Origin of the sequence: Sphingomonas psychrolutea (assembly GCF_014636175.1) — a bacterium.
In the GTDB taxonomy this organism is placed as follows: Bacteria; Pseudomonadota; Alphaproteobacteria; order Sphingomonadales; family Sphingomonadaceae; genus Sphingomonas; species Sphingomonas psychrolutea.
Map to the genome: position 1 here is coordinate 115,344 of NZ_BMDW01000003.1, position 111,427 is coordinate 226,770.

120 protein-coding genes, 1 other RNA gene and 2 pseudogenes (2 of these 123 only partly in view) are annotated in these 111,427 nt (G+C 64.1%); 46 read left to right on the plus strand and 77 right to left on the minus strand.

The window, feature by feature from the left end; genetic code table 11:
* A protein-coding gene (locus IEV62_RS03315; protein WP_229732798.1) for a hypothetical protein crosses the window boundary here: on the minus strand, positions 1–57 show its beginning. 198 nt of this gene lie to the left of the window's left edge; only the first 57 of its 255 coding nucleotides appear in the window; the start codon lies at positions 55–57; the stop codon falls past the left edge of the window.
* Between the two features lie 76 nt (positions 58–133).
* Here IEV62_RS03315 and IEV62_RS03320 point away from each other — a divergent pair, with 76 nt between their 5' ends.
* Positions 134–1,321, plus strand: coding sequence for an acetyl-CoA C-acyltransferase (locus IEV62_RS03320; RefSeq protein WP_188445445.1), 1,188 nt, complete (start codon positions 134–136; stop codon positions 1,319–1,321).
* A gap of 184 nt (positions 1,322–1,505) precedes the next feature.
* Here the strand turns inward: IEV62_RS03320 and IEV62_RS03325 are convergent, their stop codons facing one another.
* Together IEV62_RS03325 and IEV62_RS03330 are read right to left on the minus strand one after the other, a co-directional pair.
* Positions 1,506–1,982, minus strand: coding sequence for a GNAT family N-acetyltransferase (locus IEV62_RS03325; RefSeq protein WP_229732799.1), 477 nt, complete (start codon positions 1,980–1,982; stop codon positions 1,506–1,508).
* Complete coding sequence (locus IEV62_RS03330; protein WP_188445447.1) at positions 1,979–2,470, minus strand: SH3 domain-containing protein; 492 nt, start codon at positions 2,468–2,470, stop codon at positions 1,979–1,981. Before IEV62_RS03330 ends, IEV62_RS03325 begins: the two co-directional genes overlap by 4 nt.
* A 97-nt stretch (positions 2,471–2,567) precedes the next feature.
* Between IEV62_RS03330 and IEV62_RS03335 the strand changes: the two genes are divergently transcribed.
* On the plus strand, positions 2,568–3,566 hold the full coding sequence (locus tag IEV62_RS03335; RefSeq protein WP_188445448.1) for a 2-hydroxyacid dehydrogenase: 999 nt from the start codon (positions 2,568–2,570) through the stop codon (positions 3,564–3,566).
* Positions 3,567–3,578: 12 nt separating this feature from the next.
* Here the strand turns inward: IEV62_RS03335 and IEV62_RS03340 are convergent, their stop codons facing one another.
* Both IEV62_RS03340 and uvrC read right to left on the minus strand, forming a co-directional pair.
* Positions 3,579–4,463 (minus strand): hypothetical protein, encoded by an 885-nt coding sequence (locus IEV62_RS03340; protein ID WP_188445449.1) that lies wholly within the window; start codon positions 4,461–4,463, stop codon positions 3,579–3,581.
* Between the two features lie 282 nt (positions 4,464–4,745).
* Positions 4,746–6,668, minus strand: a complete 1,923-nt coding sequence (gene uvrC / locus IEV62_RS03345; protein WP_188445450.1) for an excinuclease ABC subunit UvrC — start codon at positions 6,666–6,668, stop codon at positions 4,746–4,748.
* 86 nt (positions 6,669–6,754) lie between these two features.
* Here uvrC and IEV62_RS03350 point away from each other — a divergent pair, with 86 nt between their 5' ends.
* Positions 6,755–7,099, plus strand: a complete 345-nt coding sequence (locus IEV62_RS03350; RefSeq protein WP_188445451.1) for a hypothetical protein — start codon at positions 6,755–6,757, stop codon at positions 7,097–7,099.
* A 20-nt stretch (positions 7,100–7,119) separates the two neighbouring features.
* Here the strand turns inward: IEV62_RS03350 and IEV62_RS03355 are convergent, their stop codons facing one another.
* The 6 genes from IEV62_RS03355 to IEV62_RS03380 form a co-directional block, all read right to left on the minus strand.
* Positions 7,120–7,455 (minus strand): hypothetical protein, encoded by a 336-nt coding sequence (locus IEV62_RS03355; protein WP_188445452.1) that lies wholly within the window; start codon positions 7,453–7,455, stop codon positions 7,120–7,122.
* A 112-nt stretch (positions 7,456–7,567) separates the two neighbouring features.
* Positions 7,568–8,134 carry a F0F1 ATP synthase subunit B family protein gene (locus IEV62_RS03360; protein WP_188445453.1) on the minus strand — a complete coding sequence of 189 codons (567 nt, stop codon included), beginning with the start codon at positions 8,132–8,134 and terminating at the stop codon, positions 7,568–7,570.
* Positions 8,127–8,621, minus strand: a complete 495-nt coding sequence (locus tag IEV62_RS03365; protein ID WP_188445454.1) for a F0F1 ATP synthase subunit B family protein — start codon at positions 8,619–8,621, stop codon at positions 8,127–8,129. The genes IEV62_RS03360 and IEV62_RS03365 overlap by 8 nt, the downstream gene beginning before the upstream one ends.
* A 15-nt stretch (positions 8,622–8,636) precedes the next feature.
* Positions 8,637–8,849 carry a F0F1 ATP synthase subunit C gene (locus tag IEV62_RS03370; protein ID WP_010164404.1) on the minus strand — a complete coding sequence of 71 codons (213 nt, stop codon included), beginning with the start codon at positions 8,847–8,849 and terminating at the stop codon, positions 8,637–8,639.
* 60 nt (positions 8,850–8,909) lie between these two features.
* Positions 8,910–9,668 carry a F0F1 ATP synthase subunit A gene (locus IEV62_RS03375; RefSeq protein ID WP_188445604.1) on the minus strand — a complete coding sequence of 253 codons (759 nt, stop codon included), beginning with the start codon at positions 9,666–9,668 and terminating at the stop codon, positions 8,910–8,912.
* Positions 9,669–9,724: 56 nt separating this feature from the next.
* A complete protein-coding gene (locus IEV62_RS03380) occupies positions 9,725–10,009 on the minus strand; it encodes an AtpZ/AtpI family protein (protein ID WP_188445455.1) in 285 nt (94 codons plus the stop codon).
* Positions 10,010–10,204: 195 nt separating this feature from the next.
* Between IEV62_RS03380 and radC the strand changes: the two genes are divergently transcribed.
* The 3 genes from radC to IEV62_RS03395 all read left to right on the plus strand — a co-directional run bounded on the left by radC (position 10,205) and on the right by IEV62_RS03395 (position 13,884).
* Entirely contained in the window at positions 10,205–10,888 is a 684-nt protein-coding gene (gene radC, locus IEV62_RS03385) for a RadC family protein (RefSeq protein WP_188445456.1), read from the plus strand.
* Positions 10,889–11,047: 159 nt separating this feature from the next.
* The gene (gene purB, locus IEV62_RS03390; protein ID WP_188445457.1) at positions 11,048–12,364 is read left to right on the plus strand and encodes an adenylosuccinate lyase; all 1,317 of its coding nucleotides are present in this window, start codon (positions 11,048–11,050) and stop codon (positions 12,362–12,364) included.
* The gene (locus IEV62_RS03395) at positions 12,361–13,884 is read left to right on the plus strand and encodes an ArnT family glycosyltransferase (protein WP_188445458.1); all 1,524 of its coding nucleotides are present in this window, start codon (positions 12,361–12,363) and stop codon (positions 13,882–13,884) included. The genes purB and IEV62_RS03395 overlap by 4 nt, the downstream gene beginning before the upstream one ends.
* A gap of 282 nt (positions 13,885–14,166) precedes the next feature.
* On the opposite strand, the gene IEV62_RS03400 is transcribed toward IEV62_RS03395, so the two are convergent.
* The 3 genes from IEV62_RS03400 to dnaK all read right to left on the minus strand — a co-directional run bounded on the left by IEV62_RS03400 (position 14,167) and on the right by dnaK (position 18,783).
* Entirely contained in the window at positions 14,167–15,669 is a 1,503-nt protein-coding gene (locus IEV62_RS03400) for a S41 family peptidase (RefSeq protein WP_188445459.1), read from the minus strand.
* Positions 15,670–15,694: 25 nt separating this feature from the next.
* Complete coding sequence (gene dnaJ, locus IEV62_RS03405) at positions 15,695–16,816, minus strand: molecular chaperone DnaJ (RefSeq protein ID WP_188445460.1); 1,122 nt, start codon at positions 16,814–16,816, stop codon at positions 15,695–15,697.
* A 68-nt stretch (positions 16,817–16,884) separates the two neighbouring features.
* Positions 16,885–18,783 carry a molecular chaperone DnaK gene (gene dnaK / locus IEV62_RS03410; RefSeq protein ID WP_188445461.1) on the minus strand — a complete coding sequence of 633 codons (1,899 nt, stop codon included), beginning with the start codon at positions 18,781–18,783 and terminating at the stop codon, positions 16,885–16,887.
* A gap of 164 nt (positions 18,784–18,947) precedes the next feature.
* Here dnaK and IEV62_RS03415 point away from each other — a divergent pair, with 164 nt between their 5' ends.
* Both IEV62_RS03415 and IEV62_RS03420 read left to right on the plus strand, forming a co-directional pair.
* Complete coding sequence (locus IEV62_RS03415; RefSeq protein WP_188445462.1) at positions 18,948–19,388, plus strand: copper chaperone PCu(A)C; 441 nt, start codon at positions 18,948–18,950, stop codon at positions 19,386–19,388.
* Entirely contained in the window at positions 19,385–19,843 is a 459-nt protein-coding gene (locus tag IEV62_RS03420; protein WP_188445463.1) for a vgr related protein, read from the plus strand. The genes IEV62_RS03415 and IEV62_RS03420 overlap by 4 nt, the downstream gene beginning before the upstream one ends.
* Positions 19,844–19,850: 7 nt before the next feature.
* Here IEV62_RS03420 and IEV62_RS03425 read toward each other — a convergent pair whose 3' ends face one another.
* Positions 19,851–21,728: a methyl-accepting chemotaxis protein gene (locus tag IEV62_RS03425; protein WP_229732800.1), complete on the minus strand. Its 1,878-nt coding sequence runs from the start codon at positions 21,726–21,728 to the stop codon at positions 19,851–19,853.
* Positions 21,729–21,989: 261 nt separating this feature from the next.
* Here IEV62_RS03425 and IEV62_RS03430 point away from each other — a divergent pair, with 261 nt between their 5' ends.
* Positions 21,990–23,006 (plus strand): carbohydrate porin, encoded by a 1,017-nt coding sequence (locus tag IEV62_RS03430; RefSeq protein WP_188445464.1) that lies wholly within the window; start codon positions 21,990–21,992, stop codon positions 23,004–23,006.
* Positions 23,007–23,021: 15 nt separating this feature from the next.
* On the opposite strand, the gene IEV62_RS03435 is transcribed toward IEV62_RS03430, so the two are convergent.
* From IEV62_RS03435 to glmU, 7 genes are all read right to left on the minus strand, one after another.
* A complete protein-coding gene (locus IEV62_RS03435) occupies positions 23,022–24,899 on the minus strand; it encodes a sensor histidine kinase (protein ID WP_188445465.1) in 1,878 nt (625 codons plus the stop codon).
* Positions 24,899–26,797 carry a putative bifunctional diguanylate cyclase/phosphodiesterase gene (locus IEV62_RS03440; protein ID WP_188445466.1) on the minus strand — a complete coding sequence of 633 codons (1,899 nt, stop codon included), beginning with the start codon at positions 26,795–26,797 and terminating at the stop codon, positions 24,899–24,901. Before IEV62_RS03440 ends, IEV62_RS03435 begins: the two co-directional genes overlap by 1 nt.
* An 87-nt stretch (positions 26,798–26,884) precedes the next feature.
* On the minus strand, positions 26,885–27,769 hold the full coding sequence (locus tag IEV62_RS03445; protein WP_188445467.1) for an ROK family protein: 885 nt from the start codon (positions 27,767–27,769) through the stop codon (positions 26,885–26,887).
* Positions 27,766–29,589, minus strand: coding sequence for a glutamine--fructose-6-phosphate transaminase (isomerizing) (glmS, locus tag IEV62_RS03450; RefSeq protein ID WP_188445468.1), 1,824 nt, complete (start codon positions 29,587–29,589; stop codon positions 27,766–27,768). Before glmS ends, IEV62_RS03445 begins: the two co-directional genes overlap by 4 nt.
* Before the next feature lie 15 nt (positions 29,590–29,604).
* Positions 29,605–29,970 carry a type II toxin-antitoxin system VapC family toxin gene (locus IEV62_RS03455; RefSeq protein ID WP_188445469.1) on the minus strand — a complete coding sequence of 122 codons (366 nt, stop codon included), beginning with the start codon at positions 29,968–29,970 and terminating at the stop codon, positions 29,605–29,607.
* Positions 29,971–29,973: 3 nt separating this feature from the next.
* The gene (locus IEV62_RS03460) at positions 29,974–30,216 is read right to left on the minus strand and encodes a ribbon-helix-helix domain-containing protein (protein ID WP_188445470.1); all 243 of its coding nucleotides are present in this window, start codon (positions 30,214–30,216) and stop codon (positions 29,974–29,976) included.
* A gap of 30 nt (positions 30,217–30,246) precedes the next feature.
* Positions 30,247–31,605 (minus strand): bifunctional UDP-N-acetylglucosamine diphosphorylase/glucosamine-1-phosphate N-acetyltransferase GlmU, encoded by a 1,359-nt coding sequence (gene glmU / locus IEV62_RS03465; protein ID WP_188445471.1) that lies wholly within the window; start codon positions 31,603–31,605, stop codon positions 30,247–30,249.
* Between the two features lie 61 nt (positions 31,606–31,666).
* Between glmU and IEV62_RS03470 the strand changes: the two genes are divergently transcribed.
* Positions 31,667–32,353, plus strand: a complete 687-nt coding sequence (locus tag IEV62_RS03470) for an HAD hydrolase-like protein (protein ID WP_188445472.1) — start codon at positions 31,667–31,669, stop codon at positions 32,351–32,353.
* Here IEV62_RS03470 and IEV62_RS03475 read toward each other — a convergent pair.
* Genes IEV62_RS03475 through IEV62_RS03490 form a run of 4 tightly spaced genes read right to left on the minus strand, consistent with a single transcriptional unit; the run spans position 32,345 to position 34,896 of the window.
* The gene (locus IEV62_RS03475; protein ID WP_188445473.1) at positions 32,345–33,370 is read right to left on the minus strand and encodes a nucleotidyltransferase domain-containing protein; all 1,026 of its coding nucleotides are present in this window, start codon (positions 33,368–33,370) and stop codon (positions 32,345–32,347) included. The genes IEV62_RS03470 and IEV62_RS03475 overlap by 9 nt on opposite strands.
* A complete protein-coding gene (locus IEV62_RS03480) occupies positions 33,355–34,215 on the minus strand; it encodes an HprK-related kinase A (protein ID WP_188445474.1) in 861 nt (286 codons plus the stop codon). The genes IEV62_RS03475 and IEV62_RS03480 overlap by 16 nt, the downstream gene beginning before the upstream one ends.
* Positions 34,212–34,466, minus strand: coding sequence for an HPr-rel-A system PqqD family peptide chaperone (locus IEV62_RS03485; RefSeq protein WP_188445475.1), 255 nt, complete (start codon positions 34,464–34,466; stop codon positions 34,212–34,214). The genes IEV62_RS03480 and IEV62_RS03485 overlap by 4 nt, the downstream gene beginning before the upstream one ends.
* A gap of 37 nt (positions 34,467–34,503) precedes the next feature.
* A complete protein-coding gene (locus tag IEV62_RS03490) occupies positions 34,504–34,896 on the minus strand; it encodes a hypothetical protein (protein ID WP_188445606.1) in 393 nt (130 codons plus the stop codon).
* 82 nt (positions 34,897–34,978) lie between these two features.
* Here IEV62_RS03490 and IEV62_RS03495 point away from each other — a divergent pair, with 82 nt between their 5' ends.
* The 10 genes from IEV62_RS03495 to IEV62_RS03540 all read left to right on the plus strand — a co-directional run bounded on the left by IEV62_RS03495 (position 34,979) and on the right by IEV62_RS03540 (position 44,739).
* The gene (locus IEV62_RS03495) at positions 34,979–36,220 is read left to right on the plus strand and encodes an ATP-binding protein (RefSeq protein ID WP_188445476.1); all 1,242 of its coding nucleotides are present in this window, start codon (positions 34,979–34,981) and stop codon (positions 36,218–36,220) included.
* A 75-nt stretch (positions 36,221–36,295) separates the two neighbouring features.
* Entirely contained in the window at positions 36,296–37,360 is a 1,065-nt protein-coding gene (locus IEV62_RS03500; protein WP_188445477.1) for a substrate-binding domain-containing protein, read from the plus strand.
* An 8-nt stretch (positions 37,361–37,368) separates the two neighbouring features.
* Positions 37,369–38,739, plus strand: a complete 1,371-nt coding sequence (gene pstC / locus IEV62_RS03505; protein ID WP_373868539.1) for a phosphate ABC transporter permease subunit PstC — start codon at positions 37,369–37,371, stop codon at positions 38,737–38,739.
* Positions 38,732–40,030 (plus strand): phosphate ABC transporter permease PstA, encoded by a 1,299-nt coding sequence (gene pstA / locus IEV62_RS03510; protein WP_188445479.1) that lies wholly within the window; start codon positions 38,732–38,734, stop codon positions 40,028–40,030. Before pstC ends, pstA begins: the two co-directional genes overlap by 8 nt.
* Positions 40,027–40,797: a phosphate ABC transporter ATP-binding protein PstB gene (pstB, locus tag IEV62_RS03515; protein ID WP_188445480.1), complete on the plus strand. Its 771-nt coding sequence runs from the start codon at positions 40,027–40,029 to the stop codon at positions 40,795–40,797. The genes pstA and pstB overlap by 4 nt, the downstream gene beginning before the upstream one ends.
* Positions 40,798–40,803: 6 nt before the next feature.
* On the plus strand, positions 40,804–41,496 hold the full coding sequence (gene phoU / locus IEV62_RS03520; RefSeq protein ID WP_188445481.1) for a phosphate signaling complex protein PhoU: 693 nt from the start codon (positions 40,804–40,806) through the stop codon (positions 41,494–41,496).
* A gap of 29 nt (positions 41,497–41,525) precedes the next feature.
* Positions 41,526–42,218, plus strand: a complete 693-nt coding sequence (gene phoB, locus IEV62_RS03525; protein WP_188445482.1) for a phosphate regulon transcriptional regulator PhoB — start codon at positions 41,526–41,528, stop codon at positions 42,216–42,218.
* A gap of 82 nt (positions 42,219–42,300) precedes the next feature.
* The gene (locus tag IEV62_RS03530; protein WP_188445483.1) at positions 42,301–42,582 is read left to right on the plus strand and encodes a hypothetical protein; all 282 of its coding nucleotides are present in this window, start codon (positions 42,301–42,303) and stop codon (positions 42,580–42,582) included.
* A gap of 152 nt (positions 42,583–42,734) precedes the next feature.
* On the plus strand, positions 42,735–43,634 hold the full coding sequence (locus tag IEV62_RS03535) for an SDR family NAD(P)-dependent oxidoreductase (RefSeq protein ID WP_188445484.1): 900 nt from the start codon (positions 42,735–42,737) through the stop codon (positions 43,632–43,634).
* Between the two features lie 73 nt (positions 43,635–43,707).
* Positions 43,708–44,739 (plus strand): hypothetical protein, encoded by a 1,032-nt coding sequence (locus IEV62_RS03540; protein ID WP_188445485.1) that lies wholly within the window; start codon positions 43,708–43,710, stop codon positions 44,737–44,739.
* A 47-nt stretch (positions 44,740–44,786) separates the two neighbouring features.
* On the opposite strand, the gene IEV62_RS03545 is transcribed toward IEV62_RS03540, so the two are convergent.
* Complete coding sequence (locus IEV62_RS03545; RefSeq protein ID WP_188445486.1) at positions 44,787–45,128, minus strand: DUF2794 domain-containing protein; 342 nt, start codon at positions 45,126–45,128, stop codon at positions 44,787–44,789.
* A gap of 18 nt (positions 45,129–45,146) precedes the next feature.
* A complete protein-coding gene (epsC, locus tag IEV62_RS03550) occupies positions 45,147–45,827 on the minus strand; it encodes a serine O-acetyltransferase EpsC (RefSeq protein WP_188445487.1) in 681 nt (226 codons plus the stop codon).
* Between the two features lie 134 nt (positions 45,828–45,961).
* Here epsC and IEV62_RS03555 point away from each other — a divergent pair, with 134 nt between their 5' ends.
* Positions 45,962–46,741 (plus strand): sulfite exporter TauE/SafE family protein, encoded by a 780-nt coding sequence (locus tag IEV62_RS03555; protein WP_188445488.1) that lies wholly within the window; start codon positions 45,962–45,964, stop codon positions 46,739–46,741.
* Between the two features lie 10 nt (positions 46,742–46,751).
* On the opposite strand, the gene ahpD is transcribed toward IEV62_RS03555, so the two are convergent.
* Positions 46,752–47,273 carry an alkylhydroperoxidase, AhpD family gene (ahpD, locus tag IEV62_RS03560; RefSeq protein ID WP_188445489.1) on the minus strand — a complete coding sequence of 174 codons (522 nt, stop codon included), beginning with the start codon at positions 47,271–47,273 and terminating at the stop codon, positions 46,752–46,754.
* Between the two features lie 130 nt (positions 47,274–47,403).
* The gene (locus IEV62_RS03565; RefSeq protein WP_188445490.1) at positions 47,404–47,946 is read right to left on the minus strand and encodes a peroxiredoxin; all 543 of its coding nucleotides are present in this window, start codon (positions 47,944–47,946) and stop codon (positions 47,404–47,406) included.
* Positions 47,947–48,088: 142 nt separating this feature from the next.
* Between IEV62_RS03565 and IEV62_RS03570 the strand changes: the two genes are divergently transcribed.
* A complete protein-coding gene (locus tag IEV62_RS03570) occupies positions 48,089–48,988 on the plus strand; it encodes a LysR substrate-binding domain-containing protein (RefSeq protein ID WP_188445491.1) in 900 nt (299 codons plus the stop codon).
* 76 nt (positions 48,989–49,064) lie between these two features.
* The gene (locus IEV62_RS03575; protein ID WP_188445492.1) at positions 49,065–49,691 is read left to right on the plus strand and encodes a fasciclin domain-containing protein; all 627 of its coding nucleotides are present in this window, start codon (positions 49,065–49,067) and stop codon (positions 49,689–49,691) included.
* Here IEV62_RS03575 and IEV62_RS03580 read toward each other — a convergent pair.
* From IEV62_RS03580 to pgsA, 3 genes are read right to left on the minus strand one after another with little or no spacing between them, the layout of a single operon-like run.
* The gene (locus IEV62_RS03580) at positions 49,688–50,122 is read right to left on the minus strand and encodes a molybdenum cofactor biosynthesis protein MoaE (protein ID WP_188445493.1); all 435 of its coding nucleotides are present in this window, start codon (positions 50,120–50,122) and stop codon (positions 49,688–49,690) included. The two genes, IEV62_RS03575 and IEV62_RS03580, sit on opposite strands and share 4 nt — an antisense overlap.
* On the minus strand, positions 50,119–50,376 hold the full coding sequence (locus tag IEV62_RS03585) for a MoaD/ThiS family protein (protein ID WP_188445494.1): 258 nt from the start codon (positions 50,374–50,376) through the stop codon (positions 50,119–50,121). The genes IEV62_RS03580 and IEV62_RS03585 overlap by 4 nt, the downstream gene beginning before the upstream one ends.
* Positions 50,377–50,380: 4 nt before the next feature.
* Positions 50,381–50,947, minus strand: coding sequence for a CDP-diacylglycerol--glycerol-3-phosphate 3-phosphatidyltransferase (gene pgsA / locus IEV62_RS03590; protein ID WP_188445495.1), 567 nt, complete (start codon positions 50,945–50,947; stop codon positions 50,381–50,383).
* A gap of 148 nt (positions 50,948–51,095) precedes the next feature.
* On the opposite strand from pgsA, the gene IEV62_RS03595 reads away from it, so the two are divergent.
* Positions 51,096–52,385 (plus strand): MFS transporter, encoded by a 1,290-nt coding sequence (locus tag IEV62_RS03595; protein ID WP_188445496.1) that lies wholly within the window; start codon positions 51,096–51,098, stop codon positions 52,383–52,385.
* A 9-nt stretch (positions 52,386–52,394) separates the two neighbouring features.
* Here IEV62_RS03595 and IEV62_RS03600 read toward each other — a convergent pair whose 3' ends face one another.
* Positions 52,395–52,562: a hypothetical protein gene (locus IEV62_RS03600; RefSeq protein WP_188445497.1), complete on the minus strand. Its 168-nt coding sequence runs from the start codon at positions 52,560–52,562 to the stop codon at positions 52,395–52,397.
* A 149-nt stretch (positions 52,563–52,711) separates the two neighbouring features.
* Here IEV62_RS03600 and argJ point away from each other — a divergent pair, with 149 nt between their 5' ends.
* Positions 52,712–53,938, plus strand: a complete 1,227-nt coding sequence (gene argJ / locus IEV62_RS03605; protein ID WP_188445498.1) for a bifunctional glutamate N-acetyltransferase/amino-acid acetyltransferase ArgJ — start codon at positions 52,712–52,714, stop codon at positions 53,936–53,938.
* Here the strand turns inward: argJ and IEV62_RS03610 are convergent, their stop codons facing one another.
* The 13 genes and pseudogenes from IEV62_RS03610 to IEV62_RS03670 form a co-directional block, all read right to left on the minus strand.
* Positions 53,939–54,283 (minus strand): virulence factor, encoded by a 345-nt coding sequence (locus tag IEV62_RS03610; RefSeq protein ID WP_229732801.1) that lies wholly within the window; start codon positions 54,281–54,283, stop codon positions 53,939–53,941. It lies immediately after the preceding gene.
* Positions 54,284–54,287: 4 nt separating this feature from the next.
* A complete protein-coding gene (gene trxA, locus IEV62_RS03615; protein ID WP_188445499.1) occupies positions 54,288–54,641 on the minus strand; it encodes a thioredoxin TrxA in 354 nt (117 codons plus the stop codon).
* A 64-nt stretch (positions 54,642–54,705) separates the two neighbouring features.
* Positions 54,706–58,140, minus strand: coding sequence for a double-strand break repair helicase AddA (gene addA / locus IEV62_RS03620; protein ID WP_188445500.1), 3,435 nt, complete (start codon positions 58,138–58,140; stop codon positions 54,706–54,708).
* Entirely contained in the window at positions 58,133–61,081 is a 2,949-nt protein-coding gene (addB, locus tag IEV62_RS03625; RefSeq protein ID WP_188445501.1) for a double-strand break repair protein AddB, read from the minus strand. Before addB ends, addA begins: the two co-directional genes overlap by 8 nt.
* Complete coding sequence (locus tag IEV62_RS03630; protein WP_188445502.1) at positions 61,074–61,838, minus strand: nucleotidyltransferase family protein; 765 nt, start codon at positions 61,836–61,838, stop codon at positions 61,074–61,076. The genes addB and IEV62_RS03630 overlap by 8 nt, the downstream gene beginning before the upstream one ends.
* Positions 61,832–62,800: an aminoglycoside phosphotransferase family protein gene (locus IEV62_RS03635; protein ID WP_188445608.1), complete on the minus strand. Its 969-nt coding sequence runs from the start codon at positions 62,798–62,800 to the stop codon at positions 61,832–61,834. Before IEV62_RS03635 ends, IEV62_RS03630 begins: the two co-directional genes overlap by 7 nt.
* Complete coding sequence (gene tsaE / locus IEV62_RS03640) at positions 62,797–63,237, minus strand: tRNA (adenosine(37)-N6)-threonylcarbamoyltransferase complex ATPase subunit type 1 TsaE (RefSeq protein WP_188445503.1); 441 nt, start codon at positions 63,235–63,237, stop codon at positions 62,797–62,799. The genes IEV62_RS03635 and tsaE overlap by 4 nt, the downstream gene beginning before the upstream one ends.
* Position 63,238: 1 nt before the next feature.
* The gene (locus IEV62_RS03645) at positions 63,239–63,490 is read right to left on the minus strand and encodes a CcdB family protein (RefSeq protein ID WP_229732802.1); all 252 of its coding nucleotides are present in this window, start codon (positions 63,488–63,490) and stop codon (positions 63,239–63,241) included.
* A 47-nt stretch (positions 63,491–63,537) separates the two neighbouring features.
* Positions 63,538–63,756, minus strand: a complete 219-nt coding sequence (locus IEV62_RS03650) for a type II toxin-antitoxin system CcdA family antitoxin (RefSeq protein ID WP_308510500.1) — start codon at positions 63,754–63,756, stop codon at positions 63,538–63,540.
* A 92-nt stretch (positions 63,757–63,848) separates the two neighbouring features.
* Positions 63,849–66,227 carry a sensor histidine kinase gene (locus IEV62_RS03655; RefSeq protein ID WP_188445505.1) on the minus strand — a complete coding sequence of 793 codons (2,379 nt, stop codon included), beginning with the start codon at positions 66,225–66,227 and terminating at the stop codon, positions 63,849–63,851.
* Between the two features lie 157 nt (positions 66,228–66,384).
* On the minus strand, positions 66,385–69,441 hold the full coding sequence (locus IEV62_RS03660) for a TonB-dependent receptor domain-containing protein (RefSeq protein ID WP_188445506.1): 3,057 nt from the start codon (positions 69,439–69,441) through the stop codon (positions 66,385–66,387).
* A gap of 296 nt (positions 69,442–69,737) precedes the next feature.
* Entirely contained in the window at positions 69,738–71,168 is a 1,431-nt protein-coding gene (gene ahcY / locus IEV62_RS03665; protein ID WP_188445507.1) for an adenosylhomocysteinase, read from the minus strand.
* Between the two features lie 92 nt (positions 71,169–71,260).
* Positions 71,261–71,834, minus strand: a pseudogene (locus IEV62_RS03670) (YqgE/AlgH family protein).
* 109 nt (positions 71,835–71,943) lie between these two features.
* Here IEV62_RS03670 and IEV62_RS03675 point away from each other — a divergent pair.
* From IEV62_RS03675 to IEV62_RS03690, 4 genes are all read left to right on the plus strand, one after another.
* Complete coding sequence (locus IEV62_RS03675; RefSeq protein ID WP_188445508.1) at positions 71,944–72,423, plus strand: peroxiredoxin; 480 nt, start codon at positions 71,944–71,946, stop codon at positions 72,421–72,423.
* A gap of 88 nt (positions 72,424–72,511) precedes the next feature.
* Positions 72,512–72,772 carry a hypothetical protein gene (locus IEV62_RS03680; protein ID WP_188445509.1) on the plus strand — a complete coding sequence of 87 codons (261 nt, stop codon included), beginning with the start codon at positions 72,512–72,514 and terminating at the stop codon, positions 72,770–72,772.
* Between the two features lie 77 nt (positions 72,773–72,849).
* Positions 72,850–74,289: an AMP nucleosidase gene (locus tag IEV62_RS03685; protein ID WP_188445510.1), complete on the plus strand. Its 1,440-nt coding sequence runs from the start codon at positions 72,850–72,852 to the stop codon at positions 74,287–74,289.
* 156 nt (positions 74,290–74,445) lie between these two features.
* Positions 74,446–74,757, plus strand: a complete 312-nt coding sequence (locus IEV62_RS03690; RefSeq protein ID WP_188445511.1) for a hypothetical protein — start codon at positions 74,446–74,448, stop codon at positions 74,755–74,757.
* 39 nt (positions 74,758–74,796) lie between these two features.
* Here the strand turns inward: IEV62_RS03690 and IEV62_RS03695 are convergent, their stop codons facing one another.
* From IEV62_RS03695 to IEV62_RS03745, 11 genes are all read right to left on the minus strand, one after another.
* Positions 74,797–76,638, minus strand: coding sequence for a M2 family metallopeptidase (locus IEV62_RS03695; protein ID WP_188445512.1), 1,842 nt, complete (start codon positions 76,636–76,638; stop codon positions 74,797–74,799).
* A gap of 52 nt (positions 76,639–76,690) precedes the next feature.
* Positions 76,691–77,449: an alpha/beta fold hydrolase gene (locus IEV62_RS03700; RefSeq protein WP_229732803.1), complete on the minus strand. Its 759-nt coding sequence runs from the start codon at positions 77,447–77,449 to the stop codon at positions 76,691–76,693.
* Positions 77,446–78,096, minus strand: a complete 651-nt coding sequence (locus tag IEV62_RS03705; protein WP_188445513.1) for a 2-hydroxychromene-2-carboxylate isomerase — start codon at positions 78,094–78,096, stop codon at positions 77,446–77,448. Before IEV62_RS03705 ends, IEV62_RS03700 begins: the two co-directional genes overlap by 4 nt.
* Positions 78,093–78,533 carry a GFA family protein gene (locus tag IEV62_RS03710; RefSeq protein WP_188445514.1) on the minus strand — a complete coding sequence of 147 codons (441 nt, stop codon included), beginning with the start codon at positions 78,531–78,533 and terminating at the stop codon, positions 78,093–78,095. The genes IEV62_RS03705 and IEV62_RS03710 overlap by 4 nt, the downstream gene beginning before the upstream one ends.
* Positions 78,530–79,321: a hypothetical protein gene (locus IEV62_RS03715; RefSeq protein WP_188445515.1), complete on the minus strand. Its 792-nt coding sequence runs from the start codon at positions 79,319–79,321 to the stop codon at positions 78,530–78,532. Before IEV62_RS03715 ends, IEV62_RS03710 begins: the two co-directional genes overlap by 4 nt.
* A gap of 30 nt (positions 79,322–79,351) precedes the next feature.
* Entirely contained in the window at positions 79,352–80,380 is a 1,029-nt protein-coding gene (locus IEV62_RS03720; protein ID WP_188445516.1) for an aspartate-semialdehyde dehydrogenase, read from the minus strand.
* A 60-nt stretch (positions 80,381–80,440) separates the two neighbouring features.
* A complete protein-coding gene (locus IEV62_RS03725) occupies positions 80,441–81,157 on the minus strand; it encodes an MgtC/SapB family protein (RefSeq protein ID WP_188445517.1) in 717 nt (238 codons plus the stop codon).
* A 4-nt stretch (positions 81,158–81,161) separates the two neighbouring features.
* Positions 81,162–83,390: a S9 family peptidase gene (locus IEV62_RS03730; RefSeq protein WP_188445518.1), complete on the minus strand. Its 2,229-nt coding sequence runs from the start codon at positions 83,388–83,390 to the stop codon at positions 81,162–81,164.
* Between the two features lie 97 nt (positions 83,391–83,487).
* Entirely contained in the window at positions 83,488–84,177 is a 690-nt protein-coding gene (locus tag IEV62_RS03735) for a class I SAM-dependent methyltransferase (protein WP_308510505.1), read from the minus strand.
* Positions 84,178–84,199: 22 nt separating this feature from the next.
* On the minus strand, positions 84,200–85,582 hold the full coding sequence (locus tag IEV62_RS03740) for a DUF418 domain-containing protein (protein WP_188445520.1): 1,383 nt from the start codon (positions 85,580–85,582) through the stop codon (positions 84,200–84,202).
* A gap of 23 nt (positions 85,583–85,605) precedes the next feature.
* The gene (locus IEV62_RS03745; RefSeq protein WP_188445521.1) at positions 85,606–86,961 is read right to left on the minus strand and encodes a DUF418 domain-containing protein; all 1,356 of its coding nucleotides are present in this window, start codon (positions 86,959–86,961) and stop codon (positions 85,606–85,608) included.
* A 118-nt stretch (positions 86,962–87,079) separates the two neighbouring features.
* On the opposite strand from IEV62_RS03745, the gene IEV62_RS03750 reads away from it, so the two are divergent.
* Positions 87,080–87,949 (plus strand): alpha/beta hydrolase, encoded by an 870-nt coding sequence (locus IEV62_RS03750; protein ID WP_188445522.1) that lies wholly within the window; start codon positions 87,080–87,082, stop codon positions 87,947–87,949.
* On the opposite strand, the gene IEV62_RS03755 is transcribed toward IEV62_RS03750, so the two are convergent.
* Positions 87,946–88,530, minus strand: a complete 585-nt coding sequence (locus tag IEV62_RS03755; RefSeq protein WP_229732804.1) for a M23 family metallopeptidase — start codon at positions 88,528–88,530, stop codon at positions 87,946–87,948. The two genes, IEV62_RS03750 and IEV62_RS03755, sit on opposite strands and share 4 nt — an antisense overlap.
* A 10-nt stretch (positions 88,531–88,540) precedes the next feature.
* The gene (locus IEV62_RS03760; RefSeq protein WP_373868541.1) at positions 88,541–89,518 is read right to left on the minus strand and encodes a L,D-transpeptidase family protein; all 978 of its coding nucleotides are present in this window, start codon (positions 89,516–89,518) and stop codon (positions 88,541–88,543) included.
* Positions 89,519–89,579: 61 nt separating this feature from the next.
* Here IEV62_RS03760 and IEV62_RS03765 point away from each other — a divergent pair, with 61 nt between their 5' ends.
* The gene (locus IEV62_RS03765; protein ID WP_188445524.1) at positions 89,580–90,176 is read left to right on the plus strand and encodes a peptidoglycan L,D-endopeptidase MepK; all 597 of its coding nucleotides are present in this window, start codon (positions 89,580–89,582) and stop codon (positions 90,174–90,176) included.
* Positions 90,177–90,257: 81 nt separating this feature from the next.
* Here the strand turns inward: IEV62_RS03765 and rplS are convergent, their stop codons facing one another.
* Genes rplS through IEV62_RS03785 form a run of 4 tightly spaced genes read right to left on the minus strand, consistent with a single transcriptional unit; the run spans position 90,258 to position 92,029 of the window.
* Entirely contained in the window at positions 90,258–90,650 is a 393-nt protein-coding gene (rplS, locus tag IEV62_RS03770; protein WP_188445525.1) for a 50S ribosomal protein L19, read from the minus strand.
* 1 nt (position 90,651) lies between these two features.
* The gene (gene trmD, locus IEV62_RS03775; RefSeq protein ID WP_188445526.1) at positions 90,652–91,383 is read right to left on the minus strand and encodes a tRNA (guanosine(37)-N1)-methyltransferase TrmD; all 732 of its coding nucleotides are present in this window, start codon (positions 91,381–91,383) and stop codon (positions 90,652–90,654) included.
* Positions 91,380–91,757 carry a type II toxin-antitoxin system VapC family toxin gene (locus IEV62_RS03780; protein WP_188445527.1) on the minus strand — a complete coding sequence of 126 codons (378 nt, stop codon included), beginning with the start codon at positions 91,755–91,757 and terminating at the stop codon, positions 91,380–91,382. The genes trmD and IEV62_RS03780 overlap by 4 nt, the downstream gene beginning before the upstream one ends.
* On the minus strand, positions 91,754–92,029 hold the full coding sequence (locus IEV62_RS03785) for an AbrB/MazE/SpoVT family DNA-binding domain-containing protein (protein WP_188445528.1): 276 nt from the start codon (positions 92,027–92,029) through the stop codon (positions 91,754–91,756). The genes IEV62_RS03780 and IEV62_RS03785 overlap by 4 nt, the downstream gene beginning before the upstream one ends.
* An 82-nt stretch (positions 92,030–92,111) precedes the next feature.
* Here IEV62_RS03785 and IEV62_RS03790 point away from each other — a divergent pair, with 82 nt between their 5' ends.
* The gene (locus tag IEV62_RS03790) at positions 92,112–93,017 is read left to right on the plus strand and encodes an NAD(P)/FAD-dependent oxidoreductase (RefSeq protein WP_188445529.1); all 906 of its coding nucleotides are present in this window, start codon (positions 92,112–92,114) and stop codon (positions 93,015–93,017) included.
* On the opposite strand, the gene IEV62_RS03795 is transcribed toward IEV62_RS03790, so the two are convergent.
* The 5 genes and pseudogenes from IEV62_RS03795 to ffh form a co-directional block, all read right to left on the minus strand.
* Entirely contained in the window at positions 93,014–93,853 is an 840-nt protein-coding gene (locus IEV62_RS03795) for a TIGR04222 domain-containing membrane protein (protein WP_188445530.1), read from the minus strand. The two genes, IEV62_RS03790 and IEV62_RS03795, sit on opposite strands and share 4 nt — an antisense overlap.
* 2 nt (positions 93,854–93,855) lie before the next feature.
* On the minus strand, positions 93,856–94,431 hold the full coding sequence (locus IEV62_RS03800; protein ID WP_188445531.1) for a glycine-rich domain-containing protein: 576 nt from the start codon (positions 94,429–94,431) through the stop codon (positions 93,856–93,858).
* A 46-nt stretch (positions 94,432–94,477) separates the two neighbouring features.
* On the minus strand, positions 94,478–94,969 hold the full coding sequence (gene rimM / locus IEV62_RS03805) for a ribosome maturation factor RimM (protein ID WP_188445532.1): 492 nt from the start codon (positions 94,967–94,969) through the stop codon (positions 94,478–94,480).
* A 158-nt stretch (positions 94,970–95,127) separates the two neighbouring features.
* Positions 95,128–95,595: pseudogene (gene rpsP, locus IEV62_RS18185) on the minus strand (30S ribosomal protein S16); the annotation flags it as partial.
* Between the two features lie 37 nt (positions 95,596–95,632).
* On the minus strand, positions 95,633–97,114 hold the full coding sequence (gene ffh, locus IEV62_RS03815) for a signal recognition particle protein (RefSeq protein WP_188445534.1): 1,482 nt from the start codon (positions 97,112–97,114) through the stop codon (positions 95,633–95,635).
* A 230-nt stretch (positions 97,115–97,344) separates the two neighbouring features.
* Between ffh and IEV62_RS03820 the strand changes: the two genes are divergently transcribed.
* The 5 genes from IEV62_RS03820 (at position 97,345) to IEV62_RS03840 (ending at position 102,783) form a co-directional block, all read left to right on the plus strand.
* Entirely contained in the window at positions 97,345–98,988 is a 1,644-nt protein-coding gene (locus IEV62_RS03820) for a putative bifunctional diguanylate cyclase/phosphodiesterase (RefSeq protein ID WP_188445535.1), read from the plus strand.
* A 72-nt stretch (positions 98,989–99,060) separates the two neighbouring features.
* Positions 99,061–100,392 (plus strand): tRNA (N(6)-L-threonylcarbamoyladenosine(37)-C(2))-methylthiotransferase MtaB, encoded by a 1,332-nt coding sequence (mtaB, locus tag IEV62_RS03825; RefSeq protein ID WP_188445536.1) that lies wholly within the window; start codon positions 99,061–99,063, stop codon positions 100,390–100,392.
* A complete protein-coding gene (gene ftsY, locus IEV62_RS03830; RefSeq protein ID WP_188445537.1) occupies positions 100,389–101,318 on the plus strand; it encodes a signal recognition particle-docking protein FtsY in 930 nt (309 codons plus the stop codon). The genes mtaB and ftsY overlap by 4 nt, the downstream gene beginning before the upstream one ends.
* Complete coding sequence (locus IEV62_RS03835; protein ID WP_188445538.1) at positions 101,315–101,938, plus strand: inner membrane-spanning protein YciB; 624 nt, start codon at positions 101,315–101,317, stop codon at positions 101,936–101,938. Before ftsY ends, IEV62_RS03835 begins: the two co-directional genes overlap by 4 nt.
* Positions 101,939–102,054: 116 nt before the next feature.
* Positions 102,055–102,783, plus strand: a complete 729-nt coding sequence (locus IEV62_RS03840) for a glycosyltransferase family 2 protein (protein WP_188445539.1) — start codon at positions 102,055–102,057, stop codon at positions 102,781–102,783.
* A gap of 53 nt (positions 102,784–102,836) precedes the next feature.
* On the opposite strand, the gene IEV62_RS03845 is transcribed toward IEV62_RS03840, so the two are convergent.
* The 3 genes from IEV62_RS03845 to pspF all read right to left on the minus strand — a co-directional run bounded on the left by IEV62_RS03845 (position 102,837) and on the right by pspF (position 105,294).
* A complete protein-coding gene (locus IEV62_RS03845; protein ID WP_188445540.1) occupies positions 102,837–103,562 on the minus strand; it encodes a hypothetical protein in 726 nt (241 codons plus the stop codon).
* Between the two features lie 15 nt (positions 103,563–103,577).
* Positions 103,578–104,189, minus strand: coding sequence for a superoxide dismutase (locus tag IEV62_RS03850; RefSeq protein ID WP_188445541.1), 612 nt, complete (start codon positions 104,187–104,189; stop codon positions 103,578–103,580).
* A 67-nt stretch (positions 104,190–104,256) separates the two neighbouring features.
* Entirely contained in the window at positions 104,257–105,294 is a 1,038-nt protein-coding gene (gene pspF, locus IEV62_RS03855; protein WP_188445542.1) for a phage shock protein operon transcriptional activator, read from the minus strand.
* Between the two features lie 161 nt (positions 105,295–105,455).
* Here pspF and IEV62_RS03860 point away from each other — a divergent pair, with 161 nt between their 5' ends.
* From IEV62_RS03860 to IEV62_RS03900, 9 genes are all read left to right on the plus strand, one after another.
* On the plus strand, positions 105,456–105,605 hold the full coding sequence (locus IEV62_RS03860) for a hypothetical protein (RefSeq protein ID WP_188445543.1): 150 nt from the start codon (positions 105,456–105,458) through the stop codon (positions 105,603–105,605).
* 68 nt (positions 105,606–105,673) lie between these two features.
* Complete coding sequence (gene pspA, locus IEV62_RS03865; RefSeq protein ID WP_188445544.1) at positions 105,674–106,354, plus strand: phage shock protein PspA; 681 nt, start codon at positions 105,674–105,676, stop codon at positions 106,352–106,354.
* Between the two features lies 1 nt (position 106,355).
* Positions 106,356–106,628, plus strand: a complete 273-nt coding sequence (gene pspB / locus IEV62_RS03870; protein ID WP_188445545.1) for an envelope stress response membrane protein PspB — start codon at positions 106,356–106,358, stop codon at positions 106,626–106,628.
* Between the two features lies 1 nt (position 106,629).
* A complete protein-coding gene (pspC, locus tag IEV62_RS03875) occupies positions 106,630–107,007 on the plus strand; it encodes an envelope stress response membrane protein PspC (RefSeq protein ID WP_188445546.1) in 378 nt (125 codons plus the stop codon).
* A gap of 34 nt (positions 107,008–107,041) precedes the next feature.
* On the plus strand, positions 107,042–107,329 hold the full coding sequence (locus IEV62_RS03880) for a hypothetical protein (RefSeq protein WP_229732805.1): 288 nt from the start codon (positions 107,042–107,044) through the stop codon (positions 107,327–107,329).
* A 23-nt stretch (positions 107,330–107,352) separates the two neighbouring features.
* Positions 107,353–107,628, plus strand: a complete 276-nt coding sequence (locus tag IEV62_RS03885; protein ID WP_188445547.1) for a hypothetical protein — start codon at positions 107,353–107,355, stop codon at positions 107,626–107,628.
* Positions 107,629–107,804: 176 nt separating this feature from the next.
* Positions 107,805–108,074, plus strand: coding sequence for an MreC domain-containing protein (locus tag IEV62_RS03890; protein ID WP_188445548.1), 270 nt, complete (start codon positions 107,805–107,807; stop codon positions 108,072–108,074).
* Positions 108,075–108,103: 29 nt separating this feature from the next.
* Positions 108,104–108,346: a hypothetical protein gene (locus tag IEV62_RS03895; RefSeq protein WP_188445613.1), complete on the plus strand. Its 243-nt coding sequence runs from the start codon at positions 108,104–108,106 to the stop codon at positions 108,344–108,346.
* A 163-nt stretch (positions 108,347–108,509) separates the two neighbouring features.
* Positions 108,510–108,914: a SufE family protein gene (locus IEV62_RS03900; protein ID WP_188445549.1), complete on the plus strand. Its 405-nt coding sequence runs from the start codon at positions 108,510–108,512 to the stop codon at positions 108,912–108,914.
* A 134-nt stretch (positions 108,915–109,048) separates the two neighbouring features.
* Here the strand turns inward: IEV62_RS03900 and IEV62_RS03905 are convergent, their stop codons facing one another.
* The 5 genes from IEV62_RS03905 to IEV62_RS03925 all read right to left on the minus strand — a co-directional run.
* Positions 109,049–109,375, minus strand: coding sequence for a hypothetical protein (locus IEV62_RS03905; RefSeq protein WP_188445550.1), 327 nt, complete (start codon positions 109,373–109,375; stop codon positions 109,049–109,051).
* Entirely contained in the window at positions 109,372–109,914 is a 543-nt protein-coding gene (locus IEV62_RS03910; RefSeq protein ID WP_188445551.1) for a J domain-containing protein, read from the minus strand. Before IEV62_RS03910 ends, IEV62_RS03905 begins: the two co-directional genes overlap by 4 nt.
* Before the next feature lie 62 nt (positions 109,915–109,976).
* An RNA gene (rnpB, locus tag IEV62_RS03915) (RNase P RNA component class A) lies at positions 109,977–110,364 on the minus strand.
* A 10-nt stretch (positions 110,365–110,374) separates the two neighbouring features.
* Positions 110,375–111,064 carry an N-acetylmuramoyl-L-alanine amidase gene (locus IEV62_RS03920; RefSeq protein WP_188445552.1) on the minus strand — a complete coding sequence of 230 codons (690 nt, stop codon included), beginning with the start codon at positions 111,062–111,064 and terminating at the stop codon, positions 110,375–110,377.
* A 54-nt stretch (positions 111,065–111,118) separates the two neighbouring features.
* Positions 111,119–111,427, minus strand: partial view of a CheR family methyltransferase gene (locus IEV62_RS03925; RefSeq protein ID WP_188445614.1) — the final stretch only. The gene runs 486 nt beyond the window's last position; only the last 309 of its 795 coding nucleotides appear in the window; its start codon lies off the right edge, out of view — the gene reads right to left on this strand; its stop codon occupies positions 111,119–111,121.

The following is a 111,427-nucleotide window of genomic DNA, read 5'->3' on the forward strand; positions in this document are numbered from 1 at the left end:
GGCGATAATGCCGCCACCCGACGCCGCCCATTTCAAAACGGTGGTCAGCGTGTCCATTGCGATCTCCCGAACGTTTGTAAATCCGGGAGCGGAAGCCTAGATCGCGGTCACAAGTTCCACCGGAGCCAAAAACATGTCCAGCGATCCCATCGTCATCGTCTCTTATGCCCGCACTCCGATGGGGTCGTTCCAGGGCACGCTGACCGGCGCGACCGCGACCGAACTGGGTGCGGCGGCGGTCGGCGGCGCGGTGGCGCGCGCGGGCGTTTCGGCGGAAGCGATCGAGCGCATCTATATGGGCTGCGTCCTCCCCGCCGGCCTCGGCCAGGCCCCGGCGCGCCAGGCCGCGCTCAAGGCCGGCTTGCCCGATCATATCGAGGCGACGACGGTCAACAAGATGTGCGGCTCGGGCATGATGGCGACGATGCTCGCCGCCGATGCACTCGCCGCCGGTTCGGCCGATCTGCTGATCGCGGGCGGCATGGAGAGCATGACCAACGCGCCGTATCTCTCGCTGCGCCACCGCAGCGGCGCGCGGATCGGGCATGACGTGCTGAAAGATCACATGTATCTCGACGGCCTCGAAGATGCCTACGAGCCCGGCAAGCTGATGGGCAATTTCGCCGAGGACACCGCCGCCGTCTACCAATTCACCCGCGCCCAGATGGACGATTACGCGATCGAATCGCTCCACCGGGCGCGCCGCGCGCAGGAATCGGGCGCGTTCGACCGCGAAATCGTCGGCGTCGAGGTCGCGGGGCGCAAGGGCCCGACCACCGTTCTGCTGGACGAACAACCGGCCCGCGGCGATGTCGCCAAAATCCCCACGCTCAAGCCCGCTTTCTCGAAGGATGGCAGCATCACCGCCGCCAACGCCTCGTCCATCTCGGACGGCGCCGCCGCTTTGGTGATGACGCGCGCGAGCGTGGCCGAGAAGCTCGGTCTCACCCCCATCGCGCGGATCGTGGCGCAGGCCGCGCACGCGCACGCGCCGTCGCTCTTCACCACCGCGCCGGTGTTCGCGATGCGCAAGGCGCTCAAGCGCGCGGGCTGGTCGACCAAGGATGTCGATCTGTTCGAGGTCAACGAAGCCTTTGCCGTCGTGGCGATGATCGCGATGCGCGATCTCGACATCGCGCACGACCGCATCAACGTGAACGGCGGCGCCTGCGCGCTCGGCCATCCGATCGGCGCGAGCGGCGCGCGCATCCTCGCGACTTTGCTCTCGGCGCTCGAAGCGCACGGCCAGAAGCGCGGGATCGCGTCGCTGTGCATCGGCGGCGGCGAAGCGACCGCGGTCGCGGTGGAATTGATGCACTGAGTTTCAGAAGAAGAAGGTTGGTTCGCGCGGAGACGCGGAGGCGCGGAGGGTTTGCGCTCGCTGAGAGGCCGGGAGACATATTGGACGTCCAATTTGTTGCGCGCGAAAGGTAAGGGCGAACCGACCTTCTTCTTCTTCTCCGCGTCTCCGCGCCTCCGCGCGAACCAACCTTCTTCTCTTCTTCCTAAATCACGAGCGAATAGTACCGGCTAAATTCGGTATCGACATAATCCGCAAACGGCCCACACTCCACAAACCCCGCCGCCGCATATAAAGCCCGCGCCGCAGCGAACGGCGGGTTCGACCCCGTCTCCAGGCTCACCCGTCGATACCCGCGCGCCCGCGCCTCGGCGATCAGATGCTCGAGCATCGCCCGCGCAACACCCCGCCGCACTTGCCCCGGCGCCGTCCGCATCGATTTCAATTCGCCATGCGCCGGATCGAGCTGCTTCAGCGCCCCCATCCCGAGCAACGCCGCGCCCTCCCACAAAGTCCACAGCGTCACATCATCCGCGCGCAACCCGCTGAGATCGAGCGCAAAAACCGCCCCCGGCGGAGAATTTTCGAACGCCGCGCGCACATGCAGCTCGATCAGCGCCGCCACATCCGGGTGCAACAGATCGTCACGAACGATCCGCCAGCCCGCGCCACGCGCGCTCAATTGAGCACTTCGCCCGGCTCGACCCCCCACAGCCGCACCGCCTCGATATAGCCGCCGCGCCCGCGCGAATCGAAATAGCACCAGCCGCGCGCGCATTTGCTCAAGCGGCCCACCACGCCCGGCGCCACGCGCCAGCGGATCCGTCCGCCCTCGCGCGGCGAATCGCGCAATTCGGCGACCGTTCCCATCACCAGCCCGGTGCGCGTCTCGCTGAGCAACGACCCCATCATCCAGCCCTGAATCCCGCCCGGATCCTCGACCTTGTACCACGCGCCATGATCATAAATGTCGAGCACCTTCACCGGCAAATCGGCGCGCTGATACAGCCAGCTCGACGGATAGCTCCGCCCCGGCCCGGTCCGCATCCGCGCCTTGCCCGCCGCGATCGAGCCGAAATACGGCGTCTTCTTGGTCACCAACGCGGCGAACGAGGGCACGGCCAGCGCCACGATCGTCACCGCCAGGATCATCCGGCCCGCACTGCGCATACTCAACCCCTGTGAATTACCCGGCCTTCCTACCGTGCTTGCCCCACCCGCTTCAACACCCGTTGACGCAGGCAAACGCCTCCGCCAAGCCTGTGCCATGCCCGAAATGAGACGCGTCCCGAGCCCAAAGATTGTGGTCACCCGCGAATTGCCCGATGCGGTGATGGACCGGATGGAGCAATTGTTCGACGCAACCATCCACCGCGGCCCGACCGGCCTCACCCGCGATCAGCTCGCCACCGCGATGACGACCTGCGACGTGCTCGTCCCGACCGTCACCGATGAGATCGACGCCGACCTCATCACCAACGCCGGCCCCAACCTCAAACTGATCGCCAATTTCGGCGCCGGCGTGAACCATATCGCGCTGAAGGCCGCCCGCGCGCGCGGCATTATCGTCACCAACACCCCCGGCGTGCTGACCGAGGATACCGCCGACATGACGATGGCGCTGATCCTCTCCGTCCCGCGCCGCCTTGCCGAGGGCGAGAAGCTCGTCCGCTCGGGCGAATGGAAGGGCTGGAGCCCGGGCGGGATGCTCGGCCACCGCATCGGCGGCAAGGCACTCGGCATTATCGGCATGGGGCGGATCGGTCAGGCGGTGGCACTCCGCGCCCGCGCCTTCGGCCTGTCGATCCACTACCACAACCGCCACCGCCTCCCCGCTGTGCTCGAAGCGCAACTCGCCGCGACCTGGCACGAAAATCTCGACGCGATGCTGTCGAGCATCGACATCCTGACGCTCCACACCCCGCGCAACGCCGACAGCGAAGGCATGATCGACGCCCGCCGCATCGCGTTGCTGCGCCGCCACGTCCACCTGATCAACACCTCGCGCGGCGGCATCGTCGACGAAGACGCGCTGGTCGCCGCGCTGGAGGCGGGCGCACTGGCCGGAGCGGGCTTGGATGTGTGGAAGCACGAACCCCAAATCGACCCGCGCTTATTAGCGCTCCCCAACGTCGTGATGACCCCGCACATGGGCAGCGCCACCTATGAGGGGCGCCTCGCCACCGGCGACAAGGTCATCGCCAACATCCGCATGTGGGCCGACGGGCACAGGCCACCGGATCAGGTGTTGGAGGGGTGGGCCTGAGGGTCTCTCTGATCAGATCAGATCCTGGGACTGCTGGCGCGCCGCCTTACGTCGCGCGATGACGGTTGTAACAGTTTCTGTTTGTACTTTTCCGCTTGGGTCCTTGATCGCGATCTTAGAAACGATTGTCTTTTGCTGCACTCGCCCGGCCGTGTCGGTCTTAAAGGTCGTCGTAACGGTTCCGGAAATATCCTCACGCGCTCGTGCTGCCAATGCGGCATCAAGGCGGACAGCCTTCCCCGTAATCTCTCCGACGACGACGTCGCTCTCAGCGCGCGCGCGACGAAGAGCGTCGGGATCAACCTCCATCTCTGCAACAAAATTGCCCGCCTTCGCGCCGCCAGCGGGGTCCTTCAGCGGCACCGGGCCGAGCGCCCCCTTCTCCTGATACAGTATCCCTGCGCGTAGGTCGCCGGGTCCAAGATCGAACCCGTCGATGATCCCGATTGCGGAAGACGGGTCGCATTCAATTTGGAAAGCGTTCCAGGTAAATATCCAATGCCCGCACGCAGCGCGGGTCATCTTGCCAGCCTTCAACCAGCCGTCCACCCGCGCCTCAAGCTCGGCGGCGTTGAGCAGTTTTGCAGGTCCATGAAATGGCTTGAATATGCGGGCGGGCAATTGCCAGTTAGCCCTGCGACCCTGACCATTGGGGTCTGCCGGAAGATCATATTCCAGTTCAAGACCGTCTTCACGCACCGCCACCACGCGCTCGATTATCGTGTCTCGATCATTTGAGCTTCCCGAAGACGTGTCGTCGCTGGTCGCCTGAACCGAATTCCGTGTTCTTATAATCTCATAGACATCACCGGGCGCGGGCAAGGGATGTGGCGCTTCACCGAAAGCCGGGACGGCAAACAAGAGGAGCGGCCCGATCAGCCAAAAGGTCTTGGGCACAATTGCTCCTCCTCATTACGAAACGCGACCAGAAAGAAAGTACGACAATCGACGCCGGGCCATGCCGCAATCTACCTGACCCTCGCCGGATCGCACAAGCCACCGCACAACGCGGTGACCTACATCCAGGACGCAAGCCCACGAGAACATACAAGCCCCTCCCCTTCAGGGGAGGGGTTGGGGTGGGGCCGTGCCTCAGGCCGGACGCTCGTGGAGAGGCCCCACCCCCATCCCCTCCCCTGAAGGGGAGGGGCGAAGTATCATCATCACCTCGCGCGCGCCTCACCGCGCATGAAAAAAGTCATACAACTGCTGCGCCACCGCAGCGCTAACCCCCGGTGCCTTCTGCAAATCCTCCAAACTCGCCCCGCGCACCGCGCGCGCCGTCCCAAAGTGCATCAGCAACGCCTTCTTCCGCGCCGGCCCGATCCCCGGCACATCATCCAAGGGTGACGCCCCGATCGCCTTCGCCCGCTTCGCCCGGTGCGCGCCGATCGCAAACCGATGCACTTCGTCGCGCAGCCGCTGGAGATAGAACAATACCGGCGCATTGACCGGCAGCTGAAACTCGCGCCCGTCGAGCAAGTGGAACACCTCGCGCCCGTCGCGGCCGTGCATCGGCCCCTTGGCGATGCCGACCAGACACACATCCTCGATCCCCATTTCCTCGAGCACCGCCTTCACCGCATTCAACTGCCCGCGCCCGCCGTCGATCAGCACCAGATCGGGCCAGTCGCCTGCATCGCGGTCGGGGTCGTCGTTCAGCGCCCGTGCAAAGCGCCGCTGGAACACCTCGCGCATCATCCCGAAATCGTCGCCGGGGATCGTCTCGGGGTTCTTGATGTTGAACTTGCGATACTGCCCCTTGCGAAAGCCCTCGGGCCCCGCGACGACCATCGCGCCGACCGCAGCGGTCCCCTGAATATGGCTGTTGTCGTAAATCTCGATCCGGTCGGGCGGCTCGGCGAGATCGAACAGCTCGGCGACTTCGCGCAGCAATTTGGCTTGCGTCGTGCTCTCCGCCAGCCGCCGGTCGAGCGCTTCCTCGGCATTGCGCTTGGCCTGATCGAGCAAGCGCCGCCGCGTCCCCCGCTGCGGCGTCGACAGCGTTACCTTGAAGCCAACCCCAGCGCCGAGCGCCTCGCCGAGCAACGCCCCCTCCTCCAGATCGCGGTCGAGGAAGATCGTCTTGGGCGGCGGCACTTCCTCGTAAAATTGCGCGAGGAAGCCGGTGAAAATCTCGTCCTCGGGCACATCGGCGGTATGCGCCGGGAAGAAGCTGCGATGCCCCCAATTCTGCCCGCCGCGGATGAAAAACGCCTGGATGCCGATCACGCCATTCTTGTTGGCCATCGCGAAGATGTCGACATCGCCCATCCCCTCGGCATTGATCGCTTGGCTCCCTTGAATGAAGGTCAGCGCGCGCAAGCGATCGCGCAGGATCGCGGCAAGCTCAAAGTCCATCGCCGCCGCTGCCGCCTCCATCTGGCCACCGAGCTTCGCCTGCACTTGGGTCGATTTACCCGCCAGAAACGCCTTGGCGTCGCTCACCAGATCGGCATAGCCCGCGGTATCGATCCGCCCGACGCACGGCGCCGAACAGCGCTTGATCTGGTAGAGCAGACACGGCCGGTCACGATTCTTGAAGATGCCATCGGTGCAGCTCCGCAGCAGGAACAATTTCTGCAACGCGTTGAGTGTGTTGTTGACCGATCCGGCGCTGGCGAACGGCCCGTAATAATTGCCCTTCGCGCGCCGCGCACCGCGATGCTTCTGGATGCGCGGGAAGTCATGATCCGCGCGCAGCAGGATGAACGGAAAGCTCTTATCGTCGCGCAACAGCACATTGTACGCCGGACGATAGCGCTTGATCAGCTGCGCTTCGAGCAGCAGCGCCTCCGCCTCGTTATTGGTCGTGACGATCGTCATGCTGCGCGTCTGCGCGACCATCCGCTGGAGCCGCTTGGTCAGCCGCTCGACTTGCGTGTAATTGGTCACGCGGTTCTTGAGCGCCTTGGCCTTGCCGACATACAGCACGTCGCCACGTGCATCGAGCATCCGGTACACGCCGGGGCGGACGGGGAGCGTCGCCAGCACGTTGCGGATCGCGGCAATCCCCGCCTCGAGATCGGGCGCGTCGCTGCCGCGGACAGTGTAGGTGGCCTGGTCTTCGTTGAAGCGGGTCGGGGCGTTGGGATCGGACATTGTCGCTTGATCTAGGCATTCGCGCGGACGGATGCCACGCCCTTCATCGCTATAATCTGCCGCTGCGCGCTGCTATCGTCGTGGGCATGTATATCTCGATCACCGGGCTCAAGCTCAACGGCCCGCTCTCCGCCCCGCGTTTCTGGTGGCATGCGCTGCGCTCGATGGCGCAGGCGAAGCGCGCGCCCGGCAATATCTCGGCCGATGCGCGGGTGATCGACGGGGTGCACCACACGCTCACCGTGTGGAACGACCGGACGGCAATGCTGACATATCTGCGCAGCGGCGCGCATCTGCAGGCGATGCGCGCGTTCCACGGCATCGCCACGGGGGCGGTGACGGGATATGAGGCCGATGCCGCACCCGATTGGACCGCCATCCCGGCGATCTGGCGCGAGCGCGGGCGCTGGGTAACGCCGGGCAAGGCCTGAAGCCCCGCCCGGCTACCGGTTTACTTGATCGCGGCGAGGTCAGCCTTGACCTTGGCCAGCGCCGCATCGCTCAGCGCGCCTTGCGACATCGGCTGGACCTGGTTGAGCGACATGCCCTTGAACTGGTCGTACATCGGGTGCGACGTGATGTTCTGCAGGTCGGTGTCGAGCACTGCCTTGGCGGCAGGATCGGCGGCGATCGTCTCGATCGGCGTGTCGAGCGTGAACTTGGCGGTGCCTTCGGTCGTGGTGGCCGCAGGCGCGGTGACTGCCGGCGCGGCGGGTGCAGGAGCGGTCTGGGCGGCGAGCGGAGCAGCAGTCAGTGCAACGATCGCGGCGAGGATGACAGACTTCATGGGGGAGCCTCTTTCGAAAGTGAAAGCGGCGCGAATCGCCGCGGTCCCGTGTTTAGCCGGATCAGTAGCGAAACAAAATGGACCTCGTAATAATGCGGGGGGGGGCCCGGGCTTAGTTGAGACGACCGAGTCCGGCGATCGTGCGATCAACCAGCGCCTTGTCGGCATCGGCGCCGTGGCGCTCGGCGATGATCGCCGCGGCGGCCCGCGTCGCCGCATCGGCGGCGAGCGCACGGACCTCGGCAATCGCGCCGCGCTCGGCGGCGGCGATCTTGTCCTCGGCCATCGTCTGGCGGCGTGCAATCAGGTTGGTCAAATCAGCCTCGGCCTTTGCGAGCATCGCGGCGGCCTCGGCTTCGGCATGGGCGACAATCGCGGCGGCGTCGCCGGCGCTGGCGGCGTTGCGCGCTTTGGCTTCGGCAAGTTGCGCCTCGGCCTCGGCCCGCAGCTTCGATGCTTCATCGAGCTGGTTCCGGATCGTCGCAATCCGTGCATCGAGCGCGCCCGCGATCATCTTGGGCACCTTTTGCCAGATCATGATGCCGATCACCACCAGCATCGACAGCGCGACGAACCCCGCCGCCGTGACGCCCAGAAAGGCTGGTTCGTGGTGCAATTCGGCAACGCCGGTCTGCGCAACGGTGTTGAGCGTGGTGGCCTCAGCCCCGGGATTAACCATGTGCTAATTCTGCCTTGACCCGCGTCGCGATCGTCGCGCGATCGACCGCTACGCCTGACAGCTTGGCGACAATCTGCGCGACCGCATCGGTGGTCGCCGTTTCGATTTCGGCGAGGGCCGCCGTTTTCGAGCTTTCGATTTGGGCGGTGGCGGTCGCAATCCGCGCCGCCATCGCCGCATCGCTCGTCTTCAGACTGGCCTCGGTGCTGGCGGTTACCCGCGTCTTCGCCGCAGCGATGGCGACGGTCGCCGTGCTACGGGCAGAGTCGAGCCCGGCCTGATAGTCACGCTCGGAAGCGAGCGCAGTCGCGCGCGCGCCCTCTGCCGCAGCGATGTCCCCCTGGATACGAGCATTCCGGTCGTCGACCGTTTTCTCGATCTTGGGGACCATCGCCTTGCCGATCCCGAAATAGATCAGCGCGAAGACGATCGCGAGCCAGAACAGCTGCGAAGCGTAGATCTCGCCGATTTGGGATAGCTGCGGCATTGGACGCGCTCGCTCTTACTTGACGACGAAGAGGATGAGGATCGCAACGACGAACGCGATCAGGCCGAGAAGCTCCGAAGCCGCGAAGCCGATGAACAGGCGGCCCTGCTGGCCGTCTGCTGCGCCGGGGTTACGGAGTGCGCCTTCGAGGAACGAGCCGAACACGTTGCCCACGCCGAGTGCCGCGAGACCGACACCGATCGCTGCCAGGCCGGCACCGATGTACATTGCACCAAGATCAGTCATGATTAACTCCCTAGAAATACGGTAGATTGGTTGTTGAAAACTCTAGTGCAGATGCACCGCGTCGTGAAGGTACAGCGACGTGAGCAAGGCGAACACATAGGCCTGGATCGCGCAGACCAGCAGCTCGAGCGCGCTGACCCCGATGATCATGATGAAGCTCAGGATGCCGACGACCGAGCCGAGCCCGCCGCCCGCGCTGAAGCCCTGCACCACGAAACTGCCGAACACTTCGAGCAGGATGTGCCCCGCCGTCATCGCGACGAACAGTCGCAGCGCGAGCGAGAAGGGGCGGACCATGAACGACACGAATTCGACCGGGATGATCACCGGCATCAGCCACGCCGGCGCGCCGTGCGGCACGAACAGCGTGAAGAATTTGAAGCCATGCTTCCAGAACCCAACCGCCAACACGATCCCGAACGACAGGAAGGCGAGGATCGCGGTCACCGTGATATGGCTCGTCACCGCAAAAGTATGCAGCCCCGGCACGATCGACAACGGCAGGACGCCGACGAGATTGGCGAACAGGATGAAGTAGAACAGCGAGAAGATGTACGGCGCAAATTTCTTGCCGCCGGCACCGATGTTCACCGACACCATATTGTCGATGAAGCTGACCGCATCTTCCGCCGCAACCTGCCAGCGACCGGGCACGAGCTGACGCTTCAGCCCGCCCGAGATGAACAAGGCGAGCAACACGAACACGACGACCATGAACAGCGCCGAATTGGTGAACGACACGTCATAACCGAACAGGCTCATATGGCGGCCGAGCACGGGCTCCACCATGAACTGTTCCATCGGATCGATCTTACCAGCGCTCGCGCTTGCGGCGGTCACGGCGTTCGCTACGGCGCTCACTGGGCGCGCTCCTTCGAAATCTTGATGATGTTAAGGAACGCCCCGACAATCGCGAGCGTCAGCACGATCAGCAAGGCCCAAGGCGACGTGCCGAGCCACTGATCGAGCGCCCAGCCCATAATCCCGCCACCGAACAAGGCACCGAGCAGCAGCGCGAGGACTTTCGATCCCTGCCCATAGCCCTTTGCTTGCGGTGCCGCGACGCCAGCGCGCGACAGTCCGGCCGCTTTTGCCGAGGCAATGCGGGCGTCCAAATCGTCAGTCTGGCGGTCGTCGGCCAAGGGCGGCTATCCTGATAAGAAAACGCCGCGATGCTGTTGGCACCGCGACGATGAACATCGGGGAACTACGATGACCTGCAACAAGCCGCCGTTTCACGGGCCGTTTAGGAAGCTGACCGGGGGGTGTCAACTCTTGTGCACCGCGACGCGCGATCCGTTGCGCAGCGGCGCGCGGGGCGATAGTCTTTGCGACCGATGAGCACCCCTGCCCCCGATCATGCCGGACATCGCGGGCGCTTGCGCCAGCGGCTGCTCGAACAAGGCGGCGAAGGCCTGCTCGACCATGAACTCGTCGAATATCTGCTCGCGCTGGCCATCCCGCGGCGCGACACCAAACCGCTCGCCAAGGCGCTGCTGGCCGAATTCGGCGGCGTGGGCGCGCTGTTCACCGCCGATGCCGCTGCCTTGATGCGCGTCCCCGGCATGGGCGAGACCAGCGCCGCTGCGATCCGCATCGTCCAGGCGACCGCTTTGCGCCTGCTCCGCGCCGAGGCGAGCGTCCAGCCCGTGCTGGCGAGCTGGCAAGCGCTGATCGATTATCTCCATGTCGACATGGCGCACCGCACGACCGAACGCGTCCGCGTGCTCCACCTCAATACCCGCAACGTCCTGATCCGCGACGAAGTGATGAGCGACGGTTCGATCGACGAAGCCGCGCTGTATGTCCGCGAGGTGATCCGCCGTGCGATCGATCTCGGGTCGGCCGCGATCATCCTCGTGCACAATCACCCAAGCGGCGATCCGGCACCGAGCCGCGCGGACATCGACTTGACCCGCAAGGTAGCAGAAGCGGGCAAACGGCTCGGCATCGCGCTGCACGATCACATCATCATCGGCGCGAGCGGGCATTCGAGCCTGCGCGCGATGGGGTTGCTGTAGACGGGCGACACGTCAAGCATTCCCGCTGACGGCGACTGCGTAACGATACGGCCCGAATCGGCCGATTTGAAGGGTCGGCCCGTCCCTGCTAACGCGCAGCTTGTCGTGGTTCCGAGCCGATTCTGCGATGACCCGACCCTGCCGACCCAAGGAAATCCAATGATCCCGCGCTATTCCCGCCCCGATATGGTCGCGATCTGGACGCCCGAGGCGCGCTTTGGCATCTGGTTCGAGATCGAAGCGCACGCCACCGACGCGCTCGCCGAGCTCGGCGTGGTGCCCAAGGAAGCCGCCGCCGCGATCTGGGCAAAGGGCGCGTTCGAGGTCGAGCGGATCGACGAGATCGAGCGCGAGACCAAGCACGACGTGATCGCCTTCCTGACCAATGTCGCCGAACATGTCGGCCCCGAGGCGCGCTTCATGCACCAGGGCATGACCTCGTCGGACGTGCTCGACACCTGCCTGTCGGTGCAGCTCGCGCGGGCGAGCGACTTGCTGCTCGCCGATATCGACGCCTTGCTCGCGGTGCTCAAACGCCGCGCGATCGAACACAAGATGACGCCGACGATCGGGCGCAGCCACGGCATCCATGCCGAGCCGGTCACCTTCGGGCTGAAACTCGCCCAGGCCTATGCCGAGTTCGACCGCAACCGCGCCCGGCTCGTCACGGCGCGCGCCGACATCGCGACCTGTGCGATTTCGGGCGCGGTCGGCACCTTCGCCAATATCGATCCGTTCGTCGAAGCGCATGTCGCGGAGAAAATGGGGCTGACGATCGAACCCGTTTCGACTCAGGTCATCCCGCGCGACCGCCACGCGATGTTTTTCGCGACGCTGGGCGTGATCGCCTCGTCGATCGAACGCCTCGCGACCGAAATCCGTCATTTGCAGCGCACCGAAGTGCTCGAAGCGGAGGAGTTCTTCGCGCCCGGCCAGAAGGGCTCGTCGGCGATGCCGCACAAGCGCAACCCGGTGCTCACCGAAAACCTCACCGGCCTTGCGCGGATGGTGCGCGGCTATGTCACGCCCGCGCTGGAAAATGTGGCGCTATGGCATGAGCGCGACATCAGCCACTCCTCGGTCGAGCGTTACATCGGCCCCGACGCGACGATCACGCTCGACTTCGCGCTCGCGCGGCTGACCGGCGTGATGGACAAGCTCGTCGTCTATCCTGCGCGGATGGAGAAGAACCTCAACAAGATGGGCGGCCTCGTCCATTCGCAACGCGTCTTGCTCGCGCTGACGCAAGCAGGCGTCAGCCGCGAGGACGCCTACCGGCTCGTCCAGCGCAACGCGATGAAAGTGTGGGATTCGGACGGCGCTCTGTCGCTGATGGAATTGCTCAAGGCCGATCCCGAGGTCACCGCCGCGCTGTCGGTGGCGGAGATCGAGGATAAGTTCGACCTCGGCTATCATTTGAAGCATGTCGACACGATCTTCGCGCGGGTGTTTGGCGAAGGCGACGGCAACGCGTGACGCCGACACGCCCTGACCGCGCGACGCTGATCGCGCGCGCGGCCCTGGCGATCGCCGCGATCGCCTTGGCGTGGGGCTTGGCGCGGCTCGGGTTTCACGCATTCGATGCGCTGAACGATCCGTTCGGGCGGGACTATGGCGAGGGGGTCGTCTGGCAACAGCTGCGCCGTATCGTGGCGGGAACGGGCTATGCGCCCTTGCGGGAATTCCCGGCGATCGTGTTCAATTATCCGCCGGTCTATCATCTGGTCACCGCGGCGACATCGGCGCTGTTCGGCTTGGACCAATTGTTCGCCGGGCGGCTAGTGTCGCTCGTCTCGACGATCGTGTCGGCGATGCTGGCCGGCGTCGTGACGATGATCGCGATCGGCAATGGCGAGGATCGGCGCGTTCGTGCCTTGGCCGGGATCTTCACCGCCGCGTGCTTCGCCGCGCTGCCGCTGTTGCTGACCTCGGCGCTGTTGATGCAGATCGACATGCTGGCGCTGGCCTTCACTTTGGCCGGGCTGGTGCTGGTCGTTCGCGCGGTCGATCGTCCGATGCTCGCGATCGGCGCCGGCGTTCTGTTCGCGCTCGCGCTCTACACGCGCCAGACCAGCCTCCCCGCCCCTGCTGCTGCGTTTCTCATTCTGCTGGTCGCCCGCCCGCGCGCCGCGTGGCTGCTGCTCGGCAGCGCGGTGCTCGCCTCGTTCATCGGTCTCGGCCTGATCAACGCGACGCAGAGCGACCATTTCCTGACCAACATCCTCTTCTACAATCTCAACCGGATCGCGTGGGACCATGCCGCGAAATCGCTGTTGGTGCTGTTGGCGAACATCGTGCCGATCACGCTTGGCGGCATCGGCTTCGTCGTGGCGTGGCGGCGGGTCGATCCGCGCCAGTGGCGGCGCTGGCGCGCGCGAATGCCGCGCGAAAGCGGATTGGCGGCGACGGCAATCGTCCTGCTGATGGTGATCCTCAAGACGCTGATGCTACCGATGATCCTCAAATCGGGGGCCAATGACAATTATCTGATCGACTGGTTCGCGGGCATCACGATCCTGGTCGGGATCGCGGTCGTCCCGGTCATTCGCGCGGCTTGGTCGCCATCGTTCGCACCAAACGGGCTGCTGCTGATCCTGATCGGGGTGGGTGTACCAATCCAGGTGCTCGACCCGCCGATCGTACCCGACCCGCGGTATCGCACCGGCGATGAGGCCGCAATGCGCGCCCTCGTCGCACGCGTCGGGGCGAGCCCGAAGCCGGTGGTGAGCGACGACATGGTTCTGCTCCGCCGCGCCGGGCAGAACGTTATCTGGGAACCCGCCATGATCGCCGAACTGGGCAGCGCGGGCGTGTATGATCAGGTGCGGCTCGCGGCGCACGTCCGGCGCGGCGATTTCGGGTTTTTCGTGACGTACGGCGATCGCGGTGATGTGATCTACAATCAGCGCTTTACGCCGCTGATCGCCAACGCGATCGACGCGGCCTATCCGCGGCGGGAGCGGGTGGGTGCGCTGACGCTCCATTTGCCACGCTAAAAGCGAACTTCGAACGTTCGAAACTCCATTTGAACCCCACGATTGCATTTGCTGCATGTGCGAAGGCGCGTAATAAAGTTGCGTGTGCGAGCAACAATCTCCAAATGTGTCGCAGCCGGAACGAACCGGCCCACGGAGACCCAACGATGCGTATTTTGGAAAAGCTTGCCAGTGGCCTGATCGCCGCAGCGGGCGTCGCGCTGTTGGTTGAGGTGACGTTGATCCTCTGACCAGTCAGCCCAACCGCCCCTTCTCTCGACGGGGCGGCCAGGGCGGACCGGATCAATCGACCTGACGTTCCAGCCACTTAGCCGCGTGCGTGACGGGGTCCTTTTCCCCCGCAGGAATGCGAATATCAGGCGCGATGCCATCCGGATCAACCGGGTCGCCAGGCAAACGCAGCGTCCGCGACGTCGCCCATTGCACTCGATACCGGCCCGACGGCGTCGGCATACCGACGACGTTCGCGAAATCGAGCACACCGGCCGAATTGCTTTGGCCCATCAGCGTAACCTTGCCGCTTTGCCGCAGCGCCAGCAGGAATTGCTCGGCAGTACTCCCGGCACCGTCGATCAACACGGCGACTCGCCTCGGATATGGCACAACTGTCGGCAGCCGATCGATCGAGAAGGGCAACGGATCAGGCCGGAAGTAGCCGCCGAAATTGCCCTCCATCTGCTTGTTCTGTATGTCCAAATTCGCGGCAACGGCGGGTGCCTCGGCGCGAATATCGTCGGCGATCTTGCGGCGTAGCGCGAGGTTGTCCTGGCTCGCGCGCATTTCGATCCCGATCGTATAGACCGGACGCGTGTAAACGAGCGGCAGGATCGGCTCGTACACAAAATCGCTCCCCCCGCCATTGCTACGCAGGTCGATCACCAAATTGGGGGTCTTGTCGATCTGGGCCTTGTGCGCGGCGAGCAGCGCCTTCAACGGCGCGGCGCGGCTCGGGTCGAAATCCGGAATGCGGAGCCACAGCGTTTTCGGGGATAGCGCCTTGAGGAATAGCTCGTCGGACGGATATTGCCGTGCGACGATATCGCGATCAACTACTTCGGGCAGATCGCGCGTCCATGTCCCCCAGCCTGTAACAAGGATCGCCGCCCCTCCGGCAACGACCTGAGCCGCCACGTTTTCCTCATCATGTGCGCCGGTGCGATACAGCATTTGCAGCCCACCTTTGGCGTCGCGCTGGATCTCCGCCTTGATCTGCCCGGGTCGCCAATTCTCGGCGGTGGTCGTCAGCACGATCGCCGAAAATATGCGGGGCTTTCTGGCATTGCGCAGGATGGCGATGCGATAGCGGTCGCTCCCGATCCGCCAGATGCCCTCGATCGGATCGCGCGCCTTGCCGAGCGCGCCCAACCGTGCGCGCGCCTGCGCCTCGGTCAGCGGGCGTGACGGGTAGGATGACGGCGGTGCCACGGCACCAGCGGCGACCGCTGGCGCAGGTACCGATTGCGCATAAACGCGGGTATGGCGATCTTTGAAGAAATCGACCCATTCTGCAAGCAGCGCGGCGAGTTCGGTATCGCTAACGGTCGCCACCTTGGCGCGCAATCGCGCGGTCAAATCGCTTAGCTGGGCGCGATTGGTGGGGGTTACCTTGGAATCCCATCCGGCATAGTTCGCGGTAACCTTGTCGATCACGAAATCGAAGTCGCGCAGATTCGTCGTGGCACGATCCGCTGGCGGTGCCTGCTGCGCCGCGACGATCACGGGTGAGACCACACCGATCGCCGCAAGCGCAGAAAATGCCGTCAGAAAAGTCCCAAACCCCCGCATACTTCCCCCCGAAAGTCCCGAACGATTATCCCCACGCGCCCTTCATTTTCTTAAAAAAACCGCTAGTCTGCGGGCATTCCTTGCCGGTTTCGGTCGCGCGGAATTCCTCGAGCAACTCGCGCTGGCGGCTGGTCAAATGACTCGGCGTTTCGACTTCGATGCGAATGACGAGATCGCCGCGCCCGCGCCCCTGCAGCACCGGCATGCCCGCGCCACGCTGCCGCAATTCGCGGCCGCTTTGCGTGCCCGCCGGAATCTTGATCGGATGGCGAACGCCATCGGGGCCGGGAATATGGATTTCCCCGCCAAGCGAGGCGGTCGTGAAGCTGATCGGCGTGCGCGCGAACAGCGTCGTCCCCTCGCGCTCGAACAGCGGATGCCGCGCGACGTGGAGGAAGATGTAGAGGTCGCCCGCCGGTGCACCGCGCAAACCCGCCTCACCCTCGCCGGTCAAGCGGACGCGGGTGCCTTCATCGACGCCGGGTGGAATGTTGACGGCGCGCGTCTTGGTCTTTTCGACACGGCCCTCACCGCGGCAATTGCCACACGGATCGGCGATCGTCTGGCCCGCGCCGTGGCATGACGGGCAGGTGCGTTCGACCACGAAGAAACCCTGTTGCGCGCGCACCTTACCATGGCCATGGCAGGTCGCGCACGACTTGGCCGACGTGCCCTTGGTCGCGCCGCTGCCATTGCAGATATCGCAGACTCCGGTGACATCGATCGTAATCTCGGTCGCTTTACCGTGGAACGCATCTTCGAGCGTGATTTCCATGTCATAGCGCAAATCAGCACCACGCCGCGGCGCAGTCCCGCCGCCGCGCTGACCACCCATGAACTCGCCGAAGATATTTTCAAAAATATCCGAAAACGCGCTGAAATCCTGTGCGCCGCCGCCGCCGCCGCCGCCACCCTGCTGCTTGAACGCAGCATGGCCGTAGCGATCATAGGCCGCGCGCTTTTGCGGGTCCTTAAGGCAGTCATAGGCTTCACTGATCGATTTGAAGCGCGCCTCGGAATCGCTGCAGCCGGGATTTTTGTCCGGATGATAGCGCATCGCCAGGCGGCGATAGGAGGATTTGAGCGTGCCATCGTCGGCATTGCGCTCGCATTCCAGCAATTCGTAGAAATCAACTTCGGTCGTCATGCTCGGCCCCCGCCCTGTCCGTCATCCGCGCCACTAATGCACGGATGACGGGAGGTGCGCATCAGTTTTTACGCTTTGCTATCATCGACTTCGGAGAATTCCGCGTCGACCACGTCTTCCTTGGGCGCTTCGGCTTCACCACCGGGGGAAGCCTCGGCCTGCGCCTGCTTCTCATAGATCGCCTGGCCAAGCTTCATCGCGACTTGCTGGAACTTCTCGCTCTCGGCCTTCATCGCCGCCGCATCGTCGCTTTCGAGCACGGTCTTGGCAGCAGCGATTGCCGCCTCGATTTCGCCCTTCAAGCCCGCATCGACCTTGTCACCATTGTCGGCCAACTGCCGCTCGGTCGTGTGAACCAACCCGTCGAGCGTGTTGCGCGCTTCGGCCGCTTCACGACGCTTCTTGTCGTCCTCGGCAAACTGCTCGGCGTCACGCACCATCTGCTCGATGTCGCGCTCCGAAAGACCGCCCGAGGCCTGGATGCGGATCTGCTGCTCCTTGCCGGTGCCCTTGTCCTTGGCTGACACGTTGACGAGGCCGTTGGCATCGATGTCGAAGGTGACTTCGATCTGGGGCACGCCGCGCGGTGCGGACGGGATCCCGACCAGATCGAACTGGCCAAGCATCTTATTGTCCGCCGCCATTTCGCGCTCGCCCTGGAACACGCGGATGGTGACGGCCTGCTGGTTGTCGTCGGCGGTCGAATAGGTTTGCGACTTCTTGGTGGGGATCGTCGTGTTGCGATCGATCATCCGGGTGAACACGCCACCCAGCGTTTCGATGCCGAGCGACAGCGGCGTCACGTCGAGCAGCAGCACATCTTTGACATCGCCCTGCAGCACGCCCGCCTGAATCGCAGCGCCCATCGCCACGACTTCATCGGGGTTGACGCCCGAATGCGGTTCCTTGCCGAAGAAATCCTTCACGACCTGACGGACCTTGGGCATGCGCGTCATGCCGCCGACAAGGACGACTTCGGTGATGTCGGCCGCCTTGACGCCGGCATCGGCCAGCGCCTTGCGGCACGGCTCGAGCGTCCGCTGGATCAAATCATCGACCAGCCGCTCGAGATCCGAACGGGTGATCTGCTTGACGAGATGCTTCGGCCCTGTAGCATCGGCGGTGATGAAAGGCAGATTGACTTCGGTCGTGGCAGCCGACGACAGCTCGATCTTCGCCTTCTCGGCGGCTTCCTTCAGACGCTGCAGCGCCAACTTATCCTTGGTAAGGTCGATGCCTTCGGCCTTGCGGAAATCGTCCGACAGGAAGTTCAGCAGCTTGTTGTCGAAATCCTCGCCGCCAAGGAAGGTATCGCCATTGGTCGCCTTCACTTCGAACACGCCATCGCCGATCTCGAGGATCGAGATGTCGAAGGTGCCGCCGCCAAGGTCATAGACCGCGATCGTCTTGTTGGTGTCCTTGTCGAGGCCGTAGGCGAGCGCCGCTGCCGTCGGCTCGTTGATGATGCGCAGCACTTCGAGACCGGCAATCTGACCGGCGTCCTTGGTCGCCTGACGCTGTGCATCGTTGAAATACGCTGGAACGGTGATGACCGCTTGCGTGACCGTTTCGCCGAGATACGCCTCGGCGGTTTCCTTCATCTTCTGCAGCGTGAACGCGCTGATCTGCGACGGGCTGTAATCCTTGTCGCCGGCCTTCACCCACGCGTCGCCATTCTGGCCCTTGACGATGGTATAAGGCACCAATTCGGTGTCCTTCTTGGTGATCGGATCGTCGAAGCGGCGGCCAATCAGGCGCTTCACTGCGAAAATCGTGTTTTCGGGGTTGGTCACTGCCTGGCGCTTGGCCGGCTGACCGACAAGGCGCTCGCCATCCTTTGCAAACGCGACAATCGACGGCGTGGTGCGCGCGCCTTCTGCATTCTCGATAACCTTCGGCTTGCCGCCTTCCATCACGGAGACGCAGCTGTTGGTGGTGCCGAGATCGATTCCGATTACTTTTGCCATTGGTCCTCTGGGGCCCCCATGTCTCAAAAAAGATTGCCATTCCGCCGCGCCCTCAGATCAAGCGACGCGACACTCACCCGGCGGATATAGGGGGGCTTTTGCTTGTCGCAAGATTTCACCGCACGTACAGAAGCACATGTTGTTCCCAACACGGGAGAAAGTCGTTGTTCCGCCGGTTCCTCAGTGTCGCCCTTCTGCCGCTCGCCGCGTGCACCCAGCCGCCGCCCGCTTTGTCGGTCGATAAGGGCTATATCCGCCTGAACGCGGTCCCAAGCCGGCCGGCGGTGGCCTATTTCACCATTCACGGTGGCACGTCCGACGTGACGCTCCTGTCTGTCACCAGCCCGGTCTCGGTAAAGAGCGAGCTGCATGAATCGATGACCGCGGGCCACATGGCGAAAATGACTCCAGTCGGGGATTTCCCGGTTCGCGCCGGCTCCACCAATATCTTCGCACCTGGCGGCAAGCATTTGATGTTGTTTGATATGAATCCCGGCGTGAAACCGGGACGGAGGATCAAGCTCACCTTTACCTTCTCGACCGGGCAGCGGATCGATCTCGGCGTACCGACGATCGCGGCGGGTGCGCCCGCGCCGACCGAATGACGGCACGGCCACTGACATCGGCCGAGATTGAGCTCGCCCGAAGCGTCTTTGGCGACGCGATCGATTATGCGCCGGTGCGGATCGAACAGCGCAAATGGGCTTTCTTCCAGCCACGCGAAACCGTGATGGCGCCAACCGGGTGCATCCATTTCCACCCCAAGGGCACGCGTTACCGTGATGATTTTGCGTGCGGAAATCTCGATGACCAGGGTCTGCTGATCCACGAGCTGACGCATATCTGGCAAAGCCAGAGCGGGATTTATCTGCCGATCCGGCGGCATCCGTTCTGCCGGTACGATTATGCGGTGCGCGCGGGGTGGCGGCTCGAACGCTATGGCATCGAGCAGCAAGCGGAAATCGTGCGGCACACCTTCGTTCTGCGCCACGGCGGCTTCATCCGCGGCGCGGCGGCGCTCGAAACCTATGAGAGCATCCTGCCGTTCCGAACGCGGTAGCTGCGGGTCAGAACATCGCCCAATCGCCGTCACCAGCGCTGACGGTCGCAAGCACCGGAGCTGTCCGCGCGGCCACCTTGGGCTTATGCGGCGCTGCGCGCGTCGGCGCGATCACAGTCGATTTGGGCGACGTCGATCTGCGAACCTCGCGAGCGATCTTGAACTGCGCGGCTTGCTCGGAAAGCGCCGCCACCTCTGAAGTCAGGTTACGCGCTGCGGCGGACGTCTGTTCGACCATGGCGGCGTTCTGTTGCGTGGCCTGATCCATCGCGTTCACTGCGGCACTGATCTGAACGATCGCGGTCGATTGCGCCTGATTGTCGGCCGCGATTCCGGCGAGCAGCGTATGCACTTCGCCGACATCGGTGGCGATGTTCGACAGCGCATCATCGACCCGCTGCACACGCTCGACCGCGGTTCCGATCTCGGCCTGAGTCGCGGTCAGTTGATCGCGGGCGCGGCCAGCCTCTTCCTCGGCCCGCATCGCGAGCGCCGAGACAAGATCCGCGACGACCGCAAAACCACGCCCAGCATCGCCCGCGCGGCCCGCTTCGACCGCGGCGTTCATCGCCAGCACGCGCGTTTGAAAGGCAATCTTGTCGAGCCCTTCGATCACGCTGTCGATTCCTTTCGCGCTTTCGCTGACGCGCGTCATCGCCTGAACCGCCTCGTCGGTAATGCCGCGCCCGCCCGCCACGGTCGTCATTGCGCCGTCCGCCCGCACGACGGTCCGCTCCGCGGCCACGGCGGTGGCTTGCAGACGCTGGTTCATTTGCGTGATCGCGACACTAGTCTCCTCGAGGCTCGCGGCGTTGCCTTCGGTTCGCTGGGCAAGGTCCTCGCTGGCGTGCGCGATCTCCTGCGATCCCGTGGCGATGATGGCGGCGCTTTCGGTAACCGACGTTATCAGCGCGCGCAGACCGGCGACGGCCCCGTTGAAATTGTCCTTCAGCGCGGTGAACGGGGTTTGCAGTTCAGCATCCACTTCGGCGGTCAGATCGCCATCTGCGAGCGCGATCAGCCCAGTCCCGAGGCTGTCGACGATCAGCCGGGCCTGAGCCTGCTTCGCTTCGTCGGCGGCTTGCAACTGATCGCGAAACGCGAGCATTGCGCGCGCCATGTCGCCGAGCTCGTCGCCACGGTCGACTCCGCTGACCTCGGCCGCCAGATTGCCGCCGCCAAGTTCGCGCATCGTTGCCGACAGGACTTCGATCGGCCGCACGACGTGCCGCACCGCGAGCAGGACCAGCGCGATTGTTCCGGCGATCCCGAGCGCCATCGCGATCAGCAAAACCACCATCGCGACCGAGCCGATAGTTTTGCCATTATTCGATGTCTGGAGCGCGTTCGCACTGATCGCGTCCGATGCCGCACTCATCGAAATTTCGAGCGTACGAAACTGCGCGAAGAAATCGCGAAGGCCAGTGCGCGCCGCGTTCGGATCGGTTTCCGCGCGTTCGATGATCGCAATTGCCGATTTGGCATAAAGTTTCATCGGCGCATCGAGTTTTGAGGTCGCCGCCTCGACCACTGGCGACCCCCGATACGCCTCATCGGCCTGGATCCCGGCCCGAAGATTTCTCAGATGCTCCTGAAAATCTCTCAGAATTTCCCCGCGATCGAGCCCACTCGAACCGTCGGCGGCCTGCAACATGCCGAGCACATCGCTGCGCACCGCGTCATGCATCATGTCGGCAAGCTGATGGTTTGACAGAAGCAATGCTGACTGCTGCTGTCTGGCAAGCGCCGCCGACTGGACCCACGCCGCACCGATCCCAGTGCCCCCGCATAGCACCATCAGCCCCAACAAAGCCGCGCCTGCGCGACGGATTGCGCGATCGAGCGAAGACCGCAGCAGAACATTTTCTAGTTCGTGGGACGCCATCGGATAATCTTTCAGCAAAAACGGACCGGCTTAACCTATATTAGGATAAGTTCTCAGGTTGGATGCGCCATGATGAGATTTCGGCTTTTTCGGTTGATGCCGTTCGCTGTTTTTATGGTCCCGGCCGGGTGGTCTGATCCGATATTTGCGCAAGATGTTTCGCCACCCCCCAATACGCCGTCGCGTCCAATCATTCTCACGGGTCGATACGTCCTCGATTTGGTTGGAGTCGCTTCCGGCGGTGAGCAACGCGGCAGACGGGTGCTTGGCAATCTGGAGCTGACCGCAGATGGGGATCTGGGGCGGCTGATCGGCTGGCGCGGCGCGCGGGCGCATCTGCACCTGCTCGACAATCACGGCCGCGGGTTGAACGATCTTGCGGGAACGGTGCAGGGAATCGACAATATCGAAGTCTCGAATGGCAGGCCCAAACTCTACGAAGCGTGGGTCGAACAGAGCTTCGCCAGCGGTCGCGTATCCGTGCTGCTGGGCTTGTCTGACCTCAATGCGAATTTTTACCAGAACGATTCAGCAGGTCTGCTAATCGCACCGGCCTTCGGGATCGGGTCTGAGCTGTCGGCGACCGGCCCCAATGGCCCGTCGATCTTCCCGTCGACCGCCATGACCGCACGACTGAACGTCACGTTGGGCGCTTCCAGCTATTTCCGCGCCGCAGCGGTGAACGCACGCGCGGGCGTTTTGGGCGATGATGCGGGCGTGGAATTGTCGTTGCGCGACGGGGCGTTGCTGATCGCCGAGGCCGGCACGACGCGCGGTGGCAAGCTCGCGGTCGGTGCCTGGCGCTACACGCGGCGCCAGGACGATCTGCGGGCGACCGACAGTGCGGGCAACCCTGTTCGGCGAATTGCGATGGGCGCTTATGCACTGATCGATCAGCGGTTGGCGGGCGACGACACACGTGGCCTCGATCTCTTCGTGCGGGCGGGCATTTCGGACGGCAAGACCACATCCTTCGTCGGCGGCTTTCAGGCAGGCGTGCTGGCACGGGGCTTGATTCCGGGACGCCCGAATGGCCAGTTCTCGTTTGGTGTGGCGCATGGAATGCTGTCGCGCGGGTTTCGCGATACTCTCCGCGACGAAGGCGGGGTAGCCGAGTCAGCCGAAACCGGGATCGAGATCACCTATAAGGACAGCTCGGCACCATTCCTAGCGGTGCAACCCGACCTGCAATATATCCACCGCGCCGTTCCCGGCGGCGGGCGTCGCGGAACACTCGTGCTCGGGGTACGTATCATCGCAAGCTTCGCACGCCAGTAATGCCCCACCGCGGTATCACGCCGCTAGGTCGGCGCGCTCCTCCGCCAGCGCGAGAGTCAGAACCGCGACCGCGCCGCGCCCCCGCCCGTCGCTTTCGAGCTTCAGCCCGCCGCCCATCGCATTCATCGAATTGGCGCACCAATGCAGCCCCAGCCCGCCTGATTTGTGGGCACGCGATGAATAGCCGCGCTGGAACAGCGTCGGGGTCTGGTCGGCAGCAAAGCCTTCACCATCGTCACGGATGGCGATCCGCGCGCTGCTGGCGTCGCGGTCGATCGTTACGGTGATGCTCCCGCTCGCGGTGCCCGTTGCCGCGATCGCGTCGGCGGCGTTGGAAAACAGATTGCCGATCACTTGGCTCAAAATGATCCGGCTCGCGAGCACGTGGCACGCCTGCGCGGGGAAACTGAAAGCAATCGATACGCTGCCCGAATAGCGCGCAATCGTGGCATTCTTGGCGATGATCTCGGTCACGTCGCATGGCTCGAGCGATGGGCGTTCGTGCGCGGCGCTTTGCTGCGCGCCAATAATTTCAAGGACATGGCTCATCGCCTCGCGCCCGATCTGCAACTCCTTGCGACGGGCGTCGCGGTCGCGCGTCTCTGCATCCAGCGCGGCGGTAACGAAGGCGAGCAATTTTGCGCGACGCGGCACTGGCAGGTCCTCCTGCGCGAGCTCAGCCATCGCCCGGTCGAGCACCGCGCGGTCGACCGGCGGAGCCTGCGCGATCCCCTGCGACAGGATCGTGCTGATCGGATTGAGCGCATTGCGGACATTGTGCATCACCGCGACCGCGCTTTCGCTCTTGCCAAGCGCAAAGCTCTGCACCTCCAAGCGTTCGCGCAGATCCTTCAATTGCTGCAGCATCGCGTTGAAACTATTGCCAAGCGAGCCGATTTCATCGTTGCGAATTTCATCGGGCAACAGGCCAAGCGAGCCAGAGCTGCGGACCACCTGCATATGGCTTTCGACCCGCGCCAGCGGCCGCAGCACCAGCGTGGTGATCATCCGCCGCAGCATCGCCAGCACGACCAGCAACAACAAGCTCGATCCCGCCACCGCGAGCCACAGCATGCGTTGGCCAAGCACCGACACGTCGCGCGGTACTGTGAAGACGGCGCTCGCCACGGCGTGGCCGTCGCTGCCGCGGATCGGTACGGCAATCCGCATCGTCGCACGCGCAGACGTGATGAGATTGGCATCCGGGGCGCTGCGCAAATCAATCGTCGCCGGCAGTTGTAGAACGTCCGACAGCGCCTTCGACGTGACGCGCCGCGCCATCAGCACATACCCGCGCGACGTGCCGGTCCCGTCGCTACGGCGGACCTTCGCCACGCCGATTGCAGCCAGGTCTCGACCGAGCCGCAGATAATAACTGCCCGAACTTCTCATGCCCAGGAACCGCCGGAAATCGCTTTTTTCGAGCGCTGCCGAAAAGGCCGCGCGTTGATCAGGCCGGTCGACATTCCGCGCCGAATCGCGCCAACGCGCAATCACGATCCGCCCGTCATTGCCGACATACGCCATGCCGTCGACATTCAGATTGGCCATGGCGAGCGGCGAGAAGCTTTCCTCCTCAAACTCGCGATTGGGCTGCGCCATATAATCGTAGCTGGACGTCCAGTCGCCATAATCGCGCACCGCGCCTTCGACTTTCGTCGCAAAGTCGCCGAGCGCCGCGCGGGTGCGCTCGACATGTGCGTCGATTGATTTCGCTTCGAGCTGGTTGAAGCTCGGTATGATCAGCGCCGCGAGCAGCGCGGTCAGCGCGATTGACCCGATGAGGCCAACACCGGTCAGGATCAGCACGAGCTTTACCCCAAGCGAACTGGGGTTGCGCAACCGCCCGATCCTGCTCCCGACCGCGCGTGGCACGGAACGGCGCGCTGCCATCAGCCGTACGTCCCGTTACCCGCTTCGGTGTCTTCGGCGGCATGGTAGGGCGCCGAGGGATCGACGATGAAGCGGGCTTCCGCGATATTACGAGCAACATCCTGCGCGACCGGGCGCGACAGGAGGTAGCCCTGCATGTGGCTGCAGCCGGCAACGCGCAGCGCTTGCAACTGCGCCTCGGTCTCGACGCCTTCCGCCACCACACCCAACCCCAGCGCACGCCCGAGATGGATGATCGAATGGACGATCGCCGCCGATTCGCGCTCACGGCCCATGCCGTCGATGAAGCTGCGGTCGATCTTCAAGCAATCGAGCGCGAATTTGCGAATGTTGTAGAGCGAGGAATAGCCGGTGCCGAAATCATCAAGTGCGATGCGGAATCCCATCTGGCGCAATTTGTAGAGCGTATCCGCCGCCCGATCGGCATCGTCGAAAATCGCGGTTTCGGTAATCTCGATCTGCACCCGATGCGGCGCGACACCCGCCCGCTGCACGCTCTCGACCAGCCGGCCGACGAAATTGTGGCGGCGGAACTGGCGGGGCGAGAAATTAACCGAGACATATTGCCCCGGCCACTCCGCCAGCACCTTGAGCGATTCGGCGAGGACCCAGTCGCCGAGTTCGTGAATCAGGTTTGATTCCTCGGCAATCGGGATGAAGACGGCGGGACTGATCGGCCCGTGATCCTCGGTATTCCAGCGCAGCAGCGCCTCGAACCCGACGACTTCCAGTTCCTCGCGCGCGACGATCGGTTGATACACCAGGCTGAGTTCGCCCTTGGCGATCGCCTGCGACAACCCGCCTTCGATCGCGCGGCGCAGGCGGATATTCTCGTCCATGCCCTCGTCGAATACGCGGACGATCCCGCGCCCGTCCCGCTTGGCGTCGTTCAGCGCCAAATCGGCACGGCGCATCAGGTCGGTCGGATCGCGGCTTTCGCCCGGTTCGGTGACGATCAGGCCGATCGACGCGCCACCCTGGACCGAATTGCCAAGCACTTTGAACGTGCCCGAGCACGCCTTCAAAATGCGCGCACATTCCATTTCGGCGGCTTCGGTGCCGGGCGTGTCGAACAGCAAACCGAACTCGTCGCCGCCAAGCCGGGCGACGACGCCCCCTTCGGGAATTTGCGCCTGCAGGATCCCACAGATCGTACGGATCAGTTCGTCCCCAGCGAGGTGACCGAGTGTATCGTTGACCAGTTTGAAGCGATCGAGGTCGACCATCGCAACCGCAAATTGCGACGTGCTGCGCGCACGTTCGGTCAGGGTCCGGCGGAACGCCAGCCGGTTTGGTGCCTCGGTCAACGAATCGTGGTTCGCCATATGGATCGCGCGGCTTTCGTTCGCGGCGAGTTCATGCCCTTGTTCCTGCAATTGCACGACTTGCGCCGCCAGCACTTCACGCGCCTCCGCCAAGGCGCGATCACCCTGCCAACGATGCGTCAGGGCAGTCGCCATTTGCGTGACTTCGGCGACTTCGAAGGGCTTGGCGATGTAGAAAATCTTGTCGGCGGGGCCCGCCGCCTTCGAGATTTCGATCGGCGAGAAATCGGAAAAGCCGGTCACGATGACAAGGTGAATATCGGGATCGAGCGCGCGGATGCGGACCGCTGTTTCCTTGCCATCGATGCCCGGGGGCATGCGTACGTCGATGAAAGCGACCGCATAGGGATCGCCAGCGCGGATCGCCGCCTCCACTGCGGCAACGCCGTCATGGCCTTGCATAGCGTGGGTCAGCGCGAAGGCCGGCGCGTCGTCGGTTGCTGCCGAATCATCATCGCCGAACAGCTCAGCCGCCATAGCGTCGAGCGCGCCCGTGTCGGCGGATATCGGCGCGAAGCTGCGCCGATAGCTGTCGTGCATGGCCGGTTCGTCGTCGACGATCAGTATTCGCATATCGGCACCGCCCGTAAAATCACCGGGCGCTTCGGCCCGTTGCAATGGGGTAAGCGGATGCGGTTAAAGCCGCGTAAACGACGTATCTCAGCGGAGCGCGCGTCGGCCCAGTTCGACTGCGCCAAGCGGCCCGGCCATCCCGCCAAGCGCGGCGGGCACGATATAGTCGGCGATCGGCAGCAATCCGCTCGCCGAGACATAGCCGCCGAGGCTGGCTGTCAGCTTCTCGCGGATTGCGGGAAAGAGGTGCGGCGTGCCGACCATAACCCCGCCGCCCATCACGATTCGGCGCGGAATTCCCGTCAGGACAAGCATGTGGCACAGTTGTGCGAGCGTATGCGCAACGCCGTCCCAGGCGGGATGATCGGGCGGCAGGTCCTGTGCCGGGATACCGGTACGCGCGCGAATCGCGGTGCCGGAAACCAGCCCCTCGACGCACGCGCCGTGGAACGCGCAGGCCCCCGGCCAGTCATCGCCCGCCCAGCGGACGGGCCGGATATGGCCGAGCTCGGCATGGGTCAGCCCGGCGACCGGCGCATCGCCCAGCACCAAACCCACGCCGACCCCGGTGCCTACCGTGATATAGGCGTGATCCGCGACGTCGCGCGCTGCGCCCCAGCGCCCCTCACCAAGGGCTGCGCCGTTGACGTCGCTGTCGAAACCGAACGGCACCCCCGAGACACCAGCCAGCCGCAGGCCGACATCGGTGTTCGACCAGCCGGGCTTGGTCGTTGCGGTGATGAAACCGTAAGTGGGCGCGGTACGGTCGAGCGAGACCGGCCCGAAACTGGCGATGCCGAGCGCGTCATAGCCAGACCAACGCCGCAACACTTGCTCGACCGCGCCCAAGGTCTCATCAGGCGTCGTCGTCGGAATGCTCACGCGATCGCGCACATCGTCTGGGCCGCTGGCGAGGACGCAGATGACCTTCGTCCCGCCAAGTTCGACGCCAGCGATGAGCGGCTCGCTCATTCCACCGTCACCGACTTCGCCAGATTGCGCGGCTGGTCGACGTCGGTGCCCTTGATCACGGCGACATGGTAGGCGAGCAACTGCACCGGGACGGCATAGATGAGCGGCGCGATCAACGGGTGGACCTTGGGCATGGTGATCGTCGCCAGGCAATTCTCGCCCGCCGCCTGGACGCCGTCATAGTCTGAGATCAACACCACCTTGCCGCCGCGTGCCTGCACTTCCTGCATGTTGCTGACGGTCTTGTCGAACAACGGCCCCGACGGCGCGATGACGATCACCGGGACATTTTCGTCGATCAGCGCGATCGGCCCGTGCTTCATCTCACCAGCGGCATAGCCTTCGGCATGGATATAGCTGATTTCCTTGAGTTTCAGCGCACCTTCCAGCGCCAGCGGATAATCGGTCCCGCGCCCGAGGTACAGAACGTCGCGCGCGCCAGCGATCAGATGCGCCATCGCCTGGATCGTCTCGTCATAGGCCAGCGCGCCGTTGAGCGCGGCAGGGGCCTCGGCGAGGTGATGGACGATCGCCTTTTCCTCGGCCGCATTCATCCGCCCCTTGGCCTTGGCAAGATTGGCGGCGAGTGCGGCGAGCACCGCGAGCTGGCAGGTGAAGGCTTTGGTTGAGGCGACGCCGATCTCAGGGCCGGCATGCGTTGGCAGCAGCAAATCCGCCTCGCGTGCCATCGAACTGGTCGGCACGTTGACGACAGCGGCGATCGTCTGGCCCTCGGCCTTGGCATGGCGCAACGCCGCGAGCGTGTCGGCGGTTTCCCCAGACTGGCTGATGACGATCATCAGCCCGCCCGGCTCCATCACCGGCGCGCGGTAGCGGAATTCGGAGGCGACATCGAGATCGACCGGCACGCGCGCGAATTGCTCGAACCAATATTTGGCGACCATCCCGGCGTAGAAGCTCGTCCCGCAGGCGACGATCGTCACGCGCTTGATGCTCGAGAGGTCGAATTCCGGAATCGGCAGCGTGACCCTTTCCTCCATCCGCTGAAGGTACGACCGCAACGTCTGCGCGACGACGATGGGTTGTTCGTAGATTTCCTTGAGCATGAAGTGGCGGAAGTTGCCCTTGTCGATCAGCGCGCCGGTGACCCCCGAAATGGTGATCGGGCGCTCGACGGGCGTGTTATCCTTGTCGAAGATCTTCGCGCCCTCGGCGGTGATGACAACCCAGTCACCCTCCTCGAGATACGAGATGCGTTGCGTCAGCGGCGCAAGCGCGAGCGCGTCGGAGCCAAGATAGGTTTCGCCATCGCCGTATCCGACCACGAGCGGCGACCCCAAGCGCGCGCCGATCAGCAATTCCGGATGCTGGCGAAACAGAATCGCCAGTGCGAACGCACCATGCAAACGCGGCAGCACCTCGGCCACGGCATCGGCGGGGCTCATCCCGCCCTCGACCTTTTCGCTGATGAGATGCGCGACGACTTCCGTGTCGGTTTCGCTGGTGAACACTCGCCCGCGCGCGATCAATTCTGCGCGCAAAGGCTTGAAATTCTCGATGATGCCATTGTGAACGAGCGCCACTTCGCCCGTGGCGTGTGGATGCGCATTGTTAGTGGTCGGCCCGCCATGCGTCGCCCAGCGCGTATGCGCGATGCCGACATCGCCGGGCAGCGGCGAGGCCGCGAGTTCCTTCGCAAGATTGATAAGCTTGCCCGAGGCACGGCGCCGGTCGATCTCGCCGCCGTGGACGGTGGCGATCCCGGCCGAATCATAGCCGCGATATTCGAGCCGCCGGAGCCCGTCGAGCAAACGCTCCGCGACTGGCTCCTTGCCAATAATGCCTACGATACCGCACATGGGATGTGACTTTCGTTACAGGGTATAGGGAACGCGGATGCCCGGCATGTTTGCAGGGAAATCCTTGGTGTTACGGGTTACGAGGATCGCGCCGTTGACCTGTGCCGTTGCCAGGATGAACGCGTCCAGCAATTTCATGCGCGTGCGGTGCCGGATGTCGGCGGCTGCGTTGGCGATGCGGGCATCGATCTCGACCACTTCGAAGGCCGCGATCAGATCGCGGATCACATCACGGTGCTCAAGCGGTTCTCCGGCCAGCACCTCGGTCCAGACGACGCGACTGATGCGATGCTTGCGATAGCGGGAAATCTCCGCTTTTGCTGGCGGCTTACGCATCAACCAGTCGATGACGATGTTGGTATCGAAAAACGGGTCCGACACGGATCACAAGTCTTCGTAAAGTGTACGATCCTCACGGATCGCGCGCTGATACTCGACCGCGTCGCCGATATCCGTACGATCTGCCCAATAGCCATAACCGCGCTCGATCCAGTCCGTATCGGAATTGCGAAGAAGATATAGCTTTACTGCGTCCCGGATCGCTGCCGCACGCGACCTCTTGGTCTTCGCCGCGAGCGCGTCGAGTTTGAGGATGTCGTCGTCGGGAATATCGACTAAAGTTCGCATGATATATCGATATCATATCGCGATATCATGTCAAGATTTCTTCGCCGTAGCTTTTTTCGCCGTCATTGCGTCGCGGAAGCGCTTCGCCCAACCGACTCGCGCTTCCTGCTTGCCGCGCCCGAGCGCCAGCGCGTCTGCCGCGACATCGGCGGTAATGACCGATCCCGCCCCGACGATCGCGCCCGCGCCGATCGTGACGGGCGCAACCAGTGCCGAGTTCGAGCCGATGAACGCACCTTCGCCGATCACCGTCTTATACTTGAAGAAACCATCGTAATTGCAGGTGATCGTGCCCGCGCCGATGTTCGCGCCCGCGCCCACCTCGGCATCGCCGAGATAGGTCAAATGGCTCGCCTTGGCACCAATCCCGAGCGTCGCCTTCTTCATCTCGACGAAATTGCCGACTTTCGATCGCTCGCCCAGCACGGCACCGGGGCGCAGCCGCGCGAACGGACCAACTTCGGCCTTCGCGCCGATGGCCGCACCTTCGATATGGCTGAAGCCATGGATCGTCGCCCCATCGCCAACCGCTACGCCGGGGGCGAAGAAGACGTTGGGCTCGATCACAACATCGCGGCCGATCACGGTATCGTGCGCGAACCACACCGTTTCCGGCGCGATCAGCGTGACGCCGTCCGCCATCGCTTGCGCGCGACGCGTCGCTTGCCAGGATGCCTCGACCGCGGCGAGCTCCCCGCGACTGTTGACCCCGGCGACCTCTGCCGCGGCGGTCTCGATCACCGCCGAGGGGCGACCATCGGCTGCCGCGAGCATCACGACGTCGGGCAAATAATATTCGCCCGCCGCATTATCGTTGCCGACGCGCGCGAGCAGCGCGAACAGATCGGCGCTGCGCACCGCCATCAGCCCGGAATTGCACAAATCGACGGCGCGTTCGGCGTCGGTCGCATCCTTATACTCGACCATTTTGCCGATGATGCCGTCGGACGCGATGATCCGGCCATAGGCGGCGGCATCGGCGGGGCGGAAGCCGAGCACGACGATCGCCGGTGCATCGGCTGCATTGAGCCGGTCGATCATCGCCTGCATCGTGGCGGTCGTGACCAACGGAACATCGCCGTACAGAACCAGCACATCGCCGACGAAGCCGCTAAGCGCCGCCTCGGCTTGTGCGACGGCGTGCGCGGTGCCGAGCTGTTCGGCCTGCAGCGCCGTTACGATCCCGAGCGGCGAGACCGCCGCCTCGACTTGCGCGCGGCCCGCGCCGGTGACGACGACGGTCCGTTCAGGCTGCAACGCCTCAACCGCTGCGACGAGATGCAACAGCATCGGTCGCCCCGCGATCGGGTGGAGCACCTTGTGCAGATCGGACTTCATGCGGGTGCCCTTGCCCGCGGCGAGAATGATGGCGGCGAGAGGTCTGTTCATGGGCCCTGCCCTGCCACGACGGCCTTGCCAATTCCATAGCAACCCTGTCAGGCACGACGGCATGACGAAGAATTCATTCGAAATCGTGGGATTCGACCTCGACGGCACGCTGGTCGACAGCAGCGGCGATTTGACGGCGGCGGTCAACGATACGCTTGCCTTTGCCGGTCGCCCTCTGCTGAGCGTCGAACAGGTCAAGACGATGGTCGGCGGCGGCGCGAAGCATATGCTGGCGCAAGGACTGGAGGCGACCGGCGGCTGCACGCCAGAGGAATTCCGCCCACTCTACAAGCGAATGCTGGCCTATTACGGCGCGCATCTTTCGGTGCACACCCGCCCGTTTCCCGGCGTAATCGCGGCGCTCGACCAGCTCGACGCACGCGGCATCAAAAGCGCGGTGGTCACCAATAAGTTCGAAAGCCTGGCGCGCAGCTTGCTCGCCGATCTCGGGTTGACCGAGCGTTTTGCCTGCATCATCGGCGGCGATACAATGGGTCCGGGCCTGTCCAAGCCCAACCGCGCCCCGATCGACGAGATGATCCGGCGCTGCGGCGGCGAAGTCGGCACGACTCGAACGGCGTTCGTCGGCGATTCGATCTACGACATCATGGCGGCGAAGAATGCCGAGATCCCCGGCATCGCGGTCAGTTTCGGCTTCCTGCTCGAGCCAGTTGAAGACATAGGCGCGGATGCGGTGATCGATTCGTTTGCCGAGTTGCTGCCGACGCTCGAGCGCATCTCAGCCTGACGCAGGACCAGCGCCGCCCTTCCGCCATTTCGTCCACAAATGCCGCGCGAGCATCGCGGGCGGCATGCGGAGCCCGTGCGAGCGGACGTAGAAGGTTTGTCGCGTGAACGGCCGCGTCGCCCTGCCCCATCCATCACGCGCGGTGATCCGGCGGAGATAGGCACCGTCAAGCAAGGTGCGCCCGTCGCCCTCGCCGTAAAGCGCTGCCGCCAGCCGCAGCGCGCGCGCGACTTCGCGCGAAAGGCTGTGATGCGCCGCCCGCGCGGCCAGGCCGTCGGTGCCGAACTGATCGATCAGGCAGTGCACGTCCCACAGGTTGCGCATACCGCCCGCCAGATCGCCATCCGCGAACAGATGCGCGGCTGCGTGGACGATCATATCTGTAGGCGACAACGCCCAAAGTCCGGGTGCAACCTCGATCGCATCCGCCAGCAACACCGCGGCGTCGGGCGTGATCCGCGCGGTGAGCGGCAGGATCGTATGGTGGACGTCGATCATCCGATCGCGGTCGCGGTGGATCAGCGGGGGGAGCTCGTGCATCCATTGCCGGTAATAGGCATCGTCATAGGGATCAGGCTTGACCCACTCCCAGCCGGCTCCGATCAGCGCCGCCTCGACCGCATCGAGCGTATCGCGCGGCACGAGGATGTCGAGATCGCCGATCGAGCGTCCCTGCCCCGCCAGCAAATCCGCCGCGACGAATGCCGTCCCCTTGAGCAACACCACGCGCACCCCGAGCGGCGCGAGCGCCCGCCGCGCCGCCTCGGCCTCCCACAACGCGACGATACGCCCCTGTTCCGCCGAGGCCCGCGCAGCGGCAAGGATGCGCGCGACGCCCGGCGGCACCGCGACGCCGTCCAGCCGCCACGCCAGCGTGCCGATCATCTGTTCCGCGCGCGCGATCGCCAGCAACGCGGTCCAGCCTCCCGCATCGAGCGCTCGCACACATTCGGGCAGCCGCAGCGAACGGGCGAGGAGCCATCCGTCTGGCGTGCCGCCCGCTACCGATCCAGCCATGCCGCCTCCACTTGCGCGACGGCGCTGGCGGTATCGGGATAATCGATCGCACGCGCGGGCACGGTTCTGACAAGCGCGGTGAGCGCATCGAAACCACGCTCGCCGATCGCGACATAATTGGTCGAGGCTTGCGTCAGCCGCACGAACACTTCGCTTGGCGAGACGTCACGCGCCGCCGCCTCGAAGCCGAAGCTGGGGAACAGGATCAGCGCAGGCCGCGCCGGTTGGTCCATCGCCGCCACCGCCGCCGCATCGGGTACGACATGGCGGATGCTGCCTTTAGGCGTGCCCTCAAGCAGCGGGCCGAAGCGGTCGGCGGGGAGTTCCGCCGCGACCGTCGCGATGCTCGCATTCTTCAAGCTGAGCAGCCGGGGAAAGGCGTGGATCAGCCCCGTCTCGGGATCAAGCAGCGCGAATTCGTCGCCCATCAAGCGCCACCCGCGCAGGCTGAGCAAGGCGGCGAGCGTCGATTTCCCCGCGCCCGAAATGCCGGTCAGGATCAGCGCCTGCCCGTTGCGCTCGACCACCGCCGCATGCAGCAACAGGTAGCGCCGCTGGCCGAGCGCCATCTGCAGGTTCATTCCCATTTCCGCCGCGAGCAACCCTTGCGCGAGCGGCAAAGGGGCTGCCTCGGGCAAGACATAATCGCCGCCGATCATCACCGCTGGCCGCACGAAACGACGCCACGGCCGCGCCGCAAACAGGCGCACCGTGAAATCCGGCACGCCGTCGTGCGGCTTGGGATAGGTGGCGTAGAGGCTTTCGAGCTGTGCGATCGGCGCGCGCCAGTCCGACCCGATGCGGAAGCCGACCGGGCCGATCCGCACGGCGAAACTATGCCTCATGCGGTCGATACCAGACCGGTCGCGACCAATTCGTCGAGCCGCGCGAGCAATGCCGCTTCATCGGCATCGCCCAGCTCATAATCCATCGCCAAGCGCCCAAGCAGCGCCGACCGGGTCAGCCCCGCCTCGCCCAGCGTCGCCAAAATCTCCGGCGCGGGCGCGGTGACGAGGTGGGTGATGCCCGAGGCTCGGTGGTATATCGCCGCGAAACTGTCGAGATGGACGATCTTCAGCGTCTCCGGCCGTGCCATGCGGTACACGGTCCCGCCGCCCGCATCCTCCACCGGATCAGCCGCGCGGCATTTGCAACGACGCGAAGCAGGTGAAGCCGCTCGTCCCCGATTGCAGGCGCCGGATGTAATTGGTGTAAGCGCGGTTCTGGTCGTAGCTCGTCCCCGGCAATTGCCCGCCGGCGAGCGCGGTCTTGACCTCTTCACCCTTGAACGATCGCCCGGGCGGCGCGAACGCCCCTAGCGTGCCGCGCGGAACGGTCGTCCCATCGGCGGCGATGAAGCTGCCCGCGCGGCCCGGATCAGGCACGGGAATCTCGCATGTCGAAATCGATGCGGTGGTCGCCGCGAGCGCCGGACGGATCGACACCACCGCCGCCGCCCCGACCGCGCCGAGCATCAGCGCGCGGCGACGGGTGGCGTGGCGGGCGTCGGTCGGATCATCGTTCATCATGTTAAGCCCTTTCACATTCGCAAATCGCTGGCAAGCAAGGCTATCGGTGTTAAGCATCTTTAGGCTAAGGCCCGGTCCCATGGGGCTAGGTTTCGGTTCGCGCACGATCACAGCAATCGGCATCGTCATCGTCGCGGCGGTTGCGGTGTTCCTGATCGATTCGGGCTTGCAAGCGGCGCTGATCACCTTGGTCGGCGGGATCGCGGCGGCGTTGGCGGCGACCGGCGTCGGCGACCAGCCGATCGAAGCACCGCGCCCGCTGCCCGCCCCCGCAAGCCCCCCCTCGCCCGAAATCCAGGAAGTGATCGAAGCGATCGTCGAGCCAGTGCTGATCGTGGCCGATGGACGCGTGGTCAACGCCAATGCGGTCGCGCTCGGGCTGCTCGGCAAACATATCGTGGGGGAGGATGTGCGCGTCGCGATTCGCCATCCGGGGGCCGCCGAACGGCTTGCGAGCCCGATGTCGGGGGTGCCGCAGGGGCCGATCAATCTGGTCGGGCTCGGCACGCTCGATCAACATTGGGAAATGCATGTCGGTCGCGCCGCGGGCGGGCAGCGGATCGTCCAATTGGTCGACCAGACCGGCAATTACGCCGCCGAACGCATGCGCGTCGATTTCGTCGCTAATGCCAGCCACGAACTGCGCACGCCGCTCGCCTCGATTCTCGGCTATATCGAGACGCTGGGCGACGAAAAGGCTGGTGCCGACCCGGAGGTCCGCGCGCGCTTCCTGAAAATCATGTTCGACGAAGCGCGACGGATGCAACGGCTGGTCGAGGATCTCATCTCGCTCAGCCGCATCGAAGCCGAGAAATACCGTTTGCCCGACCGCGCGGTCGATCTTGCCGCGCTGATTGGCGAAGTCCGCTCCGAACTGTTCGATGCGCAGGACGTGCGCAGCAACGACATCGTCGCCACGCTCGAATCGGCGGTCCCACCGGTGATCGGCGATCGCGCGCAATTGAGCCAGATGCTCCACAATCTCATCGGCAACGCGATGAAATATGGCCGAGCAAATACCCCGGTCGCGGTAAAATTATGGCGCGATCCGGCAGGCATGGTGCGGATCAGCGTCACCGACGAAGGCGAAGGCATCGCGCCCGAACATGTCCCGCGCCTGACCGAGCGATTTTATCGCGTCGACCCCGGCCGCAGCCGTGCGGCCGGGGGAACCGGTCTCGGCCTTGCCATCGTCAAACATATCGTCGAGCGGCATCGTGGGCGGCTCGACGTCGCCAGTATCGTGGGAACCGGCACGACGATTACGGTCATGCTGCCTGCTCATATTCCGGCGCAGGCCGACCCTGTCATCAAACGGTAACGCGAGTGTCACACAGGGTGCCCGTCGCCCTGTTATCGCGACTCCGGGGCAGGCCACGCCCGAAGGGGAAATTCCATGAACCGGATCGCTGCTACATTTACAGTCGTCACGTGCGCCACATCGGCGCTTGCCCTTGCCGCGTGTCAGGATCAGGCCAATGGCGGCGGCGCGGGCTCGCGGGATCACATCACCGTCGTGGGCTCCTCGACGGTGTTTCCCTTCAGCACGATCGTCGCCGAACGGTTGGTCAACAAGACACCCGGCATAAAATCACCCGCGATAGAATCGACCGGGACGGGTGCGGGCATGAAGCTGTTCTGCACCGGTGTCGGCGCGGCGCACCCTGACATTGAAGACGCATCGCGTCGGATGAAGGCGAGCGAATATGCCAGCTGCAAGGTCAATGGCGTTGACGGCATCCTTGAGATCCAGATCGGGCTCGACGGCATTGCGTTTGCCGAATCGAAAGCGGGGCCGAACCTGCAATTGACCGCGGTCGATCTGTACAAGGCGCTTGCCGCGACGCCGATGGGGCAGCCCAATGCGACCAAGACGTGGAAGGACGTGAACCCCGCGCTCCCGGCAATTCCGATCCAGGTTTACGGCCCGCCCTCGACCAGCGGCACGCGCGATGCGCTCGCCGAGCTGATCCTCGCGCGCGGCTGCGACGCGATCTATCCGGCGCTGGCCGATAACAAGGCGAAGGACCCGACCGGCTATGCCAAGGGCTGCACCGCGATCCGCGAGGACGGCGCCTATGTCGATGCCGGCGAAAACGACAATCTGATCGTGCAAAAACTCCAGTCCAACCCAAATGCGATCGGCATCTTCGGCTATTCGTACCTTGAGGAGAATAAGGACAAGTTGAACGGCGTGCCGCTCAACGGTGTCGAGCCGACCTATGAGACGATCGCACGCGGCGCCTATCCAGGGTCGCGGCCGCTGTTCCTCTACGTCAAGAAAGCGCATTTGAGCGCGATCAAGGGCCTGCGCGAGTATCTGGCGCTCTACGCCGGTGCGTGGGACCCAGACGGTCCGCTCGTCGCCAAGGGGCTGATCGCGGCGCCCGAAGACGTGCGCAAGCGCAGCGCGCAAATCGTTAAGGATGAAACAACGCTCGATCCGGCAAAGCTGCCGTAAGGGTGTCGATGCTGGCACTGTTTCTGGTCATTGCGGGACTGGGTCTGATCGGCTGGCTGACGGCGCGGATGCGCGCCGTTGGCTTCCGCCGCGGCAGCACCGCGCGCTTCAGTTCACTGCCGTCGCATTTTGGCGGTTATGTCGCGTTGTGGACGATGCTCCCTGCCGCTTTGTTCCTGACGATCTGGGCTTCGACCGCACCCGCGCTGGTCACCGACCGGGTGTTGCGCGATCCCGCCGCCGCGCAACTGCCGCCCCCCGGGTTCGACCGCGCGGCGATCCTGTCCGAAGCCCGCAGCCTGGCCGCGGGCAACAGTTTCGGCGCGTTCAACCCGCTCTCGCAAAAGCTCGCGCCCGCTTATGCGGCAGCGCAGAGCCGCTTCGACTGGATCGGCAGTGCTGCGGCCTTGCTGCTTGCCTTTGCTGGCGGCGCGTTCGCTTACACCCGCGTCCGCCCCGATTTCCGCGCACGCAGCAAGATCGAGCATGTCGTCATGGCAGGCCTGCTCGGCGCGTCGCTGATCGCGATCTTGACCACGATGGGCATTGTCGCATCGTTGCTGTTCGAATCGTGGCGCTTCTTCAGCATCGTGCCGATCGGCGATTTTCTGCTCGGCACGCATTGGAGCCCACAAGTCATCGACTCCGCCGACCCAGGTAAGACGCTCGGCGCGGTGCCGCTGTTCTGGGGCACGTTTTTCATCGGCGCGGTGATCGCGATGCTCGTCGCGATCCCGTTCGGGCTGATGAGCGCGGTGTATTTGACACAATATGCCGCCCCGAGTGCACGGCGCTGGATGAAACCGATCCTTGAGGTTTTGGCCGGGGTGCCGACCGTCGTTTATGGGTATTTCGCCGCGCTCACGGTTGCACCTGCGGTGCGAGATTTCGCGGTGTCGATCGGCATCACCTATGCCAGTTCGGAAAGCGCGCTCGCCGCCGGTTTGGTGATGGGGGTGATGATCATCCCGTTCGTCTCCTCGATGGCAGACGATTCGCTCGCCGCCGTCCCCGCCGCGATGCGCGACGGCAGCCTGGCGATGGGCGCGACCGCATCGGAGACGATCCGCCGCGTGTTGCTGCCCGCCGCGCTTCCCGGCGTTGTTGGCGGGGTGCTGCTCGCGGTCAGCCGTGCGATCGGCGAGACGATGATCGTGGTGATGGCCGCAAGCGGGGTCGCCACGCTGACGCTCAACCCCTTTGCCAGCGCGACGACGGTCACCAAGCAAATCGTCGATTTGCTGACCGGCGAGGCCGAGTTCGACAGCCCGAAGACGCTTGCCGCCTTCGCGCTCGGGCTGACGCTGTTCATCATCACCCTGCTCCTCAACATCGTCGCGCTGACGGTCGTGAAACGGTATCGCGAAGCTTATGAGTGACACGCTGGTTCCGGGTCTTCCGGTCACCGCAGCGCAGCCGACCGAGCGTGCGCCGACCGATTGGCGCACCGCCGCGATGCAGCGCCGGATCCGCCGGCGCTATGGCGCCGAGCGTCGCTTCCGCTTTCTCGGGCTCACCGCCGTGGTGATATCAGCCGGGTTTCTCGCGGTGCTGCTGGTGACGATGCTGTTCAACGGGGCGAGCGGGTTTCTGCAGACGCAGATTGCGCTGCCGGTCGATTTTGCGCGCGCCGGCCTGACGCTCGACGCGACACGGCTCAAGGGTCCGGGGGCCGACCTAGCGCTTGCCGGGGCGGGAATCGAGCGCGCGACCACCGCCGCAGCCGTCGCCGCCTACGGTAAGGACGGCGCGCGATTGCTCTCCGACGGCGCTTGGCTGAGCGTTCGAGCAGCGGTCAAGCGCGATCCGGCGATCCTCGCCACGCGTGCGACGATCTGGGTTCCGGCGGCCGGCATGATCGACGTCGCCGCCAAGCGGCAGGGCGACCCCGTCGCCGAGGCGATCGTCGCGCGGTTGGATGCCAAACAGGCGCTGTCGACTGGCTTCAACGTCCCCTTCCTGACCGCGTCCGATTCGAACGATCCGACGCGCGCGGGCATTTGGGGGGCGTTCAAGGGTTCGTTGTACACGATGTTCGTGACGCTGATCCTCGCTTTCCCGATCGGCGTGCTTTCGGCGCTGTACCTCGAGGAATATGCGCCGCGGAACCGCTGGACCGATCTGATCGAGGTTTCGATCAACAACCTCGCCGCCGTCCCGTCGATCATCTTCGGGTTGCTCGGCCTTGCAGTGTTCCTTGGTACCTTCGGGCTACCGCGATCAGCACCGATTGTTGGTGGCCTGACGCTCGCTTTGATGACGATGCCGGTGATCGTGATCGCCGGGCGCAACGCGATCAAGGCGGTCCCGCCGTCGATCCGCGACGCCGCGCTTGGTGTCGGAGCCAGCCCGATTCAGGTCGTGTTTCATCACGTCCTGCCGCTGGCCTTGCCCGGCATCTTGACCGGCACGATTATCGGCATGGCGCGCGCGCTCGGCGAAACTGCGCCGCTGCTGATGATCGGGATGCGCGCCTTCATCGCCTCGCCGCCGGGCAAATTGACCGATCCGGCGACGGTGCTGCCTGTACAGATCTTCCTGTGGTCCGATCAGATCGACCGCGGCTTTGTCGAAAAGACCAGCGCGGCGATCATCGTCCTGCTCGTCTTTCTGCTCGCGATGAACGGCTTCGCGATCTACCTCCGCAACAAATTCGAGACTCGCTGGTGACCATTTCCAATCAAGCCAAAATCGCCGCGCACCACGTCAACGTCTGGTACGGTACGAAAAAGGCGATCGACGACGTCTCGCTCGATTTCGGCTCGGATCAGGTCACCTCGCTGATCGGTCCGTCGGGCTGCGGCAAATCGACCTTTCTGCGGACGCTCAACCGCATGAACGACACGATTCCTTCGGCGCGCGTCGAGGGCGACATCACGCTCGACGGCGAGGATATTTACGCAGCTCATATGGACGTCGTGCAGCTCCGCGCCCGCGTCGGGATGGTGTTCCAGAAGCCGAATCCTTTTCCTAAATCGATCTTCGAGAATGTCGCGTACGGTCCGCGCATTCACGGGCTTGCCGCGAACAAGCCGCAACTGGCGGAGATCGTGGAGAAATCGCTGCGCCGCGCTGGCCTGTGGGACGAGGTCAAAGACCGCTTGACCGAGAGCGGCACGGCGCTGTCGGGCGGGCAGCAGCAGCGTTTGTGCATCGCACGCGCGATCGCGGTCGATCCCGAAGTAATTCTGATGGACGAGCCCTGCTCAGCGCTCGATCCGATCGCAACGGCCAAGATCGAGGAATTGATCCACGAACTCAAGGGTCGCTACGCGATCGTCATCGTCACGCACAACATGCAACAGGCGGCGCGCGTGTCGCAGCGGACCGCGTTTTTCCACCTTGGCACGCTCATCGAATATGGCGCGACCTCGGACATCTTCACCAATCCCCGCCAGGAGCGGACCAAGGATTACATCACCGGCCGGTACGGCTGATAGGACATGCCATTGAACGACCATACGATTAAGGCCTTTGACGAAGAGATCGGCCAGCTGCGCGGCCTGATCGCGCAGATGGGCGGCCTTGCCGAACATGCCATTGCCGCCGCGATGGAGGCGCTGCGCCGTCACGATCTCGAAGGCGCACGCGCGATCGTCGCAGGCGACCGCAAGATCGACGCGCTGGAGATGGAGGTCGAGGCGCTGGCGGTGCGGATCATCGCGCTGCGCGCGCCGCTCGCCGACGATCTGCGCGAGGTGGTCGCGGCGCTGAAAATCGCCGGCGTCGTTGAGCGAATCGGCGACTACGCCAAAAACATCGCCAAGCGCGTGCCGCTGATCGAAAGCCATGGCGAGATCGAACCGCTTTCGGTCTTACCCGCCATGTCCGCACTCGCGGTGCAGATGGTGCACGACGCGCTCGATGCCTTTGCCGCGCGCGATGCCGAAGCCGCGGTCGAAGTGTGCGACCGCGACCGGCAAGTCGACGATTTCTACAACAGCCTGTTCCGCGTGCTGGTCACCCACATGATGGAAAACCCAAAGACAATCGGCCAAGTCGCGCAATTGCTGTTCGTCGCCAAAAACCTCGAACGCGTCGGCGACCACGCAACCAACATTGCCGAGATGATCTATTTCGCGGCGACCGGCACCCACATGGCCGAGCGTGACCGCGGCCCCCTACCCACGACCTGAGCTATCCACGACCTGAAGGAGCGATCGACATGGCACGAGCCAAAATGTTGCTGGTGGAAGACGATGCGGCGCTCGCCGAGCTGCTGATCTGGCATTTCAAGCGCGAGGATTTCGAGATCGCGCAGACCCCCGATGGCGAGGAAGCGCTGCTGCTCGCCAAAGAGAATACCCCCGACATCGTCCTGCTCGACTGGATGGTCGAAGGCTTGTCGGGGATTGAAGTGTGCCGCCGCCTGCGCCGGATGCCCGAAACCGCGAACGTGCCGATCATCATGCTCACCGCGCGCGGCGAGGAAGAGGATCGCGTGCGCGGGCTCGAAACCGGCGCCGACGATTATGTCACCAAGCCCTTCTCCCCGCGTGAGCTTGTCGCGCGCGTCGGTGCGGTGTTGCGGCGGGTGCGGCCGGCGCTGGCGGGCGAGCAATTGACCTATTCCGACATTGAGATGGACACGGTGGGCCACAAAGTGCGCCGGTCGGGCGAGGTCATCCCGCTCGGGCCGACCGAATTCCGTTTGCTCAAGCATTTCCTTGAACATCCCGGCTGGGTGTTCAGCCGTGAGCGCTTGCTCGATGCGGTATGGGGGCATGACAGCGACATCGAAAGCCGCACCGTCGACGTCCACATCCGGCGGCTGCGCAAGGCGATCAACCGCGGCGAGCGGCCCGACATCATCCGCACCGTGCGCTCGGCCGGCTACGCGCTCGATTCGGGCGCGTAAAGAAAGACGGGAGCCATGCGCGGGAATGTGCGTTTCATGGCACGAGCAGCAGACAAGGCTGCCAGTTCGCAGGAGACCCCACATGAAACGCATGATGTTCGCAGCGCTTGCTATCGCCGTCGCCACTCCGGCGCTGGCGCAGACCATGCCCGCCCCCGCCCCGGCACAAGATCCGGCAATGGCACAGCCCGCCGCACCGACGACCACCCCGGACGCCAACATGTCGGCGGCGACGCCTGCCGCACCGATGCCAGCGACCGGCACCTATCCAATGTGTTCGCGCACCGTCACCGACCAATGCACCGAGCGGTCCAATGCGCGCGGCGAACGGCTGCATTCGACCCCGCGTCCGCACAGGCGCTGAGCGTGCGGCGGGGTATGCACCTCGCCTGTTAGGATACCACGCCGACGCGTGGGATGCCGCGCGTCGGCTTTTCGTCGGAACGGTATGGCGGACGCTTGCACCGGACACACAATGGCCTAGGACGCCCGAACGGTTTTTTGAGGAGTTCAGCCATGTCCATCCGTTTCGACAATAAGGTTGCCATCGTCACCGGCGCAGGCGGCGGTCTGGGCCGCGCCTACGCGCTCGAACTCGCGCGGCGCGGGGCCAAGGTCGTGGTCAACGATCTCGGCGGCACGCGCGACGGTACCGGACATTCGGATGCCGCGCTGAAAGTCGTCGAGGAAATCGAGGCGATGGGCGGCGAAGCGATGTCGGACGGCGGCAGCGTCACCGAATATGAGCATATGGTCGAGCTGGTCGCCAAGGCGAAGGCCAAATGGGGCGGCGTCCATGTCCTGATCAACAATGCCGGCGTGCTACGCGACAAGAGCTTCGCCAAGATGGAACCGTCCGATTTCAAATTCGTGATCGACGTGCACCTCAACGGCTCGGCCAATTGCACCAAGGCCGTGTGGGAGACGATGCGGACGCAGAATTACGGGCGCGTGCTGATGACGGCGTCCTCGACCGGGCTGTACGGAAATTTCGGCCAGGCCAATTATGGCGCGGCGAAGCTCGGCCTGGCTGGCCTGACAAAGACTCTCGCGATCGAAGGGGCCAAGAACAACATCAAGGTCAACACAATCGCCCCGACGGCAGGCACGCGGATGACCGAAGACCTGTTCCCGGCGGAAGCGTTCGCCGCCTTCGCCCCCGAAAAGGTCGCGCCCGCCGCTTTGTACCTCGTGTGTGAGGAGGCCCCGACCAACATGATTATCGGGGCAGGTGCGGGCGTGTTCCAAGCCGCCTATGTCACGCTGACTCAAGGCAAGCTGCTGACCGGCGACGATCTCTCGCCCGAAGGCATCGCGGCGCATTGGGGCGAGATCACCGATCGCACCGGCGAGCTGACCCCACAGAGCGGGTCGGAGCAGTCCATGAGCATCCTGAAGAAGCTTCAGGGCGGTTAAGGGCGCCCATTCGCTGTATTGCTACACCAGTACACCTATGGTAGTCCTCCTGCCACCAACAGGAGGGACCACCATGTATAGCGAAAGCGATATCGACGGCGCAGTGACGGCGGGGGCGATCAGCGCTCAGGCCGCCGCCGCATTGCGCAACCACATCGCCGCCAGCCATGCCGCGCCGGCCGTCGACGAAGAGCATTTCCGGCTATTGTCGGGCTTCAACGATATTTTTGTCTCGATCGCGGTCGCACTGGTGCTGGTCGCGGTGGCGTGGATCGGCAAGTCGATTACCACGCCGCTGGCAGGGGCCCTCGTCGCCGTCAGCGCCTGGGCGCTCGCCGAATATTTTACGCGCGCACGGCGGATGGCGCTGCCGAGCATCCTCTTGCTGCTCGCTTTCGTCGGCGGCGTCGCGGCAACCCTCGTGGGCGTGCTAATCGAGCTGAAGCCCGATTTTTCCGACTCGACCAACGCGGCGATCGGCGCAGGGATTGCGCTGGTGGCAGCGGGCGCGGCGTGGCTGCACTGGCGGCGTTTCATGGTGCCGATCACCGTCGCGGCGGGTGCTGCCGCTTCGGTCGCGGTCGTGATCGGGCTGGTCATGGCGGCAATCCCGACCGCCAAGGACGCGATCTATCCGCTGTTGCTGGTGTGCGGCATTGCCGTGTTCGCGCTGGCGATGCGCTGGGACGTGTCGGATCGCGAGCGCCGGACGCGCCGTTCGGATGTTGCCTTCTGGCTTCACCTTGCCGCCGCGCCGATGATCGCGCATCCGGTGTTCCACATGCTCGGCGTGTTCGGCGGCGACATCGGCATCGGCACCGCGCTGATCGTGCTCGGTCTGTACCTCGCTTTCGCCTTCGTCGCGCTGGCAGTTGATCGGCGCGCGTTGCTCGTCTCCAGCCTCGTCTATGTTCTTTATGCAATGTACGCACTGTTCCAGAATGCCGGCGCGGTCGAGCTCGCCTGGGCGTTCACGGCTTTGGTGATCGGATCGGCGCTGCTCACGCTGTCGGCGTTTTGGCCCGCAATGCGGCGGGTCGTCGTGGGGCTGCTCGGCAGCGTGGGCGAGCGCTTGCCGCCAGTGGGCCAGATGGTCGCAGCCTAACGAATACCGGACGCGCGGCCCGCTCGCGGCGCGTCCGGCCCTGCTTGCTACTCCACGATCTTCATCAGCCGCCGCTCAACGGGTGCCAGCACCGGGCCAAGCTCGTGCCCGCGCTTCAGCACCGCGCCCTGCTCGCCGACCAGCGCCCACATGCCTTGCTTGTTGCGCAGCGACGGGCGTTTTTCGATCCTGAATTCGGGCCGCTCGGCGGCGCGGCGGAAGGCGGCGAAGATCGCCGCGTCCTGCGCGAATTCGATCGCATAATCACGCCACAGTCCCGCCGCGACCATCCGGCCGTAGAGATCGAGGATGCGGGTAAGCTCAAGTCGCTCGAACCCGATCTGGGGCGCTGAACCGCGCGGGGTCGGAAATGGGGTAACTGTCCCCATCAGACGACCGGCATCCGATTACGCACGATCGCGCAAATCCTCATTCTCCGCGAGCAATGCATCGAGCCGCTTGCGCATCGTCTCCAGCTCACAACGAAGCAATTCGACCTTCTGCGTCGCCGGATCGAACATCTCGCTGCAGGGCGTGCCGTACGCCAGAAAGCCGCTCGGCTTCTGCCCGCCCTCGACCATCGTCGCGCGCGCAGGGATGCCGACCATGACCGCGCCCTCGACCACGTCGCGCGTGACGACAGCATTGGCGCCGACGCGCGAGCCTTTGCCGAGCGTGATTGGCCCGAGCACCTGCGCGCCCGATCCGATGATGACATTGTCGCATAAGGTCGGGTGGCGCTTGCCTGCCACGCCATTGTCGGGATTAGTGCCGCCCAGCGTCACGCACTGATAAATCGTGACATTGTCTCCGATCAGCGCGGTCTCGCCGATCACGACGAAGCCGTGGTCGATGAAGAAGTTGCGACCGATCGTCGCACCCGGATGGATATCGATCGCGGTCAGGAAGCGCGAGAAATGGTTGACCGCGCGCGCGAGAAAGAACAGCCGCAGCTTGAAGAGCGCGTGCGCGATGCGATGATAGCCGAGCGCCCACACGCCCGGATAGGTCAGAATTTCCAATCGCGATCGAGGTGCCGGATCGCGCGCTTTGATCGAATCGAGATAGGCGATCAATCGTCCCATCATGCCGGTGTCCCCTATGTATCGGCGACTATTTAGGGCGTCGGTCCACCAAATTAAAGAACCGTCCCATCGTTAACTTGGGCGCTCTAAACCCTATCTCGCTTGTAGGATTTGAGCTGCTCGGTGCAAGATCAACTATGCCAGACTTCTCATCCGTAGATTTTGCAGCGATTTTCGCGGTGATGCTGCCCTTCATCCTTGTCGGGTTTGCCGCGCAAATGGTTGATGGCGCGCTCGGCATGGCGTTCGGGATCATCAACAATACGTTGCTGGTCGCGTTCCTCGGCGTGTCACCGGCGCTTGCTTCAGCCACCGTCCACGCGGTCGAGACGTTCACCACGGCGGCATCGGGCGTGAGCCACATCGTGCACCGCAATGTCGATTGGCGGCTGTTCCGGCGGCTCGTCATCCCCGGCGTGCTCGGCGGCATGCTTGGGGCCTATGTTCTCAGCAACATCGATGCGACGGTCGCGCGACCTTTCGTGATGGCATATCTCGCCGCGATCGGCCTGTATCTGCTCTATCGCGCCTATCGCGGGCGAGTCGAACCGCGCGAGCCCAAGATCATTGAGCCGCTCGGTTTTGTGGGCGGTTTCCTCGATGCGGCGGGCGGCGGTGGCTGGGGGCCGGTGGTGACCTCCAACCTTTTGGTGCAGGGCGCCGCGCCGCGCACCACGATCGGCACGGTCAACACGTCCGAATTCTTCCTGACCGCAACGATCTCTGCGACCTTTATCGCGACGTTGGGGTTCGCCGCCTTCACGCTACAGACGCTGGGGATTTTGATCGGCGGTCTACTTGCCGCACCGTTCGGCGCGGTGATCGCCAAGCGCGTATCCCCACGCCCGCTCATGGGGATGGTCGGCGCATTGCTGACCGTGACGAGCGCCTATTCGATCTGGGCGGCGCTCGCCTGAGGCCAGACCATCAGTTCAGCGCTGAATGCACCGTCGCGACCGCTTTCATCACCGCACCGATTCGCACCGCGGTCTGGATCGCCTCGGCCGTGGTGCCGGCCTTCTTCAGGATCTGTTCGTGGCTGTCGATGCACATGCCGCAGCCGTTCATCGCGCTGACGGCAAGGCTGAACAGCTCGAAATCGACCTTGTCGATGCCCGGCTGGCCGATCAGGTTCATCCGCAACTTGGCGGGCATGCGCTGATATTCGTCGTTTCCGGCGAGATGCGTGAAGCGATAATAGACGTTGTTCATCGCCATCACCGCCGCCGCCCCGCGCGCCGCATTGGCGGCTTCGGGCGAGAGCTTGGGCGGGCATTCGAGTTCTGCAGCGTCGACCAACGGCTTGTACCCCGTGGCGTGCGCGCAGGCGAGCATCAGGCCGAATTTCTGCTGATCGGGCAGATGCGCCTCGTTGAGCAGCGACCCGACATTGAGCCGAATGTCCTTGGCGAAATCCGGGAGCGTCCCGGCGAAATCCTTGAGTGACATAATGTACCTTCTACTCCCCTCCCGATTGCGGGAGAGGTTGGGGAGGGGATGTCGTAAAAAGGGAGGCCAGACCTTGCGGAACTGCCCTCCCCTAGCCCCTCCCGCAAGCGGGAGGGGAATTTTGCGCTGGTTACGCCGCCAGCTTCAGGACGTCGTCGCCCTTGTTCCAGTTGCACGGGCACAGCTCGTCGGTCTGCAGCGCGTCGAGCACGCGCAGCGTCTCGGCCGGGTTGCGGCCGACGTTCAGGCCGTTGACCTGCACCGCCTGAATGATGTTGTCGGGATCGATGATGAAGGTCGCGCGGAACGCGACATGCTCGTTCTTGTCGAGAATGCCGAGCGCCGAGGCGAGCACTGCACCATTATCCGCCAGCCACGGGAAATCCGCTGCCGCCAGATCGGGATCCGACTTGCGCCAGGCAAGATGGACGTGCGCGGTGTCGGTCGATGCGCCGATCAGCACGGCGTCACGATCCTCGAAATCCTGCTTCAGATTTGCGTAACCGACGATCTCGGTCGGGCAGACGAAGGTGAAATCCTTCGGCCAATAGAACAGCACCTTCCACTTGCCGGGGAACGCATCTTGGCTGAGCGTTTCGCCAGCGGGGAGCGCGGATACGCCCTGCTGGACGGGAATGGTGAAGGCGGGGAGTGTGTCGCCGATGGTAAGCATGAATCTGGCCTCCTGATAAAACGGGGCCTCGTCGACATCCTCGCGCGCGATATTTCCTACCGTCTCTGCGCGCCCGATATAGGGGCTGTTGGTTATCGATCCAATAGGTTATTTGTCGCCTCCTGATCGAGTGGAGCGATAAATGGCGACCTACCTGCCTACGTTGAAACAATTGCAATATCTCGTGGCGTTGCAGGATCATGGCCATTTCGGGCGCGCGGCCGAAGCGTGCTTCGTGACGCAATCCACTCTGTCGGCCGGGATTCGCGAACTCGAAACGCTCATCGGGGTTGTTTTGGTCGAGCGGACGCGCCGCGTGGTGCGCTTTACTCCGCTTGGCGACCGGATCGCGGACAAGGCGCGCCGCGTGCTGCGCGAAGCCGAGGAACTGGGTGACATGGCGCGCGCGGCGGGACGACCGCTTTCGGGCGAAATGCGCATGAGCGTCATCCCGACGATTGCGCCGTTCATGCTGCCGCGCATCCTGCCGCGCCTGCGCCGCGATTATCCCGATCTGAAACTGTTCCTGCGCGAGGAACCGAGCGGCCCGGCCTGTGAAGGCTTGCACCACGGCCGCGCCGATTGCGTGCTGCTTGCCTTGCCCTATGCCTGCGGCGAGGTGGCGTCGCAAATTCTGTTCGACGACAAATTGTTCATCGCGGGGCAGCCCGGAGAAATGGGCAATCTCACGCTCGCCATGCCCTCAAGCGAGATCAACGAAACACGTCTGCTGTTACTCGAGGACGGGCATTGTCTGAAGGATCATGCGTTATCGGCATGCGCCCGCCCTGAATTGCGCGCCGAGGCGACGATGATGGGAACGTCGCTGCATACGATCGTCCAAATGATCGACAATGGTCTCGGTCTCACGATGCTGCCCGAAATGGCGCTGAAGGCGGGCATTCTCGATCATACCGGGCTGGTCGCGCGGCCGCTCGACGCGACCAACCCGTCGCGCCACATTGCGCTGGTATGGCGGCGCGGCTCGCCGCGCGAGAAGGATTTTCAGCTGCTCGCGACCGCGCTCGCCGAGGCGGTCTAGGCAACCAAATCGCCGCTCGCTCGTATCTCTCCTGCGCAGTCCTACCTGGACGCGCCCGTTTCGAGTGGAGAAACTCATGATTTCCAAGAGCACTTTGTACCTGACCGCCGCGATCGCCGGTGCCGTTTCGATCGCAGCGACCGCGACCGCGCAGACCGCTGCGCCAACGACGTCCGCGCCGACAACCGCTGCGCCTGCTGCACCCGCCGCTGCTGCAAATCCGATGGTCGGCGGCGTCGCGATGGACGCGACCCAGCCGATCGCCGTCAACGCCGCGGCGGCCCCCAACCTCTCGACCCTGGTCACGGCGATAAAGGCCGCAGGCCTTGCGACCACGCTGTCGGGCCCCGGTCCATTCACGGTGTTTGCGCCGACCAATGATGCCTTTACCCGGCTGGCACCCGGCACGGTCGAGAACCTGCTCAAGCCCGAAAACAAGGCGACCCTCGCCAAGGTGCTGACGTACCACGTCGTGCCAGGCACGATCACGTTTGCCGATCTGCAAGCCCGGGCAAAGACGAGCGGCGGCAAGGTCGTGCTGACCACAGTCGAAGGTGAGCCGCTGACGCTCGACGTCAGCGCGACGGCGGTTGAGCTGACCGATGTCAACGGCAATAAGAGCTTCATCGAGACTCCCGACGTCAAGCAGTCGAACGGTGTCGTTCACGTCGTGAACGGCGTGGTTCTGCCGAAGCTCGGCTAATGACTCCACCGCGCGGCGGCGGCATCGTCGCTGCCGCGCGGTTCTACCCAGCTCGCATCGTCCCCGCGCGTTTCCTTCTTCCAGAACGGCGCGTCGGTCTTCAGCCGATCAATCAGAAATGCACACGCTTCGAGCGCGGCCGCGCGGTGCGCCGCTGCGGTGCCTACGAACACCACGATATCTCCCGGGACCATGACGCCGACGCGGTGGGTGATCCGTGCGTCGATCAGCCCCCACCGCTCCACCGCGCGTGCCGCGAGCATCGCCAGCGCCGCCTCTGTCGCGCCCGGATAATGTTCAAGTTCCAGCGTCGCCACGCCGTCGTCCGCGCGCACGAGCCCGACAAAGGTCGCGATCCCCCCTGCCCCCGTGGCCGAAATCGCGGCGCACTCGATGCCTGCATCGATTGGCGCCGCACCGACGGTAATCATCCGCCCGTCACCGGGGGAAAGATCGCCACTTCGCGCGCGCCGATCACCGACGCATCCAGCCCAACGAAGGTCTGATCGACCGCCGCACGCAACCGTGTTCGGTCGATAAATGCCGCCGCATGAACGGCGCTGCCCGCGGCCAGCCAATCGATCAAACCTGCCACCGTGACGACATCGGCAGGCGGATGGACCGTCTCGCTCCCGTGCCCGATCCGCTCGCGCACCCACGCGAAGTATACCAACTCAAGTCCCACTTGATCAATCCATATGCTTCAGACCGGCTCGGAGATAATCCCAGCCAGTGATGACCGTCAGAACCGCCGCGACCCATAAAGCCCCCAGCCCGACTTGCCCGACCCATGGATGCAACGGCACCGCGCCGCCCAGGATCAAGGCGCCTAGCGCAACCAATTGCAGCGTCGTCTTCCATTTTGCCAATTTCGAAACCGGCACCGACACCTGCAACTGCGCCATAAATTCGCGCAGCCCCGACACCGCAATCTCTCGCAGCAAGATGATCAGCGCGGCGATTTGATGCACGCCCTGAATCACCGCCGGGTTGCCGTCACGCGTGCCGACCAGCAGCAGGATCACCGCCGCGACCATGATCTTATCGGCGATCGGATCAAGAAACACGCCGAGCTTCGACACCGTCCCCTTGGCGCGCGCCAGATAGCCATCGAAATAATCGGTGATGCCCATCAGGCAGTATAAGACGAAGCCGATTGCATAGCCGTCGGCCCACCCCGGCCACCACAGGAACCAAGCGAGCAATGGGACCGCGACGATCCGCGACAGGGTGAGAAGATTGGGTAAAGTCAGCACAATCCTGCTCTAGCGACGCGAGGCGGCGGGCGAAACCCCACCGCCGCAAACGAATGCCACGCCGGATCGCGACAAGCGGGTTGCTGGCGCTGGCACCACTGGTCTATGGACGGGACTTGTTCCGCCATTTTGAGGCCCCGACGACACCATGCTCAATGCGCTCGGCTTGCTGAAAGAGCGCCGTTTTCTGCCACTTTTCGTGACGCAGTTTCTGGGAGCCTTCAACGACAATCTGTTCAAGACGAGCCTGGTGCTGTTCGCGACCTACCACATTTACAACAGCGCCGAGACCGAACAGAATTTCAACGCGATCGCGACCGCGCTGGGGATCTTGCCGTTCATGCTACTGTCTGCGCTGTCCGGACAATTGGCCGATAGCCACGACAAAGCGAAGATCATCCGCATCGTGAAGACTGCCGAAATCGCGATCATGTTGCTTGGTTCCGGGGGGATGATGCTGGCCTTGTACGGCATGACTCAGATCGGGCTGGGCTTGATGCTGGGCGCGGTCCTATGTCTGGGCGTACATTCGACCTTCTTCGGTCCGATCAAATATGCGATCCTGCCACAGCATCTGCACGAGGATGAAGTGCTCGGCGGGACTGGCCTGGTCGAGGCGGGAACCTATATCGCGATCCTGCTCGGCACCGTGCTCGCCGGAATCATGGCGGTGCAACACGCCGCGATCGCAGTGCTCGTCGTCGCGTTGATCGGATGGGCGGTGTCGTTCCAGATCCCGACCGCGCCGCGCGAAGGGCCGCCACTCACGATCGATTACAACCTGTTCACCGCATCGTGGCGGCTGATTTCGGGCACGATGCACATCCGCCGCCTGTTCCTGGCGATTTGCGCGATCAGCTTTTTCTGGACGATGGGCGCGGTGCTGATCATCATCTTCCCGCCGCTCGCCAAGAACGTGCTGACCGCCGACAAACATGTCTCGACGTTGATGATCGCCTTGTTTTCGATCGGCGTCGCGGTCGGATCGGTTCTGATCAACGCGTTGCTGAAAGGGCATACCTCGGCGCGGTACGGGCCGGCCGCCGTCCTTGTGATGGGCGCTTTCGTCGTCGCTTTCTCGCTTTTGTGTCGGGGATGGCCCGCCGCGCCGGTAGGAACGCTGTACGATCTGGTCGACTTCATTCAAATCCCGCGCGCGATCCTCGTGCTGCTGGTGCTGATGGGCATCGCAGTCAGCGGCGGTATGTTCGTCGTGCCGCTTTATGCCTTTCTGACGACGACCGTGACCAAAGATCAGACCGCGCGGACGGTTGCCGCCAACAATGTCGTCAATGCCGGTGCGATGGTGACCGGAGCGGTGGCGGTACAGGGCCTCTCCTTCGCCGGGGTTACGTCGGAAAACATGTTGCTGGTGGTGGCGGTGATGAGCCCGATCGCCGCTTGGCTAGCCCAAAAGCTCCATCTCGCCTGCGACTAAGCGCGACCTTTACCCGATGAAGGTGTAAAAACAGATGAAGAAGGCCGAAAACGCCAGCGCGAACAGCTTGATATCGTTGTCGTCGCGAGTCCGCGCCTGTTCGATCCGAGTCAGCACCAACGCCTGACGAAAGGGGTGGCGAGCGACGGGCGCGGTCGGGAGGAAGGTGTGTTGCATGGCATCAAGTTAACGCACCGTTTACGATTTCGACCAGCGCTTCTTATGGTTAGCAAAGTCTTAATCCGGGACACTGTTTTCTTGCAAAAGCGCGGGTCGCGTGTCAGCGCGCGGGCACCCGATTGCCCCCCAAAGGTCTGGATTCCCGGATGCCACACACCCCCTCGCCGCTCGCCCGCCCGTTCCCCGCGATGCCGCCGATCGCCGGTGTCACCCCGCATGTCGCACGCGCGCACTATAAGAGCTGGGATCGCTGCGATCTGACCTTCATCACACTCGCCCCCGGCACCAGCGTCGCCGGGGTCACGACGCAAAGCAAATGCCCCTCGCCCGAGGTCGAATGGTGCCGTGCGGCCCTCGTGCTGGGACAAGCGCGCGCGCTGGTGGTCAATGCCGGCAACGCCAACGCCTTTACCGGGCAGCGCGGGCGCGCGGCGGTCGAGGCAATCGCGGCGCGCGCGGCAGGGCATTTGGGGTGCCAGCCCTCCGACATCTTCGTTGCGTCGACCGGGGTAATCGGCGTGCCGCTGCCGATCGACAAGGCCGAAGCTGGGCTCGATGCCGCCTTCGCCGCAGCACCCTGTTCGTGGGAGGATGCCGCCAACACGATCGGCACCACCGACACCTTCGCCAAGGGCGCGATGACCACGGCGATCGTCGATGGCCGCACCGTCACGCTGGTCGGGATCATCAAGGGGTCGGGGATGATTGCCCCCGATATGGCGACGATGCTGGGCTTTATCTTCACCGATGCCGCGGTCGAGCCGGTGTTCCTGCAGGCAGCACTCGCCGAAGCGAACCGCGCGAGCTTCGCGTGCATCACGGTCGACAGCGATACATCGACCAGCGACACCGTCCTCGCCTTTGCCACGGGCGCGGCAGGCAATGCGCCGCTAGCCGCGTCCGACGATGCCGGGGCCGATGCCTTTCGCGCGGCTTTGTCGGACCTGTGCCTGCAGCTCGCGCACCTCGTCGTGCGGGACGGGGAAGGCGCGTCGAAATTCATCGAGATCGCAGTGACCGGTGCCGAGAGCGACGCGAGCGCGCGCACGATCGCGCTGAGCATCGCCAATTCGCCCCTCGTCAAGACCGCAATCGCGGGCGAGGACGCCAATTGGGGTCGTGTGGTGATGGCGGTCGGCAAGGCCGGTGAACCCGCCGAGCGCGACTTGCTCAGCATACGCTTCGGCGACACCCAGGTCGCGCAGGGCGGCCTAGCAGTCGAAGGCTATGACGAGGCCCCGGTCGCCGGACACCTTAAAGGGCAGGATATCGAAATCGGCGTCGATCTCGGGCGAGGCGAAGGCCGCGCGACCGTGTGGACGTGCGACCTCACCCATGGCTATATCTCGATCAACGCCGATTATCGGAGCTGATCACTCGAGCGCAGGCGACAGATCGTTGTTCTCTTCGATCCGCAGCATGCGGATGTCGCTGACCGAAGGCTGGAACAAGTCATAGGTCCGCTTGAGTTCCTGCACGGCGAGGACGCAATCGACCGCGGTGGTTCGCTCATTGCCGAAATAGGTCGAACCTTGCTGACGCTCGAACCCGCGTCGGTTCAGGATGTCACCGACGTCGCGATAGGCGTTCCGCCTAGACGGCGTCGGAGACATCTGTTCGAGCATCGTGACATCAAGATCGAAGACGATCGCGTACATGCTGTTCCCCCCGCTCGCGCGCCGGAAATCCGCTCGATTGTGTCCGATCCCGATGCTCATCGCATTATCGTATTGCAGCGTCGGCGGATTGACCACCAGCCAACTCGCCCTCAAGCCATGCTTTCAACCGGCCCTTGGGTTCGGCGCCGACCTTGGTCGCGGCGGGAACGCCGTCCTTGAACAGGATCATCGTCGGAATGCCGCGCACGCCATATTTGCCCGGCGCGTCAGGATTGTCGTCGATGTTGAGCTTGGCGATCGTCACTTGCCTGCCCAGTTCCTCGGAAATCTCTTCCAGGCTCGGCCCGATCATCTTGCACGGGCCGCACCATTCCGCCCAAAAATCGACGAGAACGGGGCCGGTCGCGTTGATGACGTCGGCATCCCAGCTGGCGTCGGTAATGTGCTTGGTGGCCATGATGTATCTCCTGTGGTTAAGCGTAAAATAGGGTGTCGGATGCGTCCACTCAAGCGCGCGCGCCTTAGCTTTGCTCCGTCGGGGGAAAGCCGGGCTTGTGCGCGTCCAATCGGGCGTCATCCAGCACGTGAAGCACCGGCCCGCTGGTATAGAGCAACGCCGACTCGATCCGCCGCCCGGGAAAGATCACCGCCAGTGCCGCAGCGTACGCCGCCATTTGCAGCACATGGTAAGGCGGGATTGCGTCGGGCGTCGCCGGTACACCCCGCCCGGTTTTGAAATCGATCACGTGGACCAGGTCCGGCGTCACCAGCAAGCGATCGACCGTACCCGAAACGACGAAACCGTCGGGCAGCACGGCGGCAATCGGCGCTTCGGCCAGCGAATCGGGCCCGAACAGCGCGGCAAAGACGGGATCGTCGAGCACCGCCAGCACCGGAGCGGCAATCTCCGCCCGCAACGCAACATCGGCCACCGCACCGACCCGCGCGAGCCACCGGTCTGCCGCCTCGGCGCGCAGCTCCGGGGCCACCGCCGGAAGACGTTCGAACAAGGCGTGGATCAGCCGCCCCCGCTCCGCCGCCGCGCGCATCAGCTCGGTCGGTGGTGCATCTGCCACCAGATCCTCGCCCAGCGAAGACGGCGCGAGCGGTCGTGGTGGACGCGCTTCGACCGGCGCGGGCTGCGTTGCCCAGTCCGGCAGGGCTGGAGTCTCGGCCACTACCCGCGTACCCTTGCGATCGGGTGCGGCCGGGGGTTGCGGGACGCGGCCCGCGAAATCGCGCGGACCCTCGCCTGTGATACCGAGCGCCAGCATCGCGCGGTCGGCGGCGGCGTACCAGCTGAGCTCGGGCGCCACGCCCTGCGCGCGCGGGCCAACCGACCCTGCGATCACCAACCGCTCCTCGGCGCGTGTCGCGGCGACGTAGAATAGCCGCCAATGCTCCTCGAGATCGCTCGCCGCCGTCGCCTCGACCAAGGCGGCGAGAGGTCCGGTTGCCTCGCCCTTGCGCGGGCGGATCACGGGCAGGTCTGCCGTCATCTCGCCTGCGCGCCATTTCAGGGTCGAGCGTGGCGCGCGCGTCGGATCGACCGCTGCATCGGCCAGAATCACCAGCGGCGCTTGCAGTCCTTTTGCGCCATGCGCGGTCATCACGCGCACCGCATCGAGCGGGGCGGATGGGTCGCGCTTGATCTCCACTTCGCCGCGATCGAACCAGTCGAGGAAACGTTGCAGCGACGGCGTACCGAGCGATTCGAAATCGAGCGCGGCGGTGAGCACTTCCTCGATCGGATCGCGCGCCTCCTGCCCCAGCCGCTGTACGAGCTTGCGCCGTCCCCCAAGCGGGCCCGACAGAATTTCCTCCAGAAACTGGTACGGCGTGGCGATATCCGCCCGCGCGAGCAACGCGAACAGCGGCGCGAGATCGGGCGCACCGCCGGGCCGCGTGAGGTGCCGCCACAGGCTGAGCGATCCGCGCGGGGCCTCCGCCATCAACCGCTCTTGGCTCCACCCGATCAGCGGCGAGACGAGCAGCGACGCCAGCGACAGATCATCGTCGGGCTGCAGCACGAAACGGATCGCGGCGAGCAAATCCTGCACCGATAGCGGCGCGTTGAGCCGCAGCCGATCGACACCCGCAACCGGCACACCCTCGGCATAGAGCCGCGCGACGATCAGCGAAGCGAGTTCGCCGCGCCGTTTGACCAGGATCATGACATCCTCGGGCCGCAGCGTACGCCCCTTGCTTTCCAGCATCAGCGTGCCGATCCACCCCTTGATCGTGCGCGCGATCTGGCGCGCGAGCTCGCGGGTCGAATCCGAAATCCACTCTTCCTCATCCTCCTCGGAGCCACCCGCCACGACGAGCGGCCAGAGCGAGACGGTGCCCGGCCCCGGCACTTCGCTCGCATGGACTTCGCGGTCGGCGATCGCGCCGAGCCCCGGTTCGGGCAGCGCCTCGATCGCGGCATCGACGAATTCGAGCACAGGCCGGGTCGAGCGGAACGATTGCGTCAGCGAGAGGCGGTTCCACGGCCGCGCGCGCATGATGCCGGAGCGGCGCTGTTCCGCATCCGCCGCCCACGCGTCTTGCGCGAGCCGCTCGAAATGCCGCTCGGCGCCCCGAAAATAGATCGGATTGGTGCCCTGAAAGCCGAAGATCGCCTGCTTGAAATCGCCCACGGTGAAAAGCGTGCGGAGCTGGTCGCCGTGCGCGCCCTCACCCGCGAAGAACTCCTCGGCAATTGCCTGGACGATCTTCCATTGGTCGAGATTGGTATCTTGCGCTTCGTCGATCAGGACATGATCGGTCGCCTGATCGAGCTTGTAGCGCACCCAATCGCCCATCCCCGGCTGGCCAAGCAGCGCGATCGTCGCGCGGATCAGATCGTCGAAATCGACCGCGCCAATCCGCCGCTTCGCGCGCTCATACGTCACCGCATAGTCGCGCCCGACTGACAGGCCCGCCGCGAGCAGATCGGCATAAGCGGCACGCTCGCGCAGCGACAGCAGCTCGGCGCACGCTTCGCCCACTTCGAACGCGAGATCGGCATAATCGGAATCGGCGGCGAGGAGCTTGGGCGAATATTTGCGCGGTTCGCGTTTGGCGGTGAAGGGCACGCCAATTAAATCGCCGAGCATCCGCGCGCGCATCTCGGGTGCCGCTTCGATCCAGCATTCGGCGATATCGGCGTAATTGCCGCCGGTCGCCGTTCCCCAGGCGCGGTTTGCCGCCGCCAGCCGCGCGACCGCATCGACATCGAACGCGGCATCGCCGCAGGCATCGGCGATTTCGGCCTCGATTTCGCCGGTCGGCAGATCGAGCGCACGGCGGATGAAGGGGTGAACGCCCTCCCCCATCGGCAATTCGGCCATCGCGGTGGGCGCGCGGGCGCAAGCTAGCAGGAAGCGCTCGGCCCCGCCCTCGCCCAGCCTGAGGCTCAACGCCCCGACCGTTGCGACCGTCACATCGCGCCCCTCGGACTCGGCGGTGACGAGCAATTCGGCGAGCGCCTCGCGCGCAAGTACCGCTTCTTCGCGCGCTTCGATCGGGCGGAAGCCGGGCGCGAGCCCCGCCTCGACCGGGAAGGCCGATAGCAGGCTCTGGCAAAAACCGTGGATCGTCTGGATGCGGATGCCGCCGCCGGGCGCATCGAGCACGCGCGCGAACAGCGTGCGCGCGCGGGCGATCAGCGCGTCGCTCGGACCTTCGCCGAGCGCGCCGAGATCACTCACCAACTCGGGCCGCGGCATCCGCACCCATGCTGCCAGCCGCGCGCCGATCCGCCCGGCCATCTCGGCCGCCCCCGCCTTGGTAAAGGTCAGGCACAGGATCGCCGCCGGATCGACCCCGCGCAGCAACAACCGATAGACGCGCGCAGTTAGCACTTGCGTCTTGCCGGTCCCGGCGGAGGCGGAGAGCCAGACATGCCCGCCCGGATCGCTCGCTTGCGCTTGCGCATCCTTCAGGATCGGGAGGGGCCTACGGCTAGTCACGCCCGTACCATTCGTCACGCCGCATCAACTGATCGTACTCGGCATAAGGCGCGTATTCGGGATGCAACTTCGCCTCGAACGCGCAGTCCCCGGTCAGCCAGTCCGCAGCTGCCGCGCTGAAATGCCGTGCGGCGAGCGTGGTGAAATCCTCGGGCAAGACCTTGTCGCCCTTGCCAGCCGGATCGACCGGCGAGGTGGCGCGTCCGAACGAGTCGCCATTCTTGGTCAGCGACCAATATTCGAAGCCGCGCGCCGCCCCGCTGATCCCGGTAAAGCCGCCCCGCTCGGCAATCAGGCCGAGCAAGCCCAATTGCAGACTGAACCCCTCGCGCACCGCCGCCGAGGACGGTGCCTTGCCGGTCTTGTAATCGATTACCGCGATCGCCCCATCGGGCAAGCGGTCGATCCGGTCGAACTTGCCTGTCAGCGTGACTCCGGCGATGTCGATCTGGCCCGATTCCTCGACCGCCAGAACGGTACGACCTGCATCGAGATTGCGCCCCATCTCGGCGACGATCCAGTCGATCGCCTCCATCAGCCGCGGCCGCCACAACGCGCGCTGCATCGGATGCGCATCGTCGAACATCGCGCGCGCGCGATCGTGCAGCCGGTCGAGCGCGCATCCATCTTCGCGCGCCCAGCGCTCCAGAATATCGTGCACCGCCGTGCCGCGCCACGCCGCGCTCGGATCGGCATCGACCGGATCGAGCTGGACCAGCCCGAGGATGCGCTTGGCGTAGAAGGCGTACGGATCGGCCTTGAGTCGGTCGACATCGGTCACCGCGATCTTCTTGGGGCGTAGCGCTGCTGCGGGGACCGGGGCCGGTTTGGGTGCTGCCTCATAATGGCCTGGATCATCGAGCGCGCGCGCCCATCCTTCCAGCGCCGACGCGCGTTCGAATTTCTCCCCCGCCAGCGCCTGCAACCGCAGCCAGAAACGCGAGGCGATGGCGGGTTGCGTTCCCCCACGCCGCGCCCGCGTCATCAGCGCGGCGGGCGCGCCGAGCGCTTGCGCCAGATCATGCGCCGCCACACCCACGCCGCGATCGAGCCCCGGAAGCCCGAGTTCGGTTCTGATACGCGGCGCAAGCCACGGGTCGGGCGCTGGCAGACCGGGCCAAGTCCCTTCGTTCAACCCGCCGAGAATCATCAGATCAGCGGTCTGCAAGCGCGCCTCGATCAGGCCGTAGATCGCCAGGCGCGGATGCCCGCCCTGCGGCGGACGTACTGCGATTTCGTCCATCAAGGTCTTGAGCAACGGCGCGAGGCTGGCCGGATCGATCGTCGCGGGGCCATGCGCGGCATGCTCCTCGGCCGCGCGCAGCAAATCGGCGGCGGCGCGTCCGGCCGGCCCCGACCACAAAGCATCGCCGCACAGCGCCTGCGCGGTTTCGCGCAGCCCGGCCAGCAAACGCGCCAGCGGTTGCGCGCCGCCCGCGAACGCGTGTTCGATCGGTGCGAGCACGTCGCGCGCCTCGGGCCACCACGCCAGCGCCACTTGCGCGCGCCGCGCACTGCGCAAGTGCGCGTCAATCCCCGCCAGCCCCGCCGCCGGACGTGGCCCGCGCATCGTCCGGTCCAGCGCCCGCACGCCGTCAAGCCAGTCGGTCCGCGCCGTACCGAAGCGCACCAGCGGATGTTTCAGTAACGTCAGCAAGGCCAGCGGCGCGAAGCGCTGCGTCGCCGCCTCCGCCAGCGCCGTCAGCAGCGTGCCAGACGGCAGGATCGACAGCGGTCGTCCCGCCGAATCATCGACCGCGATCCCCCAGCGCGCGCAATGCGCCGCCACGCGTCGCGCGAGGCCGCGGTCGGGCGTGACCAACGCTGCGGTCCGCCCCGGCGTCTCCGCCACCTCGCGCAGCGCGAGCGCAATCGCTTGCGCCTCTTCGCCCGGCGTCGCGAGTTCTGCCGCTGCAATGCCACCGATGCGCCTTTGTTCGGGCCCGAGCGTCGTCCATTTCGCGGTGAACTCCGCCGATGCCAGCGCGTTCGCCACCGCCTTGCCGCGCGCAACCGTGGCATCATGATCGCTGCCGTCGCGCCAGGTACGGAATTCGCTGCGATTGACGCTCATTCGCTCAAGCAACAGCTTCAAATGGAATTGCGGGTGCGTTTCGATCGATCGCCGTGTCAGCCCGGTCGCAGGATCGGGGTCGAACGGCCCGAGGGCATCCCATTCGTTCGGGTCCATCCCCGTCGCGAGATCGGCGAGCACCACCATGCCGCGCGGCAAATCCGCAATGCTGAGCAGCAATTTCGCCACGGCGGGGGCGCTGTCGGTCATCCCCGCAGCGCAGACGAACCCCGCCGGCGGCGTATCCTGCCACCGCTCGGCCAGCCGCCGCAGCATCGCGCCGCGCCGCGCCGCCGCATCGATCCGGCCCAGCGTCGCAAGCTCCGCCGGCCAACGGTCGAGCACGATCCCGAACAGATCGAGCGCACGCTGCCAATGCGCCGACATCGCCTCGTTCAGCTCGATCTCGCGCAAGCGTCTGGGGGCGATTTCCTCGACCAGCAATTGATCGAGCGTCCGCGCGAGATCGCCGGCCAAGCGCACTGCCTCGGCCGCATCGACCGGCTGCCCGCCACGCGCGCGTTCCTCCGACACCAGCCGCGCCAGGATCATGCGGCGTTCGAGCGGCGCGACAGCGGGCGGCAGCGGATCCGTATCGTCCGCCGGATCGAGTGCAGCGCCGATCGCCTCGTCGATCCCCGGATCGCCGATCGCCACCAGTCGCGGCAATAACAGACCACCGCCGCTTGCCCGCACGAAGGCGTCGGTCAGCGCGCGCTTGGCGCGGTTATTCGGCAGCAAGACGAGCCCGCGCGCCAGCTCAAGATCCTTGCCGACAAACTGCCGGATCAACCCCGCCGCCAGTGCATCGGCAAAGGCGCGGTGCGCCGGAATCGTGAAAAGCTGCGGGGCCTTGCGCTCAGCCATCGGCGAGCATCGCCTCGGTCTTGCCGACCGCGGCCGGAGTGCCGACATCGAACCACAGCCCCTGATGAACCAGGCCGTAAGCGCGTCCCGCTGCAATGGCGCGTTCCCAGAACAGCATGGTCGAGAACGGCCCCTCCGGCCAATCCGCGATTACGCGCGGGGAGAGGATTTGCACACCGGTATAAACGAACGGGGCGAGCTTGCCCGGTTGCCGCCGCCCGAGGATCCGGCCATCGGGCGCGAGCCGGAAATCGCCCTGTCCGCTATGATGATTGGCGCGCGCGAGCGGCACCATCAGCAGCAGCGCGTCCATCCGCGCATCGTCCCACTGCGCCGACAGCATCCGGATCGCATCGGACGGCCCGTCCACCCACAGATTGTCGCTGTTGACGACCAGGAAGGGCGCATCGCCGATCAGATCGCGCGCCTGCACGATGCCGCCGCCAGTTTCCATCAAGCGCTTGCGTTCGTCGGAAACGACCAGGTCGATCCCGGCAACCCGATTGTTCAAGTGCGCCTCCAGCGCGTCCGCCAGATAATGCACGTTGACCACGGCGCGCTCGACGCCGCTTGCGCGCAGCCGATCGAACACGTGATCGATCAGCGGCTTTCCGGCCACTTCGACCAGCGGCTTGGGGCGCGTCGCGGTCAGCGGGCGCATTCTTTTGCCCAGGCCCGCCGCCATCACCATCGCCGTTTTCGGCACCTCCCCACCCGGATCGGGCCGGATATGGAGCGTACGTTTGGGTCTCAGCATGACGACAGCGCCAGCGGGTCGCCGCGCAGTTCGAGCGGGATCGTCGCGTCGAACCACACTTTGACCGGCGCAAGCGCAGGATGATCGAGATCGCGGTTGAGATAGCGCCAGACGCGCGGGCATAAAGTGGGGTAGCGCAGCTTGCCGTCACGCTGCCACAGCCGCGTGAAAATGCCGATGATCTTGGCATTCCGCTGCGCGCCGAGCACGTGATAAGCGGCGTCGAACCCGGCATCGGTCCGCACCACAGCCTTGTATCGCGCCAGCATCGCGGCCTCGACGTGCTCGCTGACATCGCGCCGAGCATCCTGCAACAAGGACACCAAATCATACGCCGGGTGCCCCGCCAGCGCATCCTGAAAATCGAGCAAACCGAGCGTATCGGGCCCGATCAGCATCAGATTTTCGGCGTGGAAATCGCGCAACACGGTCACTTGCGGGCCGCCCAAAACCTGCTCGAAAACCGTATCCCACGCGGCTGCATAGGCCGCCTGATCGGCTTCGATGCCGAGCGCCGGACAATAACATTCGGTCAGCAAATTGGCCTCACGGTGCAGGACCGCGCGGTCATACCGCGCTAGCGGCGCGGCGTCGTGGCTACGCAGCGACACCAGAATGTCGATTGCCGCGCTATATAGCGCCAGCTCGCGCGCCGGTTCCGCGTCAACCGTCTCACGCATCCGGACGTCGCCGAAATCCTGCAGCAGGACCAGCCCGTGCTCGGGATCTTCGCCGTAAATCTCGGGCGCAGCAAAGCCGTTCGCGGTAAGCCAGCGCGCCATTTGGAGGAACGGCTGCGGGTCTTCGTGCGGCGGCGGCGCATCCATCAGGATCGCGCTGCGCGTCGCCTCCACCGCCCGGAAATACCGACGGAACGACGCATCGCCGGCGACCGGCAAAATGTCCGCGCTGCCCCACCCGCTCGCGGCCAGGAACGCGGCCGCCGCCGCCGGGGGTGTCATATCTGCTGCCATCGCGCCTTCCAGCCCGGCGGAACGGCGGCTGTCAAGCGACGGCTGCCATCGGGCAGCATCTCCAGCGTCAGCGCGAGGGCGTAGGGCCACCAACCAGGTGCGCGTTCGGGCCATTCGACCACCAGCACCGAATCGCTTGCCGCCTCATCGAGCCCCAGTTCGTCGATCTCCTCGGGGTCATCGATCCGGTACAGATCGATATGCAGAACGGGCATGCGCACTTCGGGCACGTCATAAGGCTGCACGATCGCAAAACTCGGTGAGGGCGCCTCTCCCGCCAATCCGAGCGCGGCGAGCAGGCCCCGCGCGACGCTGGTCTTGCCCGCGCCCAACGGCCCGGACAGCGTCACGACGTCGCCGGGCGCGACCAGCGCGGCCAGCCGTGCGCCGAACGCCGCGCTCGCGGCGGGGTTGTCGAGGATCACCTCAATATCCCGTCAGCAACATGTCGAGGGCGTTCATGATCGCATCTTGCTCGGTCGCCAGCCAACCCACCGATCGCCCCAAGCGCCGTTTTTCGATGGCTGCGATATATTGCGTCATCATCACCACGCTGAGGTCTTCGACAACGAAGACCGGGTTCAAACGCGCTGCCGGTCGCGGATAATCCTCCAGCAAGAACAGCGGGACCGTTAACCGCGTGTCGAGGCCCGACAGAAAGTCGGTCTGGCAATCCAAAAGATATCCCCGCCCGCCCGGGTGTCGGTAAACGTCAAACCCCGGCATTAGGCCAATCGATACTTTTCGAGCGGCAGCCCATGGTCTGCAACCCAAGCATTAGACGCGTCGATCGAGTCCTGATTCTCTTCGAGCCAACGTTTTCGCCGTTCTTCGGCGATCGCCGCCGCCAGCCCCGCCTCACAACCCCGCGAGACATTGAGGCCGAGTTCCTTCGCCATCGCCACTAATGCCACGTCCAGCGACACATTTTTCGCTTTGCGCACGGCCCTGGGCTTATCGTCTCCTGCTAAGCGAGTCGCCATCACAGCCTCCATTTTATGCGCATATACTGTGCGCATATCCACTGACCGGCAAGCTATCGCCGCGGCAACGTCACTGTCAGCAACGTTCCCTGCCCCCGCTCTGACACGAGCGCGATCGTCCCGCCATGCGCCTCGACGAATTGCTTTGCGAGCGGCAGACCCAGCCCCAGCGCGCGCTCACCACTGCGCGTGATACCGGGCTGGCCGAAGCGATCAAAGGCGCGCGCGACCGATTCCGCGCTCATGCCTGCGCCATCGTCCGAGACGACGATCCGCGCCGCCGCTGCTGTCCCATCGGTGTGGAGCAGGATGCACCCGCCCTCCGAAGCGCCCGCCACGGCATGCCGCAGGAGATGCTCGACCACTTGTTGAAGGCGTTTGGCATCGCCCTTCGTGGCGCCGGTCGAGGCGTGAATTTCCACCGCAAAATCCAGCCCGCGCTTTTTCGCGAGCGGCGCGACGGTATCGGCGGCGGCGCGCGCCACCGTATCGAGTTCGACCTCGAGCATTTCAAGCACGGGCTCCTTGCCCTCGGCCTGGGTCAAATCGAGCACCTCATCGACGAGCATCCCCAACCGCTCGACCGATTCGAGGATCGCCTCGACATAGCCTGACGCCGTCTTGCTCAGCTTGCCGGCATAGCCCTCGTTCAGCATCTCGGCGAAGCCGCTGATCGAGGTCAGCGGGGTGCGCAACTCGTAGCTCATCGTCGCGACGAAGGCGGTCTTGATCCGGTCCGCCGCCTCCAACGCTTCGTTGCGATCGCGCAGCGCGGTCTCGATCCGGCGGCTGTCGGAAATATCGAGCATCGTGAACAACCCATTGCCATCGGGCAAAGGCACTGCAGCGAACTCGAAATGCCGCCCGTCCTTAAACGCCGCGCGCCCGCCGCGCTGCTGCCGCTCGACCGTTGCCGCACGCACGAGATCGCCGATCAACACCGCGCGCGCCGGATTGGCAAGCTGCTGCGCGGCGACTTCAGCCAGCGCGTCGACCCGCGGATGCGTCGCCAGGAATGCTTCGTCGAAACCCCATACGATCCGAAACTTGTTGTTCCACAATTGCAGGCGGCCATCGGCGGCGAAGACGCCGAGCGCCTCGTACAGATTTTCGAACGTCGCGGTGCGCACGCGCAGCAAGGTGTCGCGCGCGCTCGCCAACTGGACTTGTTCGGTGCGATCTTCGAAGATCAGCAGCAATCCGCCATCGGGGAGCGGCTGCGCGACAACGCGCAAATGCACCCCACCGGGCAGGTGCCATTCCTCCTCCTGCCCGCCGCCCGCCGCCAGAAACCAGTCGCGCCGCTCGGCCTTCCAGCCCGGGAAGTCGCGCACTTCGGGCAAGCGCTGGGTTTCGCGCATCCGTTCCAGCACGCGGTCGAATTCGGGGCGGTCGGCGAGCCATTCGCTCTTCATCGCGAACAGCCGGCGGAACGGCTGGTTACAGAACACCAGGCTGCGGTCGGATGCGAATTGCACCACGCCCGCCGAAAGCCGGTCGAGCATCGCGCGCTGCGCATCGTCGAAGCGCTTCAGCCGCGCGCGCGCTTGCTCCAGATCCTCGATGTCGATCGCGAAGCCCGCCACCCCGCCAGTCGACAGCGGCGCATCGTACACGCGCAGCATGCGTCGCTCGCCACGGATCGTCGCCGGCATCGCTTGCGATTGCACCGCCTTGGCATCGCGCGCCAGCACTGCACTCGCCAACGGCCCGCCAACCCCCGACCCCTCGACCAGCTCCAGCCCGCGCGCAATGACGTCGGCTTCCGACGCGCCCTCAACCGCGGCGACATAATGCGAATTGACCATCGCGAGGCGCAGATCGGCGCCGCGATACCACATCGGCATCGGTGCGGCCTGGATGACCCCGCTCAATTCCTCATAATAGGTGGTCACCTCCGCCACCGCCGCGTCGAGCCGTGCGATCTCAGCCTCGCTCTCGGTTGCATCGAACACCCAGATGATCACGCCACCGGGTGCCTGCACGTCGCGTGCCGCCCGCGCGCCGCGCAGCATCAGCGCGCGCGCCGAACCCTGCGCGCGTACCGCCCGCGAAAACGGTCGCCCCGATTTCTGCGCGGCGGCAATGTCGGCGGAAAGCGCTGCGGCATCCTCAAGCGACAACCCACCGCCCGCGCCCGATGCGATCGTCGACATCGTCGTCGTCAGATCAGCGAGATAGCGCGGCGTCGTCGTCAGCCCGAGCCAATCGGCAAGCCGTGGCGGACATTCGACCCGCCCATCGGCGCGCACCAGCAACGCGAGCGCCGGTGCCGAGGCCAGCATCGCCTCCAACCGGGTATTGGCCGCAAACGCCTCCACCGCCTCGCGTCTGGCGCGCAGGCCGGTGTAGAGGATCCACACTGCGACAGCGATCAGTATCGCGAGCGCGACCCCAATCAAGGCAAACGAAACCGGCGACCCGGGCGTCATCGAAACCACTCGATGCTCGGCACCGACATCTCCTCCCCGGCGTTATACTGATATGGGTGTCGCACGCCCTACCGTCTGTACCCAGTCCAGCAAACAGAAAAAGCGGGCGGATATCAACAGATATCCGCCCGCCCAGAAAGTACGAACTCAGCTAATATTAGAAATGAACAGCCGCGCCAAAGCGGAAATACGTTCCTAGAATCCCCTGGAAGTACGTAGTCGTTCCGCCAGAAGCGGAATAGGGGTATGGAGCCTTGGCATCAAGAAGGTTGTCGATGTCGGCATTCAGCGAGAAGTTCCTTCCGACATCATATTTCACCGACAGGTTGACATAGGTGAACGCCTTCACTTCGGGGACGGTATAAAAATTATAAGCTGTATTCGGGTCTACGCGTGTTTTCCCAATATAATTAACCTGAACCTGTCCGAAAAATCCGCCATTATCGTAGCGAATTGTCGCGACACCCTTGTTACGCGAGTAGCCAACCGAGTTGCTGGTGAAGACGGCTCGCGATCCGGCGGTTACGACGGTCGAGAGTGTATCCAGATACTGGTAGTTCACAGTAAACCCGACGTGGCTGCCGCGCCCGAGGAACGGCGAACCGGTCCGGTACGCGACTTCCGCCAAAATCCCCTTATATTTCAGCTGAGCCGAGTTGAAATACGTCGTCCCGACGTTGCTCAACTGGGCATAGTTACCAACCCCGGGGGTGCCGCGGAAGTCACGCGTGACAAGTGCGCAGAACGGATTGTTGGGGTAATTCGTCGAGTCGTAGCACGCCGAAACGACCTGATTGTTCGAGAACTGGCTAATCGCATTGTTCAGCTTGATGTTCACATAGTCAACGGTCGCGCTGAAGCCCGGGATGAAACGGGGTTTCACAACCGCGCCAACGGTGAAGTTATCCGATTTTTCGCTCGTCAACGCCGTGTTGCCAAACGTGAAGGTCTGGATTGAACGCTGATCGCTGAGCGACACGAAGTTTGCAGGAACGCCCGCTGCCGCGCAGTTTTTCTTGCGAGTCACTGGGTCGGGGCCGCTGTTGACCAGCGAATTGTCGCACACGTCCGTTGCGAAACCGAACGCGCTCGACGTCGGGTTGAAAGCCTCGGTAATTGACGGCGCACGCACCGCACGCGTGAATGCCGCACGGAACGCAATATCGCGGATCGGCGCGTATCTGCCCTGGAACGTATAGGTCGGATCGCCACCGGCTTGCGAGTTCCAGATGTAGCGGCCTGCAGTCTGGAACGACAATTGGCTGATGAACGGAATATCATTGCTGGCGGAGATGAGGTCGGCGTTGAGTTCGCCGAAAATCTCGTTGGTGTGATATTTGCCGAACACGGGGTCGATCGGCACCGATCGGCCATAGCTGCCACGTTGCGCCGATGTTCCGGTTCCGCTGCCATAATAAAAGAGACCCGGATCAAAGCTCGAATCCTCGGCGCGATGCTCGTAGCCGAGCGCGAAAGCGAAGTCCCCACCAGGCAATTTGAAAACGGGGCCCGCCAAGGAGATCACGCCGTCATATTGGTTGTTGGTGTTGACCGGCGTTGCGATCGTCGTGACGTAATCGCGTGCTGCCTGAGAAATTTGCGACCCGAACGGATTGATCGGTGCGCACGTCGAACTGATCGTGGCAATCACCGAATTGGTGAAGCCCGGTGCACAGACGATGTTTCCGCCGACGCTCACCGCATTGATCGCGTTGCGGAAATTCACCTCGTTCAATTCCGGATTGCGGCTGCTCGTGCGCGCACGACCGTAATTGAAATACGCCTCAAACTTCCAGTCTCGCCCAGGCAGGACACTGAGCGATCCATCGAGCCCGCCGACAAACCGAATCACTTCGGATTTTCCGGTCGAAACGCCAGATGACAGATCGACATTGGCACGACCGAGGTAGAAATAATCCTGGGGACGTCCATTGAGGGTGCTAAGACCGAATGGATCATTTTGGTCGCTGAGCGGATTGTTCGTGATCGAATTCTGGATCGCCGCACGCGCCGCAGAGGTCAAATACGGATTGTTGATCGACACGATGAGGTTGCCATCGCGCGTTCCGGCCGCGTCGAACAATCCGCTATTGTAAACCGGCTGAGCCGCGAGATTGCGTCCCTGGCTGACACTGTACCAGCCTTCACCGAAAATCCGGATCTTGTCGGTCAGATCAAACGACGCTTCGACGTTGGTGTTGTACCGCTTGATGTCGGTGAGGAGATTCTCGACGTCGCGCAGCGTGAAACCGTTACCGCCGCTGGTGAACACGCTGAAGCCGGTATCCGGCCCGATCGTGCTACCGTAAACGATCGGGATCAGATTGCCTTGCGGATCGAACTTCAGCTGCGTTCCCGCAGCATTGTTCACGCCGAAATTGAGCGTCGAGTCACCGAAAAACAGATTGGACTGTTGCGGTGTGAGCGTCAGGTCGAAACCAACAGCAGCCCCGCCGACGATTGGGATGCCATATGGCGAAATCGAAGGCACGCGGTTGTCGGTATAGATCGGCTGCGGGCCGGTTCCACTGCGCGATTGTGCGAAGCGATTATCCGACGCGGTCGAAGCGCGATCGTTGAAAAATAACCCTGTCGACTCATTATATTCGCCGGAAACGGTGATATTGCCGCGGCCACCGGCAAAGTTCTTGCCTGCCAGAAAACGGACGCGATAATCCGGGGCATCCCCGCGCCGCGAGACGCCTTTTTGCACGTCGATATCGACGCCCTGATAGTTCTTTTTCAAAATGATGTTGATCGTGCCGGCGATCGCGTCCGAACCGTAAATCGGCGCGCCGATCGCTGCGACGGTCTCGATCCGATCGACCAGCTTGGTCGGGATGACGTTCAAGTCGACCTGGTTCCCGCCCGAACCGGTCGGACCGAAGATCGATGCTGTGTTACCCGAAACGAAGCGACGCCCGTTAACGAGCGTCAGCGTGCGCTGCGAACCCAGACCCAGAAAATCGACAAAGCTCTGACCAGCACCGAAGCCCGACTGGTTGAACCCGACTGGCGATGCCCCCGGCACGCCGAAGGACGGAAGCTCATTCAGCGCCTGCGCAACGGTCTGGTAACCGCGCGCGTCGAGGTCTTGCGAGGTGATCGTCTGCAACGGCGAGGCCGTCTCGGTCCCACGGCGCGAGATGCGCGACCCGGTGACAACGATTTCCTTGTCATCCGTCGCTTCCGACGCTTGCGGAGTCGGTGCCACCGGCGCGACCTGAGCAAGAGCAGGGCCAGCAATAGAAAGTGACAAGACGGACGCAGAGAGCGTCAACGCCACGCGTGAGCGCGTTCCAACCAACGACATAAAAACCCCTTTGTTTAGCGCATTATAGCCCTGTCCTCAGAGGATGAGATTTGGTGCGGAAAGGCAAGGCCGTGTTTCCATTTGTTTCAGAACTGTTGCTGGCAAGCAACAAAAACGCCGCGCCAGACCCATCGGTCGGACGCGGCGTTTTTTAAGACTTGGTCAATTCGCGTTCGGCGTTTCCGCCGCCTACGCAATCAATACCGGTAATGATCCGGCTTGAACGGGCCTTCGGTCGGCACGCCGATGTATCCGGCCTGCTTCGGGGTTAATTTCGACAGCTTTACGCCAAGCTTTTCCAAATGCAGCGCGGCGACCTTCTCGTCGAGATGCTTGGGCAGGACGTAGACCTGGTTCTTATAGTTCTCACCCTTGGTCCACAACTCGATCTGCGCGAGCGTCTGGTTGGTGAAGCTTGCCGACATCACGAACGACGGATGGCCCGTCGCGCAGCCGAGATTGACCAGGCGCCCCTTGGCGAGGATCAGGATCTGCTTGCCGTCAGGAAATTTTACCAGGTCGGTGCCGGGCTTCACTTCGTCCCACTCATAATTGCTGAGCGCGGAAATCTGAATCTCCGAATCGAAATGGCCGATGTTGCAGACGATCGACATCGGCTTCATCGCCGCCATATGTTCGGCGGTGATGACGTCGGCATTGCCGGTCGCGGTGCAGAAAATATCCGCTCGCGTGACCGCCTCTTCCATCGTCACGACTTCAAAGCCCTCCATCGCCGCCTGCAGCGCGCAGATCGGATCGACTTCGGTCACCATCACGCGCGCGCCGCCATTGCGCAGCGACTGGGCCGAACCCTTGCCGACGTCACCGAAGCCGGCGACGCAAGCGACCTTGCCGGCAAGCATCACGTCGGTGGCGCGACGGATCGCGTCGACCAGCGATTCCTTGCAGCCGTAAAGGTTGTCGAACTTCGACTTGGTGACCGAGTCGTTGACGTTGATCGCCGGGAACGGCAGCTCGCCCTTCTTGGCGATCTCGTACAGGCGGTGCACGCCGGTGGTGGTCTCTTCCGAGACGCCCTTGAGGTTCTTGACCGTGTCGGTCAAATAGCCGGGATATTTCGCGACGAACGCCTTCAGCGCGCGCTGGAATTCGACTTCCTCGTCATTCTCGGGCTCGCCCAGCGTGTGGCCGACTTCGAGCTTGGCGCCCCACAAAGCAAACATCGTCGCATCGCCGCCATCGTCGAGGATGATGTTGGCGGTCTGGCCGTTGCCGCCCTTGTCGGTGTCGGCACCCCAGTTGAAGATGTCGCCGACATAATCCCAATAATCGGCGAGGCTCTCGCCCTTGATCGCGAACACCGGCACGCCCGTCGCGGCGATCGCGGCGGCGGCATGGTCCTGCGTCGAGAAGATGTTGCACGTCGCCCAGCGGACATCGGCGCCGAGCGCGGTCAGCGTCTCGATCAGCACCGCGGTCTGGATTGTCATGTGCAGCGATCCGGTGATGCGCGCGCCCTTCAGCGGTTGTGACGCGGCGAATTCCTCGCGCAATGCCATCAGGCCGGGCATTTCGGTCTCGGCGATGTTGATTTCCTTGCGACCGAAATCGGCGAGGGAAATGTCGGCAACGACATAGTCAGTCTTGCGGTCGAGAACGGTGGCCACGCGGGTATCTCCGGTTTGGTTGACGCGCGCCCCGTACCCTGCCTTGCCGTCCAAATCAAATATAAAGATGTCTTTATATCTTACAGACCAAACTAGGCCCGCCCCGCGCCGCTCACCAACAGGCGCGGATCAATTCCGGCGCTGGCAAAGGCGGTCGCCCAGCGCTCGTCGGCCTCGGTCGCGTAGAGCAAGGCGGTGTCGCCGGGGGTGTTGAACCAGCCGTGCGTGGTCATTTCTCCATCGAGCTGCCCCTCCGCCCCACCCGGCATAGCCGAGCGCTACCAGCCACTGGCTGGGTCCGCTTCCCGCCGCGATCGCCTTCAACACGTCGGTCGTCCCCGACAACGCCCAGCGCGGGCCGTCCTGCCCGACCACTACAACGGTGTCCTGCCCGCCCCAATCGAGCCCGTGCAGCACGAACCCGCGCCGCGGCTCGACCGGGCCGCCGAGATGCACCGGCGCATCGGGCGCGACACCGGGGTCGATCTCAAGCTGGCGCAGCAAGTCGTGCAGCCCGAGTCCCGCGATCGTCGTGCCGATGCCGATGCCCAGCGCGCCTTCGGCATCATGCGCGCACATCGCGATGACGGCACGTGCAAAGCGCGGATCGCCGATTCCGGGCATGGCCAGCAGGAACTGACCGGTGAGATAACGGGCGCTATTCATCGTCACGACCCATAAGCGCCCCGCCCGCCCGCCGCCACGCTTGAAATTCGCGGCGGCTTGCACGAGGTACGTCGCGCCACACACAAAACGGCCAACAGGAGCTTCCCCCATGACGATCAGCGTCGGCGACCGTATTCCCAACATCACCCTCACCAAGGCCACCGCAAACGGCCCAGACCAGATCAGCTCCGACGCGTTCTTCAAGGGCCGCAAGGTTGCGCTCGTCGCGGTCCCCGGCGCCTTCACGCCAACCTGCTCGGCGCGGCATTTGCCCGGCTTCGTCGACAACGCCGATGCGCTGAAGGCGAAAGGTGTCGATGAGATCGCCTTCACCTCGGTCAACGATGCGTTCGTCATGGGTGCGTGGGGCAAGGCCGCCGACGCGGGCGACATCACAATGCTTGCCGACGGCAATGCCGAATTCGCGCGTGCCGTCGGCCTGACCTTCGACGGATCGAAATTCGGCATGGGCGAGCGGAGCCAGCGGTATTCGATGCTCGTCAATGACGGCGTGGTCGAACAGCTCAACGTCGAAGCGCCGGGCGCGTTCGAGGTTTCTTCGGCCGAACATCTGCTGAGTGAAATCTGACGCGCGACGAAGGGCGTGCGGGCGCGGAACAGCGTCGCTCGTGCTTCGTTACCGCAATGAACGCACCTTTTTTGCCAAGGAGACGATCATGACCGACACAGTCGCAGATGCCGCCAAGGACCTCGCCCAGGACGTTACCACCGAAGCGAAAAAGGCCGTTGGCGAACAGACCTTGTTCGAACAAGCGCAGGAAGCCGTGACAGATGCGTTTGAGGCGACGATCGAGGCGGTAAAGGAGCATCCGCTCGCCGCCGCCGGGATTGCCGCCGGGGCCGCTGCCGCCGTCGCGGGTGCCGTGTTCGGCGCGACCAAGCTGTTCGGCGACGACCAGACCAGCGCCAAGAAATAGGAAACCGGACGGCGCGCGCGTACAGCGCGCGCCGTCATGGTCTTGCGCACGTCACGATCCGGCATTAGCCGCTAAGGATGACGCAAGCATCCGACATCGTCGCCGAACTCAACCGGCTCTACCGTGCCTCGGTCGAGCGCCTCCAGAGCGCGCTTACCACCTATATTACCACCGGCACCCCGCCCCCGCCCGAGTCGCGGCGCGACGGCAGTTTCGCCTATCCCGAGATCCGCCTGCATTATCGCGGCGGCGGCGATCGGCCAGCGCCGATGCGATCGTTCGGGCGGCTCGTCAGCGCAGGCGACTATGCGATCAGCGTGACGAAACCCGCGATCTTCGCCGATTATCTCACCGAACAGCTCACGCTGCTGATCGAGGATTATGACGTTACGGTCGAGGCCGTCCCCGGCCGCCAGGAAATCCCCTTTCCCTATGTTATCGATCCCGGCCATGTACTTAGCCTCGATCAAATCTCCGCAATCGATCTGGCGCGGCATTTCCCGGCGACCGAGCTGGCGCATATCGGCGACGAGATTGCCGACGGCCTCTATGCGGTCACGACCGGTATCCGACCGCTCGCGCTGTTCGATGGCCTACGCACCGATTTCTCACTCGCGCGGCTGCGCCATTACACCGGCACGCCACCCGAGCATGTCCAGCGTTATGTGCTGTTCACCAATTACCACCGCTATGTCGACGAATTCGTCCGCTGGGCGTTCAGCCAGCTCGGAGAGGGCTCGCGTTACACCGCCGTCTCGGGCGCGGGCGGCGTGTTGCTGCGCGCGGGCGACGATGTCGAGGCGGCGCTCGCCGATACCAGCGCATGGCGGCGACACCAGATGCCCGCCTATCATCTGATCGCCGAGGACGGCACCGGCATCACGCTCGTCAATATCGGCGTCGGTCCGTCGAATGCCAAGACGATCTGTGACCATCTCGCGGTGCTGCGCCCCGAGGCGTGGCTGATGATCGGCCATTGCGGCGGGCTTCGCCCCAGCCAGCGGATCGGCGATTACGTGCTCGCGCACGCCTATCTGCGCGACGATCACGTGCTCGACGACGTGCTGCCCCCCGAAATCCCCATCCCCGCGATCGCTGAGGTGCAAATGGCGCTCGCGCGTGCGGCGGAGACGATCTCGGGCCAGTCGGGCGACGAACTCAAGCGCCGCCTGCGCACCGGTACGATCGTCACTACCGACGACCGCAATTGGGAGCTGCAATATTCGCGCAGCGCTCTGCGCTTCTCGCTCAGCCGCGCGGTCGGTATCGATATGGAATCGGCGACGATCGCGGCGCAGGGCTATCGCTTCCGCGTGCCCTACGGGACACTCTTGTGCGTTTCCGACAAGCCGCTCCACGGCGAATTGAAACTGCCCGGACAAGCCAACCGCTTCTACGAACGCGCGATCAGCGAGCATATGCGCATCGGCATCGAAGCGTGCGAAGAACTCCGCCGCGAGGGCAAGAAGCTGCACAGCCGCAAGCTGCGCGCGTTCAACGAGCCGCCGTTCCGGTAAGCGCGCGGTTCTCCTACGAAGGCAGGAGCCCAGGGTGCCAGCGGCGCCCTTCGTAACTTTGGACGCCTGCTTTCGCCGGAGAACCGCGGAGGCAAAGGGGGAAACGCCTTCGATCTCGCGCGTTGGGGATGCTCAATAATTTCAGGAGCACCCGACATGGCTACCACCAAGACCCGCGCCAAAACCACGACCCGCAAGCCCGCCGCCAAGAAGACGGGTACCCGCAACGCCACGACCCGCGCCACAAGCACAAAGACCAACCATTGGGCCACCGCCGCAATCGTCGGCGGAGTCGCGGCGGTCGGCGCGGTCGCCACCGCAGCGCTCTTCGCACTGCGCGGGTCGAGCGTGCTCAGCGACATGGAAGATACGCTGATCGGAAGCGACCACGCGCATCAGGCCGACGGCAGCGATTCGAGCGCGTCGTTTAACGCGCGGATCGCAGATGAGGGGACGATCCCGGCGTAATCGACGGCACCTCTCCCTCATAAAGGGAGGGGCGCTCGATCACCACCCGCTCGGCTTCCCTTTGTTCTGCTTGTCCAACCACGTCTTCAGCGGCGCGAAATAGTCGACCATCGCTTGCCCGGAAATCTCGCGACTGCCGGTGAACACCGCCAACGCATCGGGCCACGGCTTGCTCTGCCCCATTGCCAGCATCGCGTTCAATTTATCGCCGACCGCTTTGTTTCCGTAGAACGAACAGCGATGCAGCGGCCCCTTCCAGCCCGATTGCTTGCACGCCGCCTGATAGAATTGGAACTGCAGCAACCGCGCCAAGAAGTAGCGCGTGTACGGTACGCTGGCGGGCACGTGGTACTTCGCACCCGGATCGAAGCGGGTCTCGTCGCGCGGCACCGGCGGCACGATCCCCTGATATTTCAGGCGAAGGTCGTTCCAGCCCTTCTCATAGCCGGTCGCCGGGATCGCGCCCGAAAACACGCCCCAGCGCCATTTGTCGATCAGCAACCCGAACGGCAGGAACGCGACCTTATCCATCGCTTGCTTGAGCAACAGGCCAATATCCTTGTCGGGCGTCGGCACCTTGTCGGGCGCGAGCAGCCCGATCTTCACCAGATAATCGGGCGTGATCGACAAAGCGACGAAATCGCCGATCGCCTCATGGAAGCCATCATTCGCGCCATTCTCATACAGGAAGGGCTGCGTGTTATAGGCGCGCTGGTAGTAATTATGGCCCATTTCGTGGTGGATCGTGACGAAATCGTCGCCATTCACCTTGGTGCACATCTTGATGCGCAGATCGTCCTTGCTGTCGACGTCCCAGGCCGAGGCATGGCAGATCACTTCGCGATCGAGCGGCTTGGTGATTTGCGAACGCGCCCAGAAGGTATCGGGCAGCGGCTTGAAGCCCAACGAAGAATAGAAGCCCTCGCCCGTGCGGAACATCTTGATCGGGTCATAGCCCTTGGCCTTGAGCAAATCGCCCGTGTCATACCCGACATCGCCCGCACCCTTTGGCGCGACCACATCATAGATATTGCCCCATTCCTGCGCCCACATATTGCCGAGCAAATCGGCACGGATCGGGCCGGTCCTGGGCTGCACTGCATCGCCATATTTCGCGTTGAGGTTCCAGCGGACATAGGTGTGGAGCGCGACATAGAGCGGCTCGACTTGCTTCCACAATTTGTCGGTCAGCGCGGCGAACTCGTCCGGCTTCATGTCATAGCCCGAACGCCACAGTGCGCCGACATCGGCATAGCCAAGCTCCTGCGCGCCCTTGTTCGCGATCTCGACTTGCCGCGCATAATCGCCGCGCATCGGCGCGCCGACGTTATCGTGCCAACTGACCCACATTTCCTGCGACTTGGCCGGATCGCGCACCGTGCCCATCGCCGCCTCGATGTCGCTGCCGTTGATCGGCTTGCCGTCGAGCGTGCCCCGACCCTTGCCATAGCCGGACGACATGCGCGTCACGATCGTCGACAGCTCGGTCGCCGCCCCTGGCGTGGTCGGCGCAGGTAGCGTCAGGCCGCTGCGCAGGAGATCGATCTTGCGCTTGGTGTCGAACGATAGACCCGGAAGCGCCGCATATTTCGCGGCCGCGAGCGCAAGGCGAACCTGCATCTCGGTCCCCTCCGCACCGAATTTCGCGGCGATCGCATCGGTATCGTCGGTGATGTACGTCGCGTTGATCCACGCCGCCTGCTGCGCCGGGGTAGAGAAATCGGCCAGTTCCTTCTCCGCGCGTGCGACGAAGACGTCGGCCTCCCCCGGGGTCGGGAGTGGCGCCGGCGTTACAGCCGCGACCGGCGGCGCGTCGGCGAACGCGGGTGCGGCGGTGAGCGACAGGACCAAAGCGAGCGACGAAATTCCAGTGCGGATCATGCGAGTCCTCTTATGCAAAGCTGCCGCAACCTGTGCCGCAGTCCTTGCTCGGTCAAGCCGTTAGAAAGTCCGCGATCACATCGCCAAGTTCGGGCTTGAGCACCGCGCTCATATGGTTGCCGGACACCGCGCGGAAGGTTGCGTCGCGCAGCACGGCGGCCAATTCCGCCCCCGATCCATTATCGTCGTCATCCGCGCCGTTGACGACCAGCGTCGGCGTCGCAATCCCCGCGAGCTCATCATGCGGCGTGTCAACGAAGGTATCGAGGATGTGCAGCAAAGCCACCGGATCGCCCCCGGTCGTCTTCAGGAACGCCTCGGTCATCCACTCGCTTGATCCGCGCGGAAAGCTGCCGAGATGGGTCAGCACGTTGCGAAAATACCCGCCCCGGCCTTCGGTCGAGGTGATACCCTGATACCCCATGCCCGACAGCACCGCGCGCCGCGGCGTGGCCCCGTTGGCCAGCATCCGCACCGCCGTGCGTCCACCAAGCGAATAGCCCACCAGGTCATAGTCGGCGAGGCCGAGATGTTCGATCAGCGCGAAGCCGTCGCGCATCAGCACGTCGCGCGGATAGGCAGCGGCATCGTGCGGTTTGGCGCTGGAGCCATGCGCGCGCAGATCGGGCATGATCACCCGAAACCCCGCCGCCGCGACCTTGGCCGCATGGCCGTATTTGATCCAGTTGACGGTCGCATCGGAGAAATAGCCGTGGATCATTACTACGGGCCGGCCTGTCCCCGTTTCACGCCACGCAAGGCGCGTGCCGTCGAAGCTTTCGAAAAACTGCGGATCCAAAGCCACGGTCACGCCCGCTCCTCCAGCCCGGCGGCCTTCATCCGGGCAATCGCCAGGTCGACACGATCCTGCCCGAAGAACGGCTCGCCGTTGAAGACCAGCGTCGGCACGCCCCAATGCCCCGCGGCCTCCAGCGCCGCCTGGTTGGCGGCGAGCTCGGCATCGAGTGCGACCGCGTCATCGCGCGCTTCGGCCTGCAACTCGGCGAAATCGAGCCCAGCCGCTTGCGCCGCCGCCGCCAGATGCGCATCGGCATGCCACCCCTCGGTCCCGCCCCAGATCAGCTGCGACACCGCATCGGCAAAGGCAAAGCCGCGCCCGCGCCGGGCCGCCGCCTGCCCCATCCGCACCAGCGCGAAGATATAGGGCTGCTCCGCCGCGATTTGCCGCGTGGCGATGTCCTGCACGATCGGATCCGGGCGCGGCGGCAGCATCGTGATGCCGTCATGCTGCGCCAGCCGCAACACGTCGAGAAAGGTATAACGCAGCCAATTGGGGTGGTTGCGCTCGAAGAAGGTCGGCTCGCGGATCGCAAGCGGATAAACAGGACGCAGCGCGATATCGAGATCGTAGCGCGCGATCGCCGCGCGGCATTTCGGCATCGCCAGATAGCTGTACGGGCTGCGGAACGAGAAATAGAGATCGGCGGTCAGCGTCATGGCATCACGATCCTGAGAAATTCTGCGGGCGAGGCGTTTTCGAGGAATGTCGGCAAATCGTCGGGCAATACCACCCACGGCTGCTTGCTCGACACCCAGATATGCGCCCGTGGCTCCAGCGTGCACATCGCATCGAGCGTTCCCGCCCGAACAACCGCCATGCCCGGCAGCCGACTATTGGTATTGAAAATGCGCGCGTGACACACACTACAAACGCGCTGATGCGACTGTGCCCCGCTGCGATTTTCATAGATATAATCCACCACTGGCCCGGTCACCGTCAAGCTTTCCGTGCGGACCACCGCCTGTTCGCTGAACGCGCTCCCGGTCCAGCGCTGACAATCAGTGCAATGGCAGCAATATACCGGCGGCATCACCTCGACTGCGATGCTGTACCGCGTCGCACCGCAACGGCATCCGCCTTCGATCGCGATCATTGCTGGAAAAGTTCGCGAAGTTTAACTTCGCTGGCAACACGGTCGAACACCGAAAATCGACTCAAATGGGGTAGTGCAACGAGCATTCTGCGGTCGGGGAGACGATAACGATCAGCAGTTACTTTGCCCCAACCAATTTCGACAGTGGCTTCTAACTTTGCACCGAAAAGCTTCGCTAACGATTTTGCTGGCTCATCTTTACCGATGCAGACTGCCATCTCGAATTGGATTTTGGGTTTAAGCCACGCCCATAAATATTCTGCAAAAGCCATCGCTTCTGGCTTACGGCCTAGATCCTGCCAAGTTGGGCTACGAAACGGGACATAGTTCGCGGTGAACACCTCTTCAGGGCCAACCCCGAGAAAATCATACATCGATTGCATTTGCCGCTGCAACTTTGCCTTGCCGGCTTCTATTTCGCCCCAAGACTCGATGCAGTAGGCGTTCCCCGCCTCATGCGACCAAGTCGTCCCGTGAACGCCACTGCCGCCGGGATTCAATGTTATGACAAGCAGTTTTGCCGAGGAAATGTTGGCTTGGGGACACATCATAAAGCGCCAGCCACGGTCATAGCCAAGTCGGTGATATTCTGTCTCGATCTCTGCCGCTTTGACGAGCCAATCGTCACTGAGCGGTCCGCCGTCCTTACAAGCGGTAGGCAGCAAACCCAGCCCGCGTTGCTCGATAACTTCGCGCATCAAAGATTCGACATCACTCCCGACAGCCCGAGCTTTGCGCTCGTAAGCGCGGATCAAAGCATCCGGCAGTTCGAGGAAAATATCGACCATCGGACGAGTGTAGCAACCATTTGAGCCCGCTCAAGCCGCCTTCTTCAGGAACTTCCGCCCAAGCAATTCCGCAATCTGCACCGCATTCAGCGCCGCACCCTTGCGCAGGTTATCGCTGACGCACCACAGCGACAGCCCGTTCTCGACTGTCGGATCCTCGCGCACGCGGCTGATAAAGGTCGCATATTCGCCGACGCATTCGACCGGGGTCACGTATCCGCCGTCCTCACGCTTGTCGATCAGCATCACGCCGGGGGCCTCGCGCAGGATCTTCTGGGCCTCCGCCGCGGAAATCTCATTCTCGAATTCGATGTTGATCGATTCGGAATGCCCGACGAACACCGGCACGCGCACGCATGTCGCGGTGACCTTGATCTTGGGATCGAGGATCTTCTTGGTCTCGACCACCATCTTCCACTCTTCCTTGGTCGATCCGTCATCGAGGAATTCGTCGATATGCGGGATGACGTTAAAGGCGATTTGCTTGGTGAACTTTTTCGCCTCGGCGGAATCACCGACGAAAATATTGCGCGATTGCTCGAACAGTTCGTCCATCCCGGCCTTGCCCGCGCCGGACACCGACTGATAAGTCGAGACGACGACGCGCTTGATCTTGGCGAAATCGTGCAGCGGCTTGAGCGCGACAACCATCTGCGCGGTCGAGCAATTCGGGTTGGCGATGATGTTGCGCCGGGTATAGCCCGCAATCGCCTCGGGGTTCACTTCCGGCACGATCAGCGGCACGTCGGGGTCCATCCGGTAGAGCGACGAATTGTCGATCACCGTGCAGCCGGCGGCGGCAAAGCGCGGCGCGTGGAGGCGCGTGCCCTCGCTGCCGATCGCAAACAGCGCCATGTCCCAGCCGCTCGGATCGAAATTCTCGATATTCTGGACCTTGAGCTTCCGACCCGTCTCACCGAAATCGACCTCGTCGCCCTGGCTGCGCGACGACGCGACCACAGCGATGTCATCCAGCGGAAACTCACGCTCCGCCAGAATGTTGAGCATCTCGCGCCCGACATTGCCCGTCGCGCCGACGACTACGATCCGATAACCCATAAAAATCTCCAAACGTCGCGCGCCCGTAGCGGGATTGCGCGCGAACGTCCAACGCCTTCGCTAATCGTGCGTGCGCGCTTGCCACGTTGCATGCGCGATGCCGTGCACCGTCGCAAGGTGATCGGTCAGCGAGTCGAGCACCCCGGCCGCGACATTGGTGCTGACCAAGGTCGCGACGATCTCCACGCGATCCTCGCCGCGCTGCACGACGTCCAACTCGGCAACCGGCAATTGCGCGGTCTCAAGATGATCGGTCAACAAATCGCCCATCGGGCCGGCCTGGTGCGCTTCGGTCGTGATCGAGACGCTGTAGGTCGCCTCGATGCTGCGCGCGTCGAGCGGGATGCGGTTGATTGCGTCGACCAATGGACGCAGCACCGTGTTCACCAACAGCACGAAGCCCGTTAGCAGCACCGCCTCGGCCAACATGTCGCTGCCCGCAATCGCGCCGACTGCGGCCGAGCACCATAAGGTCGCAGCGGTGTTCAGCCCGCGGACGTTCATCCCTTCCTTCATGATGACGCCAGCGCCGAGGAAACCGATCCCCGACACAACATAGGCGATCACGCGGATCGACTCGACGTCACCACCCAGCCGTTGCCCAAGATCGACGAACGCAGCCGACCCCAGCGCAACCAGCGCGTTGGTCCGCAGCCCGGCGGTACGCTGCCGATATTGCCGCTCCGCACCGATCATCGTGCCGAGCACGAACGCCGCGACGTAGCTAACGACCGTGTCGAGGAACGGCCAAAGATGAAAGCTGGTCAGGAAGCGCATGCGCTTACTTTTTGTCCTTCACGGTACGATCGAGGAACGTCAGGATCGTGTTCCACAGATGCTCGCTGATCCCGGGCCCGCCGACGCGGTGGGTGTAGCCGGGGTAGAACATCATCTCGAACGGACGGTCCTGCTTCTGCATTTCGGCGGCAAAGGCGGTCGAGTTTTCGAACACGACATTGTCGTCGGCCATGCCGTGGATCAGCAGCAGCGGATCGGCGATCTTCGCTGCATCCTGCAACGCATCCGACGCCGCATAGGCTTTCGCATCCGCCACCGGCGACCCCATGTAACGCTCGGTATAATGCGTGTCGTACAATTCCCACCTGGTCACCGGCGCACCCGATACGCCCGCGGCATAGACGCCAGGATTGGCCTGCAGCATCTTGAGCGTCGTGTACCCGCCATAGGACCAGCCATAGGTCGCGATCTTATCGCCAGCGACGAAGGGTTGCTCCTTCAGGAACGTCGCGCCCGCCAGCTGATCGGCGACCTCGACCGTTCCCATCGCGCGATAAATCTGATCCTCGAACGCCTTGCCGCGGTTGAACGAGCCGCGATTGTCGATCTGGAAATAGATATAGCCGTGCTGCACCAGATATTGCGCCAGCGCCCCGCCCCAGGCGCGCGTGACCTGCTGGCCAGTGCCCGGGCCGCCGTAATGCTGAAAGAACACCGGATATTTCTTGCCCGGTTCGAGCGGCGGGGTGATCATTTCCCAATAGAGCGGCGTGCCGTCGGCGGCCTTGATCGTGCCGAACTTGGTCTGCTGATGCTGTGCGAGATAGGGGTAATACGGATGCCCCGGCGTCACTGCATTCTCGTTGATCCACGACAGCCGCTTGCCCGTCGCATCCGCCAGATAGACTTGCGCCGGTTGCGTGGGGTTGGAGCGCGATACGATCATGCGCGTCGCGGCCCCGTCCATCGTGCCATTGTTCCACCAGCCGGTCTCGGTCAGGCGCGTGATCACGTTCGGGTGCGCGATGTCGACCGAGTAGAGATGCTGCTCGAGCACATCGTCCTTGTTGCCGACGAAATATAGCCGCCCCTTGGCCTCATCGATCCCCGCGAGGGACTGCACCACCCAATCGCCGCTGGTGAGCGCAGTCCACTTGCCCTTGGCGAAGCGATAGAGGTGGCCGTAGCCGGTCCGCTCCGACCGCCAGATCAAGCTGCCATCCTTCATCGGATGGTAGGCGTCCGACAAATTGAGCCAGCTGCGTGCGCCCGATTTCTCGGTGAACAACACGACGCTCTTGCCCGTCGCCGGATCAACCTTGAGCATATCGAGCGTCTTCTGGTCGCGGCTCTGGCGCTGCACCAGAAGCACGGTCCCATCGGGCGTCCAATCGACCCGTGCCAGATAAATGTCGGGATTACTCCCCAGATCGACCTTCACCCGCGCCGATCCATCGGCCTTCATCACAAACAGCTCGACGCTCACGTTGGGTGAGCCGGCGGCGGGGTAGCGCTGGTCATAGACCTTGGTCCCGTTCGCGCCGATCGCCGCGCGGGTGACCACGCCGACAGGGGCTTCATCGAAGCGTTCGACCGCGATGTGCGTGTCCTGCGGCGACCACCAATAGCCGGTGCGACGGTCCATTTCCTCTTGGGCCACAAACTCAGCCTCGCCCCAATGCACCGTGCCCGCGCCATCGCGGGTGAGCTGGGTCGCGGTCCCGCCGCCGAGCGGCTGTGCGAAAAGATTCTGCCCCTGCACGAAGCTTACGAAGCCGCCTTTGGGGCTGACGGTCGGGTTGAGCTCGCCCTCGGGCGTGTCGGTCAGCCGCCGTGTCTTGCCGTCGAGCGTAGCGAGATACAGGTCGCCGTCGAGCGGCACCAGAATCGTCTTGCCGTCGGGTGCCCAATCGTACGCAACGATGCCCTTAGATCCCGCGATGCGCGCGCGCTCGCGCTGCATCTTCTCGACCTCGGACAGTTCGGCACCACTGCCGACCTTCTTCGAATCGACCAGCATTCGCTCCTGCCCGGTGCGCGTGTCGAGCGCCCACAGGTCGAAGCGCTCCTTCTCATCGGCGCGCGGCTTGAGCGAGGTGAGCAGCGTCCCGTCGGGCGACAGTTTCAGCCCGCGCGGCTGCACGCCCGACAGATCGGGGCTGCCGAACACGCGCGTCAACGTCAGTTTCTGGTCGGAAACCTTGTCAGCAGCCACAGCAGGCACCGCTGCACAGGCGAGCATGACGCCGCCAAGAGCCCAAACGCCACGCATCGTGCATCTCCAGTCCCGCTTATGTCCGCACCCGACGAGGCCGGGCGATGGCGGCGCTTATCGCGGGGGTTTCAAGCGGCGTAAAGGGCGGCTTTGGTTAGCGTTTGTGGAACAGTGCCGCTTCCCGCGCCTGATCGGGCAAGCGCGCACCGCTGCGGTCGAACAGCGGCGAGACGCACTGCGCATATCCCACCGTCTCGAACTCGGCGGCCACCGCGGTATCGGTGAAGCGAAAATTCGAATGGCGCAGCACGAAATACCCGCCCGGCCGCACCGTCCGCGCAAGGTCGGTTACCGCGCGCTCGAACCGGTCGAAATCGAGGAGGCGGTTCTCCGTTACCGCATAATCACCAAGTTGACCGTGCCGGAAAACCGCCATTGCCAGCACGGCATCGTACACCGCCGCATCCTCGCCGCGCACTGAAACGCCAATCTCGAACTGCGTCCGCCCGGCTTCGGCATCAAGCAACCGCCCGCGGCAAATCGCGATCCGCTCCGGGCTGATATCGACCCCTTTTATGAAGGCGTTGGGAAAATGCGCGCGCAACGACGCGACTTCCTCGCCAGTCGAACATCCAAACGACAAGAGCCGAACGCTCGCCGCCTGGCCCAGCCGATCGCGCAATTCAGCAAAGATCCTTGGATAGCGATTTGGCCACGTTGTCCCAAACGGCTGAAAGAGACTCGCCGACGCGCGGATCCGCAACAACGCCGACTGCCGTCGCTCTGCCCCGCGACCGAAATCCAGGAGCAACTGCAAAGCCCGGTACCCAGGCACCGCCCGCACTCGCCGGGTTATGCGGCCGCGATCAGGCAAGCGCCGGCCGCGCCGCAGAACCCGCGTCAGGATCAGGATCGCGCACCGCGCGCGGGCGCTTGCGCCACGGCAACACGCGGCCTTCGACCAGCGAGCGCCACGCCCATTCGACCGGCGCGATATCGAAGCGCTTTACCCACAGATTTGCGCCGATCAGCAGAAGCGCGTTGATGATGAACGCCGTGACCATCAGCGGCCCCCACGTCATTTTCCCATACAGGCCGAGCATGAAGGGCGGGTACAGCACCCACAGGCAAATCATCGTCTGGGCGATATAGATGCTGAGCGCGGTCCGCCCCGCCGCCACGAACGGCCGCAGCAGCGCTGCACCGAAGCCGGTCATTGCCAGCAGGTTGATGAGTCCGACATGCCCCAGCGTCATCGCCAAGCGCGCGACTTCATATGCCATCGGCGCAAGATGCGGCCCCGTTCCCGGTGGTGCGGTGAGCGCGAGACCGCCCCAGATCCTGAGCGAAATCCCGACGGCATAGGCGATCGCGGTCAGCCAAAGGTAGAAGGGCCGCGACCAGCGCCCTTGCAAAATCCCCATTTTGTAGAGCGCGGCGCCGATCAGCATCACACTGCTCGCTTCCCATACGAACAGGATTTCGAGGAAGTTCGACTCCAGCTCGATGATGACATGCCACTGCATCGCCGCCCAGGTCATGAAGGTGCCGGTGCGCGCAGCATCCTCGGCAGCGATGTCGGCCTTCGATTTGGCCTTGGCCTTGGCACGCTTCTGCTTGGCCTCGGCATCCTTGGTGAGGGTCTTTTTTTCGACCGCCGAAATCGGCTTGCCCGCCGTCACCTTCGCCTGGATCGCCACGACCTGGGCCCGCGTCTGCAGTGTTTGATAATAGCCGAAATAGCCGCCCAACGTTAGTGACAGCACCGCCAGCGACAGCCCGATCACGATCAGCCAGCGCGGCCGCAACCGCCGGAACAGGAAGGCGACCAGCGCCGCGATTCCGTATGTGTGCAGGATATCGCCCGGCCACAACAGGATGAAGATGTGGACTAACCCGAATGCGAACAGGATCAGGTTGCGGGCGTAATAGCGACGCATGATCGCCCACCCGCTCGCTTTGGTCGCCACGCGGTCGGTCAGGATCACCATCCCCGCGCCGAACAGCATTTCGAGCAAGCACCGCGCCGTCCCGTCGGCAAGCACTTGGCGGAGCCACCACGCAACCTGATCGGTCGCCGACCAGCCCAAGTGGCGAAAATCGTCGAACGAGGCGTAGAGCGATGCGCCCATATCGTTGATGTTCATGAACAAGATGCTGAGGATCGCGATCCCGCGCAGGATGTCGAGTATGGCAATGCGCGGCGCGCCATCGGGCTCGGCGGCGGTGGTCATGGCGAGATCGGACATGCAGGCGGCTCCTGGCGAAAGGATCAGGCGGGGGCGAGATCGGGCGCGTGGCGTGGCGGTGGAGCATGAACCCGGCCAAACGGCAACGGTCGCAGCGCCGCGATCGAGCGCCACAGCCATTCGACCGGTGCAATCGTGAAGTGCCGCACCCAGATGTTCGCGGCAATCAGCAAAACCGCGTCGATCACCACCGCCGTCGCCATCAGCGCCGCCCAGCCTTGGGTGACGTACAGGCCAAGCGCGAGGGGCGGATAGAGCAGCCACAGGCAAATCAATGTCTGACAAATGTAGATGGTAAGCGCGGTCCGCCCGGCGGCGGCGAAGGGTTTCAGCAGCGCCGACCCGCGGACGGTCGAGAGCAACAGCGAAAGCAGTCCGACATGCCCCAGCGTCATCGCCAGCCGCCCGAATTCGCGCAAGCTCCAGGTAAAGGATACGCTGTCATCGAACTGGATCGTCTGCCACGCACCAATCCCACGGATCGCGCCGCCGACCAGATACCCCATCACCAGCATCCAGACATAGACGCTCCGCTTACGCTGTCCCTGCAAGATGCCGAGCTTGAACAGCCCGGCACCGATCAGCATCGTGCAGGTCGCTTCGCCGAACCACCACAGCACGCGTGACCAATCGGTCGGAATGCGGTCGGTATAGGTCCGGATCTCCTGCATTTGCCAGCGCGCGAAATTTGTCGTGCGGTTGCGGTCTTCGCGCGCGACCGCGAAACGATCCTGCCGGATGCTGCGATGCCAGCCGTGGTTGCTGCGCACGGCCTTGCGCTCGGTGCGCGACAGCGGCTGCCCCGCCGCGCGATGCTCGGCGACATCGGCGAGCCGCTCATTCTCGACATCGATATTGTAGATGCGGGGCATGCTCACGACCGCAGACGCCGTGGCAAAGACCAGCCCCAACGCGATCAGCCATTTCGCGGGCAAGTTGCGCAGCGGAAAGACGACCAAGGCGCACAACGCATACATGTGCAGGATGTCGCCATACCAAAGCAGGCCGAACACATGCACCATGCCGAAGCCGAACAGGACGATATTGCGCCAATAATAGGCCCGCATCGCACGCCACCCGCCGGCCCTATCGGTTGCGCGCCCGGTGAGGATCACCATGCCCGCCCCGAACAGCAGTTCGAGCAGGCACCGCGCGGTTCCGTCGGGAAAGACTTGGCGCGTGAACCACACGATCTGGTCGAGCTTCGTCCAGTCGCCGATCCACAACGGCCAGCGCGCCCCCGCCAGCCCCGACGCGCCCATCCCGTCGATGTTCATGAACAAGATGCCGAGGATCGCGATCCCGCGCAGCACGTCCAGGCTGGCAATGCGCGGCGCGCCATCGGGTTCGGCGGCGGTCGTGACGATCGTATCGGACATGCGCTTTCCCCCCGGAAACATCGCGACACATAGCCAAACGCTTTTCGCTCCGCAATTAGGACAGCAACCGTTCATTTCGGTGGCGATACTTTTTAAGAATGCGTGGAAGGGGAGCGGGATGAAACGGCTGGGCACGGGTTTTCGCGGGATGGCGGCGCTCAGCGCAGCCTTGATCGTCGTGGCGGGCACGACGCCCGTGCTCGGGCAGTCGATCCACGATCGGATCTATCCCGCGCCGACAGTGCCGATCGCCACCGCACCCCTACCCGTCGGCGCGACCCGCGTCACGGTCACCACGACCGATGCGCTAGCGATCACCGGTACGGAAGTGGCCGCGCAACCGGGCAAGCCGACGCTGCTCGTGTTTCACGGCAACGGATCGAGCGCGATGGGGACGCTCGCGTGGTTCGCACCGCTGATCGCGCAAGGATATGGCATCGTCGCTGCTGAATATCGTGGCTATTCGGGCAATCCCGGCCGCGCCGGCGAGGCCGGCCTCGCGCGCGATGCCGATGCTTTTTATGCCGAGGCGCGGCGGCTGGCGGGCCGCGGACGGGTGATCGTGGTCGGGCATAGCCTGGGCGGCGGGGTCGCGTTCGGCCTTGCCACGCGGCAGAAGCTCGATGCGCTCGTCACGATCGGCACCTTCACCGGGCTGCGGGCGATGGTCCCGAAGATCGCGCGTGCCTTCATTTCGGATCGCTACGACAATCTCGCCGCCGTCCCGACGCTCGACGAGCCGCTCTTCATCATCCACGGCACCGCCGACGAGACAGTCCCCCCACAAATGGGTAACGCGCTCCACAACGCTGCGATCGACGCGAAACGCGCGGGGTTCAGCTTGGTCATCCGCGGTGCGGACCATCATCCCGATGGAAAGACCATTGCCGCCCTGATCGACGTGATCGCGGCGCATCTGGATCATCCGGGTGCCGCGCCTCTGCCCTTGCCGGAGACGGTGACGCTGTATCGGTTCACCCAAGATTAGCGCGGCGGCATCTTTCCGGCGAGATAGGGATAGGGATCGACGTCCTCGCCCTGATACCAGTGTTGCTCAGGCGTCGTGCGGGTCAGCCCGAAATGCAAATGGTAATTCCCCGCCCCGGCATTGCCGGTATCGCCGACGAACCCGAGCAGATCGCCCGGTTTGACGACCTGCCCCTCGTGCAGCCCCGGCGCATATCCCGCCAGATGCGCATAATAATAGGTCCAGCTCCGATCGGGTGCGCGCACATAAAGTGCCGTTCCGCCCGCCTCACTCGTCCACAGTTTCTCGATTTTGCCAGCCGCCGCCGCCAGCACCGGCGTATTGGCGGGGGCGATCACATCGGTCCCGTGATGCGCACGCAACCCATTGTCGCGCGGGTCGCCCCAACTGTCGCGGATCGCCCCGCGCGGCACCCCGGCCACCGGCACCGCGAGCAGGTCGACGGCGGCATCAGCCGGCGCGGCGTTCGGGCGCGCAAAGCCGCCGGGCGCGCCCGGCAACAGCGTCAGTGCCGCGATCCACAAACCGATCAGGGCGATCAGCGCGACAGCGATCGCGATGCCGACCCGACGCACGATCACCGCTGCACGCTCATGGCTGGAACACCGCAGGCGTACCCGGCTTGATCATCATCGCAAGCCGCGCCGCGTCCCAATTGGTCAGGCGGATGCAGCCATGGCTCTCAGCACGGCCGATCGTGCTCGGTTCTGGCGTGCCGTGGATACCGTAATGCGGCTTGGACAGATCGAGCCACACCACCCCGACCGGACCATTCGGCCCGGGCGGCAACAAGGCTGCCTTGGCGCTCGCCTTGGCATCCCAGAACAACGCCGGATTGTAATGGAAGGGCGGGTTGTACGACGGGCCGAGGATTTTCCACGTGCCGATGGGCAAGGGATCGTGCTTGCTCCCCATCGTCGCCATGAATTGCGCGACCAATTTCCCGTCCTTGTCGAGCACGCGCAGCACTTCGTCCGATTTGTCGACCACGATTTTCGCGCCGACGGGCTGCTCGGCGTTGATGTTGAGGCTGGCGAGCGTCGCGCGCCATTTCTCGGGCAGCTTCGGGTCGTAGGTCAGCGATGCCGGGACCGCGTTCGGGAATACGACCTTGCTCCCCGCCACCAGCCGCGTCGTCGGGCTGTTGAGTTCGATCAAAACCGCGGGCGTGGTGTGGAACATCTCGCCCAGTTTCTCCATTGCCGAGCGGTAGCCGAGCGCGGGCAGTTTCGCTTGCACTTGCGGGTCTTTTGGCATCGGATTGACGAATGGGCCGGCCAGCATCTCGGATGTCAGCGCAATCGTCTGGGTCGGCCGCCATGCGCGATGCGGATAGAGCGCACGCAGCGTCACCGGGTCCATCGCGCCGGTGGTCGGCAGCCCCTGCGCCTCCTGAAAACCCTTGAGCGCCGCAACCAGCGACTTGCCCGGTCGCCCGTCGAGCACCCCCGGCGAAAAACCGAGATGATCGAGGATCACCTGCACGTGCAGAGTCGAACGATCGAGCGCGGTGGGCGCAAGCGGCTTTGTTCCCACCGGCGCAGCGCCAACAAGCCCAAGCGATGCTATTGCCAGCCAGGCCGATCGGCTCACGGTTTTTCCCACGACTTCAATCCCCTACATTGCTTCCATGCAGACAACGACAGACGACGCGCTTGGGTCCGCCGCGCAAACCGACAGCATTAAACTCTCCCGCCGCGCGCTGGTCGGTTGCGCGATCGCGGGCGGCACTGCGCTTGCTTTTCCGATCCCGGCGATGGCGGTCGGCACCGAATGGCGTCTCGCGATCCGCAACGTCCACAATAATGAGACCGTCGATGCGGTCTTCGCGCGCAGCGGGGCGTTCGTTCCCGAAGGTTTGGCCGAACTCAATCACGGCCTGCGCGACTGGCGCACCGGTCAGGCGACCGTAATGGACCGCAAGCTGCTCGCTTTGCTGGTGCGGCTGCGCGAAAAGCTCGAACTGACAGGCGGCGCGAAGATCGGCCTGATCTCCGGCTATCGCTCACCCGCGACCAACGCCGCGCTGCGGTCGGCCGGCGGCGCGCATAGCGGCGTCGCGAGCCAGAGCCAACATATGCTCGGCAAAGCGACCGACATCATGGTGCCCGGCGTATCGCTCGACCGGCTCCACGGTGCCGCGCTCGCGCTCTGTGGTGGCGGCGTCGGTTTTTACCCGCGCGATGGCTTCGTCCATGTCGATACGGGGCGCGTCCGCCACTGGTGACCGCCTGTCCGATCAGGTCCAACGCAAAAAGGGCGCCGGAACCGAGGTTCCGACGCCCGTTTTCACTGCGATGAGAACCGTTTACTCGGCGGCAGCAGTGCCCTTGGCCGGACGCGTGTCGCGGCGCTCGGCGATCCGTGCCGACTTGCCGGTGCGGCCACGCAGATAATAGAGCTTGGCACGACGCACGGCACCCTTGCGCATGACTTCGATGCTGTCGATGTTGGGCGAATACAGCGGGAACACGCGCTCGACGCCTTCGCCGAACGAAATCTTCCGCACGGTGAAGTTGGAGCCCATGCCCTTGTTCGAGCGTGCAATGCACACGCCTTCGTAATTCTGTACGCGGGTGCGCTCGCCTTCGACGACCTTCACGCCGACCTTCAGCGTATCGCCGGGGCGGAATTCGGGGATCTTCTTGGTTTCGAGAAACTTGGCGATGTTCTCGGCTTCGATCGTCTGGATGAGATTCATCTCATGCGTCCTTCTTGTCTCGTCGCGCGCCAGAGGGCGACTGGACCCGAGCACCCTCATGGCGCTCCCACAGGTCCGGCCGCCTTAGCCGTGTTTCGGTCTCGGCCATCGACTTTCGCCATGCCGAAATCCTCGCATGATCCCCCGATCGCAACACTTCGGGGATCGTGCGCCCTTCCCATTCAAATGGTCGGGTATAATGCGGATATTCGAGAAGCCCCGTTTCGAAGCTCTCGTCCACGCCGCTAGAAGCCGCGCCCATTACGCCGGGAAGCAAGCGAATGCAAGCGTCGAGCAGCACCAGCGCCCCCATCTCCCCGCCCGACAGGATATAGTCGCCGATCGATACCTCTTCGATCTCGCGCGCCGCAAAGATGCGTTCGTCGAAGCCCTCGAAGCGCCCGCACAGAATGGTGACGCCCGGGCCGTCAGCGAGCGCCCGCACCCGCGCCTGAGTCAGCGGAGCACCGCGCGGCGTCATCGCCAGAATCGGGCGGTCAGCCGGTACGCTGTCGATCGCGGCGGCGAGGATGTCGGCGCGCAGCACCATCCCCGCCCCGCCGCCAGCGGGGGTGCCATCGACAGTGCTATGCTTGTCGGTCGCAAAGTCGCGGATGTTGCGCGCGTCGAGGCTCCATCGCCCCTCGACAAGCGCGCGGCCAGCGAGCGACAGGCCAAGCGGTCCGGGAAACATGTCGGGATAAAGCGTCAGGATGGTGGCAGCGAAGGTCACTTGGTCCAATTCTCGACCTTTAGGCCGGGCACGTCGGCGAAATCCGTCTCATTGTTGGTCACGATCGCCGCGCCAAGGCTCAGCGCATGTGCCGCGAGCAAGCGATCGAAACGAGCGCGCTTGAACGGAAGCTGTGCGTAGGCCCGCGCGGCCGCTTCATCAAAGGGAAGAATCGGAACGACGCGGACGAACGCATCGAGCACGGCCGGGCTTGGCGGCTTGCCGACATAGGTCCCGACGGCGATCTCCGCGAAGCTGATCGCGGAGATCGCCACGTCGTCGGGATAACAAGCCGCCAGCCTGTCATTAAGCGTCGAATGCCGTTCGGCCAGTGCGTAGATCGCCATGTCGGCATCGATCAGAAACTGCGTCACGTATCGCGTGCCGCCAGACGTTTCGCGATCGTGCTAGGCCGCTCGTCGAAATCGCCATGCGGGATCAGCTTAGCGCCAGGTGCCTTCCCCGCGAAGCCGCTGATGTCGATCGTCCGCCTTGGCGCATCGACCGGCTCGATCCGAAAAGACATGGGAGCCTCCTTCACCATCCGCACTTCGGTGCCCTCCGGAATGCCCATGCCCTTGGGCAGCCGCAAGGCAACCGAATTGCCCGACTTAAAGGTCGTGCCGTGATACGCTTCGTCGTCCATTTCAGCCTCCGTATACACGCAATGTATATACATTCCGCCCCCACGTCAAGGAACAACCCTTCCCATCACGCGTATCGCAGCGATGGACGATTGCATCATCATCGGTGCCGGCCCCGCCGGCCTTACTGCGGCGATCTATCTGGCGCGCTTTCACCTTTCGATCCGGCTGTTCGATTGCGGCAGCAGCCGCGCCGCGCTGATCGCGCGGACACATAACCATGCCGGCTATCCCGGTGGGATCAAGGGCATCGATCTGCTCGCGCTGATGCAGAAACAGGCCGAGGAATTTCATGCTGTGCGCGAGCAGGTCAAGGTCGCTGCGATCGACATCGACGGCGAAGGCTTTGTCGTCCGCGCCAACGGCAAGGCTTTCCCGACTCGCACGGTCTTGCTCGCCACCGGCGTCGTCAACACCCGTCCGGACATGCCGCGCGACGAACACGATGCCGCGCTCGCGCGCGGGTTGATCCGCTATTGCCCGATCTGCGACGGTTATGAGGTGACCGACAAGCGCGTCGGGGTAATCGGCACGGGCGATCACGGTATGCGCGAGGCGCTGTTCCTGCGCGGCTTCACCAAGGACGTCACGCTGATCGCCCCCGGTGCCGCGCACGATCTCGACGAAGCCTGTCACGCCAAGCTGGACGACGCCGGGATTGCGCATGTCGATGGCCCGTGTGCGGCGATCGCGATCGACGGCGATCAGATGAAGATCGACACCGCCGCGGGCACGCTACGGTTCGACAGCATCTATCCGGCGCTCGGCTCGGTCATTCGCTCGGAACTCGCGGTTGCAGCAGGCGCGCGTGCAACTTCCGAGGGCTGCCTCGAAGTCGACGATCATCAACGCACCAGCGTCCGCGGCCTGTTTGCGGCCGGGGATGTGGTGAAGGGGCTCGACCAGATCAGCCACGCGATGGGCGAAGCCGGGGTCGCCGCGACCGCGATCCGCAATTTGCTCGCTGAACGCGCACCGCTGCGGCGTTAGGAGCTGCAACCGCCGCAACCACCCCCACCGCCACCGTCGCCGCCGCTACAACCGCAGCTGCTGCCGCTATCGCCGCTGACCGACCCATCGCCGCCACTCGCAGCGCGTAGCCTGTGGTAATCACCCCAGGCCGATCCGCTCAGCACCGTCGTCCCGAACAAGGCCACCGCAAGACCAGTCTCGGTGGCAACCGGCGCGCGGCGCAGGCGCTCCGATCCCGAGCGCGCGGTCTCGAGCGCCGCCAGCCCACTCCGCGTGCGTCGATCGACCACGACAAAGCGGATGAGCGCAAAAAGAGCGGTTAACACCAGCAAGACGGTTAGGAACCCCACCGGGCGGCCACGCATCACCCCGATGTCCCATTTGATCGCGCCGAACGCCAGCAGCAGCAGGTAAGGCAAAGTCTGGAACAGGCGGAGTTCCCACGCGATGAGGTCTTCGAGCAGCAAACCGGCGCGGCGCAGCGCGTCCTCCGTGGCGGGTGCCGTGCTGGTGGCGGCGCGCTGCAGGTTCGCGAGCGTGACCGGCGACGACAGCCGCAAGATCGCGCGTTCCGCCGCAGTCTGGCCTTGTACTCCGGGCACGATCCGGAAATTTCCTTTATCCTCCAAAACCAGCGCTCCCGCCGCCAGCAACCGCGCAACCGCCGCATCGGTCAGTCGCGTCGCCCTGCCCGCCAGATAGGCCAATTGATCGACATCGTTCGTGCGTCCAGGCCCACCCTCGGGCCGCAGCCGGCGCGGGATCGCCATCCCCGCGACCACCGCCGCGAGCAAAAGTACGCCATACAGCGCGAGAAACGCGCCACCGGTCAGGTCGAAAGGTCCGAGTCCCATGCTCACCTCCACCACCACAGCAGGACCGCGCCGAGGACCATCCCTGTCGCGACCAGCCAAAAAATTCGTAGCGCGCCACGGGTGATCAGCACCCCGTCGCGCGGATGCACCCGGCGTGCGCGCGGATCGTCGATCAGGCGACGCTGCGCATCGGGCCACAGATCGGCCGGAGCCAGGCCGAACACGGCCTCATAACTCCGCAGCGTCTGCGCATACTGCTCGAAGAAACGCCCCTGCTCGGCGCTACCGCCCGCGGTCGGGCCATGATGCAGCGCGCGCCCAAGCACATCGGGGCAGAACCGCTCCCAATAATCGCGCGTGTACGTCAGATGCAGGTGCCACGCCTGGTCGACCGCATCCGGTGGCGTGACCGGGTGCGGTGCCGTCACTGCGAGGAAGCAAAAGCGGCGATACTCCTCGATTACGCGCTCGGCATGAGCCGCGCTCCAGCCATTTTCGCGCGCCAGCCGCGCCGCAAAAGAGAGCGCCGCGCCGTCGGGACCGATGCTGTAATGGGAGAGCGCGCGCCACACCGGGTGGTCGAGCGAGACAACAAAAGGATCGGGCGATCCGCGCATCTGAACTCCCACTAAAATAATGGGAGTTATTTGTCAAGCCGTCGCGCTACTCGATCCAGGCGGCATCGAGCACGAGCCGTACGTCATTCCACTCCGGCACAGCCTCGACCCGCATCGGCACCATGAAGCGCTTGCCGGGTTTCCCCTCCGCCCTGTCGCGCTCGATCTCGAGCACGTCGCCCGCGCCGAAATCATCGATCGCGACGACCCGGCCGATCGCTTCGCCCGCGCTCGACACGACCGCGAGCCCGAGCAGATCGGCGTGATAATATTCGCCCTCGGCGAGCGGCGGGAGCGCCGCGCGCGGCACGGTCAATTCAGTGCCGCGCAGCGCCTCGGCGGCGTTGCGATCGGTCACTTCAGCGATCCGCGCGATCATGCCGTTGCTGCCATGGCGCACCGATTTCAACGACAACGTGCCGTTATTGAAGGTCTTGTAGAGCCCAAGGTCATCGGTGAAGACCTTGAGGCGAACCTCCCCCGTCACGCCGTGCGCGCCGATGATGACGGCAAGCGTGACGGAGGAATTCTGTGGCATCAGCCGTTTGCCGGCGTTTCTTCCGACGTCGCTTCGGCGACGGCTTCGGCTTCCGGGGTCGGTGCTTCGGTTGCGGCTTCTACTTCGGCAGCGACGACGACCTCGGCCTCTTCATTGCTCTCAGCAGCAGGTGCTTCTTCGGCGACCGGCTCGGGCGCGGCAGCAGCGGCTTCAGCGGCAGCAGCCGCCTCGGCAGCGGCAGTTGCCTTGGCTTCTTCCGCGGCGGCAGCAGCAGCAACCTTGGCTTCTTCTGCGGCAGCAGCGGCTGCGATCTTGGCTTCTTCGGCGTCATCCAGCTTCTTCTGGCGCTCTTCGACGCGCTCAGTCGCCTTCTCGCCGGGCTTGCCCTTGTTCGGGTTGCTGCGGGCCGCACGCTCGCGCACGCCAGCGACGTCGAGGAAGCGCGCGACGCGGTCGGTCGGCTGGGCGCCGACGCCGAGCCAATAGGTCGCACGCTCGCTGTCGAGCACGACGCGCTTGGCATCATCCTTGGCAAGCAAAGGGTTGTAGGTGCCGATTTTCTCGATGAACTTGCCGTCACGTGCGCTGCGCGCATCCGCAACGACGATGCGGTAATACGGACGCTTCTTGGAACCACCGCGCGAGAGGCGAATGCTGACTGCCATTTTTACTTCCTTGTTTTGATACGTTGATTTGGTTGAGTTATTTCTTGTTGAGCAAATTTTCGAAGCCCGGCGGGAGCTTGGTCTGGCCGCCGCCGAGGCCGGGAAGGCCACCACCGCCGCCGCTGAGCATCTTGGCCGGGTCGATCCCGCCCATTCCACCCATGCCGCCGCCGCCCATTCCGCCGCCACCGCCGAACATCTTGGCCATGCCAGCGAGGCCGCCCATCTTCTTGATCTTCTTCATCGCGCCAGCCATTTCCTGGTGCATTTTGATCAATTTGTTGACGTCCTGAACCGTCGTGCCCGATCCCTTGGCGATCCGGATCTTGCGCTTGGCGTTAAGCAATTCGGGCTTGCGGCGTTCCTTGGGCGTCATCGACGTGATCATCGCGTCCATCCGCAGCAGCACCTTCTCGCCACCGACCGCATCGACTTGCGCCTGCGCCTTCTTCATGCCGGGGATCATCCCCGCCAGCGCACCGATCCCGCCCATCCGCCGCATCTGCGTGAGCTGCCCGCGCAGATCGTCCATGTCGAACAGCCCCTTCTGGAGCCGCGCCGCCATCTTCTCGGCATCTTCAACCTGGATCGCCTCGGCCGCGCGTTCGACCAGGCCGACCACGTCGCCCATGCCGAGAATGCGGCCCGCAACGCGCTTCGGATCGAACGCTTCCAGCGCGTCGAGCTTTTCGCCCATGCCCGCAAACTTGATCGGCTTGCCGGTCACCGCGCGCATCGACAGCGCCGCACCACCGCGCGCATCGCCGTCCATGCGGGTCAGGACGATGCCAGTCAGCGGCACCTGATCCGAGAAGTTCTGCGCGACGTTGACCGCGTCCTGCCCGGTCAGCGCATCGACCACGAGCAAGATCTCAGTTGGCTTGGTCACCTCGGCGACGGCGCGCATCTCGTCCATCAACGCCTGATCGACGTGGAGACGACCCGCGGTATCGAGCATCAGCACGTCGAAGCCCTGCAGCTTCGCCGCCTGCACCGCGCGCCGCGCGATATCGACCGGCTGCTGGCCCTTGACGATCGGAAGCGTCTGCACGTCGGCTTGCGTGCCGAGCACCGCCAGCTGTTCCTGTGCATTCGGGCGGTTGACGTCGAGCGACGCCATCAACACCTTCTTGCCCTGCTTCTTGGCGAGCCGCAGCGCGATCTTCGCGGTCGAGGTCGTCTTGCCCGACCCTTGCAGGCCAACCATCATGATGATCGCCGGCGGGGTCACGCCGAGCTCGAGTTCGACCGCATCCGCGCCGAGCATCTCGACCAGGGCGTCGTTGACGATCTTGACGACTTGCTGTCCCGGCGTGACCGAACGCAGGACGTTCTGCCCAACCGCAAGCTCGGTCGCCTTGTCGACGAAATCACGCGCAACAGGCAGCGCAACGTCGGCCTCGAGCAACGCAACGCGCACTTCGCGCATCGCCGCGCGCACGTCGGCCTCGGTCAGCGCACCGCGCCCCCGCAACCGATCGAACACACCGCCAAGACGGTCGCTCAGGCTCTCGAACATCCGAAAAAACCTTTCCAAACACCCGCGCCGACACCGTAACGCAAAGAACGCCGGCGGACGAAACCTCGTCGGCCGGCGTAGCCCGATGGGCAGCCTTCACGATCCCGTGCAGGAACGCTCGGCCGAGTCATTAGCGCAAGCGAAGCAATTGCGCAACCATCCGGCTTAACGCGATCTACATCGCTGGCGTGGAAAGAGAGCACCTTGCAAGGGGTGGGGCAGAAAGTGGCATGATGGCCGAGATTCGATCGAGCGATACACGATTTGGCGATCCGGTCGCGCCGCCCCCGGGTGCGCCACGCAGCGACATCTTGAACGGGGCGATCACGGTCGCCGCAATCCTGATGTTCGTCGGGATCGGCAGCGCGGTGCTGTCGACCACGGTGCAGCATTATTTCAATGGTGGTGCCGGAACCGACCAGACGCTCGTCATCGCGCTGCTGCTGAATGTCGCGTTGATCCTGTTCGGCTGGCGACGCCACCGCGAACTGGCGCACGAAGTCACGATCCGCACCGCCGCCGAGGAACGCGCGCAACAGCTTGCGTCGAAGGACCCGCTAACCGGCTTTCTCAATCGCCGCAGCCTGGCAGAGGACGGTGCCGCCATGTTCGTCCGCGCACAATCGCGCGGCAAGGCGATGGCGCTGCTGATGCTCGATCTCGATCATTTCAAGACCGTAAACGACATGTATGGCCACGCCACCGGCGACGCCTTGTTGCAACAGGTCGCCGTAGAGATCGCTGAGTCGATGCCCGGCGTCGCCCTCACCGCGCGCTTCGGCGGAGACGAATTCGCCTGCGCCTTCCTGTTCGACCCCACCCACCCCGCAACCGTCGAGCGCATCGCTGAACAGCTCGTCAGCCGCCTTGCCCAGCCGTTCCAGGCAGACGGGCTGCAATTGCATATTTCAGCCTCGGTCGGGATCGCGCGATCGGATTTCGATTGCGCCAGCATCGATGCGCTGATGCGCTCCGCCGACATCGCCATGTATGCCGCGAAGAATTCGGGCCGCAACCGCTTTGCCTGGTTCGACCTGTCGATGGAACGCGAGTTGCAAGCGCGCAACGATCTCGAAGTCGGTTTGCGCCACGCCATCCCCCGCGCCGAAATCGTCCCTTATTTCGAACAGCAGATCGACCTGACGACCGGCCGCCTCAGCGGTTTTGAAGTGCTCGCGCGCTGGGATCATCCGACGCGCGGGCTGGTCGCCCCGGACGCGTTCATCCCGATTGCCGAGGAAACCGGCATGATCGCCGATCTCTCGCTATCGATCATGCGTCAGGCGTTCGTCGCGGCAAAGGATTGGGACGCCGCGCTGTCGCTTTCGGTCAATATATCGCCGTGGCAGTTGAAGGATGCGTGGCTCGCGCAGAAAATCATCAAGGTCCTGACCGAAACCGGCTTCCCCGCGAGCCGGCTCGAGATCGAGATCACCGAAACCGCGTTGTTCGACAATCTCGCACTCGCGCAATCGACCGTCGGAAGCCTCAAAAATCAGGGCATCCGCCTCGCGCTCGACGATTTCGGCACCGGCTATTCCTCGCTGGCGCATTTGCGCGCATTGCCGTTCGATCAGATCAAGATCGACAAGAGCTTTATCATGTCGATGGGTGAAAATAGCGAAAGCGCCGCGATCGTGACCGCGATCACGCGCCTCGGCGACAGCCTCAGCTTGCCGATTACCGCCGAGGGGATCGAGAATGCCAGCATCGAGGAACGCCTGCGCGCGCTCGGCTGTGCCAAAGGCCAGGGGTATTTATATGGCCGCCCGACCAGCATCATGAACACGCGGCGTTTGTTAGCGGAGCGGCGCCTGCTGGCGGTGACGGTGGTGGAGGCGGTCGAGACTGCGGAAACGCGGCTGGCGGGGTAAACCGCTCAGCCCTCCGCCCCCCCTGTCATCCCCGCATGGACTTCGCCCGCCCCCGCCCTTAGATCGCGGGCAATGTCCGGTCCGCATATCATCAGTCTGGGTTGTCGCCTGAACATCGCCGAAAGCGAAGCGATCCGCGCGCTCACGGCGGGGCGCGATAATCTGGTCGTGGTCAACAGTTGCGCCGTCACCAACGGCGCGGTTGCCGAAACACGCAAGGCCGTCCGCCGTGCGCGGGCCGATCATCCGGGCGCGCAAATCGTCGTCACCGGCTGCGCGGCGCAGATCGACCCCGTTGGCTTCGCGGCGATGCCCGAGGTCGACCGCGTCATCGGCAATGCCGAGAAATTGCTGCCCGAAGCGTGGCGATCAAACGATACGATCCTGGTCGGCGACATCATGCAGATCCGCGACACCGCGCCGCACCTTGCTCCGGCGTTCGGCGCGCACGCCCGCGCCTTTGTGGAAGTGCAGAATGGCTGCGACCATCGCTGCACCTTCTGCATCATTCCGTTCGGACGCGGCAACAGCCGCTCGGTTCCTGCCGGCGCGGTGATCGATCGCATCGCTGCGTTAGTAGAGGCTGGCCACCGCGAGATCGTGCTGACCGGCGTCGACTTGACCAGCTATGGTCCCGATCTTCCGGGCGCGCCGACGTTGGGGATGCTGGTCGAACGCATCCTCCGGCACGTCCCTGCGCTCGAACGCCTGCGCCTGTCCTCGCTCGACGGGATCGAGATTGACGATCGTCTGTTCGCGCTGCTGACGCAGGAAGCGCGCGTGATGCCGCACGTCCATCTCTCGCTGCAGGCGGGCAATGACATGATCCTGAAGCGGATGAAGCGCCGTCACGCGCGGGCCGAGAGCGTGACGCTGGTCGAGCGCCTGAAAACCGCGCGTCCCGACATCGCGATCGGCGCGGATTTGATCGCAGGCTTCCCGACCGAGGACGACGCGATGTTCGCCGACACGCTCGCGCTGATCGACGATTGCGACGTGGTCCATGCGCACATTTTCCCCTATTCGGAGCGCGACGGCACGCCCGCCGCGCGGATGCCGCAAGTGCCGGTGGCGTTGCGCAAGGCGCGCGCGGCGGCGTTGCGCGCGGCCGGTGCGCGGCGCAAGGCCGCGTGGCTGGCTGGGCTGATCGGCACCACCCAGACTGTGCTGGTCGAGCGTCCGGGAGACCGCGGCCATGCCGGGAATTTCGCGGAGGTGCGGTTTGAGACGGGCGCGGTCGGTAGCGTTCAAAACGTCCTGATCACCGCCACGACCGACACCCATCTCCTGGCGCCCTCCCGTCATCCCAGCGAAAGCTGGGACCTCCGCGAGGCGGAGGCGCGGTCCGAACCACGAGACCCCAGCCTTTGCTGGGGTGACGTAAAGGTAAAAACCCACGCATGACCCCAAGTTGGCACGAAAAACTCCTCGGTGGGTTCAAACGCACCTCGGATCGGCTGATCGGCAATCTCGCCGGTCTCGGCACCGGACCGCTCGACAAGACGACGCTCGACGAGATCGAGGACGCGCTGATCGCCTCGGACCTCGGCCCCGAAACCGCCGCGCGCATCCGTCAGCGCCTGTCGACGGGCGTGTTCGAACGCGACATGGAGGAACTCGGCATCCGCTTGGTCGTCGCCGAGGAAATCGAAAAAGTGCTCGATACGGTTGCCAAACCGCTTGAAATCACTGGCTTCCCGCGGCCGCACGTCATCCTCGTGATCGGCGTCAATGGCTCTGGCAAGACCACGACCATCGCCAAGCTCGCCCACCTGCTGAAGGAACAGGATTACGGCGTCATGCTCGCGGCAGGCGACACCTTCCGCGCCGCCGCGATCGGCCAGCTCGCCACCTGGGCCGAGCGCGCGGGCGTGCCGATCATCAGCGGCAAGGAAGGCGGCGATGCGGCGGGGATCGTCTATGAAGCCGTCAAGCAAGCCACCGCCACCGGCATCGACGTGCTGATCGTCGACACCGCCGGACGCCTGCAGAACAAGCGCGAGCTGATGGACGAACTCTCCAAGATCCGCCGTGTGCTCGGGCGGATCAATCCCGATTCACCGCACGACGTGCTGCTCGTGCTCGACGCGACCACCGGGCAAAATGCGCTCAATCAGATCGAAGTCTTCAAGCAGGATGCGGGCGTCACCGGACTCGTCATGACCAAGCTCGACGGCACCGCGCGCGGCGGCGTGCTCGTCGCGGCGGCCGAGAAATACGGCTTGCCGATCCACGCGATCGGCATCGGCGAGGGCATGGGCGATTTGCGCCCGTTCGATGCGAACGAGGTTGCGCGGATCATCGCAGGTGTAGAAGGCGTGCGGCGATGAGCATCTCCCCCTCCGCTAGGCCCCCTTTGGGGGCTGGTCAGCGCCTCGCGATCGATATCGGCCCGATCGCGATCTTCTTTCTGGTCAATTATCTGACGCCGGGGCTGGATCTCGTGAAGCTGCTTGCGGGCACGGCCGCGTTCATGATCGCGAGCATCGCCGCGATGATCTACTCGCTGATCCGCACCGGGCGGATTTCGCCGATGCTGTGGCTGACCGGCACACTGGTGCTCGTGTTCGGCGGGCTGACGCTGTATTTCCACAATAAGGACTTCATCCAGATCAAACCGACCGTCATCTATGCGATGCTGTCGGCGATTCTGGTATTCGGCCTCGCTACCGGGCGGCCCTTTCTCAGCCTGTTTCTCGAGGCCGCCTATCCGGGTTTAAGCGATGCCGGTTGGCGGCGGCTCACGATCAACTGGGCGGTTTTCTTCGCGTTTCTCGCGGTGCTCAACGAAATCGTCCGGCATGAATTCAGTTATGGTTTCTGGCTCGGTTTCAAACTGTGGGGGGTAATCCCGCTCACCGTGCTCTTCGCCTTCGCCAACATACCGATGCTGATGAAATACGGCTTCAGCGTGCAGGACGACGACGTTCCGATCCCGCCAGAAGGCTGAACGCACGCCATATCCTGGCGCTTTTATACCACCACCATCGATTTTATATCACCATCGTCGTTACGGATGCGCGTTCTGCTATGGCAACGCCTGTGATTGTGGAGCAGGAGCACCACATGAATAACCCCCGACCAAGAACGATCAGCCTGGTAATCCCGGCCTATAACGAAGAAGCCTATCTGCCCGCCTGCCTCGATGCGGTGTTGCGGAACGTGGCCGACAAGGCGCTGGAAATCATTGTCGTCGACAATAACAGCACCGATGGCACGAAGCAGGTGGTCGAACGCTACCCAACGGTCAAATATGTGTTCGAGCCGGTCAAGGGCATAACGCGCGCGCGCCAGCGGGGCTTGCTGAGCGCGACCGGGGATATCGTCGCTTATGTCGATGCCGACACGCTGCCGCCACCCGGCTGGATCGAGCAGATCGCGCGCAATTTTGCGGAGGACAGCAACCTTGCCTGCCTGTCAGGCCCGTACAGTTTTTACGATTTGAGCGGAATAAAAGACAAGATTTCGACCGGCTGGTTCGTAACAGCGCGGCCGCTTTATGCCCTGACCGGCTTTATGATGGTCGGCGGCAATTTCGCGATCCCACGCGAAACCCTCCACAAAATGGGTGGGTTCGACGACACGATCGAATTTTACGGCGAGGATGCCGATATCGCGAAACGCGCGAAAAAGTTCGGGAAAGTGCTGTTTTCGCCGTCGTTGGTAATGCCCACATCGGGACGACGATTGAAGAAGCAGGGCCTGCTCAAAATGGCGGGCCTGTATTTCATCAACTATCTGTCGATCGTGTTTCGCAGCAAGCCCGCGACACAGGGGTATCAGGATATTCGTTAGCCTGGCCGGAGACCGGGCATCCCTTCCCCGAAGGACCGGTGCGCTGGTGTGGGCTATCGCTTCGTAACAAACGAAAACATGAGCACGCTCAACGGTCGCGGCCCGCGTTCGCGCGTCTTGAGATCAATCGCAAAATAGTCGCTGGTGCGCCAGAAACTGGGATCGGTCACCACCACCCAAGTTCCCGCCGCGTACCCGGCTCCGGGCGCCGTGACCACCATCCAACGCTTCAAACCACGGTCCGGATAGCCATTCCACAGCCACTGCGACCAGTTCGGGCGTACTGGTACGCCATTCGGATGCCCGACATGGCGCTGCGTACCCGGCCCGCCGACCAGCGCATTGATGCGATCGGTCAGCATCGCAGGATCATGGCTACCAACCACCACAAGCGTGCAGCGCTGCTCAACCAGATGCTCGGGCAATCGCAGGGTTTCAAACTTGAGCAATAGCGTTCGGCCAGATGCCGGGTCGGTCAGCCCGAACGCCGGCACGTCCGGATCTGTGACATGGAATTGGGCGCGCGCATCGTCCTCTAGCGGGACCCAACTATGGTCGCGATCGGGTACCGCGAACCGCCGATTCGTGCGTACCGGATCGAAGCAAAGGCGCTGCAAATAGGCGACCGGTTCGAGCAAAGGCGGCCGTGGCCCGCGCCGTGCCCGCACAACGATATCCCCCACCTGGTCCTCGACCAGTGATGGCGGCGGGCCACTTTGCGCCAGCAACGGATTGGCGCAGAGCGCGAGCAAGAGACCCGAGAGGATCCGTCGCATCACGTCTGCGCCACCTATTCAGGCCGCCGTATCCTCGAAGCGCTTGCCGGCTTCATCCCAGTTCACGACATTCCACCACGCCTTCAAATAGCCGGGGCGGTCGTTCATATACGTCAGGTAATAAGCGTGTTCCCACACGTCGTTGGCGAGGATCGGCGTGCCCTTGTCCTTGGCATCGTCCATCAACGGATTGTCCTGGTTGGGGGTCGACACGACCTTCAGCGCGCCGCTGTCATCCTTGATCACCCACGCCCAGCCCGAACCGAACTGCCCGGCACCCTTGCCGTTGAAATCGTCCTTCAACTTGTCGAGGCCGCCATAAGCGTCGATCGCCTCGGCTAGCTTGCCCGACGGCTGCGTAGTGCCGGCCGGTGCCATGATCTTCCAGAAAAAGTCGTGATTCCAGAAACCACCGCCATTGTTGCGCACCAGCGGCGGCAACGTCGAGATCATCCCGAGGATTTCCTCGATCGTCTTGCCTTCCAGCTTGGGGTCAGCAGCGACGCCCTCGTTCAGCTTGGCAGTGTAAGCGGCGTGATGCTTGTCGTGGTGGAAAGTCATCGTCTCCTTCGAGATCGTCGGTTCCAGCGCGTCATACGCATAAGGCAGCGGGGGAAGTTCGAACGCCATGGGGTCTTCTCCTAAGATAACTCGAATAGGCAAACGTTGCGCCCAGCAAATGGGTCCGGTCGCGTCGTTACGCAACCGATTCTGCGGCTGCGCCTGAAATCAGGTTGTGACGCTTCAACGCGTGGCGCAACTGGTCGTAACTCAGCCCCAGCGCTTCGGCGGTCGCGCGCTGGTTGAAGCGGTTTTCGGCGAGCGCGCCTTGCAGCAATTCGTATTCGAAGCGCGCCAGGCGGGATTTGTAATCCATCGGTCCCGTCTCGGTCACGGTCGCCACGGGCACCGAAGCCACCTGCTCCGCCACCGCAACGGCCGCTGGCGTCGATGTGACCGGGCGATGCGGCGAATGGAACGGATCGAACTGGATCGCGTCGATCGGACCGTCCGCGTCCCAGCGATACACCGCGCGCTCCACCACGTTGCGCAATTCGCGGACGTTACCCGGCCATTGATACGCCATCAGCGCAGCCTCCGCCGCCCGCGTAAAGCCCGGCCACCCGTCGCGCTGCAGCTCCGATGCCATCCGCCGCCCGAAATGCTCGGCCAGCACCAGCACATCGTCGACCCGCGCACGCAAGGGCGGCAAGGTCACCACCTCGAAGCTCAGCCGGTCGAGCAAATCGGCGCGAAATTGATGCCGCGCGACCTTGTCGGGCAAATGCTCGTTGGTTGCCGCCACGATCCGCACATCGACCCGCATCGGCCGCGACGACCCGATCCGCGTCACCTCGCCATATTCGACCGCGCGGAGCAGCCGGTCCTGTGCCGCCATCGACAGCGTGCCGAGCTCGTCAAGGAACAGCGTGCCATGATGCGCTTCCTCGAACCGCCCTGCCCGCGCCTTGGTCGCGCCGGTAAAGGCACCCGCTTCATGCCCGAACAGCTCGGCCTCGATCAGCGTCTCGGGAAGTGCCGCGCAATTCATGATGACCAAAGGCTGATCCCAGCGCGGGCTCAGCCGGTGAAGACGCTCGGCAACGAGCTCCTTGCCGGTGCCGCGCTCGCCGATCACGAGCACCGGCCGGTCCAGCGCCGCTGCGCGGCTGGCGAGTTCGAGCGCGTCAAGGAACGCGCTCGATTGCCCAATCACATGATGCGTCCGCTCCATTCCCAAGGCTTGGCGTAAAATCCCAAGCCTTGACAAGTCGGATTTTCGTTCATCTGGCAGAAAGGCACGGAAATCCGCCATTTTTGAAACTGGCACGGCACATGCAAAGCTCTTGGTACAGCCCAATCGGGCCGCACATTTTCAAGCTAAGGAGACTCATCATGAATTCCGAATACAAATCGCAGAACAGCGTTTCACAAGTTCTGGTCGCGCTCGTCGCGACCGTCCTGCTCGGTTCGGTCGCGCTCGTCGGCGCGGTTGGCCCGGTCAACGCTGCCCCGATCCAGATCGCTGCCCAACCCCAGGGCTGAAGCGACGCCGGGGCGGACGCCCCCATTTCCGCCCCGGCACCAATTTTGTACCTCGAAGGAGTAAACCAATGGGCATCTTCAGCCGAACCCGCGATATCGTCGCTGCCAACTTCACCGACCTGCTCGACAAGGCGGAAGACCCCGCGAAAATGATCCGCATGATCATCCTCGAAATGGAGGAAACGCTGGTCGAAGTTCGCGCTTCTGCCGCGCGGACCATCGCCGATCAGAAGGAAATGCGCCGCCACATCAGCAAGCTCGGCAGCTTGCAGGAAAGCTGGACCGAAAAGGCCGAGCTGGCGCTGTCCAAGGGTCGCGAAGATCTCGCCAAGGCGGCGCTCGTCGAAAAGCAGAAGGCGGCCGATATGGCCGAACAGCTGAGCGGCGAGATTTCCGTGCTCGACGAGGCGCTGCGCAGCTCCGAGGAAGACATTGCCAAGCTGACCGGCAAGCTCCGCGAGGCGCGCACCCGGCAGAATTCGATCGCGACCCGGCTCGAATCGGCACAGAACAAGTTCAAACTGCGCGATCTTTATGCCGGCCCCAAGATGCACGAGGCGTTCTCACGCTTCGAGATCATGGAGCGCCGCGTCGACATGGCCGAGGGCCGCGCCGAAGTCGCCGGTTACGGTGCCCCGCCCAAGTCGCTCGACGAGGAAATTGCCGAGCTGAAGTCTGCCGAGAAGGTCGAGGCCGAACTGGCTGCGATGAAGGCCCGCGTCGGCCCAAGCACCGGGGGCAATGGTTGAGATGGAACATGATCTGCTCCCCATCTTGGTCGTCGGCATGCTCTTCATCGGGCTACCCTGGGTGATCCTGCACTACATCACCAAGTGGAAGCAGGCGCCCAAGATCACCAACGAAGACGAAAAGCTGCTCGACGAACTCTACTCGCTCGCCCGCCGGCTCGAAGACCGGCTCGGCACCGTCGAGCGGATCGTCGCAGCGGATCACCCCGATTGGCGCGCTGGCATGCCGCTGGCCGAGCCGACCACCCCTTACGACCCTTCACGGAGGAACTGAAATGTCCGCCAGCCGCACCAAATTCTACCTCGACAAACAAAACAGCAAATGGCTGGGCGTTTGTTCCGGGATCGCCGATTACACCGGCATTGACACGACCTGGGTCCGCGTCGGCACCGTCCTGCTCACCTTCGCCACCAGCGGATGGACGTTGCTCGCCTACATCGTCATCGCCTGCGTCGCCGAGAAGAAGCCGGTCGGCCTCTACGACAGCGCCGAGGATGCGAAGTTCTGGCAGGGCGTGCGCACCAATCCAACGCGCTCGACCGCCGAGGTCCGCTCGAAGTTCCGCGACATCGACCGTCGGCTTGCCGATATCGAGACGCTCTACACCAGCCGCAACAGCCGCCTCGCCGACGAGATCGACAGCCTGCGCTGATCGGGTCCGGGCGTAACAGGGAAGGAATACCATCATGGGAAGTGGACAAATTTTCGTCCTGGCGATCATCGGAATGTCGACGGTCGGTTGGGTCATCACCACCTGGGTCCGGGCGCGCCACGGCTACCCGCTCGAGAATGAATGGAGCGGCACGGCAACCCGCACCGACCCGAGCGCGGATCGCAAGATCGAGCTGCTGAGCAACGAAAATGAGAAGCTGCTCGGCCAGCTCGGCCGCCTGGAGGAACGCCTCGCCGTCCTCGAACGCATCGCCACTGATCCTGCCGAACGTGTCGCCCGCGACATCGACGCGCTGCGCTGAGCGGCATTCAAAGGAGCCAGCCGATGTTGAACGGTTTTACGATTTTCATGCTCGTCTTTGTCGTCGTCGGCGTCCCCGTAATCGGCGGGCTGTGGCACCAAACCTACAAAATCGGGCTGAAGCATAAGGAAAAAATGGCGAACGCGCTGAGCGCGCAAACCGCCGAAAAGGCCGCGCAATATGCGGCGCAGACCGAACGGCTTGAACAGCGCGTCCGCGTGCTGGAACGCATCATCACCGACCGCGGCGTCGATCTCGCAACCGAGATCGAAAGCCTGCGCGACACACCGCTCAACTAACCCAACCCTTCTTCCCCGAGGATATCATGATCGTATTTTTCATCGTGCTCGCCGTCATCACGGCGGGGGGTGTCTGGGCGACCGAAAGCGTCGACCGCCCGCGTCGTCGTCGCCTTCGCGAAGCCACCGCACCCCTGCTCTGACCTCCTAACCCCACACAACAGGGAGTTACTGACATGAACCCATTTGAAATGGTCGTTGCGATCATCGTCGTCGTCACGATCGGACGCGTGCTCCAGGCGCGCTACGGCGTAGTCCGCACCAAGCGTGGCGAGAGCTTCGCTTTCCGCGACGACGGCGCGGCGCAAGCCGAGAATGAGCGGCTCCGCGATGAGCTGAAGGCGATGAAGGACCGGCTCGCCGTCCTCGAACGCCTCGCCACCGACAATAATGACAGCGGCGCCCGCCTCGATCGCGAGATCGAGAAGCTCCGCGACCGCCCATAACCATGTCCCCCTTTTCAGGAGTAGGGATGATGACTGACCCGACCTTCTATGTGACCATGGCCGCCGCCGGCCTGGTTGGCCTGTCGATGCTGACCTTCGCCACGCTCACCGGCTGGCGCGGCTGGCTCGCGTTCAAGCAGCAGGAACTGCACGCCTTCGGCGAACCCGATCGCGGCACGGCGCTTCCCAATGCCGGCGCCCGGATCGAAATCGCCGACCTCAAGGAACGCATCCGCAAGCTCGAGGCGATCGCGGCGGGGGTGGATCTTTGATCCCAGCCGGGGACCACCCCGGCGAAGGCCGGGGCCCAGTTGCGAAGCTGCCGACGAAAAAGTCCAGCACGCGATGACCAACCGCTCGAAACTGGGCACGGCCTTCGCCGGGGTGGAGTAGAAGTTGGTGACGCGGCTGCCGCGACGCCGCTATAGCCCTCCCATGCAAACCCTGACCGACATCGAATCCGAATACAGCTTCCTCGAAGCTGACGACCGTTACCGTCTGCTGATCGATCTGGGCCGTGAGCTCGAAGACATGCCCGCCCCGCTCAAAACCGATACCACATTAGTGCGGGGCTGCTCCGCCTCGGTGTGGGTCTATCCCACGGCCAAGGAGGATGGCACGCTCCACTTCCTTGCCGATTCGAACGCGGCGATCACCAAGGGGATCATCGCTTTGGTGCTGCGCACGGTGCAGGATCAGCCACCTGCCACAATCCTCGCCACCGACATCCCCGGCGCGCTCGGCCCGTTCGACCTGAGCAAGCAATTGAGCTCCAACCGCACGCAAGGCATCCCCAATATGATCGCGCTGATCCGCGACACCGCAGCGCGCTACGTTTAGGCTTGGGTGCTGTCCTACACAGCCAATCCGTGTCAGGCTGACATTTCGATTTTTCAGCGCTCTTTGACAGTCCCGACACCTGCGAACGGCCCGCAATGCGCGGTGGGTACGACGCGCTTATCCCTAACTTTAGCCTAAACTTCCGCCGCCGCGCGCGCCACAGCGCCACGCAGGCCAAGCCCGTCGACGATCTCGGCCACGTCCGACTGCGCCGCAACCAACAGCCATTCGCCCGGCTTCGCGCCGTTCACGACCGTGACCGCGCCCTTGGGACACACGCCCAGGCATTTCACCTCGACGATGACGAGCGCGCCCTTACGGCCCTTGCGAAGGCCAAGGTCGTGCCGCAACGCCTTCGCGAGCGAGGTCTTACCCTTCGTCCCGAACCCGCCGCCCAGCTTTTTCGAACATTTCTTGCAGATGAGGATCGTGTTGGCCCAGTCGGAGCGAACCGTCCTCAAACCGGCTTCCAGTTTCGCGCATCCTCGGCGGCCTTGAGCACGTCGTAAGCGGCCTGGATCGCGAGAAAACGCGCAGCCGCTTCCGCGTCGCCGGGCCTGATATCGGGATGGTTCGATTTCGCCAGCCGCCGCCACGCCATCCGCACCGTCTCGAAATCGGCATCGACCTCGAGTTCGAGCAAATCGAGCGCGCGCAGCTCGTCGCGCGACCGCGACCCGTCGCCGGGGCCGGCCCATTGGTGGTGGCGCGATTCGGTATAGCCCTCGGCGGTCTGCGTCTCGGCGCGTTCGCGCTCGGCCGCTTCCTCGGCGCTCAGGCCTTCGAAGTAATTCCAACCGCGATTATATTCGCCGGCATGTTCCTGGCAGAAATACCAGCGTTCGGGGCTGTTGGGGGATTTGGGTGCCGGGCAATCGCCCTTAGCGGTGCAGCCATGCCGGTCGCACAGCCGCACCGTCGCCGCCTCCGTGCTGGCTTCGCCATAAGCGCGCCAGCGGGGAAAGCCCCAGTCGACAGATCGTGAAGAGGAACGCGCCATAGCCCGCCATCTAAGCATCGAAGTGCGATAGCGCCATGACGCTTTTGCGACAGACCAAAGAAAACGCCAGAGGGTCTGTAAGCCGGGTTCTGTCCACCCTCCGGAGAAGGTTAGGCGACCATTCCTCTAGGACGACGTTTGCACGCCGCCTCAAGCAATCAACCCGGGCGACGAGCTGAAACGAAGCCCATATGCCGCCCCTATTCGATCTTGCTCCCGGTGGGGTTTGCCATGCCGCCCCTGTTACCAGGCGCGCGGTGCGCTCTTGCCGCACCCTTTCACCCTTGCCTGTTCCCCATACGACTTGCGTCGAAGGGGACATCGGCGGTCTGCTCTCTGTGGCACTTTCCCTGGGGTCACCCCCGCCGGGCGTTACCCGGCACCGTCGTTCCGCGGAGCCCGGACTTTCCTCGCGGTGCTTGCGCACCCCGCGGCCGCCCGACCCTCTGGCAAACCCGCTTTAGTCGTCGCCTGTAGGCTTTGGCAACAGCAAGGCCAGCAGGATACTGCGGCACTCGCCGTCGATCACGCCGTCGATCAGTTCGGGGCGGAAGCGGCGCTGGAAGGCGACGATCGCGGCAAGCTTGTCCGAAACGTCATAGCCAAAGCGTTCGAGCGCGATCAGGAAGCCGGCGTCGCTCCACATCGGGTCCATCAATTTCTGCGTCGGGCGCGGCAGAGCGAGGCGGACCTTGGCAAGGCGGCTCCACGGGAACAGCTCGCCCGGATCCTGCTTGCGCGTTGGCGCGATGTCGGAATGACCCACCACATTGCCGCGCGTAATGCCGTACCGCTCCTTGATCCCGGCGAGCAGCGGGATCAGCGCGTCGATCTGTTCCTCCAGGAACGGGCGATAGCCGAATTCATGGCCGGGATTGACGATCTCGATCCCGATGCTCGCCGAATTGACGTCCTCGATCCCACGCCAGCGCGACTTTCCGGCGTGCCAGGCGCGTTTCTCCTCGGCCACCATCCGCAAGACCTGGCCGTCCTCGGCAATCAGATAATGCGCCGAGACCTTGGCGGCGGGGTCGCGCAGCCGGTCGATCGCGGCTTCAGCCGTCTGCATGCCGGTATAATGCAGCACGACGATCGAGACAGGCAGCAGCCGCTCGTCGAAATTGGGCGAGGGCGTGTCGATAATGGTCATGGGCAGTCCCCGCGATAGCCGAGCGCCAGCTTAGGGTCCAAACCGATGCCGCCGTCAAGGAACCCCGTGCGCTGGCTCGTAAAGGCCGCGATAGCGCGGGCTCGGGCGAAATGCGTCGGTCTGGCCGATCACCGTCTCGCCTGCCCCCAGCACCAGAACGCCGCCCGGCCTGATCACCGTGGCGAATCGTTCGAACACCTTCAGCCGCAGCTCGGCATTCAGATAGAGCAGGACGTTGCGGCACAAGATCACGTCGAACCGCCCGATCGGCAGCGGATCGCTGATCAGGTTCATCCGTCGAAACGCGATTCGGCGGACGAGTTCGGGATTGGCGACCCATTCATTCCCCTCGGTTTCGAACCA

Coding starts and splice junctions, on each gene's coding strand:
- IEV62_RS03500 (WP_188445477.1), top strand. CDS start 36,296: ATGAACCGGATCGCTGCTACATTTACAGTCGTCACGTGCGCCACATCG.
- IEV62_RS03920 (WP_188445552.1), bottom strand. CDS start 111,064: ATGACCATTATCGACACGCCCTCGCCCAATTTCGACGAGCGGCTGCTG.
- IEV62_RS03440 (WP_188445466.1), bottom strand. CDS start 26,797: ATGCGAATACTGATCGTCGACGACGAACCGGCCATGCACGACAGCTAT.
- addB (WP_188445501.1), bottom strand. CDS start 61,081: ATGGCTGAGCGCAAGGCCCCGCAGCTTTTCACGATTCCGGCGCACCGC.
- IEV62_RS03910 (WP_188445551.1), bottom strand. CDS start 109,914: ATGGCGCGTTCCTCTTCACGATCTGTCGACTGGGGCTTTCCCCGCTGG.
- IEV62_RS03890 (WP_188445548.1), top strand. CDS start 107,805: ATGAACCCATTTGAAATGGTCGTTGCGATCATCGTCGTCGTCACGATC.
- IEV62_RS03850 (WP_188445541.1), bottom strand. CDS start 104,189: ATGGCGTTCGAACTTCCCCCGCTGCCTTATGCGTATGACGCGCTGGAA.
- IEV62_RS03695 (WP_188445512.1), bottom strand. CDS start 76,638: ATGATCCGCACTGGAATTTCGTCGCTCGCTTTGGTCCTGTCGCTCACC.
- IEV62_RS03880 (WP_229732805.1), top strand. CDS start 107,042: ATGGGAAGTGGACAAATTTTCGTCCTGGCGATCATCGGAATGTCGACG.
- IEV62_RS03715 (WP_188445515.1), bottom strand. CDS start 79,321: ATGGTCGATATTTTCCTCGAACTGCCGGATGCTTTGATCCGCGCTTAC.
- IEV62_RS03705 (WP_188445513.1), bottom strand. CDS start 78,096: ATGACGCTGACCGCCGATCTCTATTTCTCGTTCCGCAGCCCGTACAGC.
- dnaK (WP_188445461.1), bottom strand. CDS start 18,783: ATGGCAAAAGTAATCGGAATCGATCTCGGCACCACCAACAGCTGCGTC.
- IEV62_RS03355 (WP_188445452.1), bottom strand. CDS start 7,455: ATGAAGTCTGTCATCCTCGCCGCGATCGTTGCACTGACTGCTGCTCCG.
- IEV62_RS03835 (WP_188445538.1), top strand. CDS start 101,315: ATGAGCATCTCCCCCTCCGCTAGGCCCCCTTTGGGGGCTGGTCAGCGC.
- IEV62_RS03485 (WP_188445475.1), bottom strand. CDS start 34,466: ATGGCACGGCCGGAGACGCTGAAGATCGTCCATCTCGACAGTTTCGCG.
- IEV62_RS03425 (WP_229732800.1), bottom strand. CDS start 21,728: ATGGCGTCCCACGAACTAGAAAATGTTCTGCTGCGGTCTTCGCTCGAT.
- IEV62_RS03680 (WP_188445509.1), top strand. CDS start 72,512: ATGACCGACACAGTCGCAGATGCCGCCAAGGACCTCGCCCAGGACGTT.
- dnaJ (WP_188445460.1), bottom strand. CDS start 16,816: ATGACGACCGAAGTTGATTTCTACGAATTGCTGGAATGCGAGCGCAAT.
- IEV62_RS03745 (WP_188445521.1), bottom strand. CDS start 86,961: ATGTCCGATACGATCGTCACGACCGCCGCCGAACCCGATGGCGCGCCG.
- pstC (WP_373868539.1), top strand. CDS start 37,369: ATGCTGGCACTGTTTCTGGTCATTGCGGGACTGGGTCTGATCGGCTGG.
- rimM (WP_188445532.1), bottom strand. CDS start 94,969: ATGCCACAGAATTCCTCCGTCACGCTTGCCGTCATCATCGGCGCGCAC.
- IEV62_RS03730 (WP_188445518.1), bottom strand. CDS start 83,390: ATGCGTGGCGTTTGGGCTCTTGGCGGCGTCATGCTCGCCTGTGCAGCG.
- glmS (WP_188445468.1), bottom strand. CDS start 29,589: ATGTGCGGTATCGTAGGCATTATTGGCAAGGAGCCAGTCGCGGAGCGT.
- IEV62_RS03570 (WP_188445491.1), top strand. CDS start 48,089: ATGGCGACCTACCTGCCTACGTTGAAACAATTGCAATATCTCGTGGCG.
- mtaB (WP_188445536.1), top strand. CDS start 99,061: ATGTCCGGTCCGCATATCATCAGTCTGGGTTGTCGCCTGAACATCGCC.
- IEV62_RS03895 (WP_188445613.1), top strand. CDS start 108,104: ATGACTGACCCGACCTTCTATGTGACCATGGCCGCCGCCGGCCTGGTT.
- IEV62_RS03495 (WP_188445476.1), top strand. CDS start 34,979: ATGGGGCTAGGTTTCGGTTCGCGCACGATCACAGCAATCGGCATCGTC.
- IEV62_RS03635 (WP_188445608.1), bottom strand. CDS start 62,800: ATGACACCCCCGGCGGCGGCGGCCGCGTTCCTGGCCGCGAGCGGGTGG.
- IEV62_RS03685 (WP_188445510.1), top strand. CDS start 72,850: ATGACGCAAGCATCCGACATCGTCGCCGAACTCAACCGGCTCTACCGT.
- IEV62_RS03575 (WP_188445492.1), top strand. CDS start 49,065: ATGATTTCCAAGAGCACTTTGTACCTGACCGCCGCGATCGCCGGTGCC.
- phoU (WP_188445481.1), top strand. CDS start 40,804: ATGCCATTGAACGACCATACGATTAAGGCCTTTGACGAAGAGATCGGC.
- IEV62_RS03785 (WP_188445528.1), bottom strand. CDS start 92,029: ATGGACGACGAAGCGTATCACGGCACGACCTTTAAGTCGGGCAATTCG.
- IEV62_RS03740 (WP_188445520.1), bottom strand. CDS start 85,582: ATGTCCGATCTCGCCATGACCACCGCCGCCGAGCCCGATGGCGCGCCG.
- IEV62_RS03360 (WP_188445453.1), bottom strand. CDS start 8,134: ATGGTTAATCCCGGGGCTGAGGCCACCACGCTCAACACCGTTGCGCAG.
- IEV62_RS03840 (WP_188445539.1), top strand. CDS start 102,055: ATGAATAACCCCCGACCAAGAACGATCAGCCTGGTAATCCCGGCCTAT.
- IEV62_RS03330 (WP_188445447.1), bottom strand. CDS start 2,470: ATGCGCAGTGCGGGCCGGATGATCCTGGCGGTGACGATCGTGGCGCTG.
- IEV62_RS03860 (WP_188445543.1), top strand. CDS start 105,456: ATGAATTCCGAATACAAATCGCAGAACAGCGTTTCACAAGTTCTGGTC.
- pspB (WP_188445545.1), top strand. CDS start 106,356: ATGGAACATGATCTGCTCCCCATCTTGGTCGTCGGCATGCTCTTCATC.
- IEV62_RS03885 (WP_188445547.1), top strand. CDS start 107,353: ATGTTGAACGGTTTTACGATTTTCATGCTCGTCTTTGTCGTCGTCGGC.
- IEV62_RS03750 (WP_188445522.1), top strand. CDS start 87,080: ATGAAACGGCTGGGCACGGGTTTTCGCGGGATGGCGGCGCTCAGCGCA.
- IEV62_RS03480 (WP_188445474.1), bottom strand. CDS start 34,215: ATGAGGCATAGTTTCGCCGTGCGGATCGGCCCGGTCGGCTTCCGCATC.
- IEV62_RS03365 (WP_188445454.1), bottom strand. CDS start 8,621: ATGCCGCAGCTATCCCAAATCGGCGAGATCTACGCTTCGCAGCTGTTC.
- IEV62_RS03370 (WP_010164404.1), bottom strand. CDS start 8,849: ATGTACATCGGTGCCGGCCTGGCAGCGATCGGTGTCGGTCTCGCGGCA.
- uvrC (WP_188445450.1), bottom strand. CDS start 6,668: ATGTCCGATCCCAACGCCCCGACCCGCTTCAACGAAGACCAGGCCACC.
- IEV62_RS03720 (WP_188445516.1), bottom strand. CDS start 80,380: ATGGGTTATCGGATCGTAGTCGTCGGCGCGACGGGCAATGTCGGGCGC.
- pstA (WP_188445479.1), top strand. CDS start 38,732: ATGAGTGACACGCTGGTTCCGGGTCTTCCGGTCACCGCAGCGCAGCCG.
- IEV62_RS03630 (WP_188445502.1), bottom strand. CDS start 61,838: ATGCTGAGACCCAAACGTACGCTCCATATCCGGCCCGATCCGGGTGGG.
- IEV62_RS03400 (WP_188445459.1), bottom strand. CDS start 15,669: ATGCGGGGGTTTGGGACTTTTCTGACGGCATTTTCTGCGCTTGCGGCG.
- argJ (WP_188445498.1), top strand. CDS start 52,712: ATGCCACACACCCCCTCGCCGCTCGCCCGCCCGTTCCCCGCGATGCCG.
- IEV62_RS03530 (WP_188445483.1), top strand. CDS start 42,301: ATGAAACGCATGATGTTCGCAGCGCTTGCTATCGCCGTCGCCACTCCG.
- IEV62_RS03790 (WP_188445529.1), top strand. CDS start 92,112: ATGGACGATTGCATCATCATCGGTGCCGGCCCCGCCGGCCTTACTGCG.
- IEV62_RS03765 (WP_188445524.1), top strand. CDS start 89,580: ATGCAGACAACGACAGACGACGCGCTTGGGTCCGCCGCGCAAACCGAC.
- ahpD (WP_188445489.1), bottom strand. CDS start 47,273: ATGTCACTCAAGGATTTCGCCGGGACGCTCCCGGATTTCGCCAAGGAC.
- IEV62_RS03435 (WP_188445465.1), bottom strand. CDS start 24,899: ATGGCAGCGCGCCGTTCCGTGCCACGCGCGGTCGGGAGCAGGATCGGG.
- IEV62_RS03690 (WP_188445511.1), top strand. CDS start 74,446: ATGGCTACCACCAAGACCCGCGCCAAAACCACGACCCGCAAGCCCGCC.
- ftsY (WP_188445537.1), top strand. CDS start 100,389: ATGACCCCAAGTTGGCACGAAAAACTCCTCGGTGGGTTCAAACGCACC.
- purB (WP_188445457.1), top strand. CDS start 11,048: ATGATCCCGCGCTATTCCCGCCCCGATATGGTCGCGATCTGGACGCCC.
- IEV62_RS03335 (WP_188445448.1), top strand. CDS start 2,568: ATGCCCGAAATGAGACGCGTCCCGAGCCCAAAGATTGTGGTCACCCGC.
- glmU (WP_188445471.1), bottom strand. CDS start 31,605: ATGAACAGACCTCTCGCCGCCATCATTCTCGCCGCGGGCAAGGGCACC.
- IEV62_RS03820 (WP_188445535.1), top strand. CDS start 97,345: ATGATGGCCGAGATTCGATCGAGCGATACACGATTTGGCGATCCGGTC.
- epsC (WP_188445487.1), bottom strand. CDS start 45,827: ATGATGGGACGATTGATCGCCTATCTCGATTCGATCAAAGCGCGCGAT.
- IEV62_RS03795 (WP_188445530.1), bottom strand. CDS start 93,853: ATGGGACTCGGACCTTTCGACCTGACCGGTGGCGCGTTTCTCGCGCTG.
- radC (WP_188445456.1), top strand. CDS start 10,205: ATGAGCACCCCTGCCCCCGATCATGCCGGACATCGCGGGCGCTTGCGC.
- pspC (WP_188445546.1), top strand. CDS start 106,630: ATGTCCGCCAGCCGCACCAAATTCTACCTCGACAAACAAAACAGCAAA.
- IEV62_RS03545 (WP_188445486.1), bottom strand. CDS start 45,128: ATGGGGACAGTTACCCCATTTCCGACCCCGCGCGGTTCAGCGCCCCAG.
- pspF (WP_188445542.1), bottom strand. CDS start 105,294: ATGGAGCGGACGCATCATGTGATTGGGCAATCGAGCGCGTTCCTTGAC.
- IEV62_RS03460 (WP_188445470.1), bottom strand. CDS start 30,216: ATGCGAACTTTAGTCGATATTCCCGACGACGACATCCTCAAACTCGAC.
- phoB (WP_188445482.1), top strand. CDS start 41,526: ATGGCACGAGCCAAAATGTTGCTGGTGGAAGACGATGCGGCGCTCGCC.
- rplS (WP_188445525.1), bottom strand. CDS start 90,650: ATGAATCTCATCCAGACGATCGAAGCCGAGAACATCGCCAAGTTTCTC.
- IEV62_RS03540 (WP_188445485.1), top strand. CDS start 43,708: ATGTATAGCGAAAGCGATATCGACGGCGCAGTGACGGCGGGGGCGATC.
- IEV62_RS03470 (WP_188445472.1), top strand. CDS start 31,667: ATGACGAAGAATTCATTCGAAATCGTGGGATTCGACCTCGACGGCACG.
- IEV62_RS03580 (WP_188445493.1), bottom strand. CDS start 50,122: ATGATTACCGTCGGTGCGGCGCCAATCGATGCAGGCATCGAGTGCGCC.
- IEV62_RS03900 (WP_188445549.1), top strand. CDS start 108,510: ATGCAAACCCTGACCGACATCGAATCCGAATACAGCTTCCTCGAAGCT.
- trxA (WP_188445499.1), bottom strand. CDS start 54,641: ATGGCCACCAAGCACATTACCGACGCCAGCTGGGATGCCGACGTCATC.
- IEV62_RS03420 (WP_188445463.1), top strand. CDS start 19,385: ATGACGGCACGGCCACTGACATCGGCCGAGATTGAGCTCGCCCGAAGC.
- IEV62_RS03710 (WP_188445514.1), bottom strand. CDS start 78,533: ATGATCGCGATCGAAGGCGGATGCCGTTGCGGTGCGACGCGGTACAGC.
- IEV62_RS03655 (WP_188445505.1), bottom strand. CDS start 66,227: ATGACGCCCGGGTCGCCGGTTTCGTTTGCCTTGATTGGGGTCGCGCTC.
- IEV62_RS03725 (WP_188445517.1), bottom strand. CDS start 81,157: ATGCGCTTCCTGACCAGCTTTCATCTTTGGCCGTTCCTCGACACGGTC.
- IEV62_RS03320 (WP_188445445.1), top strand. CDS start 134: ATGTCCAGCGATCCCATCGTCATCGTCTCTTATGCCCGCACTCCGATG.
- IEV62_RS03600 (WP_188445497.1), bottom strand. CDS start 52,562: ATGCAACACACCTTCCTCCCGACCGCGCCCGTCGCTCGCCACCCCTTT.
- IEV62_RS03800 (WP_188445531.1), bottom strand. CDS start 94,431: ATGCGCGGATCGCCCGATCCTTTTGTTGTCTCGCTCGACCACCCGGTG.
- IEV62_RS03350 (WP_188445451.1), top strand. CDS start 6,755: ATGTATATCTCGATCACCGGGCTCAAGCTCAACGGCCCGCTCTCCGCC.
- IEV62_RS03475 (WP_188445473.1), bottom strand. CDS start 33,370: ATGGCTGGATCGGTAGCGGGCGGCACGCCAGACGGATGGCTCCTCGCC.
- ffh (WP_188445534.1), bottom strand. CDS start 97,114: ATGTTCGAGAGCCTGAGCGACCGTCTTGGCGGTGTGTTCGATCGGTTG.
- IEV62_RS03445 (WP_188445467.1), bottom strand. CDS start 27,769: ATGAGCGAGCCGCTCATCGCTGGCGTCGAACTTGGCGGGACGAAGGTC.
- IEV62_RS03595 (WP_188445496.1), top strand. CDS start 51,096: ATGCTCAATGCGCTCGGCTTGCTGAAAGAGCGCCGTTTTCTGCCACTT.
- IEV62_RS03555 (WP_188445488.1), top strand. CDS start 45,962: ATGCCAGACTTCTCATCCGTAGATTTTGCAGCGATTTTCGCGGTGATG.
- pspA (WP_188445544.1), top strand. CDS start 105,674: ATGGGCATCTTCAGCCGAACCCGCGATATCGTCGCTGCCAACTTCACC.
- IEV62_RS03535 (WP_188445484.1), top strand. CDS start 42,735: ATGTCCATCCGTTTCGACAATAAGGTTGCCATCGTCACCGGCGCAGGC.
- IEV62_RS03490 (WP_188445606.1), bottom strand. CDS start 34,896: ATGAACGATGATCCGACCGACGCCCGCCACGCCACCCGTCGCCGCGCG.
- IEV62_RS03375 (WP_188445604.1), bottom strand. CDS start 9,668: ATGGAACAGTTCATGGTGGAGCCCGTGCTCGGCCGCCATATGAGCCTG.
- IEV62_RS03565 (WP_188445490.1), bottom strand. CDS start 47,946: ATGCTTACCATCGGCGACACACTCCCCGCCTTCACCATTCCCGTCCAG.
- IEV62_RS03675 (WP_188445508.1), top strand. CDS start 71,944: ATGACGATCAGCGTCGGCGACCGTATTCCCAACATCACCCTCACCAAG.
- IEV62_RS03610 (WP_229732801.1), bottom strand. CDS start 54,283: ATGAGCATCGGGATCGGACACAATCGAGCGGATTTCCGGCGCGCGAGC.